The sequence below is a fragment of the Methylobacterium sp. ME121 genome, assembly GCF_000974725.1.
Taxonomy (GTDB): domain Bacteria; phylum Pseudomonadota; class Alphaproteobacteria; order Rhizobiales; family Beijerinckiaceae; genus Methylobacterium; species Methylobacterium radiotolerans.
The window spans coordinates 115,344-227,876 of record NZ_BBUX01000002.1 but is presented as its reverse complement, the minus strand read 5'-3'; the positions used below and the strand labels follow the sequence as shown (position 1 = coordinate 227,876).

Below are 112,533 nucleotides of genomic sequence, written 5' to 3'. Positions count from 1 at the left end.
ACGCCGGCCCGCGAGGTCGCGGGCTGGCTGGAGCGGGCCGGCGTTCCGCTGGTCCAGACCGGCTTCCCGGCGGGGGACGCCGCCAAGGGCGAGAAGGGGTTCGCGGCCCTGCCCGACCGGATCGACTACTACCGCTCCACGATCGAGCCGACCCTGGACTACGTCGCGCAGCTCGGCTGCCGGATGGTTCACCCGATGGCGGGCGTCCGGCCTGCCGGGGTCGAGCGGGCGCGGCTCTGGGACACCTACCTCGACAACCTCGCCTTCGCGGCCGACGCCGCCGGCGCGCGGGGCATGACGGTGATCGTCGAGCCGATCGGCCCCGGCTCGATCGCCGACTACGTGATCGACGACCCGCTGGTGGCGGTCGAGGCGATCCGGGCGATCGGTCGCGACAACGTCAAGCTCCTGTTCGACGCCTATCACTGCGTCTGCCTCGGCCACGATCCGGCGGCGCTGATCCGGGCGCACGCGCCGCTCATCGCCCATGTCCAGATCGCCGACGACCCCGGGCGGCACGAGCCCGGGACCGGCACGATCGCCTTCGACCCGATCTTCGCCGCCCTGGAGGAGGTCGGCTATTCCGGCTTCGTCGGCTGCGAGTACCATCCCGCGGCCGGCACCGAGGCGGGGCTCGGCTGGATGAGGGCGGACGCGGCGTAGGCCGGGGGCTCAGAACCGGGCCGCGACGCCGCCGATGATCGTGCGCGGCTGCCCCGGCGTCGCGTAGCGGTTCTGGAATGCCCGGTCGTAGAACGTCGCGTCGAACACGTTGTCGACGTTCAGGTAGATCCGCACGCCCGGCGCGATCTGGTAGTACGAGATCAGGTTGACCAGCGTGTATTGCGGCAGGTTGAAGGTCGCGAGCGCCGTCCCCGCGGCGCGACGACCGACGAAGTCGAGGCCGCCGCCGAGCCCCAGACCCTTCAGCTCGCCGCTCTGGAACTCGTAGACCGTCTGGAACGCGAGGCTGTTGGCGGGCACGTTGGCGATGCGCGTGCCGACCGGAAGGGTGTTGTCGCGGGCGACGGCCGCGTCGACGCGCGTGTAGGTCCCGATCACGCGCCAGCCCGGTGCGAGGTAGCCCGCCGCGGTCAGATCGAAGCCGCGGCTGCGGATTGCGCCGGTGGCGACGCTGAAGTTCGGATCGACCGGGTCGGTGCTGAGGACGTTGGACCGCCGGATCTCGAACAGGGCGGCGGTGGCGTCGAGGCGGCCGTCGAGGAGGCTGACCTTCGCGCCGGCCTCGTAGCCCTCACCCTCCTCGAACGCGAAGGGCCGGCCGCTGCGATCCGTGCCGATATTGGGCCGGAAGGAGCGGGCGTAATTGCCGTAGACCGAGACCGTGTCGGTCAGGTCGTAGAGCAGGCCGAAGCGCGGCGTCGCCACCAGGCCCTGCAGGCTGGTGGTGCCCTTCGTGAGGTTGTTCGTCGAGACCAGCCCGAGATCCTCGACCCGCACACCCAGGAGCGCGTGGAGGCGGGGCGTCAGGTCGATCTGGTCCTGCACGTAGCCGGCGTAGCTCTCGGTCTTCTGCAGGAAGTTCGTGACCCGCGCGGTGATCGGCGGCAACGGCTGGCCGTAGCGCGGTGCGAGCAGGTCGAGGAGGAACGGGTTCGTCGCGACGTTCGAGCGGTTGAACACCTCGCGGTAGCGGTAGCTGTCGTATTCCAGCCCGAGCAGGAGCGTGTGGCGGAACGGGCCGGTCTCGAATTTGCCCGCGAGATTCGCCTGCAGGTCGAGATCGGACCACGTCAGGTCCCGCCATTCCAGGGTTCGCCGCTGGGTCCGGCCATCCGGCAGCAGGCCGATGGCGCCGACCCCGTAACCCGACAGGTTCCCGCCGAGCACCTGCGCGCCGGCGTTCAGCACCCAGTCCTGGTCGAACCGGTGCTCGACGCGCAGCTGGCCGAGGGCGTTGTCGACATGGGCCGGCGGCAGGCCCGGCTCGCCGATGAAGCGGCTGCGCGGCAGGGCGCGCACGTTGCCTCCCAACGGCACGATGCCGCGGTCGAAGGTCTGCGCCGTGCTGATGAAGTCACCCTCCAGGGTGATGGTCGTGTCCGCATTCGGCTTCCAGGCGATGACCGGGGCGAGGGCGTAGCGGTCGCTGGTGACGAAGTCCCGGAAGCTGCCGTTGTCCTCGACGGCGCCGGTGACGCGCGCCAGCACCTGCCCGCTCTCGTCGAGGGCGCCCGTGGCGTCGAAGGTGCTCCGCTTGGCGCCGAAGCTGCCGTACTGCGTGCCGATCGTGAGGGAGCGCGCCGCGAGGGGCTGCTTGGTCACGATGTTGAAGGTGCCGCCGGGATCGCCGCGGCCGTACAGGAAGGCCGAGGGGCCTTTCAGCACCTCGATGCGCTCGATGGAGACGATGTCGGGGCTGTTCGGGTAGCCGCGATTGATCGGGAATCCGTTGCGGTAATACTCGCCGGTGGCCACGCCGCGGATCGTGAACTCGGTCAGGCCGAGGCCGCCGAAATTGTTGCCGCGGCCGACACCCGCGAGGTCGAGGGCCGTGTCGATCCGCGTGGCCGCGGCGTCCTCCAGCACCTCCTGCGGTACCGCCACGATGGTCTGGGGCACCTCGCGCACGGGCGTGTCGGTCCGCGTGGCGCTCACCGCGCGCGCGATTCGGTAGCCGTCGACGCGGGTATTCCCGTCGCCGATCCCCGCCACCGAGAGTTCCTCCAGCTGGATCTCCTGGGCGCTGTCAACGGCAGTTTGTGCCGAGCCTGAGGACGGAAGAAATACCGGAGCGAGGATCAGGGAGATCTTGACTGCGCGCCCGGAAACGCCGCGCGAAGCCCGTGTGCAAGGATTTGCACAGTTACGCCGTACCACGATGTCGACCATTCTGTTTCGAGTGGCGCCAGATACGGTAGAGAAACACTCACGGTCAAGCTTGCTCTCGAGGTCATCCCGAAGGCTGGATTTCGAATAACTATAATCTGCGCGGGATCGACATCGCGCCTATGGTCTGGCGGGAGCCCGGACTCGTCGGTGCGAGACTGCGCTGCGGGCCTCCCGATCCCGACGGGCCGCGGTGAACGCCGTCGCACCGTCAACGGTTCGGGCCAAGTCCGCGGCGGGCCGCCTCGCGCTGTGCGGCCGGCCGCGGCGCCCCGGAGAGCGGCGCGAATCTGTCGCCGGACGCCGACGCGGACCGGGAGCGGTTCAGTGTCGGACGGCCCGAGTCCGCCGCGTCGCGCGGGAACAGTCCACAGGATCGTGCGCCACCGGCGCGGCGCCGGACCCGCTCCGGGTCACGCGTCGCCGAACAGCACCGCCCGGCGCTCCAGCACGGCGGGCCAGACCTCCGGATTGACGAGGCGCGGCGGCGTCTCGCCGCGGAGCAGGCCGACGATCTGCTCGGCCCCCCAGGCGGCCACGTTGCGCCGTGCCTCGTGGGTGACGCCGGCGGTGTGGTAGGTCGCCACCACGGTGTCGAGCTGCAGCAGGGCCGCGTCGAGGGGCGGCGGCTCCGGCGACCAGACGTCGAGGCCCGCCCCCGCGAGGTGGCCGGCGGTCAGCGCCGCGGCGAGCGCGGCCTCGTCGTGGACGCCGCCGCGGGCGGTGGTGATGAACAGTGCCCCCGGCCTCATCGCCGCGAAGCTCTCGGCGTCGAAGCTGCCGCGGGTCGTGTCGTCGAGGGGGCAGTGCAGGGACACGATGTCGGACTCGGCGAGCAGTCGCGCCCGGTCGACCGGCTCCGCGCCGCGGGCCCGGATCTCATCGCCCGAGAGCAGGGGGTCGTGGGCGAGGACCCGCATGTCGAAGCCGCGGGCCAGCTTGGCGACCTCCCGGCCGGTATGGCCGATCCCGATCAGGCCCAGGGTCGCGCCGCCGATCTCGTGGCCCATGAGCGATTCGCGGGTGAAGCCGCGCGCGGTCCGGAGCAGCCGGTCCGAGACGCAGATCTTGCGCGAGACGGCGAGCATCAGGCCGATCGCCAGCTCGGCCACCGAGCGGGCATTGCCGCCCACTTGGTTCACCACCGCGACGCCGGCCCGGGTGCAGGCGGCGGCGTCCACCGTGTCGAAGCCCGCCCCGGCCGACGAGACCGCCAGGAGGTCGGGGCATTCGGCGAGCAGCGCGTCGGTCACGTGCCAGCGGCGCGGCAGCTCGTCCCGCGCCGGCGAGACGTGGAGGACGTGGGCCCGCGCCAGCAGCGCGGCCAGCACGTCATCCGGCCCCTGCAGGTCGCCGACCTGCAGGTCGATGTCGGGCTCGGTCCCCAAGCGCGCGTCGAAGACCGGGTTGATCCAGACGTTGAATCGGCAGACGCGCTTGCGGACCGCCACGCGGGATCAGCCCTTCACCACCGCGTCGATCGCGTCGATGACGTGGTCGATGTTGTGGGTGTTGACCGCGGCCACGCAAATCCGGCCGGTCTCCAGAGCGTAGACCTCGTGCTCCTCGCGCAGGCGGGTGGCTTCGGCGGGGCTCAGGCCCGTGTAGGAGAACATGCCCTTCTGCGCCTTGATGGCGTCGAAGCCGCGCTCGGGGTGGCGCTGCTGCAGGCTGTCGGCCATCCGCTCGCGCATGGCGCGGATCCGGTCGCGCATCTCGGCGAGCTCCCGCTCCCAGTCGGCGCGCAGCTCCGGATCGGTCAGCACGATCTCGACGATCGCCGCACCGTGGGTGTGCGGGTTCGAGTAGCTCGCCCGGACGAGGCGCTTGGCGAAGGCCTCGACCTTGCCCTTCGCGGCCGGGCTCTCGGCCACGATGGTCAGCGCGCCGACGCGCTCGCCGTAGAGCGAGAACGACTTCGAGAACGAGGAGGCGACGAGGAACTCCTGGCCGGACTCCGCGAACAGGCGCACCGGCTCGGCGTCGGCGTCGAGGCCGTTGCCGAAGCCCTGGTAGGCGATGTCGAGGAACGGGATCAGGCCGCGCTCGGCCATCAGGGGCACGAGGTCGCGCCACTCGTCGAGGCTTAGATCGGCGCCGGTCGGGTTGTGGCAGCAGGCGTGCAGCACCACGATCGAGCCCTTCGGCAGATCCTGGAGATAGGCCTTCATGGCCGGGTAATCGGCGCCGCCGGTCTCGGCCGAGAAGTAGGGGTAGTCGACCACGGTGAAGCCGGCCTGGCTGAACAGGGCCTTGTGGTTCTCCCAGCTCGGGTTGCTCACCGCCACGGTGGCGCCTGGGTAGAGTTTGGCCAGCAGGTCGGCGCCGGTCTTCAGGGCGCCGGTGCCGCCGATGCTCTGGAGTGTCGCGGCCCGGTTCTGGGACAGGATCGGCGCACCCTTGCCGAACAGCAGCTCCTGGACGGCGTCGCGGAACGGCTTCGTGCCCTCGATCGGCCGGTAGGTCTTGGGCAGGCCCTTCTCGATCCAGCGCTTCTCGGCGGTCTGCACGGCGCGCAGGCGCGGCACCTTGCCGTCCGCGTCCGTGTACACGCCGACGACGAGATTCAGCTTCTTCGGGCTCGGGTCGGCGTTGAAGGCCTCGAACAGGCGCATGATCGGGTCGAGCGGCGCGTCCTGGATGCCGGCGAACAGCGAGGTCATGATCGTCAATCGTCCCAGAGGGTCTCGGCCGGCCACGCGTGGAGAGGTGCCGGCACGCCCGGCGACGGGCCGGGCCGATGCCCTTATTCCGCACATCGCGCCCGCCCGCCAGCGCTTCCGCGCGCATCAGCGTCCCGATCCACTCAACCATCCGGCGCCGATCCGCCGCCAGCGCCCTTCCGGTGGGGGCTCCGACGGTCCTAGAGTGCCGCCATGATCCGTCGCCTCGTCCCGTTCCTCGCCCTTCTCTGGACGGCCGCCCCGGCCGTCGCGCAGGCGCCGGTGCGGATCGGGCTGTCGGCGCCGCTGACCGGTCCGGACGCCGCCTACGGCCAGGGGCTCCGGCAGGGCGCCGAGCAGGCGGTGGCCGACCTCAACCGCGCCGCGGGCGGGCGCCCGCGCTGGGTCCTCGTCCCGGCCGACGACGGCGGCGAGGCCCGGCAGGCCGCCGCGGTCGCGAAGAAGTTCGCCGCCGACAACGTGCGCCTCGTGGTCGGGCCGCTCGAATCCGGGGCGGTCGCGGCCGCGGCGCCCGTCTACGAGGAGGCGGGTGCGGTCGTGGTCGCGCCCGCGGCGGCCTACGGGCCGCTGACCGGGCGGAGCCTGTGGAACCTGTTCCGCCTCGGACCGAGCGACGCGCAGCAGGGCCGGGCTGCCGGGGCCTATCTGGCGAAGGCCTTCGCGGGGCGCCGGGTCGGGATCGTCAGCGACCGCTCGACCTTCGGCCGCGGCCTCGCCGACGCGGTGGCGGCACGGCTGAAGGAGGCCGGCACGCCGGAGGTGCTGTTCGACGGCTTCCCCCGGGGCACCCGCGACCTCGCGGACCTCGTCGCGCGGCTGAGGGCGGCGCGCCCCGACGCGGTGTATTTCGGCGGCCTCGCGCCGGAGGCCGCGACCCTGCTCCACGCCATGCGCGAGGCCGGCCTCGGCGCGACGCTGGTGGCGAGCGACGGCATCCTCGACCCGGCCTTCGCCGCCGCGGCCGGCGGGGACGGGGAGGGCACCGTCATGACCCTGGTTCCCGACCCGCCGCGCCTGCCCGAGCCGCGCGGCGCCCGCCCGGCGCCGCGGTCCCCCGAGGCGGAGAGCGTCGCGGCCGCGGCCTACGCCGCCGTGGAGCTGCTGGCGCAGGCGACCGAGCGCGCCCGCGCCGCCGACCCGAAGACCGGCCGCATCGCCGATGGCCGCAAGGTGGCGGAGGCCGTGCGGACGGGACCGTCGCGGACGCTGCTCGGATCGGTGGCCTTCGATGCGCGGGGCGACCGCTCCGGAGCGCCGGTCGCCCTGCGGATCTGGCGCCGGACCCCGGACGGGCGCCTCGACTACGCCGGCAACGACGCGGAGCCGTGAAAGCCGGCGAATCGTGTCGATGACGGAAGGTGTTCGGCCTCCGTGACTTGCGGCCGGTTCCCGCGGGGACTACATGCGGGCGGTGCTGCTGAGCTGGCGCGGGCGGTCCCCCGGATCGGATCCGCGCCCTGCGGCGTTTCCCGAGCTCGATGACAGCCGAACACGCATTGCCGGAACGCCTGCTGCCGGACGGTCCGACTGGAGAAGGTGCATGGCGAAAGAAGAATTGATGCAGTTCGATGGTCTCGTGATCGAGATCCTGCCGGATGCGCGCTACCGCGTGCAGCTCGACCAGGGCCACGAGATCGTGGCCTACACGGCCGGCAAGATGAAGAAGAACCGCATCAAGACGCTGGCCGGCGACCGGGTGACGGTCGAGATGTCGCCCTACGACCTCGAGAAGGGCCGCCTCGTGTTCCGCCACAAGGACGAGCGCTCGTCCGGACCCCGTCCGCCGGTGCGCGGCGGCCAGTTCCGCCGCCGTTGACGGCCGGGCGCGCGAGCCGGACTTCCTCGGCCGCGCCCGCCTACCTGCTGCTGACCGTCACGGCGCTCCTCTGGGCCGGCAACGCCGTCACCAGCCGCTGGGCGCCCGGTCACGTCTCGCCCCAGGTCATCACGACGCTTCGCTGGGCGGTGGCCTGCCTGGTGCTCATGCCCTTCGCCGGGCGCCGGCTCGCCGCCGCGTTGCCGCTGCTGCGGCCGCACTGGCTGCGCATCCTGCTGATGGGCGGCCTCGGCTACACGGCCTTCAACTGTCTGTTCTACGCGGCCGGCGTCCATACCGGCGCGATCAACCTCGCCCTGTTCCAGGGCGCGATCCCCGTGCTGGTGATCGTCCTGAACCGGCTCGCCTACCGGGTCCCGGTCGCGCCGGGACAGGTGCTGGGCGTGGCGCTGACCCTGGTGGGCGCCGGCCTCGCCGCCACGCACGGCGACTTCTCCGTGCTGACGAACCTCGCCTTCAACCGCGGCGACGTGCTCGTCTTCGGCGCCTGCCTGCTCTACGCGGGCTACACGATCTTCCTGCCGACGCGCCCGAAGGTGCCGGCCCTGGCGTTCTTCGCCGCGATGGCGATCGCGGCGTTCGTCACCTCGCTGCCGCCGCTCGCCGTCGAGTGGGCGACCGGCCACGCCGTCTGGCCCAACCGCGAGGGCTGGCTGATGGTGGCCTTCGTCGGCCTCGGGCCGTCGCTGCTGGCGCAGCTCTTCTTCATGCGCGGCGTCGAGATCATCGGCCCGAACCGCGCCGGCCTGTTCGTCAACCTCGTGCCGATCTTCGGCGCGATCCTCGCCGTCCTGCTGGTCGGCGAGCCGTTCGGGACGACGGAGGCCGCCGCCCTGGCCCTGGTGCTGGCCGGGATCGCCTGCGCCGAGCGCCTGAAACCGGCGCCCGTCGCGGCGGCGACTCCGGAAGCCGCCTACTCGCAGACGCGGACGCGGCGGATGTAGACGTCGCCGTAGGCATCGTAGGTCCGGCGGCGCTCGAAGTGGCAGACCGGGCCGTAATCCTCCTCGACGTAGACCGGCGGCGGGGCGCGGTAGACCGGGCGGCCCGGGTAGTAGCCGTTGTTGGCCGACGCGATGGCGCCGCCGACGGCCAGGCCGCCGAGCACGCCGAGGGCGGCCGCGCCGCCGGCGCCGATGCCGTCGCGGGCCTGGGCGGCCGGCGCGAGCGTGGCGAGGCTCCCGACGACAAGGCTCGTCGCGAGAAGGTACTTCATGACATCCCCCTGAAAGCAGGCGATTCGTGCCGATCGATCGGCACAGAGCTGCTACCACACCCGAGCTTTGGGGCGTTTGTTCGGCCGCACGTGCCGGCTTGACGTGAGGTGCTCCGCCGCACCAAACCCAGGGGCGAGCGAGAGGAGCGGCGACCGTCATGGTGACACGGGGCTTCGTCGGACGCAGGCAGCCGCCCGAGACCGGCGCGCGCCTGCCGCCGGGTCAGTATCTGACCGACGACTTCCCGATCCTCCAGATCGGTCCCAACCCGACCGTCGACATGGCGACGTGGCGGTTCACGCTGCGCGAGGGGTCCCGGCCGATCAAGGCGTGGAGCTGGGCGGAGTTCGAGGCGCTGCCCCGCACCACCTGGCACGGCGACATCCACTGCGTCACCAAGTGGTCGAAGTTCGACACGACCTGGGAGGGCGTCAGCTTCGACGACATCCTGGCCGATGCCGCGATCTCCGCGCCGACGGGCTACCTCCTGGCGGAATCCCACGACGACTACACCACGAACGTGCCGGTGGCCGACCTCGTGGGCGGCCGCGCCCTCGTGGCGACGCGCTACGAGGGTCAGCCGATTCATCCGGATCACGGCGGCCCGGCGCGGCTGTTCGTGCCGCACCTCTACTTCTGGAAGAGCGCCAAGTGGGTGAAGGGCCTCCGGTTCACCCAGACCGACACCGCCGGCTTCTGGGAGCTGCGCGGCTACCACATGTACGGGGATCCCTGGCGTGAGCAGCGCTACATCGGTGACTGAAACGGTGGCTGAAGCGGTGCCTGGCGCGGTGACGGACAGGGAAGCGGACCCGGCGATCGAGCCCATCGTCTTCCGCTGGCACGAGGCGGAGATCGCCGCGATCGCGCCGGTCACGCCGCGCGTGAAGAGCGTCCGGCTGCGCTGCGGACTCGCCGAGGCCTACCGGGCCGGGCAGCACGTCGATGTCCGGCTCACCGCGGAGGACGGCTACCAGGCGCAGCGCAGCTACTCCATCGCCTCGGCGCAGGACGGCAGCGGCACCCTGGAGCTGATGATCGAGGGCCTGCCGGACGGCGAGGTCTCGGGCTGGTTCTCGCACTGCGCCGAGGTCGGCGACCGGGTCGAACTGCGTGGGCCGATCGGCGGCTCGTTCTCCTGGGACGGACCTGACGGCGGGCCCCTGCTCCTGGGCGGCGGCGGCTCCGGCGTGGTACCGCTCCTGGCGATGCTGCGGCGGCGGGCGCAGAACTGGCGGGCGATCCCGGCGGCGCTGATCTACTCGGCCCGCACCCGCGCGGAGGCGATCGCGGTCGCCGAGCTGGAACGGCTCGCCGAGACGGACCCCAACTTCTCCCTGCATCTCGCCACGACGCGCGAGCCCGGCGGCAGGCGGATCGACGCGCCCCTCGTCGCCGACGCCCTCGCGCGGATCGGGGCACCCGGGAAGGTGTTCCTCTGCGGCTCGAACCGCTTCGTGGCCGCGGCCTCCGACCTGATCCTGGCGCAGGGCGTCGCGCCGGGTCTGATCCGGACCGAACGCTTCGGCGCCTGAAGGCGCCGCGATCTTCCGCATCGGAGGGGACGTCGGCGCGGTCGTCCCGCGAGCGGAGCGATCCGGACGGTGCCACCCTCGTCGAGGCCGCGCTGCCCTGGATCGCTTCGCTGCGCTCGCGATGACGGAGAGGGGCGCGTCCACCGAGGGTACAAACGAACAGCCTGTCAGGGGCTGAAGATCAGCACGAGGTAGACGAAGAACAGCACGAGGTGCACCGCGCCCTCCAGCACGGTGGTGCGCGAGCCCGAGAAGGTCTGCGCGCTGAGGATCAGCGTCACGGCGAGCAGGGTCATCTCGGTGGGCTTGAGGCCCAGCACCACGGTCTGGCCGGTGAGCAGCCCGATGGTCAGGATCGCCGGCACGGTGAGGCCGACCGTCGAGGTGGCCGCCCCCAGGCACAGGTTGATCGCCCGCTGGAGCTCGTTGCGGGCCACCGCCTTGAGCGCCGAGATCCCTTCCGGCGTGAACACGATGGCGGCGATCAGCACGCCGCCCAGCGCCGACGGCGCGCCGAGGGCGGCGATGCCGTGGTCGAGGATCACCGCGAGGCTCTTGGCCAGGATCACGATCGGCACGACGTTGGCGAGCAGCAGGCCGATATGCTTCGCGACGCTGCCGCCCGAGACCGGATCCGCGCCGTGCGACGGCTCCGTCGCCTCGGGGACTTCCGCGTCGATGAAGAACTCGCTGTGGCGCCCGGTCTGGATCAGCAGGAACACGCCGTAGAGGGCGAGGGTGAACACCGAGAACGTCACCGCCTGCAGGGTCGTGAGGGTCCCGTCGCTGGTAGAGCTCGTGAAGTTCGGGATGATCAGCGCGATGGTGGTGAGCGGGATGATCACCGACAGGAAGGCCGAGGCACCCTGGAGGTTGTAGCGCTGCTGGTGGTGGCGCAGGCCGCCGACGAGGAGGCCCAGCCCGACCACGCCGTTCAGCACGATCATCAGCACCGCGAACATCGTGTCGCGGCCGAGCGTCGGCGCGTCCTTGGCCGACAGCATCACGGCGGAGATCAGCGCCACCTCGATGATGACGATGGCCAGGGTCAGGACCAGGGTGCCCAGGGGCTCGCCGAGGCGGTGCGCCAGCTCCTCGGCCTCGTGCACCACGCCGAAGGCCGCCCAGACGATCACGCCGAGCAGCCACGCGAACAGGCTCCCCGCGAACAGGGGGTCCGACAGGTCTCCGAGCCAGCCCTTGCCGAACCACGCGAAGGCGAGAACCGTCGCCCAGGCTACCGCCACCCGCAGAGCTGCCATCATGATGAACGTCTACTCCGGCCGGATCGCGTCGGGGCTGCGATGTACGAGACTCGACCGTGCCTTAGCAGGTCGCAGCACCGGTGTCGGCCTCGGTGTCGGCCTCCCGGCCGCGCGGCGACCGGGTGGGGGGCCGATCGTCGGGCGTGGGATCGTCGTGAGCCGCACCCGCCGCGCCGCGGATCGAGCGCGCGCAACCGCCCCATGCTGCAACGGGAGTGGTCAGTCGGCGCGCTTGGCGCTACCTTCCAGGCACCCGAATAAAGTCCGGCGCCTGATTCCCCCGCCGCGCGATGGCGCGCTGCCGGGCGCGGCACGGCCGTTGAGAGTTCCCGAAGCTTGCCTTTCCCGACCCTGCCCGCCCCCCTCGCGCGGGCCTTGAGCGACCGCGGCTACGCCGACCCGACGCCGGTCCAGGCCGCCGTGCTGGAAGCCGCCGCCGGCTCCCGCGACCTCCTCGTCTCGGCCCAGACCGGGTCCGGCAAGACCGTGGCCTACGGCCTCGCCATGGCCAGCATGCTGATCGGGGAGGCCGACCGGCTGCCGCCCCCGGCGGCGCCCCTCGCCCTGGTGATCGCCCCGACCCGGGAACTCGCCCTGCAGGTCCAGCGCGAGCTGTCCTGGCTCTACGGCCCCGCCGGCGGCCGCGTCGCGGCCTGCGTCGGCGGCATGGATCCGCGCCGGGAGAGCCGGATGCTCGCGGAGGGAACCCACATCGTGGTGGGGACGCCGGGCCGCCTCCGCGACCACCTCGAGCGCCGCAACCTCGACCCGACGGCGCTGCGCGCCGTGGTCCTCGACGAGGCGGACGAGATGCTCGACCTCGGCTTCCGCGAGGACATCGAGTTCATCCTCTCGGCGACGCCGCCGGAGCGGGCCACGTACCTGTTCTCCGCGACCCTGCCGAAGGGCATCGAGGCCCTGGCCGAGCGCTACCAGCGCGACGCCCTGCGGCTCGCCATCAAGGGCGAGACCCGCGGACACGCCGACATCGCCTACCGGGCGGTGCGGATCATGCCGCGGGAGACCGAGCACGTGGTGCTCAACCTGCTGCGCGAGGCGGACGCCAAGACCGCGATCGTCTTCTGCAACACCCGCAACGCCGTCCGGCACCTCCAGGCCAGCCTGACCGAGCGGGGCTTCTCCGTTGTGGCGCTGTCGGGCGAGCTGGGCCAGGGCGAGCGCAACGCCGCGCTCCAGGCCCTGCGCGACGGTCGCGCCCGCGTCTGCGTCGCGACCGACGTGGCAGCCCGCGGCATCGACCTGCCGTCGCTCAGCCTCGTGATCCACGCGGACCTCCCGCACGACGCCGAGGTCATGCAGCACCGCAGCGGCCGCACCGGCCGCGCCGGCCGCAAGGGGACCTCGGTGCTGCTGATCCCCAATTCCCGGCGGCGCCGGGCCGAACAGATGTTCGCCATCGCCAAGGTGAGCCCCGAATGGTCGGGCCCGCCCTCGGCCGACGAGATCCGTCGGCTCGACGGCGAGCGCATGCTCTCCGACCCGCTCTTCGCCGAGCCGCCGGCCGAGGAGGACGTCGCGCTGGCCGAGACGCTGCTCGCCGGCAAGAGCCCGGAGGAGCTCGCCGCGCTCCTAGCACGGGTGTACCGCACCCGCCTGCCAGCGCCCGAGGAAGTCAGCGATCCGGGCGAGGGCCGCGCGCCCCGCGGCGAGCGGCCGCCCTACGACCCGATGGACCCGGAGCGGATCGCCGCCATGGGGCCGGCGGTCTGGTTCCGGCTCAACCTCGGCCGCCGCGACAACGCCGACCCGCGCCGGCTGCTGCCGATGCTGACCCGCCGGGGCGGCATCGGGCGCCAGGAGATCGGCGCCATCCGGATCTTCGACCGCGAGACCAAGTTCGAGGTGCGGGGCAACGCGGCGGCGCGCTTCGCGGAATCCTTCGCCCGCAACGGTTCGCCGGAGATCCAGGTCGAGGCGCTGGCGGGCGACGGGGCGCCGGCCGAGCGCAGGGGCCCGCCTGCCGGGCCGAAGGGGTTCGCGAGCCCGCGCGCCGGCAAGCACCAGCGGAAGGTCGAGCGCACCGGGCCCAAGGGCGACAAGGCCGGGCGCCAGACGGGCCGGGCCTGAGCGCCGGGCCGCGTGAGCCGTCCGGCCCCGTTATCGGGGCCGGCGCGGCGGATCAGAAGACGTTCTTGACGGCGTCGCCGAGGGCGTCGACGCTCTCCTTCAGCTTCCGCCCGGCTGGTGCCAGGGACGGAAGCTTGATCCCGAGCACCTCGGTGTCCTCCGCCTCGGCCGGCTCAGCCTGGGCGACGGTCGCGGTCGGGACGCCCTTCGCCTTGTCGGCGGTCCGCGTTGGCGCCGGCGTCTTGCGGGCCGCCGCCTTGGGCGCGGGCTTCTCGCTGCGCTCGGGCTTGTCGGACCGCTCGGCCTTCTGGTTCCGCTCGGCCTTCTCCGCACGCTCGGTCTTCTCGGCGCGCTCCGCCTTCTCCGCCCGCTCGGCCTTGTCCGGACGTTCGGTGCTCTCCACCACAGGCGTCGGCTTCGGTGCGGCCGGCTCGACGAGCTCGCGAGCGCGGACCGTCTCGGAGGCCCGGGGCGTCTGAAGCGCGGCCGTGCGGACCGGCACCAGCGGCGCGACTTCCCGCGCGGCCGTGACAGGCGTGACGGGAGTCGGGACCGGGATGCGCTGCGTCGGCGCGACGGGGGCCGCGGCGACCTTCGCGGGCTGCGGGGCGGGCGCGGGCGCCTTCGGGGCAGGCGTGATCGCCGCGAAGGCTTCCGGCAGCGACACCATCCTGAGCGCCGGCGTCTCCGGCTTGGCGGGCTGCGCCGGGGCGGCCGCCGCCTGGACGGAGCCCTTGATCGCGGGCAGCCCGTCCTTCAGCTCCGGCCAGTCCGCGGCCTGCCGGGACGCGACGATCTTGACGGGTGTCGGGGCCGCGAGCCCGGCCATCACCGTCGAGGCAGCGACGCCGAAGCCGACAAGCGCGCTCGCGCCGGCCACGCCGAACAGCACGACCTTGAGATTCAGCGACGGCCCGGGCTTGGCCGGCGACATCCGGTCGGGCCGGGTCTCGGACGGGTCGAGGTTGAGATCGATCATAGGCCGGGGTCCCTGACACGATACACGCCGCGCGCGACCGGGCTCCCCTTCACCGGCCGCCACACCCCGAGGATTCGAAGGTGGTTCGACTCTCGTGGCGATAGAGGAGCTGCAATACGGCGCAATGATGTCGGTCCGAATTGCCTGCCCAGCCAGTCCTGGCGCGGCTATCCACAAGATTACGCCGTGCCGCTTAAGATTCGGTGTTCGGGCCGTCGGCGCCGGCGCGGGCGGTGCGGCCCGAGCGCGTTCGGGCCGGCAGCCCGCGCGCCGCCCGCCGCGGGCACGATGGACTTCGCCGGCGCGGTCGCTATGCGTCACCGCGTGGATACCCGCCCGAACCTGCCCCCGCGTTCCGAGACGGCCGCCGCGCCGGACGGTCCCCGGCTCCGCCGCTGGCCCTGGTCGGCGTGGTCCACCCGCGCGCGGCTCGTCGCGGTGGTCCTGCTCATCGACGCCTTCGCGGCCGTGATTTCCTGCGCGGTCATCGTGCTGAACGCCCGGTCGGCGGTGCGCGTCGAGACCCGCGCGTCACTCGCCACCGTCGAGTCTCTGGTGGCCGACACGATCCGCCTGTCGGACACGGCCGCGCCCGACACGCTGCTCCAGACCCTCGACCTGCGCTTCAAGGTCCTGCGACACGTCCGGGTCGCGGTGCTCGACGCGGACGGCGACCAGGTCGGCCGGCCGCTGCCGCCCCCGCGCGCCGACCGGGAGGCGCCGCACTGGTTCGCCGACCTGATCATGCCGCCGATCGAGCGCCACGTCCTGCCGATCGTCGTCAACGGGCATCGGCTCGGCACGGCGCAGATCACCACGCAGCCGATGGACGAGATCGACGAGATCTGGGGCTACGCCCGGGCGCTCTCGCTCACCACTTTGGCGATCAACGCCGCGATGCTGATCGCCCTCTACATCGCGCTGGGCCGGATCCTCGCGCCGCTGCGGCGGCTCGGCGCCGGCCTGACCCAGCTGGAGCATCACGACTACACCGCCCGCCTGGAGCCGCCCGGCGCGCGGGAGCTGGCGGTGATCGCCGAGCGGTTCAACAAGGTCGCCGAGGCCCTGGGCGAGGTCCGGGCCGCCAACGGCCGCCTCAACCGCCAACTCCTGACCGCGCAGGACGACGAGCGCCGCCGGACGGCCCTGGAGCTGCACGACGAGTTCGGCCCGTGCCTGTTCGCCCTGGAGGCGAACGCGGCCTCGATCGGCCGCATCGCCTCCGGTGCGGCCGAGCCGAGCCGCGAGAAGCTCGCCGCCCGGGCGGCCGAGATCAGCGCCATCGTCGGGCAGGTCCAGACCGTCAACCGGGAACTCCTGAACCGCCTGCGACCGCACGGCCTCGGGCAGGCGCCCCTGGCGACCTGCCTCGACCTGCTCCTGCGCGGCTTCGGGCAGCGCCATCCCGGCATCACCTTCGCGGGCCGGTTCGACGGGCTGGCCCGGGGCTACGGCGACCTCGTGGACCTCACGGTGTTCCGCTGCGTGCAGGAGAGCGCGACCAACGCCGTGCGGCACGGCGCCGCGACCCGGGTAGAGGCGGAGGCGGCCGAGACCGGCGGCCGGATCGACCTCACCATCCGCGACAACGGCACCGGCATCCCGCCGGAACACGGCACCGGCCTCGGTCTGTCGGGGATGCGCGAGCGTGTGGAGGCCCTCGACGGCACCTTCGCCCTTGACAATGCCGGCCCCGGGGCGATCGTCCGGATCACGATCCCCGTTCCGCCTGACCGGGGCGACGAGAACAACACCGCGCCGAGCGCATGAACGCCATCGCATCCCAGATCGACGCCGCCGCCACCCGCCTGCCGGTCCTCGTCATCGATGATCACCCCATCGTCCTGCAGGGCTGTCGACGGGTGCTGGAGGATTCCGGGGTCGAGACCATCGCGGAGGCGACGACCGTCGTCGGCGGCTACCGGATCTTCCACCGGCTCCGCCCGCCGGTCGTAATCTGCGACCTGACCTTCCAGGGCAGCGGCATGGCCGGGCTCGGCCTGATCCGGCGCATCCGGGCGGTCGCACCCGAGACGCGCATCCTGGTCTTCAGCATGCACAACGACCCGGTGATCGTCGCCCGCGCCCTCGAGGCGGGGGCCCTCGGCTACGTCCTCAAGGACCACGCCTCGGCCGAGCTGTTCGAGGCCTTCGCCAAGGTCCGCGTCGGCGAGGTCTACCTCGACCGGCGCCTGGCGACCGAGGTGGCGATGCTGCGCGCCGATGCCCGCCGCGCGCCGGAATCGCAGCTAACCCCCCGCGAGCAGCAGATCCTGGCGCGCCTCGCGCAGGGGCGCTCCTACGGGGCCATCGCGGCCGACCTGTCGGTGAGCTACAAGACCGTGACCAACGCCTGCTCGCAGATGCGCCAGAAGCTCGGCGTGCGCACCCTCGCCGAGCTGATCCACGTCGCCGTCACCCACGCGCAGCGGCAGGGCTAGGCCGTGGCGTCCCCCGGACTGGCGGGCGCCCTGGGCGCCTTCTCCCAGGAGGCCTGGGCGCGCAACGCCGCGGCCTACGAGACCATCCGGTCGATGCCGTTCAACGCCGAGCTCGCCGCCGGCACGCTGCCGCAGGACCGGTTCCGGCACTACATCGTGCAGGACGCGCACTACCTGATCGGCTTCGGCCGGGCGCTGAGCCTCGCCGCCGCGAAGGCGCCGGATCCGGACACGATCGTGCAGTTCTCCCGCGCCGCGCAGGAGGCGATCGTCGTCGAGCGCGCCCTCCACGGCGGCTTCTTCCGCGACTACGGCATCGGGCCGGAGACCTTCGCGGCGACGCCGCTGACGCCGGCCTGCGACCACTACGTCTGCTACCTCGTGGCCACCGCCTACGCCGAGCCCTACGCGGTGCTCTGCGCGGCCCTGTTGCCCTGCTTCTGGATCTACAAGGCGGTCGGCGACGATATCTTCGCCCGCGCGGCGCCCGACAACCCGTACCGCGCCTGGATCGACACCTACGCGGGCGACGAGTTCGCCGCGGCGGTCGCGGCCATGATCGCCGCCACCGACCGCGCGGCGCTGGACGCGTCGGAGGGCGAGCGCGCGCGGATGCACCGGGCCTTCACGCAGGCCACCCGGCTCGAGTGGCAGTTCTGGGACAGCGCCTACCGCGACGCGGCCTGGACCCTGTGAGCCGCCCGGCGCGCCCGTGACCGCGCCGGAGACCCGCCGCGATCTCGTCGCGGCCGCGCTCGCGGCCGCCCTGGCCGCGCCGCTCCGTCCGGCCCTGGCGGCCACCGTCGGCGGTCCGGCGCCGGTCCCGCCGGACCGTCCCGTCCGGATCGCCATGCTGGTCTATCCCGGCCTGACCGCGCTCGATCTCGTGGGGCCGCAGACCTTCCTCGCGGGCCTCGCGCCCGGCAGCCTCCACCTCGTCGGCGCGGAGGCCGGTCCGGTGACGAGCGACACCGGCCTCACCCTGGTGGCGACCCACGGCTTCGCGACCTGCCCGGCGGATCTCGACGTCCTGTTCGTTCCCGGAGGCGACGGCACGCCCGCGCAGATGGGCAACGCGGCGCTCCTGGCGTTCCTGCGCGACCGCGCCGCCCGGGCCGGCTGGATCGCCAGCGTCTGCACCGGATCGCTGATCCTCGGCGCGGCGGGCCTGCTGCGCGGCTACCGCGCGACGTCGCACTGGTGCGTGCGCGACGCGGTTCTGCCGCTCCTCGGCGCCCGGCCGGTGGCGGAGCGCGTCGTCTTCGACCGCGACCGCGTCACCGCGGCCGGGGTCTCGGCGGGGCTCGATCTCGGGCTGGCGCTCGCCGCGCGCCTGCGCGGGGACGCCTACGCGCGCACCGCGCAGCTCGTCGCCGAGTACGCCCCGGCACCGCCCTTCAGTGCCGGCACCCCCTTCGAGGCCGGGCCCGCGACCGTGCGGGCGGCCGAGGCGATCCTCGCCCCGCTGGTCACGGGGGCGGAGGCCGCAGCGCGTCGGTGAGCGCTGCGCCGGCGATGCAACCGCGCCACGGTCCGGCGCGACGTGCGGCGGCGTCCTTGACGGCGCGCCGCCGTGGCCCGAACTGTTGCGGTGCACGATCCCCCGGAGCCGCCATGTCCCTGATCGCACGCCTGCGCGCCTACGCGGCCGAGGCTCTCGGCGTCGGCACGCAGGAGGCCGTGGACGAGACGCATCTCGCGGCCACCGCGCTCCTCGTCCACGTCGCCCGCGTCGACGGCATCCTGGCGCCGGCCGAGAGCGAGCGCCTCTCGCGCCTCGTGCAGGGCCACTACGCCGACGGTCCGGACGCGGCGCGGGCGCTGATCGAGCGCGCCGCCGCCATGGACGCGGAGGTGCGCGACGTGGCGAGCCTCGTGGAGATGATCCCGCACGAGGCCGACCGGTCCGAGCGCGAGGAGCTGCTGACCATGGCGTGGTCGGTCGCGGCGGCGGACGGCCACGTCGACGAGTTCGAGGAGGCCCTGGTCGAGCGCCTCGGCCGCCTGCTCGGCTTCGACGAGGCCGCCGTCGCGGCGGCCCGGCGCAGCGGACAGCAGGGCGTCGCGGCCGCCTAGCCCCGGCCGCCCGCGATGATCGCCAGTCTGGCCCTGATCCTGCTCGCGCAGCTGCTGGGCGAGGCCCTCGCCCGCGGCGCGGGCGTTCCGATCCCGGGCCCGGTGATCGGCATGGGCCTGATGTTCGCGTTCCTGCTGCTCCGCGACAACGCCCGCCTCGGACTGCCGCGCGTGCTGCCGAAGCCGCTCACCGACGGCACGCTCGAGACGACCGCGCGCGGGCTGCTGATGAACCTGTCGCTCCTGTTCGTTCCCGCGGGCGTCGGCGTCGTCGGCCGCCTCGACCTGCTGCGCGCCCAGGGCGCCAAGCTGGCGCTCGTGCTGGTCGTCTCGACGGCGCTGTCGCTGCTGGTCACCGTCCTGGTCTTCCGCGCCGTCGCCGCCCTGGTCGAGCGCCGCGGCACCGACGGGGAGTCCTGACGCGTGGGCGGCGACTTCTCGCTCTGGGTCTACCTCGCCAAGACGCCGCTCCTGTGGCTCACCGTGACGCTGACCGCCTACGTCTTGGCGGACCGGATCGCCGCCGCGACCGGCCGGCACCCGATCGCCAACCCCGTCCTCATCACGGTCGTCCTGGTCGGGGCGGTCCTGGCCATCACCGGCACGCCCTACGGGGCCTATTTCGAGGGCGCGCAGTTCGTCCACTTCCTGCTCGGACCCGCCACCGTGGTTCTGGCGATGCCCCTCTACGAGCGGCGGGCGACCGTCCTGCGTGCCCTCGCGCCCATGCTGGCGGCCCTCGCGGCCGGCTCGGCCACCACCCTCGCCGTGGTGATCGGCCTCGCGCGGCTCCTCGACATCCCGCAGCCGATCCTCGTCTCGCTGGCGCCGAAATCGGTGACCTCGGGCGTGGCGATGGGCATCGCTGAGGCGCTCGGCGGCGACCCGACGCTCACGGCGATCTTGGTGATCCTCACCGGCATCATCGGGGCGATCCTCGTGACGCCGATGATGAACCTCCTGCGGATCAGCGACATGCGCGCCCGCGGCTTCGCGGCCGGGCTCGCGGCCCACGGCATCGGGACGGCCCGCGCCTTCCAGGTCAGCGAGGTCGCCGGCACCTTCGCGGGCATCGCCATGGGGCTCAACGCCTTCCTGACGGCGGTCCTCGCGCCCCTGGCGCTGCACCTGCTGTTCTGAGGCTCAGGCGTCCAGCCGGTCGGCCACCGCCTCGGCGAGCGACAGGCTGGAGGTCAGGCCCGGGCTCTCGATCCCGAACAGGTGCACGAGCCCCGGCAGGCCGTGCTCGGCCGGCCCGTCGATCCGGAAATCGGCCGCCGCCTCGCCCGGGCCGGTCAGCTTCGGCCGCAGGCCCGCGTAGTCCGGATACAGCGCGCCGTCGGGCAGGCCGGGCCAGTAGCGCCGGATCGCGCCGTAGAAGGCCTCCGCGCGCCCGGGATCGACCCGGTAGTCGAACCCGTCGACCCACTCCACGTCGGGCCCGAAGCGGGTGCGGCCGGCGAGGTCCAGGGTCAGGTGGATGCCGAGGCCGCCGTCGATCCGGGGCGCCGGGTAGATCAGGCGCGAGAAGGCCGGCTTGCCGGTGCAGCCGAAGTAGTTGCCGCGAGCGAGGCGCAGCGTCGGCACGCGCTCGGCCGGGTAGCCCTCCGTGCGGGCGGCCAGGGCCGGCGCGCCGAAGCTCGCGGCGTTGACCACGGCGTCGAAGGCCATCGTGCCGGGCTCGGCTCCGCCGAACGCGGCCTGCCACTGACCGGCCCGCCGGCTCAGGTCCTCGACGGGCGTGCGCAGGGCGAGCGCGCCGCCGTGATCCTCGATCTCACCGAGCAGGGCGAGCATCAGCGCGTGGCTATCCACGACGCCGGTGCGCGGCGAGTGCAGCGCCACGGTGCAGGCGAGATTCGGCTCCAGCCGGCGGGCGGCGCTCCCGTCGAGGAGTTCGAGGCCCGGGACGCCGTTGGCCTCGCCCTGGCGGCGGATCGCCGCGATCTTCTCGGCCTCCCCGTCGTCGGACGCGACGATCAGCTTGCCGCACGCGCGATGCGGAACGCCGTGACTCGCGCAAAAGTTGTATAGCTGCCGGGCGCCCTCGACGCAGTGGTGCGCGCGCTCGGATCCGCCCGGGTAGTACATGCCGGCGTGGATCACCTCGGAGCTCCGGGACGAGACTCCCGTGCCGAAGGCGTCCTCGGCTTCCGCCACGATGACGGCGTGCCCGCGCAGAGCGAGCGCCCGCCCGGTGGCGAGCCCGACGACGCCGGCTCCGACGACCAGGACCTCCATGTGTTCGCGTTCTCCAGCGCGCCCGGACGGGCAGGTGAGTCCTCAATACCGCACTTGAGCCGGAACAACGACGCGCCCGTTGATTCGTCGTTGACCCTAAATCTCAATCCTAAGTAGAAATATCGGCGCGATAAATGCGCGGCTCGGTTGTAGCGACGGCGGACGGGCGCATAATGAGCCCATCCGCCGCCTCCGGCCGGAGCCGAGAACGTCTCAGGGACATGCACCGGCCGTCGGCGGCGAAGAGCCCGACGGAAACCGACGAGCGCCACATCCGAAACACGTAGAATCGAGGTGACGACCATGCAGATGACATCGCCGAGCGTCGAACTCGCCGCAAAGATCCTGAGCGCCTACGTCACGCGCAACAGCGTCCCGGCGGGAACGTTGCCCGACCTGCTCTCCGAGGTACACCGCTCGATCACGGCTCTGGACCAGCCGGCGGAGCCGCAGGTCCGGCGGCCGACCGAGGCGCAGATAAAGGCCTCGATCCGGCCCGACACGCTCATCAGCTTCGAGGACGGCAAGCCCTACAAGGCGCTGCGGCGCCACCTGACGATGCGCGGCCTCACGCCCGAGGCCTACAAGGCCAAGTGGGGCCTGCCCGTCGATTACCCGCTGGTCTCGGCCGCCTACAGCGCCCGCCGCTCGACGATCTCCCGCCAGATCGGTCAGGACCAGCGCCTGCGGATGCAGCAGGCCGCGGAGTGACGTCGCGTCGGTCGCCGGCGCGCCAGGCCGGCGACCGACCCTCACGGCCAGGGCGGAGTCTGCGCCTCGGCGGCGGCGGTCGCCACTTCCTGGATCATCAGGGCCACGAGCCCGGACCACCCGGTCTGGTGCGACGCGCCGACCCCGCGGCCGCTATCCCCGTGATAGTATTCGTAGAACAGGACGAGATCGCGGAAATGCGGGTCTTCCTGCTCGATCCGGCTGTCGCCGTAGACCGGCCTGCGCCCGTCCGGGCGACGGGTCGAGAGGCTGATCAGGCGCCGTGACAGGTGGGCGGCGATCTCCCGGAGCGCGTAGGTCCGGCCCGACCCGGTCGGCGCCTCGACGCGGAAGTCGGGGCCGTAATAGTCGTGGAAGCGGTTCAGCCCGGCGATGAGCAGGTAGTTGACCGGCATCCACACCGGGCCCCGCCAGTTCGAGTTGCCGCCGAACAGGCGCGAGCGCGACTCGGCCGGCTCGTAGGCGAGCCCCAGGTCCCGCCCGTTCCACGCGAAGCAGAACGGCTCGTCCGCGTAGACGCGGGACACGGCGCGCAGCCCGTAATCCGACAGGAACTCGTTCGGGTCGAGGGCGCGGTGGAGCAGGGCCTTCAGCCGGTGCCCGCGCAGCAGCGACAGCAGCGCCGTCTGACCCTCGCCGGGCTCGTTCCAGCGCGAGACCAGCGTCGCGAGGTCCGGGCGGTTCTTGAGGAAGAACACCATCCGGCTGCGCAGGGACGGCAGCCGCGCGAGGTCGCACTCATTGATCACCGCCACCGCGAAGATCGGGATCAGGCCGACCATGGTCCGGGCCCGGATCGGGAGGCGCTGGCCGTCGCGGGTCTCGATCACGTCGTAGAAGAAGCCGTCCGGCTCGTCCCACACGCCCGCGCCGGTGGCGCCGGCGATGAGGAGGAAGTGCTCGAAGAACTTCTCCGCCATGTCCTCGAAGGTCGGGTCGTCGAGGGCCAGCTCGATGGCGATCCGCATCAGGTTCAGCGCGTAGGTCGCCATCCAGGCGGTCGCGTCGGACTGGGTCAGCGTGGCGCCGTCTCCCACCGGCTTCGACCGGTCGAAGATGCCGATGTTGTCGAGGCCGAGGAACCCGCCCTGGAATAGGTTGCGGTCGTCGGAATCCTTCCGGTTCACCCACCACGTGAAGTTCAAGGTGAGCTTGTTGAAGATCCGCTTGAGGAAGGCGTGGTCCGGCTCGCCGGTGAGGGCCCGGTCCAGCTCGAACACCCGCCAGGCGGCCAGCGCGTGGACCGGCGGATTGGCGTCCCCGAAGCCCCATTCGTAGGCCGGCAGCGCGGCGTTCGGGTGGGTGTAGGCCTCGTCGACCAGGAGCAGGAGCTGGTTCTTGGCGAAGTCGGGATCGATGAGCCCGAACACGATCGCCTGGAGAGCAAGATCCCAGGAGGCGAACCAGGGGTACTCCCAGGCATCCGGCATCGAGATGATGTCGTTGGCGCGCAGGTGAGCCCAGTCGCTGTTGCGGCCGTGCCGCCGCTCCGGCGCCGGAGCGGGCTGCGCCGGGTCGCCGGCGAGCCACTCGCGCACGTCGTAATGGTAGAGCTGCTTCGACCAGAGCATGCCGGCGAGCGCCTGCCGCTGCACGAGCCGCATCTCTGGGTCGGCGATCGGCGCCTGGAGCGCCCCGTAGAAATCGTCGGCCTCCGCCTCGCGGGCGGCGAAGACCGCGTCGAAATCCGCGAAGGGCTCGCCCGGCGCGGTCTCGGCGCGCAGGCGCAGGCGCACGCTCCGCGTCTCGCCCGGGCCGAGATGCAGGTCGTAGCGGGCGGCGCACTTCGTGCCGGACAGCGCGTTGACGGCGGCCCGGTCGCCGCCCACGACGCGGCGGTCGATGCCGTCCTTGTAGAAGCCCTCGGCGGGGCCGCTGCCGAACAGCCGGTGCGTGTTCGTCTCGTTCTCGGTGAACAGCAGGTCGCCCGCGCCCTCGGCGAAGAAGCGGAAGGTCGGCATCTCGGGGTGGCGCGCCCAGACCGAGCCCTCCGACCCGGCCATCAGTTCCGGCCTCGGCGTGCCCTGCTTCCACGACCACGTGTTGCGGGCCCAGAGCTGCGGCAGCAGCGTCAGGTCGGCGGCGTCCGGGCCGCGATTTGTGGCGGTGACCCGCATCAGGATGTCGTCGGGCGCGGCCTTGGCGTAGGCGATCTCGACGTCGAAGTAGCGGCCCTGGTCGAACAGGCCGGTATCGAGGAGCTCGAATTCCGGGTCGTCGAGGCCGCGCCGCGCATTCTCCTCGACCAGGGACTCGTAAGGGAATGCCGCCTGTGGGTACTTGTACAGCATCCGCATGAATGCGTGGGTCGGGATTCCGTCGAGGTAGTAGTAGAGTTCCTTGACGTCCTCGCCGTGGTTGCCTTCCTGGTTGGTCAGGCCGAACAGCCGCTCCTTCAGGATCGGGTCGCGCCCGTTCCAGAGCGCCAGGGACAGGCACCAGTTCAGGTGGCGGTCGCCGAAGCCGCCGATCCCGTCCTCGCCCCAGCGATAGGCGCGGGACCGGGCATGGTCGTGGGGCAGGTAGTCCCAGGCGTCGCCACCCGGGCTGTAATCCTCCCGCACCGTGCCCCATTGCCGGTCGCTGAGATACGGCCCCCAGCGGCGCCACGCCGGATCGGAGCGTGCCTCCACGAGACGGCGTCCCTCGGCGGTGTCGAAGAGGTTCGGCGGCACGCCGTCGGGCTTGGTCATACGCGCGCTGCTCCTGCCCCCGCGGATCCGTACGGGATAGAGCCGCGCCGCCGGCAGGGAAAGTCGTCGTCCCGCCGGCGCCGCGTCGCCGCGGGGGGAGCGTCAAACGATGCGGGATCAGACGATGCGGATCGACAGGTCCGGCAGGCCCGCGATCGAGCCCGCGAGCACGTCCCCGCGGACGACCGGCCCGACATTCTCGGGCGTCCCGGAGAAGACGATGTCGCCGGCCTTGAGCTCGAAGGCCCGCGACAGCTCCGCGATCTGCTCGGCCACCGACCAGATCATCTCCGACAGGTCGGCGTCCTGCCGCACGGTGCCGTTCACGGCGAGCCGGATGCGGCCGCGGGTTGGATGCCCGGCCCGGACGACGGGCAGGATCGGCGTGATGGGCGCGGAACGGTCGAAGCTCTTGCCGATCTCCCACGGCTTCTTCTGGTTACCCATCCCGCGCTGGAGGTCCCGGCGGGTCATGTCGAGGCCGGTGGCGTAGCCGTAGACGTGGTCGAGCGCCTGCGCGGCCGGGATGTCGCGGCCGCCCGACTTCAGCACGGCGACGAGCTCGATCTCGTGGTGGTAGTTCTGGGTCAGCGACGGGTAGGGATGCTCGGCGACGCCGCCCGCCACGACCTGCACGGCATCCGCCGGTTTCTGGAAGAAGAAGGGCGGCTCGCGCGACGGGTCGGAGCCCATCTCGCGGGCATGGGCCGCGTAGTTGCGGCCGATGCAGTAGATCCGGCGGACCGGGAAGACCTGCGACTCGCCCAGGATCGGGATGGTGGCCTGCGCGAGCGGGAACAGCGGGTCCGGCTGCGCCTCGGCGGCCGCGGCGGGGCCGAGGCCCGCGGCGGCGCCGGCGGCGACCGCCCCGAGCACGCGGCGTCGATCGATCGTTGCCATGCCTCTGTCCCTTCACCGCGATCCGTGCGCCGCATGCGGGCGATACGACCGGGCGGGACCGGCCGCCAGCGGTCCGCGGCCGGGATGGAAAGGCTCAGGCGGTCCGTGTCACCCGGATCCCCTCCGCCGCGGCCGCGACGCGCAGCCCGGTGTAGTCGGCAATCGTGGGATGATTGGTCCTCACCGGCTCGTGATGGGTGGCGGTGACGACCACGACGGCCGCATCCGCGGCCTCGGCCGCACGGATGCCGGCCGGGGCGTCCTCGAACACGAGGCAATCCGCCGCCGCGACGCCGAGGCGTCCGGCCGCCAGCAGGAAGCAGTCCGGCGCGGGCTTGCCCCGCGCTACGTCCTCGGCGGCCACGAGAAGGTCGGGGACCGGCATGCCGGCCGCCGCGAGGCGGCGCTCCGCCAGCCGCCGGGGCGCCGAGGTGACGATCGCCCAGCGGTGGCGCGGCAGCGCCTCCAGGAAGGCCCGCGCCCCCGGGATGGCCACGATGTCGTCGACATCCGCCATCTCGGCCTCGGTGATCGCGGCGGCCTCGGCCACGGGATCGACGCCCGGCAGGTTCAGCCGCCGGATGGTCTCGACCGACTGCACGCCGTGGATCGTCGGCAGGAAGGACGCCGCGTCGAGGCCGTGCGCCTCGGCCCAGCGCGACCAGATCCGCTCCGCGGAGGCGATCGAGCTGATGATCGTCCCGTCCATGTCGAACAGGAGCGCCGCCAGGGGGCGCGACGGGAGGGCTGACTCGGGCATGGGCGAGGGCTAGGCCGGCGCCGCCGTCCCGGCAACCGGCCCGCGCGCATGGCCGCGTCTCGCGGGCGGCCGGGCCTCCGGGACGCCTTCGCCCGGGGTCGCCGCGGGCCCGCCCGCTTCACGGGCCGATGCCTTTGGTGTAGCGCGGGTGCAACCCCGGGCCGTCGGCGGCCCTGCAGAAGCGAATATCGACCGACCATGCCGAGCCGCATCGACGCCACCTTCGCCCGCGCCCGCGCGGAGAACCGGTCCGTCCTCGTCACCTACGTGATGTCCGGCGATCCCGATCCCGAGACCTCTCTGGAGGTCCTGAAGGCGCTGCCGGGCGCCGGCGCCGACATCCTGGAATTCGGCCTGCCGTTCACCGACCCGATGGCGGACGGCCCGGCGATCCAGGCCGCCGGCCTGCGGGCGCTCAAGGCGGGCCAGACCGTGTCGGGCACCCTCGACCTCGTGCGCCGCTTCCGCGCCGGCAACGACACCACGCCCGTCGTGCTGATGGGCTACTACAACCCGATCCACACCTACGGCGTCGACCGCTTCCTCGACGACGCGGTGGCGGCCGGCGTCGACGGGCTGATCGTCGTCGATCTCCCGCCCGAGGAGGATGCCGAGCTGTGCCTGCCGGCCCTCGGCAAGGGCCTCGCCTTCATCCGCCTCGCCACGCCGACGACCGACGAGCGGCGTCTGCCGGCCGTCCTCGCGAACACGGCGGGCTTCGTCTACTACGTGTCGATCACCGGCATCACCGGGACGGCGACACCGGATTTCGGCAAGGTCTCCGAGGCGGTCGCCCGCATCCGCCGCCACACAGACCTGCCCGTCGTCGTGGGCTTCGGCGTCAAGACCGGCGCGCACGCCGCGGCGATCGCCAAGGGCGCCGACGGCGTCGTGGTCGGCTCCGCGCTGGTGGACGCCCTGGTGCGCTCCCTCGACGGCGAGGGCCGGCCGCAGGCCGGAAGCGTCGGGGCGGTGACCGAGCTGGTGCGCGAACTCGCCGCGGGCGTGCGGTCGGCGGGCGTCGGGCGGGCCGCCTGACGGGCGGGCCGGGCACCCCTGGCGGCGGCGCGCGCCGCACCTGATATCTGCGCGGGCTTGAAGCGGACGGACGCGAGTCGATGGTCGAACCGATGAACTGGATCTCGGAGGTGGTGCGCCCCCGGATCAAGACCTTGTTCAAGCGCGAGACGCCCGAGAACCTCTGGGTCAAGTGCCCGGACACGGGGCAGATGGTCTTTCACAAGGAGGTGGAGGCCAATCACTGGGTGATCCCCGGCTCCGAGCATCACCTGAAGATGGGCGCCCAGGCGCGCCTGAAGATGATGTTCGACGAGGGTACCTGGATCGACGTGGCCCTGCCCGAAGTCGCCCCCGACCCGCTGAAGTTCCGCGACGAGAAGCGCTACGTCGACCGGCTCAAGGAGGCCCGGGCCAAGACCGGCCTGCAGGACGCGTTCAAGATCGGCTTCGGCCGGGTCGGCGGCCTGCCGATGACGCTGGCCGCGCAGGAATTCGGCTTCATGGCCGGGTCGCTGGGCATGGCGGCGGGCGAGGCCTTCGTGCGCGGCGCCGAGACGGCTCTGGAGAAGCGCACGCCCTACGTGCTGTTCGCGGCCTCCGGCGGCGCGCGGATGCAGGAGGGCATCCTCTCCCTGATGCAGATGCCGCGGACCACCGTGGCGGTGCGCCGGCTCAACGCGGCGCGGCTCCCCTACATCGTGGTGCTGACGAACCCGACCACCGGCGGCGTCACCGCCTCCTACGCGATGCTGGGCGACGTCCACCTCGCCGAGCCGGGTGCCCTGATCTGCTTCGCGGGACCGCGGGTGATCGAGCAGACGATCCGGGAGAAGCTGCCGGACGGCTTCCAGCGGGCGGAGTACCTGCGCGAGCACGGCATGGTCGATCAGGTCGTCCACCGGCACCAGCTCAAGGAGACGATCGCGCGTCTCTGCAGTCTCCTGACCAACGTGTCCCAGGCCGGCGCACCGGCCGCGGCCTCCGAGGCGGCCTGAGCCCGGCGATGGCCTCGTCCGACGCCCTGATGGCGCGCTTCCTGGCGCTCCACCCCCGCACCATCGACCTGTCGCTCGGCCGCATCGAGCGGCTGCTCGCGCGGCTGAACCATCCGGAGCGCCGCCTGCCGCCCGTGATCCACGTGGCCGGCACCAACGGCAAGGGCTCGACCATCGCGTTCATGCGGTCGATCCTGGAGGCCGGCGGCTTGGCCGCCCACGTCTACACCTCCCCGCACCTCGTGCGATTCCACGAGCGGATGCGCATCGGCGGGATCGGCGGCGGGCACTTCGTGGACGAGGACCGTCTGGCCGACGCCTTCGCGCGCTGTGAGAGCGCCAATGCCGGCGAGCCGATCACGATGTTCGAGATCACCACGGCCGCGGCGTTCCTGCTCTTCTCGGAGAGCCCCGCCGACGTGCTGCTCCTGGAAGTCGGCCTCGGCGGCCGGCTCGACGCCACCAACGTGATCGACCGGCCGGCCTGCGCGGTGGTGACGCCGATCGGCCGCGACCATGCCGAGTATCTCGGCGACACGGTCGAGTCGGTCGCGACCGAGAAGGCCGGGATCTTCAAGCGCGGCTGCCCGGCGGTGATCGCCGCCCAGGACTACGCCGAGGCCGACGCCGTCCTCTGCCGGCGCGCGGAAGCCGTCGGCGCCGGGCCCGTGCTGGTCGGTAATCAGGACTTCTCCGTGCACGAGGAGCGCGGCCGGCTCGTCTACCAGGACGAGACCGACCTGTTCGACCTCCCGCGGCCGCGCCTCGCCGGGCGCCATCAGCTGGTCAACGCCGGAACGGCGATCACCGCGCTACGTGCCGCCGGGTTCGGCGATATCGGGACGGCGGCCCTGGAGCGGGGGCTGACCGAGGTCGAGTGGCCCGGCCGGCTGCAGCGCCTCGGGCGCGGCCGACTGGCCGCCCAGCTCGATCCCGGCACCGAGCTCTGGCTCGACGGCGGCCACAACATCGACGGCGGCCGGATCCTCGCCGCCGCCATGGCGGATCTCGGCGAGAAGAGCGACGTGCCGCTCGTCCTCGTGGTCGGCCTGCTCGGCACGAAGGACGCCGACGGCTTCCTGCGCAACTTCGTGGGTCTGGCCCGGGCCCTCGTGGCCGTTCCGATCACCGGAACGATGGCCGCGCGCCCGGCCGAGGAGGTCGCGCGGATCGGCGAGGAGGTCGGCCTCTCGACCTACGCGGCGCCGAGCATCGAGGCGGCCCTCGCCCTGGTGCGGGACATCGCCTTCGAGCGCCCTCCGCGGATCCTGATCTGCGGATCGCTCTACTTGGCCGGCATGGTTCTAGCCGCCAACGACACGCCGCCGGTCTGAGTCGTCTCCAGTCTGCCGACTCCCCGCGCGCCGGCTGTATCTAGTGGCCGGCACGCCGGACACCTGTGCAACTCGGATTCTGCATTCGAAAATCCGTCGAATCGCCGCAATCGCCCGGATGGAGACCCGCCCACGGCCACGCTTTCCTCCCGCTGTGGCAGCTAAGCTACATCCTCGCGGGGCCCGATCGCATAATTTCCCCCTCGATCGGGCTTATGCTGGGGATCACAGTAATGAAGAAGCTTCTCACCTCTCTCGCGGCGTTCACCGCGCTCACGGCTGCCGCTTCGGCCGCCGATCTGCCGCGCCGCGCCGCGCCGCCGCCGGTGTTCACCCCCGTTCCGGTGTTCACCTGGACCGGTGCCTACTTCGGTATCAACGCCGGCTACGCGTTCGACGCCAGCAGCAACTCCACCCGCGGCTTCGTCCAGACGCCCGGCAACCCGGTCGCGCTGGTGCCGGGCGGTCTCGTCCCCTACCAGGCCCTGCTGCCGAACGGCTCGTCGCTGATCTACAGCAACGACAGCCGCGAAGGTTTCTCGGGCGGTGGCCAGATCGGCTACAACTGGCAGCTGACCCCGGGCTCCGGCGCCGTGATCGGCTTCGAGGCTGACGCCCAGTACCTCGACTTCGGCCGTCGCGCCCGCTTCGCCACGAACGCCGCGGCGATCAACCCGGGCTTCATCCCGGTCAACGGCACGCTCAACACCATCGACTTCTTCGGCACCGTCCGCGGTCGTCTCGGTTACGCCTTCGACCGGACCCTCGTGTACGCCACGGGTGGTTTCGCCTACGCCACCGGCACGGATGACGGCGCTCGCGTCGGCCTGCAGAACTTCGCCGGCCGCCGGAACGACTTCAAGACCGGCTGGACCGTCGGCGGCGGTGTCGAGTACGCCCTGCCCACCGACTCGTTCCTGAACTTCTTCCGCTCCTCGGCCGTGACGCTGAAGGTGGAAGGCCTGTACGTGAACCTCGACAACAACAACGGCCGCGCCCAGGCGCCGCTGGTCGGCGCCGCGATCTCCCCGGTCGGCCTGGTGCCGGTGTACTCGCTCGCCGGCGCCAGCCGGAACGAGAACGCCTTCGCCGTCGTCCGCGCCGGCCTGAACTACAAGTTCGGCTCGTACTGAGACCGGACGCGGGATCCCGGACTTCGCTCCGGGATCCCTCAAGAACAATCTTGGGCTCGAAACCGAGAAAGCCCGGCCTCGCGGCCGGGCTTTCTTTTCGTCGTTCAGGGCCTCGAAGGCGGTTCAGGCAGTCTGGGCGCCGATCCAGCGCGACAGGTCGCCCTTCGGGGCGGCGCCGACCTTCTGGTCCACCCGCTCGCCGTTCTTGAAGAGCAGCAGCGTCGGGATCGAGCGGATGCCGTACTGGGCGGCGATCTGCGGGTTCTCGTCGACGTTGACCTTGGCGATCTTCACCTTGCCCTGCAGGTCGGTCGCGATCTCCTCGAGGGCCGGGCCGATCTGACGGCACGGGCCGCACCACTCCGCCCAGAAATCCACCACGACGGGCTCGGCGGACTTGAGAACGTCCTGCTCGAAGCTCGCGTCGGTTACTTTCACCGTCGCCATAACGTCACCTTTCGGAATCCGCCGCCCGTCGGGCGGCGTCGAACGGGCAGAGGCCCGCGCGGTCCCGTCAGAATTGGCGACGGCCCGGCGCGCGGTCAAGAAGTCCGGTCCCCGGGGGCGGGCGCCGGCGGCCGGGACGGGGCGCCCTGTGGACACACGGGCGCGCCGCGATGTGCGCTGGCGCATGCGGGCCGCCCCCGGGCGCCCGGCCGGGGGCGACGCGTCACGCTTCGATGCCGATCCGGTCCAGGGCCGCCGCGACGTCGTCGGGGTCCAGGGTCCGGATCACGGGGCCCGAGGTCCAGACGAGGAGCGGGCGGATCGTCCGGCCCGGATAGATCTGCGCGAGGAGGCGCGCGTAGAGGGCGATCTGGCCGGCCTCCGCGGCCGGCAGCGGCGCGCCGGGCTCGGGCGGGCGGCCGGTCTTGAAGTCGGCGAGGTGCACCGCGTCCGCCGTCACGGCGAGGCGATCGACGCGACCCTGAACCACCCGGTCCGTACCGCCGGCCCGGACCCGCCCCGAGAGCGCCACCTCCGCGCGGGCGTCCGGCGCGAAGAGCGGCGCCAGCTCCGGGGCGTCGACGATCCGGAGGACCGACCGGACGATCGCGGGCGCGGCCGCGCGCGGCAGCCCGGGCGCCCGGGCCCGCACGAAGGCGCGCCCGGCCGTCTCCCGGCGGGCGGGCTCGACCCGGGGCAGGTGCTGCAGCAGGGCGTGGGTCAGGATTCCCCGGCGGCGGGCCTGCGCGTCGGCGAGACGCGGCGGCGGCACGCGCGCGCCGTCCGCCGCCTGCAAGGCGCCGGACGGGTTCAGGGCCTCGAAGGCCGGCTCCGGCGGGACCGGCCCGCGCAGCCAGTCCGGCTCGAGCTCGGCCTCCGGCCCGGACGCGGGCGCCGCCGCGGCGGGAGCGGGACCCGCCGGGGCGCCGTCCTGCCAGAGGGTCGCGGGGCCGTAGGGGAGTTCCAGCGAGCGGCCGGCGCCGAGCGCCGCCTCGAGGCCCGCGTGGATCATCCGGCACCACGCCGCCTCGGTCTCGCGCTCGTGGCCGCGGAAGGGCGCCACGATCAGCCGGTCGGCCGCCCGGGTCATGGCGACGTAGAGCAGGCGGTTGTGCTCCTGCCGCGCCTTGGCGAGCAGGGCCGCGCGCGCCGCGTCGGTGGCGGCGCAGTCCTGGGTCCGCCCCCCCGACCAGACCGGCGGCAGGGCGATCTCCGTCGCCGGGAGCGGGAGCAGGGGCGGGTCGTTGCGGCCGAGGGGCTCGCACCCGTCGAGGATCACCACGACCGGCGCCTCCAGGCCCTTGGCGCCGTGGACCGTCATGACCCGGACCTCGTCGCGGCCCGATTCGAGGTCGCGCTTGACCGTGTGCCCGGCCTCGGCCCCGACGTAGCGGGCGAGGAAGCCGCCCAGCGACGGGGCGTCCTCGCCGGTCTCGGCCTGGGCGGCGGCGGCGAGGAACACGTCGATGGCGTCCCCGGCCTCGCCGCCGAGGCGGGCCACCAGCTTGGCCCGGCCGCCCTGCGGCCCGAGGAGCCGGGCGTAGAAGCCGAACGGGCCGTGGAGCCCCGCCAGCGCGATCCAGCCCGACAGGGCCTCGAGCCCGCGCCGCGCGGCCGCGTCGCCCGCTTCGGCGTGGCGGTGCAGCGCATCCTCCAGGGTCTCGGCGAGGTCGCGGCGGGCCGCGATCCGCACCAGGTCGTCGTCGGTGAGGCCAACGAGCGGCGTCTTGAGGGCGGTCGCGAGGGTCAGGTCGTCGGCCGGCAGGAGCCCCGCCCGGCCGGCGGCGACCAGGTCGGCCACGGCGATGTGCGCGGAGACCTCAAGCCGGTCCTGCCCGGCGACCGGGACGCCGATGCCCTTCAGGGCGCGGATCACCTCCTCGAAGGCGGGCCCGCGCTTCCGGACCAGGATCAGGACGTCCCCGGGGCGCCAGATCCGGCCGGTCGCGTCCCCCGTGGTGGTCCAGGCGCGCACCGCCTGCGCCACCCGGCGGGCGGTGACGATCGCGGGAGCGCTGGTCTCCGGCGCGTCGACGGGGGCGGTCCAGGCATCCGGCTCCGCGGCCGGCTCCGGCTCGGCGATCGGCCACAGCTCCACCGCGCCGGGCGCGCCCGGCCGGGCACTGGCATGCACGGTCGTGCGCACCGTGTCCTCGAACGAGAGCCCCTCGTTGTGCGCGTCAAGGGCGAAGACCGCGTCGACGGCGCGCAGGACGAGGCCGGTCGAGCGGAACGACAGGGTGAGCGGCACGTCCTCGAAGGTCAGGCCGGCTGAGCGCGATTCCGCGATCCAGGACGCGCGGGTCAGGGCGAATTCCCGCGGCTCCGCGCCCTGGAAGCCGTAGATCGACTGCTTGGGATCGCCCACCGCGAAGCGCGTCCGGCTGCCGATCCGCGCGCCCTCGCCGGCGGCGAATTCCTGCGTGATCGCCCGCAGGATCGCCCACTGCTCCGGGTTCGTGTCCTGCGCCTCGTCGACGAGGACGTGGTCGATCCCGCGGTCGAGCTTGTACAGGACCCAGCCGGCGCCGACGCGCCCGAGCAGGTCCAGCGCCTTGTGGATCAGGTCGTCGAAGTCGAGGGCGCCGAGGCGCGCCTTCTGCGCCTCGACGCGGCGGTGGATCTCGGCGGCGATCTGGAACAGCGCCTGCGTGCGGGCATGGGCCCGGGCGGCGCGCAGGCGGTCGAACAGCGGCTCCAGCCGGTCCCGCTCGGCGAGCAGCGCCGCCTTGGCGCCGGCCGGCACGCCCTTGGTCCCGAGGCTGCTGTCGGCCTTGGGCTCGTCCTTCTGGGTGAAGAACACCGACCGGTAGAGGGCGAGCGCCTCGGCCCGTTCGGGAAGGTCCGCCGCGCGCACCCGCTCGGCCTCGGCGGCCTCCAGGGCGTCGGCGAGCTTCTCGTCGTTGGCCTTGCCGGTGCGGAGCGCCGCGACCAGCGCGGCGCGCTCCTCCGGACGGCACCCGGGACCGCCCTCGAGGATCGCGGCCTCGATCCGCTCGGCGGATTCCTCGGCCGCCAACCCCAGCGCCCCGTGCAGCCGACCGAAGGCCCGCTCCAGGCCGGCGGCGTCGCCGATGAAGCTCCGCGCCCGCATGGCCGCCCGGATCGCCGCCCGCAGGGTGTCGCCCGTGGCTTCCGGCGTGACCCGCGCGAGGGCGGCGCTCAGCGGCGTGTCGCCGTTCGCGACGGCGTCGGCCAGGACGTTGGCCATCTCGATGTCGAACAGTTCCCGGGCCTTGGCCTCGTCGAGCACCACGAAGCGGGCCGGCACGTTCGCCTCGAAGGGGAACATGTGAAGCAGCCGCTCGCACAGGGCGTGCAGCGTCTCGATCTTGAGGCCGCCCGGCGTCTCGACCGCCCGGGCGAAGAGGCGGCGCGCCAGCCGCAGGCGCTCGGGCCCGGCGCGCTCGCCGGTGAGTTCGGCGAGTTCGGCGGCGAGGGTCTCGTCGTCCAGCGTCACCCAGCGACCGAGGAGCCGGAAGACGCGGATCGCCATATTGGCCGCCGCGGCCTTGGTGAAGGTCAGGCAGAGAATCCGGCCGGGCGGCGCCTCGTCGAGGAGCAGCCGGACCACCCGGTCGGTGAGGACCTTGGTCTTGCCCGCGCCGGCATTGGCCGAGACCCAGGCCGAGGCGCGCGGGTCGGCGGCCCGACGCTGGTTGGCGCGGGTCAGGTCATCGACGACGAAGGGGGCGGGGGCGTGCGAGGTGGCGCTGCTCAACGGTCCGGTCCGGCTCGGCTGCCGGCTCTCTCTACAACAGAAACGCGCCCGCGGACCCGCCAAGGCGTCACACCGGGCCTTGCGGGATTGCTCCCGGCGCGGCGCCGTCCCATGGATGCAGACGATCCCTCCCGCGCATACCGAACACGCCCGTGACCCAGCCGACATCCGAGCCGGCGCGCCCGCCGATCCGCTTCCGCGGCCGCTCCTTCATGGCCACCGTCCTGGCGCCGATACCCCCGGTGGCCGACTGGTTCGGCGACCTCGACGCCCTCAACCGCCGCGCGCCGAACTTCTTCGCCGGCCGGCCGGTGATCCTCGACCTGTCCGGATTGCGGCTCAACCGGGAGGATCTCGACGGTCTGCTCGCCGAGCTGGCCGCCCGCAACATCGCGGTCCTCGGGATCGAGGGCGCGGCGCCGTCGCTGCTGGATTCCGGAACCCCGCCGGCCCTGTCGGGCGGGCGGCCTGCCGGGGAGGTCGCCGCCCCGGACGAGTCGGCCGCGGACGCGCCGGCGCCGGCCGAGCCGCAGGCCAAGGAGACGGCCCGCTCGCTGATCCTCGACGCGCCCGTGCGCTCCGGCCAGACTGTGCTGCATCTCGAGGGCGACGTCACGGTGCTTGGCGCCGTGGCGTCGGGTGCCGAGGTGATCGCGGGGGGCTCCATCCACGTCTACGGCGCCCTGCGCGGTCGCGCGATCGCCGGCGCGGCCGGGAACCCGACGGCGCGGATCTGGTGCCGGCGGTTCGAGCCGGAGCTGGTGGCGATCGACGGCCTCTACCGCGCCGCCGACGACCTCGACCCGGCCTTCCGGGGACAGGCCGTGGAGGTGCGGCTGCTGGAAGACGCGATCAAGCTCAACCTGTTCGAGCGGGGGTGAGAAGCTTCCCGACGGCCCCTCCCGTCTCCGCGGCGCGCTCGGACGGGTGGTGCTCCCCTCGCGAGAGCCGCGTTGGGGCTGTGGAACCGTCCTCCGCTGCCCCGATACCAGGATCCCGGCAGAATTTGCCGACCGGATCAGAAACTTAACCCTTCGGTAACCATACCCGCCGTCAATGGTCCGGTAAGGACTCTTAACGGGCGGACATGAGCGACACCCTCCCCGAGCCGATCGATCCGGAGACCGCCCGCGCGGCGGCTCCTTCCGCGCCCCGGCCGCTCAGCCTGCGCGGACGGGCCTTCAAGGCCCTGGCCCTCTGCCCCGAGCCGCCGCTTCCGGAGTGGCTCGCGGGACTCGACGCGGCGCTCAAGCGCTCGCCGACCCTGCTGAAAGGCCGGGCCGTCATCCTGGACTGCGCCCAGCTCAAGCCCGAGCCGGACGCGCTCGAGACGCTCATGAACGAGCTCAAGGCCCGCGGCATCGCGGTCCTGGGCATCGAGGGTGCCGACGCGGTCGCGGACGGTCTGCCGCCGCTGCTGGTCAAGGGGCACCCGTCCGAGAAGGTTGAGATCCCGAGCGTCCCGGCCGAGCCGGAGCCGCAGGTGGTCACCTCGATCACCGTCGAGGGCTCGGTCCGCTCCGGCCAGAGCGTCATCAACCCGACCGGCGACGTCACCGTGATGGGGTCGGTCTCCTCCGGGGCCGAGATCCTGGCCGGCGGCTCCATCCACGTCTACGGCGCCCTGCGCGGTCGCGCGATCGCCGGAGCCGCGCGCAACCCGCGCGCACGAATCTACTGCCGCAAATTCGAGCCCGAGTTGCTGGGGATCGACCGCCTCGTGCGGACGGCGGAGGACATGGGCACGGCCCTGCGCGGCAAGGCCGCCCAGGTCTGGCTCGATGGCGGCAACATCCGAATGGCAAGCCTGGATTAAGGGAGATCGACGCGTGGCAAAGGTTCTCGTCGTCACATCGGGCAAGGGCGGCGTCGGCAAGACGACGACGACCGCGGCCCTCGGAGCGGCCCTGGCCCAGGGTGGTCAGAGCGTGTGCGTCGTCGACTTCGACGTCGGCCTGCGCAACCTCGACCTCGTCATGGGTGCCGAGCGCCGGGTCGTCTACGACCTCATCAACGTGGTCAACGGCGACGCCAAGCTGCCGCAGGCCCTCATCAAGGACAAGCGGCTCGAGACCCTGCACCTCCTGCCGGCCTCGCAGACCCGCGACAAGGACGCGCTCACCGACGCGGGCGTCGCCCGGGTGATGGAAGAGCTGCGCGAGAAGTTCGACTGGGTCATCTGCGACTCCCCCGCCGGCATCGAGCGCGGCGCCCAGCTCGCCATGCACCACGCCGACGTGGCGGTGGTCGTGACCAACCCCGAGGTCTCCTCGGTGCGCGACTCCGATCGGATCATCGGCCTCCTCGATTCCAAGACCGCCAAGGCGGAGAAGGGCGAGGACATGGAGAAGCACCTGATCCTCACCCGCTACGACCCGATGCGGGCCGACCGCGGCGACATGCTCAAGACCGAGGACGTGCTCGACATCCTGTCGATCCCGCTGCTCGCGATCATCCCGGAGAGCCAGGAGGTGCTGCGCGCCTCGAACCTCGGCTGCCCGGTCACGCTGAACAACCCGCTCTGCGCCCCGGCGCGGGCCTACGCCGACGCGGCCCGCCGGCTCAAGGGCGAATCGGTCCCGATGAGTCTGCCGGTCGAGCGCAAGTCCTTCCTCGACAAGCTGTTCATGCGGAGGGCGGCGTGAGCATCCTGGGACTGTTCCAGAAGCGCAGCTCCGGCGCGGTCGCCCGCGACCGCCTGCAGCTGATCCTCGCCCACGAGCGCGCGGAGTCGGGTCGCCCCGACCTCGTGATCCAGCTCCGGGAGGAAATCCTGGCGGTGATCGCCAACCATGTCGCGGTGGAGCCCGACAAGGTGAAGGTCACCCTGGAGCGCGGCGAGGGTGTCTCGACCCTCGGCCTCGACATCGAGCTGCCGCTCGGCGCCTCGGGCAAGCTCGACGCCAAGCTGGCCGCGAAGCTCGCGGAGGTCGCCGCCAACAAGGGGGGCGCCAAGCCGGCCTCCTCCAAGAAGGCCGCTTGAGCCGGGCGGGGACCGTCCCCGCCGGCACGGAAGACTCGAGCCGCGCCCGGTCCGCCGGGTGCGGCTTCGTCGTGCCCGACACGAAGTCCGGCCTCGGCTCTCGACCGGGTGCCCCGTCGCGCCATCTCGGAGTCCTGGGGGGTGGTCGGTGAGAGGATCGACATGCCGAGCGCCACGACGGACGACGGGATAAGGCTCCATTACGAGGAGAGCGGCGAGGGGACGCCGCTGATCTTCGTCCACGAATTTGCCGGCGACCATCGCAGCTACGAGGCCCAGCTGCGCCATTTCGGCCGCCGCTACCGCGCGGTCGCGTTCAATGCCCGGGGCTACCCGCCCTCCGACGTGCCGGAGGCCGTCTCGGCCTACGCGCAGGCGCGCGCCGCCGACGACATCCTGGCCATCCTCGATCATCTCGGCGCGCCGAAGGCCCACGTCTCCGGCATCTCGATGGGCGCCTTCGCGACCCTGCATTTCGGCCTGCGGCACCCTGACCGCGCGCTGTCGCTCTGCCTCGGCGGCTGCGGCTACGGCGCGGAGCCCGAGCGGCAGGCCCTGTTCCGCGCCGAGGCGGACGCCACCGCCGAGATGCTGCGCCGCGACGGCATGGCGGCCTTCGCGGAGCGCTACGCCGTCGGGCCGACGCGGGTGCAGTTCGAGACCAAGGACCCGCGCGGGCACGCCGAGTTCAAGCGGATGCTCGCCGAGCACTCGGCCCTCGGCTCGGCCAACACCCAGGCCGGCGTGCAGAAGGGGCGGCCGTCGCTCTACGACCTCACGGATGAGCTGGGCCGCATGACCGTCCCGACCCTGATCGTCGCCGGCGACGAGGACTGGCCTTGCCTCGCCCCGAGCCTGATGCTCAAGCGGGTCATCCCCTCCGCGGCCCTGGCCATGCTGCCCAATACCGGCCACGCCCTCTCGGTCGAGGAGCCCGACGCCTACAACCGGCTCCTCGACGACTTCCTGGCGCAGGTGGAGAGCGGCCGCTGGCCGATGCGCGATCCCCGCGCGACCTCGGCGACGATCACCGGGATCAGGGGCTGAGCGGCTCGCGGGGGATCAGCCGGAACCGGGCCGGCCGGTCCGGCTGGGTCGTGACGACCGCCTGGGGCAGCACCGGCTCGCGCTCGTCGAGCACCAGCCGGAACCGCTGCAGCACCCGCGCCAGGGACAGGACGGCCTCGCTCAGGGCAAACTGCGCGCCGATGCACACGCGCGGACCGGCCCCGAACGGCAGGTAGGCGAAGCGCCGCGGCGCGGGCGCGCCGGGCAGGAAGCGGCCCGGATCGAACGCGTCCGGATCCGTCCAGAGCGCGCGGTGGCGGTGGAGTACCCAGGGGCTCACCATGACGATGTCGCTCGCCTTGACGGCGTGGCCCGCCACGTTGTCCGGGCCGAGCGCACGCCGGACGACCACGAAGGCCGCCGGGTACAGGCGCAGGGTCTCGTCGATCACCGCGCGGGTCAGTGGCAGCCGCCCGTCGCTCTGGCATCCGGTCGGATCGGTCAGGTCGGCGGCCCGCGCCTCGGCGGCGACCCGCTCCTGGACCTCCGGCGCGAGGGCGAGCAGGTAGGCCGCCCAGAACAGCGTGCCGGCCGTGGTCTCGTGGCCCGCCAGGATCATGGTGGCGACTTGGTCGCGCAGCTCGTCGGGCGTGAAGGCCGCGCCCGTGTCCGGATTGCGCGCGGCCGCGAGCAGGTCGAGGAGATCGCCCGACCGGGACCGGTCCCGCTCCGCCGCCCGGCGCGCCGCGATGATCCGGTCGAGGAACGGGATCCACCGGCGCCGGAACCGGCCGCGCGACCAGTCGAGGGGCACCGGCCAGCCCGGGGGGATCACGATGTCGAGGAGGTGCGGCCGCCCCATCCGCTCGGCATACTCGGCGATGAACTGGCGCAGCTCGGCGCCGTGCTCGTCCATGCCCACCGAGAACATGGCGCGCCCGGCGATCTCGAGGGCGAGTCGGTAGAAGGACGTGAACAGGTCGACCGGCCCCGCCGCTGCCTCGGCGACGATCCGCTCCATCCCGTCGGTCACGGCGGCGGCGATATGGGGCACCAGCCCGTCGATCGCCCGCGGCGTGAAGGCCGGCGCCAGGGTCCGCCGCTGGTGCCGCCACGCCGAGCCCTCACTGATCAGGAGCCCGTCGCCGAGGATCGGGCGCAGGATGCGGGTCGTCCCGGTGGTGCGGGCGTAGTTCGCCTGGTTCTCGACCAGGACCCGGCGGATCGCCTCGGGGTCGTTCAGCACGAAGCTCGACCGTCCGAGCAGGCCCCGGCGGGTGACCGGCTCCTCGAAGGCGCGCCGGGGGAAGCCCGCCAGCGCGTTGTCGCGGATCGAGCGCAGGTAGGCGGCCAGCGGCAGCTCGCGCTCCGGCGGGGCGCGGTGCGGCGGCACCACGCGCGGCATCCCGGCGAGGCTCGGGATCGTCCGGTCCGGGGTCGCGGTGGCGTCCGAGAATGTTGGCATGGGGTGCCATCCTGTGCCGGAGACGGGCGGCGCTGTAAACCGCCGCCCGCGCCCCGCGCGCACCGGTCACGCTCACGTCATTCGGCCGCCGTGCGCAGGCGCGTCTCGGCGCTCTGGACCGGCAGGCGCGCGGGGAACCGGGCCGGATCCGATTCCGGCGACAGGCTCGCCACGAGGCTGGCCCGGGGCAGGGTGGTCTCGGTCACGTCGAGCAGGGTGTCGACGCCCCGCTCCAGATGCTCGTCCACCCGGTCGATCACGAGGATCTCCGGGTCGCGCAGGATCGCCCGTGCGAGACCGACCCGGACCCGGACGCGCTCGGGGAGCAGCTGCCCGCGGTTGCCGACCTCCTTCTCGAGGCCGCGCCGCTGGATCGGCCGCTCCAGGTCGAACTCCCGGAACACCGCGCGGGCCTCCCGCTGAATCAGCGCCTCGCCATGCATCCGCGCCGTGTCGATGCGGCCGAAGAGCAGATTGTCGAGCACCGTGCTGCGCGGGTTGATCCGGTTCGGGTCGTAGGATTCGACGTCGCACCCGTCGTCGCCGTGCATGAAGCCCTGCACGACGGCCCGCGCGCCGACGATCCGCTTGGCCAAGGTCTCGTCGAGCAGGCCGAAGCGCATCCGCGGCTCGACATAGGCCAGGGCCAGGGCCAGGAACGCCACGCTGTCGGCCTCGCTCAGGCGCCCCGCGTCGGGCAGGCGCGCGAGCCGGCGCAGGTAGTCCGGCAGCGCGTCCGGGGTGATCAGCGAGAACCGCCGGAACAGCGGGTGGCCCGGCGGCACGTCGGCGAAAATGTCCTTGAGGTTGCTGGCGATAGCCACGCCCATCCGGTCCAGCTCGTCGAGGAGCTTCACCTTGTCCAGCGCTTCGCGGAACAGCGTGACGCCGGCCAGACGGCGCGGTTCCGTCAGCGTCGGGTCGCGGGGGACGCCGAACAGCAGGTTCTCCCCGACGGTGGCCTGCTCGTTGTAGCGGCCTCGGGCGAACGGGATCACCAAGTCGGCGAGGCCCTTCTGGGCGAAGTGCTCGCGCAGGTGCTCCCGCGCCGCGATCATGCGCTGGCCCACCGGCGTGTCATGGGCCACCGAACTCAGGGCGCCGAGCCCGAACCGGTAGAGTTCGTCGCCGAGATCGAGCCGGCCGAGCAGGTCGAGCAGGCGCTCGTCGAGCTCCCCGGCATCCCGGACGCCGAGGCGCTCGAAGTCGATCCAGGGGTCCTCGACGCTGTCGCAGGGATTGCCGGTCTTCACCGCCTCGTTGATCCGCGTTTTGCTGAGATCGAGGCTGTTGGTGCGCAGCGGGTGCACGCGCAGCCCGTAGAGGATGTTGTCGCGCAGCGTCCCGGGGAACAGCACGGGCTGGACGCCCGCATAGGCGATGCGGCGCGCGTGGTGCCGGCGCGGCAGGGTGGAGAGGTCGTGCTCCCCGATCCGGATCGTTCCCCCGGGCGGCGACTGCAACCCGGCCAGGACCCGGACGAATTCCTGCGCGATCGGTCCGGGCGGGACCAGGGCGATCCGCCCCGGCAGACGCACCTCCGCGTCCCCGACCTCGATCAGGGAGCCGCCCTGCGGATCGCGCAGCTGCAGGCCCTCGAGGCGCAGCGGGCTGCCGAGGCGGGGCGCCGCGCGCTCGGATTCGTGCTCCGCCGGCACAAGGCGCTGCGGACCGAAATGCGCCGCCACGGTCTCGTACTTGACCTCGACGTCGAGGCGCTGCTGGTCCCAGTCGATCAGCTCCTTGAGGGGCGGCGGCAGGTCGCGATAGGCGGCCAGAACCGCCACGAGCTGGCCGATGTCGAGCTGCCCCTTGAGGGCGAAGTAGCCGCCGATCGCGTAGAACAGGAACGGCGTCACCTGCGCGAGCAGGTTGTTGAGGTACTTCACCGCGAACTTGCGGCGGTAGATCCGCAGCCGCAGGTCGTAGAGCCGGTAGAGGCGGCCGCCGATCTCCGCCCGCTCCCAGCGGCCGGTGTCGTTGAGCAGCACCGCCTGCAGGCCGTCCAGCACCTCGGCGACGCGGCCGGCGAGGGCGCGGGACGCGATCTGGCGCTGGCGGCTGAGGCGGATGATCTCCCGCCGCAGCCGCGGGATCACGATCATCTGCACGGCGACCATGCCGCCGGCCGCGATGCCGAGCCACATGTTCTGCATCATGATGAAGGCCAGCGCCGTCGCGGCCTGCGTGCCCAGGAAGACCGGCACCACGATCGCGTCGCCGATGAAGGAGCCGATCGGCTCGACCTCGTCGCGGATGATCGTCGCCGTCTCGGAGGATTTCACCTCCCGCTGCGTCTCCGGCGAGAAGCGCAGCATCAGCGAGAAAAGCTGGAAGCGCAGGCGGCGCAGCATCCGCTCGCCGAGGATGCCCTTCTGCAGGTTGATCCAGAACTTGAAGGCGCCGTTGATCAGGACGAGGCTGAGGAACAGGGTCGACAGGCTCAGCAGCAGCTCGAACCGGTCGAGCTGGAACCCCTCGAACAGGTGGGTCTTGCCGCCGCCCAGGAAGGCGGGCCACTCGACCGTGAGCTCGAGGAACGGCGCGGTCGCCTCGCCGTGCGCGTAGGCCTTCCCGGTGATCGCGTCGTTGACGATGCGCTTCGGCAGGTCGAGCGAGGCGAAGTAGAACGGGAGCGACGCGAGCACGACGGCGCAGATCCTGAGCTGCGCGCCCTTCGAGTAGCGCCAGATGTACGGGAACAGCCGCGGCTCAAGCGCGCGCATCGTGTCCTTCCGAGGAAAGCCCGCCCCGGCAGCCCGAGGGCCGAATCGCCGCAGCCGGGCACCTGATCCTGGTCGATACGCTACCCGAGGGATCCGGTTTCATCCAATACAACCCGATACGGACGGCTTCGCGCCGATCACGGCGTCATCGTGCCGTCATATAGGGCAGGCGGTGCGGGAGAGAGCGCGCAGATCAGCCCTGCAGCGGCGGCCAGGCCGCGGCCCCGCGCCGGTGCCACCTTCGGAATCGCCCCCAGCAATCCCCGCCACGCGACGCCCCCATGACCTCAGCGGCCTTGCCCAACCGCGCGCGTCCTTATATTGCGACGCAACCACCACGACTCCGTACCTGAACCGGCGCGGACGGCCGCGCCGCGCGGCCGCCAGGGAGCCGGCACAACCCGTTTCGGGCCGCCATGAATCTGCGCAACATCGCCATCATCGCTCACGTCGACCACGGCAAGACGACCCTCGTCGACAAGCTGCTGGCCCAGTCCGGCACCTTCCGCGAGAATCAGCGGGTCGAGGAGCGGGCGATGGACTCGAACGACCTCGAGAAGGAGCGCGGCATCACGATCCTCGCCAAGGCGACCTCGGTCGTCTGGAAGGACACCCGCGTCAACATCGTCGACACTCCCGGCCACGCCGATTTCGGCGGCGAGGTCGAGCGCATCCTGTCGATGGTCGACGGCGTGATCGTGCTGGTGGACGCCGCCGAGGGGCCGATGCCCCAGACGAAGTTCGTGGTCGGCAAGGCGCTCAAGATCGGCCTGCGCCCGATCGTGGCGATCAACAAGGTCGACCGTCCGGACGCCCGCATCAACGAGGTCGTGAACGAGGTCTTCGACCTGTTCGCCGCCCTCGACGCCACCGACGAGCAGCTCGACTTCCCGATCCTCTACGGGTCGGGCCGCAACGGCTGGATGGCCGACAGCCCGGACGCGGACCCGTCGGTCGGCCTCACCCCGCTGTTCGACCTCGTGCTCAAGCACGTGCCGCCGGCCCGCACCGAGGAGGGGCCGTTCCGGATGCTCGGCACCCTGCTGGAGGCCAACCCGTTCCTCGGCCGCATCATCACCGGCCGCATCGCCGCGGGCTCGGTGAAGCCCAACCAGTCGATCAAGGTCCTCGACCGTCACGGCAAGGTCGTCGAGACCGGCCGCGTGTCGAAGATCCTCGCCTTCCGCGGCCTCGAGCGCGCCCCGATCGATGTGGGCGAGGCGGGCGACATCGTGTCGATCGCCGGCCTGATGAAGGGCACCGTGGCCGACACCTTCTGCGACCCGCAGGTCGAGACCCCGATCCAGGCGCAGCCGATCGACCCGCCGACCGTGACGATGTCGTTCATCGTCAACGACAGCCCGCTCGCCGGCACCGAGGGCGACAAGGTCACGAGCCGCATGATCCGCGACCGCCTGTTCAAGGAGGCCGAGGGCAACGTCACGCTCAAGATCGAGGAGGCCGCCGACAAGGACAGCTTCTACGTCTCGGGCCGCGGCGAGCTGCAGCTCTCGATCCTGATCGAGACCATGCGCCGCGAGGGTTTCGAGATCGCCGTGTCGCGGCCCCGCGTCGTGTACGAGCGCGACGAGAACGGCGGACTTCTGGAGCCGATCGAGGAGGTCGTCATCGACGTCGACGAGGAGCATTCCGGCGTCGTCGTGCAGAAGATGTCCGAGCGGAAGGCCGAGATGCTGGAGATGCGGCCCTCGGGCGGTAACCGCCTGCGCCTCGTGTTCCACGCGCCGACCCGCGGCCTGATCGGCTACCAGGGCGAGCTGCTGACCGACACCCGCGGCACCGCGATCATGAACCGGCTGTTCAAGGCCTACGAGCCCTACAAGGGCGAGATGCCGGGCCGGCGCAACGGCGTGCTGATCTCCAACGACCAGGGCGAGGCCGTGGCCTACGCCATGTGGAACCTGGAGGACCGCGGCCCGATGATGATCGAGCCCGGCTGGAAGGTGTACCAGGGCATGATCGTCGGCGAGCACAACCGCGAGAACGATCTCGAGGTGAACGTGCTCAAGGGCAAGAAGCTCACCAACATCCGCACCACGTCGAAGGACGAGGCGGTGCGCCTCACGCCGCCGATCCGGATGACCCTGGAGCGCTCGCTGGCCTGGATCCAGGACGACGAGCTCGTCGAGGTGACGCCGAAGTCGATCCGCCTGCGCAAGGCGATCCTCGACCCGAACGACCGCAAGCGGGCCGAGCGGTCGAAGGAGAACGCCGCCTGAGGCGGTCGACCGTCGCCGATCGTGAACGACAGGCAACCGGGCGCTCAGGCCCGGTTGCTGATGCGGCCCTTATTCCGGGCCGCTCTCGGGCCCATCGAACCCTTATGCCGGGGGCGATACCTCGGTGCTGCGGACCCGAGAGGCCCGCGTGAACCCCGTGACACCGATGCCCGTCGCGTTGAACCCGCTTCCGTCGCTCGCCCAGGCCGCCTCCGCGCCGCCCTCATACCTCGTCGGTCAGGACGGCGAGGGGCATTGGGTCGCGGTCGAGACCGGTGGGCGCGCCGGAGGTATTTTCCGCAGCCGCCAGGACGCGATCCGCTACGCCTGCGTCGAGACCGGCTGCCGTCCCGGCGAGGTGCCGCTGGCCTCCGGGCCGATCGCCTTCCGGCTCTCCTGAACCCCGGGACGCCGCGGCGTACCTCGCCGCGGCGCCGCTCGGGCCTGTCGCGTCAGCTGCTGCCGGGATCGGTCTCGTCGTTCTGCGTCCCGCCGGAGGGCGTACCCTGTCCGGGCTTGCCCTCCGTCTTCTCGTTCGGGTCCTTGACCGCGTCGGGGGCGACGTTCTTCGGCGCGTCCGGCTGCGCGCCGGTCTCTCGACGCTCGGTCATTCCCGGTTCTCCTGCTCCGCCCGGTAGTGCCCGCCCGCGACCTTCGTGTCGGCGGCCGGACCCCGCGAGGCCTTCTGGTCCGAATGCCCCCCCGAGGAGCCGCCGATCGCGGGCGGCGCGCGCCCGGGTTCGCCGGCCGCGCCCCAGCCCTCCTTGGGTTCGGGCCGCGGCGTCTCGCCGGAGCCCATGTCGGTGATCGCCGCCTGATCGGAGGTCTGATGGCCGCCCCCGGCGGGCGGGCTCCCGCGCGACCCGACCTTGTCGTCGGGCTTGCGGGTGACCGTTCCGGATTCGCTCGTCGGCCGGACCATCAGCGCTTCCCGTCGTCCTGGCCGACGGCGGCGGTGGCGCGGTCGATCGCCTCGCCGAGAGCGGTGCCGGACCGCGCCTCGTCCTCCATCTGCCCGAGCTTCTCGCGCGGCGTCTCGGTGTCGGTGGTCGCCCCAGCGTCGGGGTCCTCCCGCGACGGCCGTCCGGTCTGTTCTGTCATGGCTCGCCTCTCTGCGTCTTCGGGAGACAACGGAGGCGGCGGGGGAGGGTTGCGCGGACCGGGTGACCGACGGCGCGCGGTTCAGGTCTCCGGGCCGACGATCCGGGACAGGACGGCGTGCATAAGACGCCGCGTCGAATCCTCCGCCGCCCCGCGATCCGACGCCCGGGCCTCGATCGTCAGGAGATCCCCGTCCCGCAGGATGACCGCGGTGGCGCCCGCGCCGCTGTCCAGCGCGTACACGCTCATCCAGCCGACCGCCGGGCCGGCGGCCAGACCCGAGAGGCGGCAATCCGGATTGCGCTTCACGCAGATCGCCTCGAGCGCCGCGAGGGTCGTCTGGCCGGAGCGGACCCGGGCCTCGGTTCCGTCGGCGAGGCGCCCGATCCGCATCTCGATCGACGGGGCGCCCGTGCAGGCGGCGCAGTTCAGGTTGAGATGCTGCGCCTCCACCTGCGCCGTGGCCCGAGGCCCGAGCGCCGCTCTGGCGGTTTCGGCCAGCCCGGTGAGGTCGTGGACCGCGAAGCCCAGGGCCATCGCCGCCTGAGCCCAGAGGCCAAACACGAGAATCAGAAGGCTGCGCATGGGAAGAAGCATTGTCCGTTCGCCGGTCGGCGTTAACGGAAAGATCCTGCTGCGTCCAGATGCGGTGGGCCGGGGCGATTGTCTCGGCGACGGCAGATCAAATCGACTGTTCTGCTGTGGTTATTGTTCAGAAGATCGATCTTCTGGCCTGCAAGGGCGCGATCGGGCGGTCGAATGAACGAAAATTCGGCCTCGTCGCGTCGACTGTATTGGTGGCCACTCGGGCGAGGGCCGCGCGGATCCGTGTTCGCGCGGACCGGGTGGCCGACGGTAGGGGAGCGGCCCGAAGGCCGCCCCGCTGCCGGCCTCAGCCGATCCCGTCGAAGAGGGCGGACGAGATGTAGCGCTCGGCGAACGAGCAGGCGACGGTCACGATCCGCTTGCCCTGGAACTCGGGACGCTTGGCCAGCTCCAGCGCCGCCGCGACGTTGCCACCGGTGGAGATGCCGCCCGGGATGCCCTCCAGACGGGCGAGCGCCCGGGATGTCTCGAACGCCGCCTGGTTGGTGACCTTCAGGACGCCGTCGAGGATGTTGGTGTGCAGGTTGTCGGGGATGAACCCGGCGCCGATGCCCTGGATCTTGTGCGGGCCGGGCTGGCCGCCGGAGATCACCGGGGAATCCTCGGGCTCCACCGCGAAGACCTTGAGGTTCGGCAGGCGCGGCTTCAGCACCTCGCCGACGCCCGTCACCGTGCCGCCGGTGCCGACGCCGGCCACGAACGCGTCGAGCTGGCCGCCCGTGTCGCTCCAGATCTCCTCGGCGGTGGTCTTGCGGTGGATCTCCGGGTTGGCCGGGTTCGAGAATTGCTGCGGCATGACCGAGCCCGGGATCTCCTTCAGCAGCTCCTCGGCCTTGGCGATCGCGCCCTTCATGCCCTGCGCGCCCGGCGTGAGCGCCAGCTCCGCGCCCAGGAAGGCGAGCATCTTGCGCCGCTCCAGCGACATCGTCTCGGGCATCACCAGGATCAGCCGGTAGCCGCGGGCTGCCGCCGTGAAGGCGAGGGCGATGCCGGTGTTGCCCGAGGTCGGCTCGACCAGCGTGCCGCCGGGCTGAAGCTTGCCGGAGGCCTCCAAAGAATCGATCATGTTGACGCCGATGCGGTCCTTCACGCTGGCGATCGGGTTGAAGAACTCGAGCTTCAGCAGAATCTCGGCGTCGACGCCGTGCTCCTTGGGCAGCCGGTTCAGGCGCACCAGAGGGGTGTTGCCGATGGTCTCGGTGATCGAGCCGTAGACACGGCCGTGGCCGACCTTCGCCGGTGCGTTGAGGGTATCGGCCATCGCGGAACTCCTGCTCGTGGTGACGGATCGGACAGATGTCGTGCCCGGGGGCGGCCCCGCCAAGGGATCGCCCTCGCGTGGGAGGCTTGACCGGCCCGGACGGGAGGCTGCGATATCGCGTTGCTGCGGCCGGAGCAATCGGGCTAAGTGCCGTTACCGAAAGTTCTTTCCGGAATTGGGCGAACTTTCGGAGCGGGGTGGAAGACCTTTATTGAGCGGCCCTTCCCTTATGGAATTCTATTCTCCAGCCTGCCCGGCCACGGCCGGCGCTGCCGGACCGTCCCGCGCAACCGGCAGGCGGGGCCTGCCCCTTCGGCCGACTCGTCGGGCCGCTCTGCTGGCGGGCCTCGGCCTGATCCTGGCGCCGCCGGCGCGCGCCGCCGAGGCGCTCCGCCTCGTGCTCGCCACCGCGACGCCCGGCGGCGGCTTCCCGGCCTTCGGGGAGACCTTCGCCGGCGCGATCGCGGCCGCGGACCCGGCCCTGACCGTCGAGCGGCGTGCCACCGGCGGCTCGTCCGAGAATGTCGGCCTCCTCCGCGCCGGCCGCGTCGATCTCGGCCTCGTGCAGGGGGAGTACGCCTATCCCGCCCTCGCCGAGGGCGGCGGCCTGACCGTTCTGGCGCCGATGTACCCGACGCCGGGCCTGTTCGTGGTGCCGGCCGGCAGCGCGATCCGCTCGGTGGCGGATCTGCGCGGGCGCAGGGTCGTCCTCGGCACGCACAAGTCCGGGCTCACCGTCATGGGCCGGAGCGCCCTCGGCGCCTCCGGGCTCGATCCCGAGCGCGACATCAGCCCGATCCTGCTCGACCGGGCCGGCGACGGTCCGACACTGGTGCGGGAGGGCCGCGCCGACGCGCTCTGGGGCGGCGGCCTCGACTGGCCGGGCTTCCGCGCCCTGGCCTCCGATCCCGGCGGAGCCCGCTTCTTCGGACCGTCCGAGGCGGGCATTGCGCGCCTCGCGCAGCCCGGCGCGGCGACGCGGCGTCTCACGGTTCCGGCCGGCAGCTTCGCCGGGCAGGCGGAGCCGATCGAGACGGTCGGATCCTGGAGCTTCGTGCTCGCGCGGCCCGGCCTCGACGAGGAGACGGCCTACCGCGTCGTGAGTGCGCTGGCGCGGACCGATCTCACCACCGCCCGGCCGAGGAACCTCGTCGGCCTCGTCCCGGCGGATCGGGTCAATCCCGGGACCGTCCGCGTCCTCCGCGAGGCCGGCGTGACGCTGCGCTGACGGCGCGGCGGCTCAGCGGAAGGAGGCGACGCGGCGATCGCGCTTCCGCTCGGCGGCGGGCTGGTAGGCGATCTCGGCGTGGTGGGTGCAGTACGGCAGGCCGGTGATGGAGCGGGCGCCGCAGAAGCGGAATTCCGGCGTCGTCGGGTCGCCGAGGGGCCAGCGGCACATGGATTCCCGGAGGTCCATGATGGTGACGCGCTCCGACACCGCGAGGGCCACGGGCGCGGGTGCCGCGGCCGGCGCGGGCGCCGGGAATTCCGGGGCCGGACGGTGGGCCAGGATCGCGACCGGCTCGGGCGCCTGGGTCTCGACCACCGCGATGGCGGTCTCGATCTCGACCGTCTTCGACGGCGGGACGGCGGTGGCGGTTTCCTCGCCGCCGCGGGCGCGGCCGGCCAGACCGAGGCGGTGGACCTTGCCGATGACGGCGTTGCGGGTGACGCCGCCGAGTTGCGCCGCGATCTTGCTGGCGCTCTGCCCGTCTTCCCACAGGCGACGCAGCATCGCCACGCGATCGTCCGTCCAGCCGAGACCCGCTTCCATCATCCCCTCCGCCCCCTGCGGCTCGGCTGCGTTCCCGAAGGCACGTCCGTGTGTTCCAGGCCGACAGGCGCCGTATCCTCGGCCGGCCCTCTCGCCACGCAGACCGCGCCCTCGCGCACCGGCTGCCACATCGCGTGCGACACCCTGTCTCGCCAGGCCACGGGGGAACCCTAGCGCGGCGCTCGCGAACCTTGCAAGGGCGCGCGGCCACCGGGCACCAGCCGCCGCGCCGCCTGTCCACCGGCAATGGCCCGAACCGGCACGGCCCGGTACGGCGCCGCACCGTCCGGCACGCGCCCGCCACGGCCACGCTCGCGCCCCGATCGCGTGGGAGCGTGACCCCACCGCAACAGCGCGGCCTTATCGTTCCGTCGAAGCCGGCTAAGACGGAACAGGCGATACGGCCAAGCTCGTTCCGTGTGGCAGAGTGGGCGTGTTTCGCGGTTCGAGGAAGTGACGATGGGTTCTCGTCAGGTCAGCCTGCGCATGGCGGTGGCGTTCGGGCTGGCGGCGCAGGTCGCGGCCTGCGGCAGCGTTCCGCGGACTCCCTACAGCGCCGAGCAGGCGGCGTTCGCCACCGTGCCGGGCATTCCCGGCGCGCGCGTCTTCGCGGACGCGTCGGTGGACACGATCGCGGCCCTCGCCGCCAATCCGGAGCGGCGCCTCAAGGGCTTCACCTACCTGGCCCTGTCGGGCGGCGGCGGCGACGGCGCCTACGGGGCGGGCGTGCTCAACGGCTGGACGGCGTCCGGCAAGCGGCCGGAATTCACCCTGGTCTCCGGCGTCTCGACGGGGGCGCTGATCGCGCCCTTCGCGTTCCTGGGCTCGGCCTACGATCCTTACCTCACCGAGTTCTACACGAGCGGCGTCGCCGGCGAGCTCGTGGCCTCGCCGAATCTGGCCAACGTGCTGTTCGGCTCCGGCCTGTTCGGCGACGGGCGCCTGCGCAACCTCATCGACCGCTACGTCACGGACGATCTCCTCAAGGCCGTGGCCGAGGAGCACGCCAAGGGCCGGCGCCTGCTCGTCGTGACGACGAACCTGGATTCCCAGCGCGCGGTGATCTGGAACATGGGCGCCATCGCGGCGAGCGGGGTGCCCAATGCCCGCCAGCTGTTCCGCGACGTCCTGGCGGCCTCGGCCAGCATCCCGGCGGTGTTCCCGCCCCAGTTCATCGACGTCTCGGCGGGCGACGCGCGCTTCCAGGAGATGCACGTCGACGGCTCGGTGGTGACACCGGTCTTCACCCTGCCGCAGACCCTGCTGCTGCGCGACGGACGGATCCGCACCGGCGGCAAGGCCGAGATCTACGTGGTGATCAACGGCCGCCTGGAGCCGGACTTCGAGGTCACGAAGGACAACACGCTCTCGATCGTGGAGCGCTCCTTCACGACGGCGAGCCGCGCCCGCTCCCGCGCGACGCTGACGGCGACCTACGCGCTGGCGCGCACCAACGGCATCGGCTTCAATCTCACCTACATCGACGAGAACGGACCCAAGGCCTCCGCCGCGAAGGGCTTCGACACCGCCTACATGCGCGCCCTGTACGAGGCCGGCTACGAGAAGGGCCGGACAGGCGCCTTCTGGCAGCACTCGATCCCCGCCGCGCCGGTGCTGAAGGAGACGGCGAGCGCCGTGGCCAACTGATCGCCCGACCGTTCCGCCGCGCGCCCGACACGGGCGCGCGGCGAACGGCGCGGCTACTTGCCCAGGATCTTCGTCACGAGGCGGCCGAGGGGCGTCGCCGTGCTGGCGTTCCGGTCGTCCCGGTCGACGGGTCGGTTCTCGTTGCCGAGGATCTTGGTGACGATGCGTCCGATCAGGTTCATGGGTCGGCCCTCCGGTATCGCGCCCAAATGGCGCAGCTTCCCCAACAACGGGTCAGGCGCGGGCCGCGTTCCAGCTCGGCGCCCGATCGGGCGCCTCAGACCTGCATGAGGCGGATGTTGTTGGTGTTGCCGGCGGTGTGGAACGGGATGCCGGCGGTGACCACGATGATGTCGTTCGACCGCGCGAAGCCCTCGTCCTGCGCGTGGTGGCAGGCCTTCGAGGTCATCTCCTCGTAGCTGTCGACGTCCTCCGTCAGGACGCTGTGCGCCCCCCACAGCAGGCTCAGCCGCCGCGAGGTCGCGACATTGGGGGTCAGGGCTAGGATCGACGCGGCGGGGCGCTTGCGCGCGACCCGCGCGGCCGTCGTCCCGCTCGCCGTGTAGGCGACGATCGCGGCGGCGTGCACGGCCTCGGCGAGGTCGGCCGTGGCGGTCGCCACCGCGTGGGGCGGCGTCTCCTCCTCGCCCGGCTCCGAGGCCGCGACGATCGAGTGGTAGAGCTTGTGCCCCTCCACGCTCCGGATGATCCGATCCATCATCGCCACCGCCTCGACCGGGTAGCGGCCTGTGGCGGATTCCGCCGACAGCATCACGGCGTCGGCGCCGTCATAGATGGCGGTGGCGACGTCCGACGCCTCCGCCCGGGTGGGCGCGGGGGCGTTGACCATCGAGTCGAGCATCTGGGTCGCCACCACGACGGGCTTCACGGCGAGCCGGCAGGCCCGGATCAGCTCCTTCTGCCGCCCCGGCACGTCCTCGTGCGGGATCTCGACGCCGAGGTCGCCGCGGGCGACCATCACGGCGTCGGAGAGCCGGATGATGTCGGCGATCCGCTCCAGCGCCTGCGGCTTCTCGATCTTCGACATGATGCCGGCCCGATCGCCGATGATTCCCCGCGCCTCGATGACGTCGGACGGCTTCTGGACGAAGGACAGGGCGACCCAGTCGACGCCGAGATCGAGCCCGAAGGCGAGGTCCGCCCGGTCCTTCTCGGTGAGCGGCGACAGGTCCAGCAGCGTACCCGGCAGGTTCACGCCCTTGCGGTTCGAGATCGGCCCGCCGGTGACGACCTCGGCGGTGATCGAGGTCCGCTCGGGCCCGGTGACCCGCACCCGCACCCGGCCGTCGTCGATGAGGAGTTCCTGGCCCGGCACGACGGCGTCGAAGATCTCCGGGTGGTGCAGCGGGATCGCCTGCTTGTCGCCGTCGGCGCCCTCGAGGACGAAGCGGACCGTCTCGCCGGCCTCGAGATCGAGCCGGCCGCCCTGCAGCGTGCCGATCCGGATCTTCGGCCCCTGCAGGTCCTGCAGGATGCCGATCGGCCGGCCGACCTCCTTCTCGAGGGCGCGGATGGCGCCGTGGACCTTGGCGTGATCCGCCTGGACGCCGTGGCTGAAATTGAGCCGGAACGTGTCGACGCCGGCGAGGAACAGGGCGCGGAGCTGGTCCGGGGCGGAGCTGGCGGGACCGACGGTGGCGACGATCTTGGCGTGGCGGTGACGGCGCATGCGGGTCTCGGCCTCCTGAGGCTGCCTCTGGGAATCGAGCCGGGCGCTCGCTCGCGCCGACGGCGCTCACATCGGTCCGCGACGGCCCCGCGGCGAGACCCCGCGGCCCGCGGCGGGCGATTTTTCGCGCGGCGGGCCGATTCCGCGGGCGGCTATCTGGCCGCCTCCCGGGCGATCCCGGCAAGGCCGGCGTCGAACACGCCCGTGATGTCGGCGACGGCGTCGGCGTCGCTCATGCCCTCGGCGTCGAAGGTCGCGCTCCAGATCACTGTGGATCCCGCGCCGTTGGGACGGACCGCCAGCGTCGCGTTGTAGGCGCGCACCGGCAGGGGACCCTGGATGAAGCTGTAGCTGTAGCTCATGCCGGTCTCGTCGCGCGCGGTCTCGACCTCGGCGATCGTGCCCCGGCCGCCCTGCACCACGAGGCCGCGGATCTGCGCGCGGATGCCGTCATCGTCGTCGTCGCCCGACAGGATGCAGCGCTGGACCTGCGGGTGCCAGTTCTGGATCGCGCAGAAATCGCCGACCAGCGCCCAGACCGCCGCGGGCGGGGCCGGGATGTCGCGGCTGCGGGTGACCTCCAGGGCGCTGGCCGGTCCGGCGCCGAGGACGGCCGCGACGATGACCGTCAGGGAAGCGGGCTGCATCACGGGTGGTCTCCGGGCAGGCGGGCTGGTGTGACGCGACTTGGGGCGCTGCCGGGGCCGCGGCGAGCCCCGGGCCGCGTCTCGAAGGTGTCGCTGCCGGCCCGCTATGCTACGCCGCCCTCGTCTGGATCACCGGAGATGCCCATGGACGATCGCGCCGCGCCGAAGCGGCCCGTGACCCGGAGCGGCGCAACGCGCGCGGTCCTGGCGACGGGTGCCGCACTCGTCTTCGGCACGGTCGTGCCGGCGCGCGCCGCCGGGCCCGACCCCACCCCGCCGGTCGCACCGCAGTCCTTCGCGGCCTGCCGGGCCGACCTGATCGCCTGGGTCACGGCCCGCGCCGTGCCGCAGGGCCTCGCCGAGGCGCAGCTCGCCCACCTCACGCCCGACCCCGACGTGATCGCCGCGACCCAGAGCCAGGGCGAGTTCGTCCGGCCGATCTGGGACTACATCGAGGCCAGCGTCACGCCGGCCCGCGTCGAGTCCGGTCAGCGCAAGCTCGCCGAGTACGCCGACACGCTCGCGGCCATCGAGGCCAGGTACGGGGTCGACCGCCACATCCTGGTGGCGTTCTGGGGTGTGGAGTCGAGCTACGGCGCCGTGCTCGACAATGCGGCGGTGGTGAAGCCGGTCGTCCGCTCGCTCGCGACGCTCGGCTGCAGCGACCCCAACCGCATGACCTACTGGCGCGACGAGCTGGCGGCGGCGCTCCAGATCCTGGCCTGGAACCAGGCGCCCCTCGACCGGATGCCCGCCGGGCTCACCGGATCCTGGGCCGGCGCTATGGGGCACACGCAGTTCATGCCCAGTGTCTACCAGCGCGAGGCGGTCGACTTCGACGGGGACGGCCGGCGCGACATCTGGACCTCGGTGCCGGACGCGCTCGCGTCGACGGCGAACTACCTGCGCAGCCACGGCTGGAGACCCGGCGAGGGCTGGGGCGCCGAGGCGGTGCTGCCCGAGACCTTCGACGCGGCGCTCGCCGACGAGACGACGGTCCGCACCGTCGCGGCGTGGCGGGGGCTCGGCGTGAGGCCCGCCCGCGACCGCGCCCTGCCGGACACGGCCGAGGCGACCCTGATCCTGCCCGCCGGGATCCGCGGCCCCGCCTTCCTGCTGCAGCCGAACTTCGCGGTGATCCTCCGCTACAACACGGCCCTGTCCTACGCGCTGACCGTCGCGCTCCTGTCGGAGCGCCTGCGCGGCGACCCGGGCCTGGTGCACGACTGGCCGCGGGGCGACCGGCCCCTCACCGCCGACGAGCGGCGCGACCTGCAGACCCGCCTGACGGAGCGCGGCTTCGCCACCGGCGGGGTCGACGGCAAGATCGGCCCGAAGACGCGGGCGGCGCTGCGCGCCTTCCAGGGGTCGGTCGGCCTGCCGCCGGACGGTTACGCCGACGCCGCGCTGCTGGACCGGGTCCGGGCCGCGCCCTAACGGGCGCTCACGCCAGGAAGGCGGGCTCGTCCCGGGCGAGCACCCGCTTGACGCTCTCCAGGTGCAGCCGCGCGCTCTCGGCGCGGCCGGCCGCCTCCTGGGCCGCCACGTGCTTCACGATCGCCTCGGGCACGGCCTTGAGCGCGCGCCCCGTGCTCATGGCCAGGACCTGCGCCTGCGCGGCGCGCTCCAGGTAGTAGAGGTCGTCCCAGGCCTCCGCGATGGTCTCGCCCAGCACCATCACGCCGTGGTTCTTCAGGAACACCACGTCCGCATCGCCGGCGCTCTCGGCGATCCGCCGGCCCTCGGACGCGTCGAGCGCCAGTCCGTTGTAATCCTCGTCCACCGCGATGCGGCCGTAGAAGCGCAGGGCGGTCTGGCCCGCCCACAGCAGCGGCTCGCCCTCCAGCATGGCGAGGGCCGTCGCGTAAGGCATGTGGGTGTGGAACGCGGCCCGGGCCCGGGGCTTCAGCCGGTGCAGTTCGGCGTGGATGTGGAAGGCGGTGGCCTCCGGCTGGCCGTCGCCCTCGATGACGTTGCCGTGGAAGTCGCAGAGCAGCAGGCTCGACGCGGTGACCTCCGCGAAGGCGAGGCCGTAGGGATTGACCAGGAACAGGTCGGGCCGCTCCGGCAGCACCGCCGAGAAGTGGTTGCAGATGCCCTCTTCCAGGCCGTGGCGGGCGGCCCAGCGCAGGCAGGCGGCGAGGTCGATCCGGGCGCGGCGCACGCTGTCGGCGTTCAGGGGCTCGTTGCTGCGGGCCGGCGGGGTCCCCGGGGCGGTAACGGCGTGCGCCATGCGTGCGGGCTTTCCTGTGTAAAGGGATCGGGCCGGGCGACCCGGCCGGGGCCGCACTCTAGACGCTCGCGCGCAGCCGCCAAGCGCTCAGGCGCGGCCGTCCGTGACGCCGCCGACGAGGTTGAGGCCGAGCAGGAAGTCCGACGCGAAATCCGTGCGGACGACCGGCTCGCGCGGGATCGCCTCGCGCAGGAGATCGCGCTCGGCGCGGCGCGCCGCGACCGCCTCCGCCACCGAGACGCGCCGGAACGACAGGCGCGCCCCGCCCCGGACCTGCGCCAGCCGCCCGAGATCCGGCCCGATGACCGTGGCGATCTTGGGGTAGCCGCCGGTGGATTGCCGGTCGGCCATCAGGATGATCGGCAGGCCGTTGCCGGGGACCTGGATCGCCCCCATGGCGACGCCGTCGGAGACGATGTCGTGCCCCTTGGCGTGTTTCAGCGGGGTGCCGTCGACGAAGCAGGCCATCCGGTCGCCGCGCGGCGAGACCGTCCAGGGGCCGGCCAGGAACGCCGCGATCTGGTCGGGCGCGAAGTAGTCGTCCTGCGGGCCCAGCACGACCCGGATCTCCCGCCCGTCCCGGATGAGCCAGGGCGCGACGAGCCGCTGCGGCGGCCCGTCCGGTGTCCGACCCTCGGCGACGGGGAGGCGGTCGCCCGCGGCGAGGCCGCGGCCGTCGAGGCCGCCCAGCTCCGAGCGGGTATGGGTCGCCGCCGACCCGAGGACCGGCGCCACGTCGAGACGCCCGGCGACCGCGAGGTAGCCCCAGGCGCCGGCGTCGCCGGCCCGCACGACGAGGGTCTGGCCGGGCTCCAGGGTGAGCGCGACCGTGTCGGGCAGGAGCACGCCGTCCAGCGCGACGCGGAAGCCCGGCGCCAGCAGGGCGAGCCCGACGGCGCCGTCCTGCGCCGAGACGGTGACGCCGCCGGTGGAGATCTCGACGGCGGTGGCGTCGAGGGCGTTGGACGCCGCCCGGTTGGCGGCGGCGTGCATCAGCGGATCCATCGGGCCCGCGGCCGTGATGCCGTAGCGCAGGTAGCCGTGCCGGCCCCCGTCCTGCAGGGTGATGCCGGGTCCGGCGGCGTCGATGACGAGGGCGGGCATCAGCGCGCCTCCCCGCGGCGGGCCACCGGCTCGCCCGCCGCCTCGCGCGCCGTGAGGGCGTCGAAGGCCGCCGCATCCACGGGCTCGAAGCGGATCAGGTCGCCGGCGCCGACGAAGAAGCTCGGGTCGCGCTCCGGCGCGTAGAGGCGGGCCGGGGTCGCGCCGATCACGTACCAGCCGGTCGGCATCGGCACGGTCGCCACCGCGGCGAGTCCGCCGCCGATCATGATGGCGTTGCGCGGGTGCGGCGGCCGCGGGCTCGGCCGCCGGGGCACTGCCAGGGGCTGCGGCAGGCCGCCGAGATACGCGAAGCCCGGCGCGAAGCCGTACATGTAGACCCGGAAGGTCGTGGCCGCGTGGCTCGATACCACCGTCTCCGGCGACAGGCCGCTCTGCTCGGCGACCTGCGCGACGTCCTCCCCGTGGGGCGCGTCGTAGCAGCAGGGCAGGGTCCAGAGGGTCGGGCTCGCCGCGCGCGCGGTCGCGCCCGCCGCCAGCGCCCGGACCCGCTCGGCGAGCGTCCCGCGGTCGAGCACCAGCGGGTCGTAGTGTAGCATCAGGGAGCGGTAGGTCGGCACGCGCTCCCGCAGCCCCTCCGGCGGGTCCGCCCCGAGGGCGTCGTCGAGCGCCAGGACCCGGTCGCTGATCGCCGGGTCGACCGTGCGGCCGAACTCGACCACGAGGGCCGCCTCGCCGGCGTCGAGGAGACGGGGCTCGTCCAGCGCCGCGCTCACGGCCGGAACGGCGCCAGCGTGATGCCCGCGCCCTCCAGCCGGGTCCGCACCGCCCGCGCCGTGGCGACGGCGTGGTCGGAATCGCCGTGGACGCAGATCGAGCGGATCGGCGTCGGCAGCGTTTGACCGTCGGCCGTGAGGATCGCGCCCGCCTCGACCATGCGCAGGACGCGGTCGGCCGCCTCGCCGGAATCGGTGATCATCGCGCCGGGCTGGCTGCGGGGGATCAGCAGGCCGGTCGGCGTGTAGCCGCGATCGGCGAAGATCTCCTGGTGGACCTCGAGGCCGCAGGCCTCGCCCGCCGCTACCTGGGCGGTCAGCGCGATGGCGAGCAGCGCCAGCTCCCGGTCCACCGCGCGGACCGCGCGGGCGATGGCGTCGGCCACCGGCCGCTCCTCGGCGGCGACGTTGGCCAGCGCCCCGTGGGCCTTCACGTAGGTGATGCGGTGGCCGGCATACGCGGCGAGGGCCTGCGCGGCGCCGATCTGGTAGGCGACGAGCCGCTCGATCTCGGCCGGGCTGTACGGCATCCGTCGCCGCCCGAAGCCCCAGAGGTCCGGGAAGCCCGGATGGGCGCCGACGGCGACGCCGCGCGCCTTCGCCAGCGCGAAGGTCCGGGCCATGATCTCGGGGTCGCCGGCGTGGAGCCCGCAGGCGACGTTGGCCGAGGTGACGATCCCGAGGATCGCCGCGTCGTCGCCGCAGGCGTAGGCGCCGTAGCCCTCGCCGAGGTCGGAATTGAGGTCCACGCTGGTCATCGCCGCCGCTCCGCGTGCCGATCGGGTCTCACAGGGCCGCAACGGGTTCCGGCTCGGCCGGATCCGCGGTGCAAGAATCGAGCGCGCGGCCCGCCGTCTCCGGCAAGAGAAGCGCCGCGACGATCACGAGGCAATAGGCCCCCGCCGCCACGACGCCGATGGCGGTGCCGAGTGTCAGCGAGCCGCTGAGATGGCCTACTACGGCCGGGCAGATCGCGCCCGTGGCGCGGCCGAAATTGTAGCAGAATCCCTGTGCGGAGCCGCGGATCCGGCTCGGGAACAGCTCGCTCAGGAAGGCGCCCATCCCGGAGAAGACGCCGGAGAGGAAGAAGCCCAGCGGGAAGCCGAGGACCAGCATCACCGGGTCGGTGATCGGGATCAGCGTGTAGGCCAGCACGAGGACACCGGCGCAGAAGCCGAACAGGACGAAGCCGCGACGGCGCCCGATGCGGTCGGAGAGCCAGGCGCTGGTCAGGTATCCGACGAACGACCCGAAGATGAGCATCAGCAGGTAGCCGCTGGTGTTCAGCACCGAGAGGTTGCGCTCCGTCTTCAAGTAGGTCGGGAGCCACGTGGTCACCGCGTAGTAGCCGCCCTGCATGCCGGTCGCGAGCAGGCTCGCCAGCACGGTCCGGCCGATCAGCGGCCGGGAGAAGATGTCGAGGAAGCTGCCGGTATCGCCGACGTCGCGCATCGCGGCGCGGGTCTGGCGGTAGATCTCGGGGTCCTCGATGTTGCGGCGGATCCAGAAGATCAGCACCGAGGGGAGGGCGCCGAGCCAGAACAGGATCCGCCACGCCACGGCGGGCTCCGCCAGGGCGAACACGGCCCAGAAGGCGATGGCCGCGCAGGCCCAGCCGACCGCCCAGCTCGACTGGACGAGCCCCACCGCCTTGCCGCGGTAGCGCGCCTGGATCGTCTCGGCGATCAGCACCGACCCCACCGACCACTCGCCGCCGAAGCCGAAGCCCTGGAGCGCGCGGGTCACGAGCAGCTGCTCGTACGAGTGGGTGAAGCCGCTGAGCACCGTGAACAGGGTGAACCACGCGACGGTGCCCTGCAGGACGACCACCCGGCCGTAGCGGTCCGCCAGGATTCCGGCTGCCCAGCCGCCGATCGCCGAGGTCACCAGCGCGGCGGTGGCGATGTTGCCGGCCTCGACCTTGGTCAGGCCCCAGACCACGACCAGGGTCGGGATCAGGAAGGTGTAGACCATGTAGTCGAACGCATCGACGCCGTAGCCCGCGAAGGCCGCGCCCAGGACCCGGCGTTCCGCCGGACTCGTGTCTTTCACCCACATGGCGCAACTCCTTCGCGGACGGGCCGCCACGCGGCCGGGAGGGTCACAGGAACGGCAGGTCCCGGTTGAGGAGGTCGGTGATCAGCATGTGACCGGGCGCGTGGGTGATGCAGAGCGGCAGTCGCGCCGCCATCGCCACCGCCTGCGGGGTGACCCCGCAGGCCCAGAAGACCGGGAGCTCGTCGGGCTCGATCGGGACGGGGTCGCCGAAATCCGGCCGCGCGAGGTCGCGGATGCCGATCAGGCCCGGGTCGCCGAGATGGATCGGCGCCCCGTGGACCGCCGGCATCCGGGCCGTCACCTGCACGGCCTTGATGGCGTCCGCCGCCTTCATCGGCCGCATGGAGACCACCAGGGGGCCGTGGAACGGTCCCGACGGTTGGGTCTCGATCGACGTCCGGTACATCGCGACGTTGCGGCCCAGGGCAACGTGCCGGAGCGGGATGCCGGCCTCGATCAGGCCGGCCTCGAACGAGAAGGAGCAGCCGAGGACGAAGGTGACGAGGTCCTCGCGCCAGACGCCGGTCAGGTCGGGCAGCTCCGCCGCGAGTTCGCCCCCCTCGTAGACGCGATAGCCGGGGACGTCGGTGGCGAGGTCGAGGTCCGCCCCGAGCGTCGGAAGCGCGCGGGCGCCGGGCCGCGAGACGCCGAGGATCGGGCAGGGCTTCGGGTTCTGCTGGCAGAAGCGGTGGAAATCCTCCGCCATGGCCCGCGGCAGGATCATCAGGTTGCCCTGCGCGTGGGCGGGGACGAGACCCGAGGTGTGGCCCCGGAACCGGCCCGCGCGGATCGCGCGCCGCGCGTCCACCGCGTCGGCGAAGACAGGTGCGGCGCCGTCGGCGCCCGGGTGCTGGCTCACCGCGTTGATCTCCCCGGCTGGTCGTCGTGCGCCGGGCCGCCCTCGCCGGGCGCCCGTATTCCGCAAGATCGCGATCGCTTCAGCGATTCATTTCCTGCGGCAACGATCCCATCGCGCCGCGGGGCGCGCCAATCGTGATTGCGAATGGGGCGCGATAAACCCGTCTTATCGGCCGGCGGCCCAGGTCTCGGCGACCTCCTGGGCGAGGCGGGCCGCGTCCGCCACGAAGTGGTGGGCCGGCCGCTTCGTGTGCATCGCCGTGAAGGTCAGGTCCGAGAGCGTCGGCTCGGCCGGCAGGACCCGCAGGGTGCCGGCGCGGAGTTCGGCCTCGACCACGGCCGGCGGGATCACGCAGATCCCGAGGCCCTCGACGCCCATCTTCACGATGGTGGCCAGCGAGGCGCTCGTGTGGATCTGGCTCGGCAGGAGGTTCTCCTGCAGGACGAGGTCGCGCAGCTCGACGTAGGGGCTGGTGTTGCGCGGGTAGGTGATGAGCGGGTGGTGCAGCAGCGCGCCGAGGCTCAGGGGCTCGTCGCCCGGCAGCAGGCCCGGCGCGGCGATCCAGGCGACGGGAGTGCTGAACAGCGCGCGGTTGGCGAAGCTCGGCAGGGTGATCGGGCCGACGAGGAAAGCGAGGTCGATCTCGTCGGCGACCAGGGCGGCCTGCATGTTCGGCGAGATGTCGACCGTGATGTCGACGCCGATCCCGGGATGGGCGGCGCGCATGCGCTCGATGAAGCGCGACAGCCACAGGTGGACGATCGTCTCGGACACGCCGAGCCGCAGGGTGCCCCGCGTCCGGCCGGTCTCGTGCAGGGCCGCGCTCATCTCGGTCTGGAGCGCCAGGAACCGCTCGGCGAAGCCGAGGAGCAGACGCCCCCGCTCCGTCAGCGCGACGTCCCGGCTGCGGCGCTCGAACAGCGTCCCGTACTCATGCTCCAGGGCCGCGATGCGCTGGGAAACCGCCGGCTGGGTGGTGTTCACCTTCTCGCTGGCGCGCCGGAAGCTCGAGAGTTTCGCGACCCAGTAGAACACCTCCAAGCTGCGGAAATCCGCCATCCCGCGATCGTCCCGCGCCGCCGTCGTGTCCGGTCATATCGCGCCCCGGCGCGCGGAAGCGCAAGCGTGCGGCTGCTCTCGTCCTGGGTGGACGACCTGACGCTCGCGCCGCGGCGCGCCGCTAGAGGTCCGACACGGTCGTGGCCGGGCGGGCCGGGCGCATGTGCGCGAGTAGCAGGCGCGCTTCCGCGACCAGGGGATGGTCCAGGTACCAGAGGCCGCAGGCCCAGCCGGCGACCCCGGCGGCGATCGCGGCCGCGAGGCTCGGCAGCGGCGTCTCGGCCGACCATCCCCAAGCCGACATGACCAGGATGGCGGGTGCGACGGCGATCGCCGTCAGTGTGGCGGCGTGGAGGTAGATGGGGGCGTAGTCGCGCCTGAAGGTGTCGGTCATCCGCTCGAGATGCGGCCGATAGAGTCCCACGGCCAGGAGCGCCTCGCCGATCCGTGCCGCGCCCGCGCCGCCGAGGCCGAACAGGCAGCCGACGCTGAACATCACGAAGCCGGCGCCGTGGCGCAGGAACTCGAACCGCGCCTGGAGGGCGGTCTGATCCCGGATCAGGAACACCTCCCAGGTCATGCTGAGCGAACTCAGGACGATCGCGGCCACGGACAGCAGGCAGAAGGGCAGCGCCGCGCCGTCCCAGCCCGGACCGAGCAGGAGGCGCACGATCGGCCCGGCCAGGACGGCCGCGCCCGCGAAGGCCGGCCAGAGCAGCACGGTGATCATCCGCAGCGTGTGGAGGTAGCACGCGCGCAGGGACTGTCCGTTCCGCTGCTGATTCGCGAGGTCCACGAAGGTGATGCGGGTGATCACCACGTGGAGGTGGTCCCACATCAGGGTGTTGAGGCTCGCCGCGCGGGAGTAGAGGCCGAGGGCGCTGAGCCCGAGCATCCGCCCGAGGACGAGGTCGCCCATCCGGCCGGCGATCCCCGCGACCCCCGCGATGGCGAAGAGCCGGCCGCCGTAGGTCAGGATCTCGCGCCAGCCCGCGAGCCCGAGGCGCAGCGACACGTAGCGCAGCCCGAGGCCGTTCGCAGCCAGCGCCGCCGCGACGGCGCCCGCGGCCTGCCCGTAGGCCTGGCTCATGTAGCTGAAGCCGAGGAGGGCCAGCGCCAGCATCGCGCCACTGGCGACGAGACCGCGCAGCATGTTGACCAGGGCCACGCCGCGGAAATTGCCGTGCCGCTCGATCATGGCGGCCGGGCGGAACTCCAGTGCGCCGACGAGGGGCACCACGGCGAGGATGGCGAGGGCGCGCTGGACCTCCGGCTCACCGAGGAGAACGCTGCCGAACACGCTGAAGGCCAGGATCAGGATCGCCGCCGCGCCCGACAGCATCAGGTTCACCGTGAAGACGCTCGCCAGCAGCGCCGCGTCCACCCGCTCCGCGCGGACGATGTAGCTCGATAGGCCGCAGGAGCGCAGCGTCGACAGCAGGCCCGCGATGGCGGCCGCGAGGCTGAAGATGCCGGTCTCGTGGGGGGTGAGCAGGCGCGCCAGGGCGAGCGAGGTACCGAACTGTGCCAGGAACAGGCCGCCCTGGCAGAATCCCATCCAGGCCAGGCTGCGGCGCTTCGAGAACGCGGGCGGCGCCGTCGCTTCCGGCCCCTCTCGGAGTTCTGCCATGGGATCCTTCGGACGCGACAGGGTGGAGGCGGCGCTGGCTGCGGCCAGGGCGCGATCGGTCAGAACGGTCTAACAATGCCCGGTCGACCGTGGCAGCTGGCCAATCGGAGGACCAGGCCCACGCCCGATGGCCGAGGCCAAGCGGGCCTGCCGTCAAGCTCTGGAGCCGCGGAGAGGCCTGAAACCTTCGGATTCCTGCCAGGGAAGAGCTGCCTCTTGCTGTATGGGGTGAGTAGAATCGGGGTGCGTCGATAGAGAAATCCAGGATCCGAGGTATCCATTCTTTATCGGCTGCTTCTGGTGCGGCTCGGGCTGTATGCATCGCGTTGTATCGCGATTTCGAAAAAATCGATCACATGAATGGTGCGCGGCTCGGACAGAATGATCTGCATCGGCGGGCGAAAGCTCTCGCGAATGATTTGAGGGCGCCGTCTCGGCGCGTCCGGGGCTGCTCTCTGATGCACTGGGCAGAGGAGAGATCGCGCATTTGTGGTGATAGACCGGCAAATTCTTGGGACGTATTTCTCGTCTCATGGGACGAGAAAAGCGAGATCGGGCGATCGTGGTCGGAGCAGGGGGCGGAGCTGATCTCTTTCTATAGTTCGCCGACGATGGGAGCAGCGGCCGCTTTGCCTCAGCAGCCGCGATTTTTTGCGACGCCACATCACCGAGATGTTTGGTTCCGCATCCAAAAGGCGTAGCCCGCCCTACGGCGCACGGATCAATGGAGTGCAATGATATTACTATACCTTGTCTGAAGCTTGTTTTATAAGTTCCCGGTCCTGGCAGTATTTTTGAGATAATGCCAAATGAAAGTCAGCTTTATCGTATGTACCCGGAACCGCGTTGCGTCCCTCTTGGAAACGCTCGGGTCGATGACGCGGGCGATCGAGGCCGCGCCGGGCGCTGAGGCCGAGATCATCGTCGTAGATAACGGGTCGAGGGACGGGACGGATACGGCGCTGAAGCGCTGGTCGGCCTCCGTGTCGACCGATCGTTTCGATGTTCTGCTCCTCGCGCAGTCGCGCCCGGGTGTTGCTGGGTCTCGAAACGCCGCGATCGCGCGTTCTTCCGGAGACATCATCGCGTTCATCGACGACGATTGCGTCGTGTCGGATCAGTATCTGCGAGACCTGATCGCGCACTATGCCGGCGACACGGAAAGCGTCATTCGCGGTGGCCGGGTCGAGCTGGGATCGCCGCAGGACATCGACTTCACCACGAAGACCGAGGCCCGGGCCAGCCGGCTGACGTACCCTGACCATCCCGGCGGCTTCGTCCACGGTTGCAACATGACCTGCAGCCGTGCCGTCATCGAGCGGATCGGCGGGTTCGACGCGGCCTTCGGCCCCGGAGCGACGTTCCGCGCGGCCGAGGATACGGATTTCATCTATCGCGGCTGGGCGGCCGGCGTGGCCGTCGAGTACGTGCCCGACATGAGCGTCAAGCACTTCCACGGGCGCCGGGATCACCGCACGATCGACCGACTGCACTGGAACTACCAGTTCGGCAACGGCGCGCTCTACGCCAAGCACATCGGCCGCAGCCCGTGGCTGATCAAGCACCTGTACTGGTCCGCCCGCAACGCCGCCCGCGAGCTGGTCGGGGGCCCGCGCTTCGACGCGCATCTCGGCCTGACGTGGCGCGCCATCGTGACCGCCAATCTGAGCGGCGTCCTGGCCTTCGCCTGGCACAGCGCGCGGACGCTGCTGACGCGCTCCACCGTCCGGGCCTAGACCCCTGCGCTCCGTCGGGCACGGCCGGAGCGCGGCTCGTGCAGTGGCCCGCTCAGCGGGTCGTCGCGCCGCCGGACTGCGCGAGGAGCGTCCGGCCGAGCATCAGTAGCGTGACGCGCCGTCCGAGCTTCATCGCCGGGTAGAGAAGCCGCGCACGACCGGGACTGCGCAGGAGTCGCGCGAGGAGCCGGCTGGCCACGCCCCGGTCGTCGCTGAGGCGCGACAGCAGGACGAGCGCGTCCGGGCCGTAGTACAGGTTCGCCCCGTGACGGACGACCATGCCCTCGTTGAGGTCGTACCCGCGCCGGGTGATCTCGTCGACCAAGGGACCGCCGCTCCGGGCGTCCACCAGGGCGACGGTGCCCACGGACCGGCGCAGGGCCATGAGGTGCACGTAGTTCGAGCAGAACGGACATTCGCCGTCGTAGACCACCGTCAGGGCGGCCTCGGTGGAGGGGGCGGTCATGGGGTCAGATCGATCCTGTGCTCGGCTTCGGACACCACGCGGCGGACGGTGACGCCGTCCTGCATGCTGAAGCAGACGGATTCGCGCCGGTACACGTAGGCGACGATGTCGGCCATGGCGACCGTGTCGAAGCCGGCGGCATACTGGAGCGGCACGAAGAAGTGGTGCGGATAGAGCGCGTAGGGAAACAGGCCGGTCCTGTCGCGGATCGCGCTCACGAGGCGATGGTAGCCCCGGATATAGGCGTCCATCGCCGGCCCATCGATCTCGGTCTTCGCGTATTCCTGCCCCATGCCGTCCGGCGCGGTCAGGACGGGCACGTCGCAGGCCGTCGAGGCCGTGACCTTGCGGAACACCTGAGTCCCGCCGTTCGGATTGTCGAGGGCGAAGGCGTGCGCGGCGTCGGGCGCGCCGTAGGCCATGTGGGCGAACGGGTAGGAGTAGAAGGTGAAGAAGTTGGTCGGCACGTAGTGCCGCTGGCCGTTCCGGTCGATCGCCTCGAAGTACATCTTGTTGTTGGCCAAGGTGTCGTACCAGCCGAGCCAGGCCTGGGTCATGAAGGTGTTGCCGGTCAGGATGAACAGCACCGACAGGATCCCGACCGAGACCGGCGGGCGCTCGTAGTGCCGGCTGACGACGACGGCAGCGATGGCGAGGTTCAGCATGATCCAGGGGGCGAAGTTGGCGCCCATGAGCACGATGATCGACAGGTGCATCACGTCGAAGCCGAGCAGGAGCAGCAGCAGCCAGCGGCGCGGCATCAGGATCCCCACCAGGGCGATACCCTGCCCGAACAGGATGAGCGTGTTCGTCAGCGCGCTCGAATGGCTCAGGATCATCCGCATCGCCTCCACCAGCACGGGCCAGCCCGCGTAGGGGACGTGATTGTTGTCGAGGCCGACGACGAAGATCTTGCCGGGATCGTTGTTGAGCAGCCAGGAGAGCGGGCCCTCGTCGAGCGTGACCTTGGCGAGGAACGAGGAATAGTAGTTGCCGAGGTGGATGCTGATCGCCGCCGCGATCAGCACCTTCGAGAACATCGTGCTGGCCGCCGCGACGTCCGCCCGCGCCGGGGCGCCCAGGCCGGGCCAGTCGCGGATCCGCGCGGTCATGTGGGCCACCAGGAGGCCGGCGACGAGGCAGAAGCTCACCTCCGCGAGCGGCAGCACGTCGATGATGTGGCCGTGCCAGAGGCCGGTGACCCGGATGACCGCCTGCTTGCTCCAGACCAGATAGGTGGCGCTGATCAGGGCGAGGGAGGGCCAGCGCAGGCAGAGTACACCCCCGGCCACGGCCGCGACCCAGAGCACCGCGATGGCGCCGACGGCGACGGTCGCCTTGGCACCCGGCAGGACGATGGGGAAGAGCGGATAGTGGATCAGCGCGTACCCGCCCGCGATCGCGCCGATCATCTGCAGCAGCCGGACCGCGGCGAGATCGGCGGCGGCGAAGCGCACCCGCGTCATCGCGAGGGCCAGCGCCACAGGGAGCACCACCCCGTAGTAATTGTTGATCGCCGTGACGCCGTGCGAGATCTTCAGCAGGGCCAGCAGGCCGCCGATCTGCACGACCAGGATTAGGTAATAGCGCGCCCGGTCCGCCACCAGCCGGACGAGGCGTCTCAGGGCTGAGTCGAGGGACTTGTCCGTGCCGGTGATCGGGAGCGAGCTGCTCATCGTCTGTCTTCCGCCGCGCTGGTGGGACCGCCGCCGTTGGAGGCGACGACCTCATCCCCAAGGGCCCGCGACGACGGGGCGGCCAGCGGCCGAACGGGTCCCTCCGTCATACGGGCGTCTCGAGGAGGGCCCGCCGCGGACGAGTCCTGCCGCCGCGGGCTCCTGCCTCGCCGGTGAGCTTGGCATTTCACGGGGGTGTGAGGAGCCGCAAAGAGGGGGATCGCCCCTACGCCTTTCGGTCATCCCGGCCGTCTGAAGTCCAGGCACACGCGGCCGCACCGCGGAGCGGGACGCGCGTCAGCGCGGCGCCTGTCCCGCCAGGGGGGAGGTCTCGTCGACGAACGTCATCTTGGCGGCGAGGCGCGCCGCCAGGATCCGTCGCCGCGCGGTGAACAGGGGCCTGAGGAGGGCGCTGCCCTTCAGGAAGGCCGCGATCCTGGAGCGGGACGTGAAGATGGTCGACTCGAAGGGCTGCCGGGAGACGGCGTTCGGGACGAGCGCGCGACCGCGTGTCAGGGCGCCGCGCTCGAAGAAGTAGCTCCAGTTGTCCGACGTCACCGCGACCGGTCGGTTCGCGCGCAGGATCCCCTCGGCCGCCGCCCGGGTGATGACGTAGGCCGCGGCCGTGCCGAGGCTGCTCATGTCCATGGGCAGGCACAGCCGGTGCTCGCCGACGGTCACGGCGCCGACCGAGCTGAACGCGCCGACCGTCTCGGCCCAGTTGAAGAGCAGGACGACGTCGCCGGGCCGCAAGGCGGCCTCGATGCCGGCCACGATCTGATGGATCTGCGGCGGCAGGACGACGTCATCCTCGACGATGAGGGCGTGGGGCAGGTCGAGCGCGATCATCCGCTCGTAGGCGCTCATGTGGGACAGCGCGCACCCGATCTGACCGGCGGTCAGGTCGGGCTGGAACGGGGCGTTCGGATCCGGGACCGGGCCTTCGTAGCCTGTGATCTCGCAGTGCCGCCCCCAAACGGCGGCGAGGTGCCGGGTCAGATAGGCGTGCCGTTCGCGGAACCGGGGCAGGGAGATCCCGAAGCAGTACATCGTCGTCACCTCTGATGGGGCCTGTCCGACCGGCCGCGGCGACCGCGTTCGGCGCCCGTGATTCTTCCCGATCAGGACCTTCGACCCCGATCGAGATCTTCGACGCCGGCCGTTCGGGGCCCCGCCGCGGGTCGGGCGCCGCTCAGGGCTGGCGGGTCAGTCGCGGGTGATCGGTTCGCTCCCGTCGATGGTCGGTGACCGCACCACCGGCAGGATCGCCGCGAGGAGGAGCTGGTGGAGACCGTGATTGACGAAGAGCGGGCACTCGAAACACACCAGGACGAAGAGCTGGCTCATGAACAGGATCGGCCAAGCCTCGACGTAGCCGGAGGAGCGCGCGAAATCGGCGATCACCCGGCGTGCGGTGTCGAGCAGCGCGACCGTGAAGAGGATCACGCCGACGATGCCGAACGCCACGGCCGTGTCGATGAAGTTGTTGTGGAAGAACCACAGCTTCTGCTTCATGACGAAGTGCAGGTAGGCGGCCGTGGTGACCGGGCTCTCCCAATAGGCTTTGTAGCCGATGCCGATGAGCGGCTCCCGCCAGAACTGGTCGAGGCCGAACTGCCAGAGGACGGTTCGGCCGGTCAGCGTGGTGTCCTTGCCGAGATCGGACAGAAGGCTCGCCGAGATGTCGGCCCCGCGCGCGGCGGCGATGAAGATCCCGACACCCGCCAGGGCGATGGCGATGCCGAGGCAGAAGCCGGTCACGTGCTTGCCCTGCCGCCACGCGAAGATCGCGGCGAGCGGCATCAGCCCCGCGGTGGCCGCCACCAGGGCCGTGGCCGAGTGCGTCGCCAGGAGGAGCGCCAGGGCGAGACAGAAGCCGAACGCGGTCAGGAGACGGTTCCATCCCTGTAGGAAGAGGCAGGCCGCGCAGAGGATCTGAAGGCTCGACAGGGAACCGAGGACGTTCTTGTGCGAGTAGATCCCGGCCCAGTTGCCGTCGGTCCCGCGCGTCAGGGCCGGCGCCGCCACCGTGAGGAAGGCCGACAGAAGCTGCCCGGCCAGCAGGCCCAGGAAGACGATCCTGACCAGGCGGGACAGACCCATGGTCGTCCGCAGGGTGATGCCGGCCACGATCGTCGCGAGCAGCTGGAGTCCGTGATAGGCGGAGAGGCCGGGCGTCAGGGACCAGAGGGCCGACGCGATCGCGAGGAGCGGCCAGCTGAGCAGCAGCAGGCGGCTGCCGAACAGGGTGGCGACGAGGTCGCGGCGCAGGACCAGGAACGCGAAGGCGATCAGGTCGGTGCCGATCCAGACGGCCTTGTCGACGCCCGGCAGCTTGATCTGCTCGCCGACCACCGGCGCGAAGAGGAACAGGACGATCCACGCCGCGGCGGCCACGCCGAGCCGGGGCATCGCGTCGACGCCTTCACCCGCGCCCCCGGCACCCGCCCAACGGTGATCCGGCCCGTACGGCCCGAGCGGCGACCACGCGAGGCCGCTCGCATGGCCCGGTCCAAGGCTCGCCAAGTCTCGTGGAAACGCCATCGCTCGATCTCGGACGCCCGGGGTGAGGCAGTGTCCCGTCCGCCCTGCGGTCGGACACCGCTCGGGGCTGCCGCGGACACGCCCCCTCGCGAGTCGACGCTAGTCCGGGCATTCCGAACTCAGAACTCGACCAAACGAGGTAGCGGCGGCTCGCGGAGGGCGCGGGCCCGGAAGGCCGCGACGGGACACGCTGCCGAAGCGACCGCCGTGGCGGGATAAGATGCCGCAGCCCGTGGTCGCAGCCGCGACGTCGAATCGACCGTGCCGCTGCGGGTATTGTCTTTTTTCATACGATTCAAGCTTGTCCGACGCTCCGCAATAGCGCGATCGGCGGGCAGCATTTCGCGGAACTTGGGAATCGTGGCGGAACTCTTGGGACGATTAGGCATTTGGCAGTTCGATAAATCCTGGAGGAGCGTTTGATGAAGGTCTCTCGTCTGTCCGGCGCGGTTGCGCTTCTGGCCCTCATTGCCGGTCCCGCCCTCGCGGCGCCGTGCAACACCGGAACCACAAAGTCGAAGACCCCCGATCAGCAGGCTTCGAATCCCAAGAGCTCCGACGTCGACAAGTCGAGCAAGAACCTCGCTGGCGGCAACCAGCCGGCCTCGCCGGGCACCGTCGGCGCCATGAACAACGCGGGCGCCACGCAGACGGCCGATCGTCAGGCGCAGACCGACGCCGGCTCCAAGTCGAATTCGACCGACCCGGCCGCCGCGAATCTGGCCGGTGGTCAGCAGCCGGCTTCCCCCGGCACGGTCGGTGCCATGAACAAGGCCGCCGCCGATCGGCAGACTGCCCCGGTATCCGGCGACGATTGCTGATCTGACCCGACCTTTCCCGGCACGTTGAGAGCCCGCCTCGCACCGTCGAGGCGGGCTCTCGCGTGCCTGCCCGCGCTCCGGACAAACCCACAGCCAGACTCCCGCCTGACGGTTTGAGTCGGCCGCATTCGGGTGTATTCGGCACCGAAACCGGGTAGATTCGGCAATCGGGCCAGGGGGAGGATCGCGACGTGAGTGGTCGCCGGGCGCTGCTGCTCATCGGAGGGATCCTGCTGGCCGCGGCCGGTCTCGCTGTCACGCCGACGGGCGAACGCCTTCGCGCCGATGCCGGCCCGCTGGTCGCGGAGGTGCGGGCGCGCGTCGCGGCGCTGATCCCCGCACGGCGGGACGATACGTCCACGGCCGCGCAGCTGCCGGCGCCGCGCACCGCCATCGAGGACGGCCGGACCCTGGTCCGGCTGACGCCGGCCGAGCGCACGCGGATCGGTCTCGTCGCCGAGGCGCGACCCGCCATCCTTCACCGACAGGAATTGACCGCCTACGGCAGCGTCCTCGATCTCGCCCGCATCACCGAACTGACCAACAGCTACGCGGGCGCCGTGGCGGCGCTCCAGACGGCCCGCGCCCGGGTCGAGGTCTCGGCCAGCGCCGCCCGCCGCGCGCGGACTCTCGGGGCCGGGGTGGTGGCGGTGGCGCAGATCGAGACCGCCGAGGGCACGCTCCTGACCGATCAGGCGTCGGTCACCGCGGCGGAGTCGCAGGTGCGCACCCTCGCGGCGACGGCGCGCCAGGAATGGGGCCCTGTGCTCGGCAAGGCGATCATCGAGCGGTCGCCCCTGGTGACGCGCCTGATCGAGCGGACCGACTTCCTCGTGCAGGTGACGCTGCCACCGGGGGAGACTCTGCCGGAGGCGCCGCGGGCCGCTTTCGCCGAGGTGCCACCGCAGAGCGAGCGAGTCGCCCTGCGACTGGTCTCGCCGGCGACGCGGACCGATCCGCGGATCCAGGGGCAGAGCTTCTTCTACCTCGTCTCCGGCGACAGCGGCCTCCTGCCCGGGACCAGCACGATGGCGTTCCTGGCGGCGCCGCGGGCGGTGAAGGGCGTGCTCGTGCCGGAGGACGCCGTCGTCCACGGGGAGGGCGGGACCTGGGTGTATCGCGGGGCCGGCGACGGCGCCTTCGTGCGCCATCCGGTGCGGCCGGACGCCCCGATGTCGGCCGATGCCTTCGTGGTCGAGGATCTGCCGGACGGCAGCGAGATCGTGCTGCGGGGCGCGCAGGCCCTGCTCTCGGAGGAGATGAAGAGCCGCATCCGCGTCGTGGGCGACGACGATGACTGAGCCCCCCGCTGCCGCCGGCCGCGGCGGTCCGCAGGCGGCCCTCGTCGGCTTCGCCGTCCGGTTGCCCAAGGTGGTGCTGGCGCTGGCCTGCGCGGTCCTGGTCTTCGGCCTCTACGCCCTCGCGGGGGCGCGCTACGACGTGTTCCCGGAATTCGCGCCGCCGACCGTCACGATCCAGACCGAGGCGCCGGGCCTCGATTCGGAGCAGGTCGAGGTGCTGGTCACGCAGCCCGTGGAGGTGGCGGTCGGCGGCCTGCCGGGCCTGGAGACTTTGCGCTCCACCTCGATCCAGGGCCTGTCGGTGATCACCGCCGCGTTCCGGCCAGGCAGCGACGTCGACCGGATCCGCCAGCGGGTCAACGAGCGCCTGGCGGCGCTCGCCGGCCGCATGCCGGACGGGGTCGCGGCGCCCGCCATGACCCCGCTGACCTCCTCGACGCTGACCGTGCTCCTCGTCGGGCTCACCTCCGAGACCCGCGACGCCATGGACCTGCGCCAGGTCGCTGAATGGACCGTGCGCCGACGTCTCCAGGGGGTGCCCGGCATCGCCCAGGTCTCGCTCTACGGCGGGGGCGTCCGCGCCCTGCAGGTCCAGGTCCGCCCCGACGACCTGATCCGCTTCCAGATCGGCCTCAACGACGTCCTGGCGGCCGCCCGGAAGGGGACCGGTGTGCGCGGGGCGGGATTCGTCGACACGCCGAACCAGCGCGTCCTGCTCCGGACCGAGGGGCAGTCGCTCACCCCGGAAGCGCTCGGGCAGATCGTGCTCCACAACGACGGCGGGGCGAGCGTGGTCCTCTCGGACGTGGCGACCGTCACGGCCGCGCCCGAGCCGGCGATCAGCGCGGCCCTCGTGGACGGCAAGCCCGGCGTACTGCTGATGGTCGGCGCCCAGGCGGGTGTCGATACACGCGCCGTGACCGCCCGCCTGGAGGCGGCCCTCGACGAGTTGCGGCCGGTCCTGAAGCGCGAGGGCGTGAGCGTGCGGGCCGACCTGTTCCGGCCGGCGAACTTCGTGGACGTCGCCACCGGCAACGTGATCCAGGCGCTGGCGCTCGGCGGCGTGCTGGTGGTGGTCGTGCTCCTCGTCTTCCTGGCGGACTGGCGGGCCGCGCTGATCAGCGCGACGGCGATCCCGCTGTCGCTGATCGCCGCCGCGCTCGCCCTCCAGGCCTGGGGCGAGAGCCTCAACACGATGACGCTCGGCGGGCTGGCCCTGGCCATCGGCGAGGTGGTCGACGACGCGGTCATCGGCGTCGAGAACGTCTCGCGCCGGCTGCGGGAGGCGCGGGGCGGACGGCGCGGCCTGCCCCGCGTGGTGCTGGCCGCGATGCTGGAGGTGCGGACCTCGGTCGCCTACGCGACCCTCGCGGTGATCCTGATGTTCCTGCCGGTCCTGGCGCTGACCGGCGTCGCCGGCCGCCTGTTCGGGCCGCTGGCGCTCGCCTACATCGCGGCCGTCGTCGCCTCGCTCCTCGTGGCGCTCACGGTCACGCCGGCCTTGGCGCTCCTGCTCCTCGGAGGCCGCATGGCGCGCGACACGGGCGCGGCGCCGCCCGACCCGCCCGTGGTGCGCTGGAGCCGCGCCGCCTACCTGCGGTTGCTCGCCGGGATCGGGCGGGTGCCGCGGATCGCGATGGCGGGCGCCCTGCTGGTCACCCTCGCGGGGGCCGCCATCCTGCCGACCCTCGGCGCGGTGTTCCTCCCTGACCTGAAGGAGGGGCACATGATCCTGCACATGGTGGCCATTCCCGGCACCTCCCTGCAGGAATCGCAGCGGCTCGGCACGCTGATCACCGGCGACCTGAAGGACATATCGGGCGTGCGCGCCGTGGCGGCGCAGATCGGACGGGCCGAGGCCGCCGAGGATACCGCCGGGCCGCATTACAGCGAGATCCACATCGACCTGGAGCCGGGCCTCGACGGCGCCGCCCAGCGCCGGGTCGAGGCGGCCATCCGGCAGCTGATCGCCGGCTTCCCGGGGGCGGCGTTCTCGCTGAAGACCTTCCTCACCGAGCGCATCGAGGAGACCGTCTCGGGCTTCACCGCGCCGGTCGTCGTCAACGTGGTCGGCAGCGACCTCGACCGGATCGAGGCCGTGGCCCGCTCGGTGGCGCAGGAGCTCTCGGAGGTGAAGGGCGCCCGGGATGTCCAGCAGGCCTCGCCGGCCGGGCTGCCGCAGGTCACGGTGGCGCTGCGACCGGTGGACCTGCGACACTGGGGGCTCGATCCCGTGGAGGTGCTGGAGGCGGTGCGCACCGCCTACCAGGGCGACACGGTCGGTCAGACCTATCGCGGCAACGCCGTGTTCAACGTGCTGGTGATCCTCGACGCGCGCGTGCGGGACCGCCTCAGCGCGGTGGGCGACCTGCCCCTGCGGGCGCCCGGCGGACGCTACGTCCGGCTGTCCCAGGTCGCCGACGTCTACGAGAGCGCCGGACGCTACCAGGTCCAGCACCTCGGCGCGCAGCGGGTGCAGGCGGTGACGGCCAACGTCGCCGACCGCGACGTGGCGGGCTTCGTGGCGGCGGCCAAGCGCAAGATCGCCCGCGAGGTTCGGCTGCCGGAGGGCGTCTACGTCACCTTCTCGGGTGCCGCCGAGGCGCAGGCGGCCGCCCGCCGCGACCTGCTGGTCCATGCCGGGATGGCCGGCTTCGGCATCGTGGTGCTCCTGGCCATCGTCACCGGCTCCGCGGCGAACCTGCTCCTGGTCCTCGTCAACCTGCCCTTCGCCTTCGTGGGCGGCGTGGCGGCCGCGGCGCTCACCGGCGGGGTGCTGTCGCTGGGCTCGATCGTCGGCTTCGTGACCCTGTCGGGCATCTCGTTGCGCAACAGCGTGATGATGATCGCCCATTACGAGCAGATGGTCACCCGGAACGGGCGGCCGTGGGACGCCGCCACGGCGGCGGAGGGCGCCGCGGACCGGATGGTTCCGATCCTGATGACCTCCTTGGTCACGGGCCTCGGCCTGCTGCCGCTGGCGCTCGGCGCCGGTGAACCCGGCCGCGAGATCGAGGGCCCGATGGCCCTCGTGATCCTCGGCGGCCTCGTCACCTCGACGGTGCTGAACCTGCTGATCCTGCCGGTGATGGCGCTGCGGTACGCCCGGTTCCGCCACCAGGACCCCGCGGATCTGGAACTGACGGCGGTCGGGTCCTGAGGGCGCGCCCAGCCGGCGCCGGCTGACGGGCCCCCGCTGGCCCTACCACCAGCTCGCACGGGTCTCGGGAGCGGGCGGCCGGCTGCTCGCGGCCGGGCGCAGGGAGTGGTCGAGCGCGGCCAGCACGCGGCGCACGGCCTCCTCGTAGGTCGCGGCCACCGGCTCGCGCGGCCGGGCGAGCCCGATCGGGACGGTCTCGTCGAGGCGCCCGGGCCGCGGGCGCATCACCACCACCCGGTCGGCCAGGGTGACGGCCTCCCCGACATCGTGCGTGACGATCAGGATCGTCGGCTTCGACTCGGCCCAGAGATCGAGGAGCTGGTCGTGCAGCCCCTTCCGGGTGAATGCGTCGAGGGCGGAGAACGGTTCGTCGAGGAGCAGCACCCGTGGGCGCGCCACGAAGGCCCGGGCGATCGCCACGCGCTGCTGCTGACCGCCGGACAGCTCGCGCGGCCAGCGGCCGCCGTGCTCGGCGAGCCCGACGCGCTCCAGGGCGTGCGCGACGCGGGCGCGGCGCTCGGACCGGGACAGGTCGGCGAGGCCGAAGCCCACGTTGCCGGCCACGTCGAGCCAGGGCAGCAGGCGCGGCTCCTGGAAGACGACGCCGACGCTCGGATGGGGCGCGCGGATCGGCTCGCCGTCGACCGCGACGGCACCCGCGCTCGCGTGGTCGAGCCCCGCGATCAGCCGGAGCAGCGTCGTCTTCCCGCAGCCCGAGCCGCCGATCAGCGCGACGATCTCGCCCTGCTTCACCGACAGGTCGATGCCCGACAGCGCCTGCGTGCCGTCCGCGTAGGTCTTGGAGAGGGCGTCGACGGTCAGCACGGGCGTCTCTCGGCGGGCGTGGCGTGGGGATCGCGTCGCGGGGCGCCCTCCCGGCCCGCGGCGCGCGTCCGCACCGGTGCGGCGGTCACAGGCTGTCCCGCACGGTATCCTGCCACCGGGTCAGGGGGCCGGTCAGGGCGACCAGGGCCATGTCGGCCGCCTTGCCGACGAGGGCGAAGGCGATGATCGCCGCCACGATCTGGTCGGGCTTGCTGAACTGCTGACCGTCCACCAGCAGGTAGCCGAGCCCCTCCGAGGCGCCCATCAGCTCCGCCGCCACGACGAACAGGAAGCCGAGGCCGAGCCCCGTGCGCAGGCCCACCAGGGTCGCCGGCAGCACGGCCGGCAACAGGATCCGGCGGGCGAGGGCGAGCCGCGACAGCCGGAAGATCCGGCCGACCTCGACCAGCTTGCGGTCCACCGAGGCGATCGCGCCGGAGACACCGACATAAACGGGGAAGAACACGCCCACGGCGATCAGCAGCACCTTCGGTGTCTCCAGGATGCCGAACCACAGGATGAAGAGCGGCACCCAGGCGAGCGACGGGACGGCCCGCAGCGCCTGCAGGCTCGGGTCGAGGAGCCAGCGCAGCGGCGGGACCGTGGCGACGAGGGCCCCGGCCAGGATGCCGGCCGCCGCGCCGCACAGGAAACCGAGCCCGACCCGCACGAGGGTCGCCTCGACATGCATCCAGAGGTCGCCCGAGACGGCCAGCCCCCAGAGGGTCGCGGCGATCCGGCTCGGCGGCGGGAGCAGCCGCCCGGACGCCGCCCCGCTGGCGACCGCGATCTCCCAGCCGATCGCCAGTATGAGCGGCAGGAGCAGGCCCAGTCCGGCGCGACCGCCCCGCCGCAGCAGCGGCACGCGGCCGCTCACTGTCCGGCGACGGGATTGAAGCGCGTGTCGAGCAGGCCGTCGACGGACGCGGACACGTCGGTGCCCGCCGGGATGATCCCGGCCTGCTGGAGGGCGGTGCCGGCCGCCTTGATCGACTGCGCCTGGGCGGCGCCGATCGCCGGCTGGGACAGGTCGGTCCGCTCGAGCTGCCGGGCGATCACCGGCTCGGGCAGCTTGGTGGCCGCGACGAGGGCGGCTGACAGGGCCTGCGGGTTGGCCAGGGCGTGAGCGCGCGCCCGCTCGTAGGCGGCGATCACCGTCCGGACGAGGTCGGGATGGGCCGTCGCGAAGTCCTCCCGGACGTCGAGCAGACCCCAGGTGTTCGCCGCGGCGTCGCGGTAGAACAGGACGTCGCCGTTCTCGATCTCGGCCGCCGCCATCATCGGGTCGAGGCCGGCCCAGGCATCGACGTCGCCGCGGTCGAGGGCGGTCCGTCCGTCCGCGTGCTGCAGCAGCACGAGCTTGGCGTCGCGCTCGGTGAGGCCGGCGCCCTGGAGCGCGCGGATCAGGAAGATGTGCGGGTCGGTGCCCCGGGTGACGGCGACGCGCTTGCCCTTCAGGTCGGCGGGCTTGGTGATGCCGCTGTCCTTGCGGGTGACGAGCGCCGTCCACTCGGGGCGCGAGTAGGCGTAGATCGCCTTGATCGGGTTGCCGTTGATCCGGGCCACGAGGGCCGCGGCGCCGGCCGCCGACCCGAAATCGATGGCCCCGGCGTTCAGGAACTCGAGCGCCTTGTTGGAGCCGAGCGACTGGACCCAGCGGACCTTGATGCCCCGCGGCGCCAGCGCCTCCTCGAGGAAGCCCTTGTCCTTCAGGAGCAGGCCGACCGGGTTGTAGGTCGCCCAGTCCAGGCGGATCTCCTTCGGATCGTCGGCCCGGGCCTCGCGCGTCGCGAGCGCGCCGATGCAGGCCAGGGCGACGCTGGCGGCCAGAAGGGATCGGCGGGTGGTGCGCATGGTCGGGCCTGATGTCGTGGCGAAACGGAGGGCGGGGGGCGGGGCCGGCGCGGGGCAGCAGACCCGCGTCGCGGCGCGGTCCCGAGCGGTCTCGTCCGGGCGGCTGGGTTCAGGGACGCGGCGCGGTCGGCGCGTCGATCGGACGAACGTGTCCGGTGCGTGCGAGATCCGGAATGGCCCCGATCCCGCGACCCGCGCCGACACGTTTCCCGGCTCCGGGATCGCGACCGGTCCGCCCCTGCGTCTTCATCGTACCTGCGCGGCCCTCGGCGTAACTGTGAATACAAGATCCTGTCGGCCGGTCGCGGAGTCAACAAAAGGGCTTTCTCTACTTGGCGGTGCCGGAGCAAGAATTTTCGGTCGTCCGACCGGGGACGAGAAGAATCTACGCGCCGCGCGGCGGCACCGCGCCTCCCGCACTGTCGTGAGACCGCGGCTGCGGGCTGACACGCCGTTCCGGCTCGACGCAGGCGCGCCGCAGCGCGGGCTGCACGACAGGCGTTGGACTGTTCGAAGCCGTAGCCGAGCGATTTAAGGCAGTAACCGTTGCTGCGAGGCCGAGCGACGTGCAGAGTTCGATGCCCCGGGCGCGCGCGGAGCTCTGCTATGGTCTCGAGAATCGTCGTGATCGGCGGCGGCTTCGCCGGTCTCTGGGCCGCCGCCGCGGCCGCGCGCGCGCGGACCGAGTTCGGCCTCGACGACCGGATCGCGGTCACGGTGATCGCGCCGGACGGGTTCCACGTCATCCGGGTCCGCTGCTACGAGACCGATCTCAGCGCCCTGCGCGTGCCCCTCGACGACGTCCTCGGACCGATCGGCGTGCATCGCCGCGCGGGGCGCGCGATCGACATCGACCCTGCGGCACGCACGGTCACGGTCGAGTCCGCCGCGCCATCCGGCGGCGTCGACACGCTGGCGTATGACCGCCTCATCCTGGCCGCCGGAAGCCTGCTGCTGCGGCCCGATATCCCGGGTATCGGCGACGCCTTCGATGTCGACACCTTCGCGGGGGCTCAGGCCCTATCGGCGCATCTCGATCGCCTCGGCGACGCGGGCCGTCCTGACCAGACCGGCCGCTGGACCGCCGTCGTCATCGGCGGCGGTCTGGTGGGACTGGAGCTCGCCTGCGAGCTGCCCGTCCGGCTCGCCGCTGCCCGCGACCGGGTCGGGGCGACGGGGCCGGTCCGCACCTTCCTGATCGACCAAGCGGAGGAGATCGGGAGCGCCATGGGCGCGGCCGCCCTGCCGGCGATCCGCGAGGCTTTGAGCGGGGCCGGCGTGACCTGCGTCGGCGGTGCGCGAGTCGCCGCCATCGATCGCGCCGGTGTGACGCTGGCGGACGGAACGCACCTGCCCGCCTGGACTAGTGTCTGCGCCACCGGCATGCGGGCGAACCCGCTGGGCGCGACGCTCGACGTCCCGCGCGACACGCTCGGCCGCGTGCCGGTCGACGCCTTCCTGGCCGTCGAGGGGCTGGCCGACATCTACGCGGCCGGTGACGTCGCCTCGGCGGCGGCCGACGATGCCGGCCATCGCACGGTGATGTCGTGCCAGCACGCCCGGCCGATGGGCCGGTTCGCCGGCTACAACGCCGTCTGCGATCTCGCCGGCCGGCCGGAGCGGCGGCTGCGCTTCGCCGCGCCCGACTACGTCACCGTGCTCGATCTGGGCGCCTGGGGAGCGGTCTACACCTCCGGCTGGGATCGCGGCACGCTGGTCTCGTCCGGCGCCGCCGCGAAGGCAACGAAGCGGATCATCAACGGCACGCGGATCTATCCGCCCCTCGACCGCGACGCTGCGGCCATCCTGGCCGCGGCCGCGCCGATCATCCAGGCTGCGCCCGCGACCCGGGCGGGGCAATGATGCCGGCGTGCCTGCGCCGGGTTCGGCTTACCGGTCTCCGGCGGCAGTGACGCTGACGAAAGCGCTCGTGAGGCGCCAAACACCGCGGACGATCGGACGGAGCATTGTCGAGCCAGCCAGCTACGACCTGCCGAGACTGATAGGTGTCAATCGAGCCGGCCCGGAGTTCGGCCTGCAGACGGCGGGTTAACTGTCCATTAACCATACCAGAGATTGTATTGGCCGTCGATAAAATCCCGCCAGGGTAGAGCCATCATGGTCGCGGCCCCCACAGCCACATGGTCCCATATCCTCACGCAGGTCGCCGACAGCCTGGACCGCTTCGTCGAAGAATCGTCCGCCGAGATCGCGAAGCTCAAGCCGTCCTTCGATACGGTCGGAGTGCCGGCCGGATCCACCGCGCTACACATCGAGGAGGTCGCGCATCCGCCGATCTTGCCGGAACCCGCGGTCAACGACGCGGGCCCCGCGGCGGCCCCCTCAGATCCCGAGGCGGTGTCGGATTGGATGAGCACGCTCGACATCATCAACGGCATGGCCGGCCGCGCCGAAGCGCAGAAGCAGCGTCTGCAGGAGCAGAGGACATCGCACGAAGCCGCCCTGGCCGCCGCGCAGCGCGCGCTGGCGGAGACGCAGCACCGCCTGCACCTGTCCAAGATGCGCGTCCGCGAGGTCGAGGCCCGCTCCGATATCCGGCTGCAGCGAGTCCAGGCCGAGGCCGATGCCCAGGTGCAGGACATCCGCGCGGAGGCCGAGGCCCGGGTTCGGACGATCCGCGCCGAGGCGGAGGCCTGGGTTCGGGCCGCCGAGGAGCAGGTCCGCGTCGCCGACCTGCGCGCCGAAACGGCGGAGAAGTGGCTCGGCCGGATCGACGCGGCCGCCAAGGCCCTTCTTCTGGGCAGCCACGGGCGCCGCGGACCTTCGAGAGCCTGAGGCCGAATGCCGGGGCCGAGCCCGTGTCGGCGCCAGGCTGCCCGCCCCACCGGCGCGCCGCTTCCCGGCGCCGGCCGGAGCCCGGTATCGGACGTCCAGCCCGAAGAAGGATCGTGGCGATTGCCTGTTCGGCCGAAGCCGCGCGCCGGTTCAGCCCGTGGGGCGCGTCGATCCGGCTGGTCGCCGCCGTGGCGGTCGCCGCCGCGCTGCCCCTCTGCGGCTGCGTGTCCACCCCCGCGCCAACCGCCGACATCGCCGTGGCGGACCCTTCGGCGTCGCACCAGGCGGCGACGATGCGGCCCGGTCCGGACATCGACGCGAGCCCGTCCGGATGGCGCCTGCGGCTCACCCGTCTCTAGGCGCGGTCCGGCCACGGCTCGGCTCCAGGATCGGCCTTCGTCAGGCCCTGCCGGCTGTCCGGGCTCGGCGCGCGACGTTCCCGACACGGACTATCTCAACGGAGACGCTGCGCCGGCTCACCTGCCGACTGTCACCAGTCCGCGCTCATCGCTCCGCCAGGCCGGATTCAAGGCGGTCTCCCAGGCATGTCGATCCGGATCGCTCAGATATCCCCGGAAGCCGCCGTGACGTGGATCGTCGGGCGCGCGCAGGAACTTCCCGCCCGCCGCGACGGGACGCGCGATGGTCGGCCCGACGTCGCTCCGGCTCGGGACGTTGTGGGCGAGGCAGTAGGCGCTCGGGGTCGGCGCGCTCGCGCGCTGCGTGTCCTTGAGTTGGGGATTCCGCCAGGTGCCGAGCATGAACCCGTTCATCTGGTAGAAGACGATCTCGCCGTTCCCGAAAACGGGGGACCGGCCGGAGCCGCGGACGTGGAAGGCGCGCGTGCGACCGAGCGATGAGACGCCGAGCGTGATGACCGAGATCCGCTGCTGCATCGTCGGATCCTGACATCTGGCGCGGTCCCATCGCGCGGCGTGTCGAAGGCCTCGAACCGTCGGCGCGGTGACCCGCGGCCGGTTCACGCGGTGGTGGCCGAGCGCGCGAGGGCCGGTGGGCCGCCACCCAACCGCGGCATCCTCCGGCGCGCACCCGGACCGGGCTGCTGGACCACCCAGGCCGTGCGCCTCGCATCGACGCGCCGGGCGGCGTCGCACCGCGTGACCCTCGAGTCTTACAAACTGTTCATGTCGTCGAAGGCAAATCGTCAGATGAAGAGGGCAACCCAAGAGACGTCCAGGAATTGACCGTCTGTAGCAAGCCTGAAGATCTTGCCGGACCCGACAGGGGCCGATCCCTCAGAGAGAGTCGAGACAATGATCGATCCTGGCACCTTCCGCGAAGCCCTTCTCGCTGTGGTTGTCTTGGGAGGAGGGGCTTTCATAGTGGAGCAGTACATCCGGACCCGGGCATGGCCTCGGTCCCGGCCAGACCGCGCGGATGGCGGCGAGAGCGCGCGCTGAGGCGCGCGCCATCCTGATTTGTCCCGCGGACGCGCGCGCGGCGGATTCCGGGTCGATCGGAGGCCGCGCCCGCGACCGGGCTATGTCCATGAGCTGCTGAGAGTTGGCCGATACTGGCAGCCGCTGCAGGGTTTAGCCGCCATGCCGGACGAATATTGCTGAAAGTCGATATCGTCGCGTATTCTTGGCGCCCACGGCCGACCGGATCGGCCCGCGATGGAAGGCGCGATCATGGGCGCGATCAAGGGCGCGAACCGGCGAGACGCGGTTCCGGACTTCTCGGGATACCCGGACCTCGTCGTGATCTATCTGGGCATGAAGGTCCGGACCCTGGCCGGCGTGAAGACACTGCTCGGCTTCGGCCCCCGGATCGACAGGGTCGGCGCCGCGCGGCCGGAGGGACTGCTGCACTACGAGAACAACATCATCTTCAGCCTGCGCCCGCTGCATGTCGGCATGCGCTGGTACTGGCGCGACATCGACAGCATGGTCGCGTGGTCCAAGTCCGAGCCGCACCGGATCTGGTGGCGGGATTTCCTGCGGGACACGCGCGGCGTCGGCATCTGGCACGAGACCTACCACATGCGCGGCGGCATGGAGGCGATCTATCACGACGTCGCCGAGCCGGTCGGATTCTCGGCCTTCATGCCGATGCAGGAGGCCCGGGGCTCCCTGGTGGCGCGGCACGGACGGTACGCCTCGTCGGACCTGCGCGATCTTCCCGCCGACAACGCGCCGGACGCCTCCGTCCCGCGCTGACGCGCTGCCCGCCGCACCTGCCGGACTTCCACCGCGCGTCCGCGACGGGCCGCGGGCGGGCGGGGCGGGGTTCGCCCCGGCGGGCGGGTCGGCTAGACACCGGCCCGTGCGAGAGGCACGGAGCGGATCAGGCACGATGACGGTCGGTTCGATGAGACAGGGCACCCTGCGCCTCGGCGCGTTCTTCTACGCGACCGGCCACCACGTCGCCGGCTGGCGCCATCCGTCCAGCGAGGCCGACGGCGGCCTCGTCCTGGAGCGCTATGTCGGCTGGGCGCGGCGGGCCGAGGCCGCGAAATTCGACCTCATCTTCCTCGAGGACGGGAGCGGGATCCGCGACCTCGACCTGCGATCGAGCGAGCGCACCGCGCGCTCGACCCATTTCGAGCCCCTGACGCTGCTGTCGGCCCTCGCGGCGGTGACGAGCCGGATCGGTCTCGTCGCCACCACCTCCACCAGCTTCAACGAGCCCTTCAACGTCGCGCGCCGGTTCGCCTCCCTCGACCATCTCAGCGGCGGGCGCGCCGGCTGGAACCTCGTGACCTCCGCGACCGACGCGGAGGCGGCGAATTTCGGCGGCGACCGGATCGACCGCCATGCCGACCGCTACGAGCGTGCCGAGGAGTTCGCGGACGTGGTCCTCGGCCTGTGGAACACCTGGGACGACGGCGCCGTGATCATCGATCGCGCGAGCGGCCAGTTCTCGAAGCCGGACGGCTTCCGCCCGCTGAACCATCGGGGCAAGCATTTCGAGGTCCGCGGTCCGCTCAACATCTCGCGGACGCCGCAGGGCCAGCCCGTGCTGGTGCAGGCCGGCGCCTCCGGACCCGGCAAGGACCTCGCGGCGCGGACCGCCGAGATCGTCTTCACCGCGAACCAGACGCTGGAGGAGGCGGTCGAGTTCTACGGCGATCTCAAGGGGCGCATGCCCGGTTTCGGTCGTGCGCCGGATGACCTGAAGATCATGCCCGGCCTGTTCCCCGTCGTCGGGCGCAGCGAGGCCGAGGCGCGGGCGAAGTTCGAGGCGCTGCAGGACCTGATCGACCCGGTGGTCGGGCTGGCGCTGCTCGGTCGCATGATCGGCGGCCACGACCTGTCGGGCTACGATCCCGAGGGGCCGGTGCCGGAGCTGCCCGAGACCGAAGGCATCAAGTCCCGCCAGCAGCTCATGTTCGACCTCGCGCGGCGCGAAGGCCTGACCCTGCGCCAGCTCTACCTGCGCATCGCCGGGGCGCGCGGCCACTCGCAGATCGTCGGCACGCCCGCCCAGATCGCGGACGAGATGGAGGCGCGGTTCCGCGCCGGCGGGGCGGACGGCTTCAACATCATGCCGCCGACGCTGCCCGGAGGCCTCGACGACTTCATCGCGCTGGTCCTGCCGGAGCTGCGGCGGCGCGGCCTGTTCCGGACCGAGTACGAGGGCCGGACCCTGCGGGACCATCTCGGCTCGCGGCCGCCGGCAGGGTTCGGTCCCGGTCGGGCCACGGTGTAGCGGCCGGGGGCTTCCCGCCCGACCCGGTCCAGATCGGGCGAGGCGTCGCGGTGCACCTGCGGCGTCTCGGCCCGCGTGACGGTTGCGCACAAGCGATCCGCGCTGTGGTACAGCCACGCGACAAGGGCCGAGGGCCGCCATCGGTATGTCGTGGCAGGGGCGACGGGCATTGACGGATCAGCAGGAACGCACGCGCTTCGAGGCGGAATTCGCCCGCACCGACGCGAGTACCGACCCCTTCGTCTCCGCCGTGCGGGCGACGCGGATGCCGATGCTGATCACCGATCCCCATCAGCCGGACAACCCCATCGTCTTCGTCAACGCCGCCTTCTCGAAGCTGACCGGGTACCGCCACGACGAGATCATCGGCCGGAACTGCCGGTTCCTGCAGGGGGCCGAAACTAACAAGGCCGACATCGCGAAGATCAGGGCGGCGATCGCCCGCCGCGTGCCGATCGAGATCGAGCTCCTGAACCACAAGAAGAGCGGCGAGGTCTTCTGGAACCGCCTCCTGATCTCGCCGGTCTTCGATCGCGACGGAGAGCTCACCTACTTCTTCGCGTCGCAGTTCGACGTGACGCTGGAGCGGGAGAAGCTCGCGCGGATGCAGCGCGACCGGGAGGCGCTCGAGCGGGAGGTGGAGCGCCGCACCGGCGATCTCACCCGCAGCGAGGAGCGGCTGCGGTTCATCCTGAAGGCCGGACGATTCGGATCGTGGACCCTCGATCTCGCCGACATGCGGCTCGTGGCCTCCGACGCCTGCAAGGAGAATTTCGGGCGGGCGCCGGGCGAGCCGTTCAGCTACGAGGACCTGATCGCCGCGATCGATCCCGAGGACCGGCCCCGCATGCAGGCGGCGGTGCAGACCTCGATCCGCGAGCACAGCGACTACGACATCGAGTACCGGGCGCGCACGCCCGGCGGTGAGCTGCGCTGGCTGCAGATCCGCGGTCAGACCTTCTACGACTCGGTCGGCCAGCCGCTGAGCATGGCCGGCGTCTCCATCGACGTGACCGAGCGCAAGCGCGCGGAGGAGCATCGCACGCTCCTGGCCGACGAGCTGAACCACCGGGTGAAGAACTCGATGGCGACCATGCAGTCGATCGCGCACCAGACCCTGCGCAACGCCGCGTCCCTTGAGGAGGCGCACAGGACCCTCGACGCGCGGCTGCACTCCCTCTCGGCGGCACACGACGTCCTGACCCGCGAGAGCTGGATCGGGGCCACGCTGAACGTCATCGTGGAGGGCACTCTCCAGGCATTCCGGGGCGGCGCGAGCCAGCGCTTCCTGATCAACGGCCCGGACGTGTGGCTGACGCCGCGCCTGACCCTCGCCTTCACGATGGCGCTGCACGAACTGGCGACCAACGCGGTGAAGTACGGCGCCCTGTCGAACGACCGGGGGCGGGTGATCCTGAACTGGGACGTTGTGGATGGGGCGACGCCGGCCCATCTCTGGTTCCGGTGGGAGGAGGTCGGCGGACCCGCGGTGACGGCGCCGGCCCGCGGCGGTTTCGGCACGCGGCTCATCGAGCGGGCGCTGGCCGCCGAGATGGGTGGCTCGGCGGAGATCGAGTACCGCGCCCACGGCGTGGTGTTCACGCTGAACGCGCCGCTGCCCGACCGGGCGCCCGCCGCGGCGGAGGCAAAAGCCTGAGGCGCGCGCGGCGCCACCGGTCAGGTCATGCGCGTCAGGACGGCCTCGTTCCAGAGCCTGCGGTGCAGGATCGCCATCGCGGCGTGGCCGAGCACGACGGCCAGGAGCGCGAAGCCCAGCCAGTAGTGGAGCAGATCGGCGGGCAGCATCATCCACTCGATCTTCGTCTCGCGCCCCGGCATCACCGGGACGCCGTAGGGCGTGAAGGGCTTGCCCGATCCGTACTGGCGCAGCAGCGCGAGGCTCGGCACCAGGACCATCAGGAGATAGATCAGGCCGTGACCGGCCGCGACGGCGCGCCCCGGCGCGCCCGGATGGGCGGGGCGCCGGTGAAGGTTGGCGAGGCCCCAGACCCCGCGCAGCAGCACGAGCACGAACAGGGTGAAGCCGAGCGTGAAGTGGCTGCCGCCGACGAGGCGCGTCAGCGCCGTGTCGCCGATCGTGACGTAGAGCAGCGCGCCCGCGAATTGCCAGGCGAACAGGGCGGCCATCAGCCAGTGGAAACCGCGACTCACGCGTCCGTAGCGCTCGGGCGTGTCCAGCCAGACGGCCCGCGGTGCGGTGGTGGGACGTCCCGGCCCCGTCACGCGGCGTTCTCGGTCCACAGGTCACCGGCCATGCCGGCGCTCCGCAGGATCTCGGAGGCCGCGCTGGTGAGCGCACGATCCGGCCCGGGCTGGCGCAGGTAGGTGGCGAGATCGCGCGACAGCCGCTCCAGCGGATGGCCGCGCAGGAAGCCCTGCAGGCCGACCGAGCGCTGGGCCAGCTGGAGCACGTCGAGGCCGGCCCGTTCGACCGCGAGGCGGACCAGATTGATGTAGGCGACGACGCGCTCCGGCGGCATCGCCGCGTCCGACGCGATCTGCGCCCCGCGCTCGACCCAGAGCCGCGCGCCCTCGACCGCGATGGCGCCCTCGCCGAGGCGCGCCAGCTGGTGCGGGTCGCCGCCCCGGCCGAGGCGGTCCAGATGGCCGCGCCAGGCATCGTACACCGCCTCGATGCCGCCGAGCTGCACCGCCGCGAATCGCCACGCGCCGCCCGAGAAGGCCGGTTGCCGGAAGTAATCGTCGGGCGCGCCCAGGATCTGATCAGCGTCGAACGCGAGCCCGGTGAAGTCGACGGTGCCGGTCGCCGAGGCGCGCATGCCCTGTGCCCGCCAGGCCGCGAGGTCGGCCCGCGTGCCGGCCTCGATCGGCACCACCATCATCGCCGTGCCGGCCTGTGCCGGATGCCCCGCGGTGACGAGGGCGCGGGTAACGAAGCCGGCGCCCGACGCATAGGTCTTCACGCCGCGGAGATGGCCGCTGGCGTCCGAGGCCTCGATCTGCAGGCCGCCTTCGCCCGGCTCGGTGTTCCAGACACCGAACAGGTGGCCGGCGCGCGCGTCCGCGAACAGGCGGACGCGCTGGGCGGGCGCGCCGTACCGGGCGATGAGCTGGAGGGCGTTGACGTGGCCCTCGTAGAGCCGGCCGAGGGCGAGGCTCCCGTAGCCGACCAGCCGCAGAACCTCCGCCAGGGCACTGCCACCCGGCTCCGTCCCCAGGCCCGCGCCGCCGTGATCCACCGGGACGGGCGCGGCGAGCAGACCCAGGCGGGCGAGATCGGCGATGTCGTCCTGCGGGAAGCCGTGGTCGTGATCCTGGGCGTCGGCCCGCGCGGGCGCCGCCGCGGCGATCGCGCGGGCGGCCGCCGCGGAATCGTAGATGGGGTCCAGGCGGGTCCATTGATCCATGCGCCTGTCTCCTCTCAGATCGCCGCCGGACGCGGCGTGCGCGCCGCGTGCCGCTGATCCGGGCACATCGCGGCATCGAGATCCGGGCGAGCGGCCGCTGAAGCGTGGCCGCGCACGGTCGCGCGCTCGGGTCTCGTCACGTATGGCCCCCATTGCCCGCGGAAGATGCGGGCGATCCTAAAAAACTAACTTAAGACTGAAACATCCTTTCCTGGCCGCGGCTGCGACCAATACGACCCGAGCGGCCAGAACGGCCCTCGCCGGCCCGGCGCGCCCTCAGTTCAGCGTCGGATTGGCGCGCAGGCGCGACACCGCCAGGTCGACGAAGGTCCGAACCTTGGCGGGCGCGTGCCGACCTTCCGGGTAGAGCACGTGGACGGGCAGCGGCGCCTCCTCGTACTCGGCGAGCACGATCTGCAGGCGGCCGTCCCGCAGGTCCGGGCCGATCTGGTAGTTCAGGACCCGCGCCAGCCCCCAGCCCGACCGGGCGGCGCCGATCGAGACCTCGTTGGTGTTGCCCTGCAGGGTCGGGTGAATGACCACCCGCTCGTTCCGGCCGAACCGCCATTCCGGCGACGCGAAGGCGCCGGTGGAGACGGCGATCCGGTGCCGCTTCAGATCCGCCGGCGTCGTCGGCACGCCGTGCCGCGCGAAGTAGTCCGGGGCGCCGCAGATGACGTGGCGCACCGACCCGACCCGGGCTGCGGTGAACCCGGAATCGGTCAGGTGGCCGATGCGGATCGCTACGTCGATCCCTTCCTCGACGATGCTCACCGGCCGATCGACGAAGAGGGTCCGCGCCGCCATGGTGGGGTAGGTGTCGAGGTAGTCGGTGACGATCGGGAGCACGTGCATCCGCCCGAACAGGACCGAGGCCGTCACCGCGAGCGTGCCCGAGGGCGTCGCGTTGGAGCCGGCCGCCGCCGATTCCGCCTCGGCGATGTCGGCCAGGATCCGCCGGCAATCCTCGTAGTACCGGCTGCCCGCCTCCGTGAGCTTCACGGAGCGGGTCGTCCGGATCAGGAGGCGGGCGCCGATGGTCTCCTCGAGCGCGGCCACGGCGCGCGTCACGGCCGGCGGGCTCATGTGCAGGAGCCGGGCGGTCTGCGCGAAGCTCGCCGTCTCGGCGACCTTGGCGAAGATGCGCATGGCCTGCCACCGATCCATGGCTTCGCTCCGGGGTTTCGCGGCCGGGTCGCGACGCTCACGCCCGGCCCGGCCTGTCGTGTCGGCGTGTCGGCCGGGCGATCAGAAGCCGAAATGGCTCAGGCCCGGATGATCGTCCGGCCGGCGCCCGAGGGGCCAGTGGAACTTGCGGTCCGTCTCCGCGATGGGCAACTCGTTGATGCTGCTGTGCCGATAGCGCATCAGCCCGTCCTCGGCGAACTCCCAGTTCTCGTTGCCGTAGGCCCGGAACCAGTGGCCGCTGTCGTCGTGGTACTCGTAGGCGTAGCGCACGGCGATCCGGTTGCCGGTGAAGGCCCAGAGCTCCTTGATGAGACGGTAATCGAGCTCCCGGTTCCACTTGCGGGTCAGGAACGCCTCCACCTCCTGCCGTCCGTTCAGGAACTCGGCGCGGTTCCGCCACCGGGTGTCGGTCGTGTAGGCCAGCGCGACCTTGGCCGGATCGCGGCCGTTCCAGCCATCCTCGGCGAGGCGGACCTTCGTGATCGCGCTCTGCTCGTCGAAGGGCGGCAGCGGCGGACGGGACATGGTGGACTCCTTGTTCTCGGGGTGAAGGTTCAGCCCGGCTCCGGTATCGGCGCTGCGCAGAATGATCCGCCGCCGCCGGGCGCGGAAGGTGGAAAACGGCGCGGGCCGCGCCGTCCCGCGCGTCAGAGCGCGAGCTGCACCCGACCCGTGCCCTCCGCGGGCACTGCGGAGCAGATCAGCACCTCGTCCTCCGCCACGGGCGCGCTCGGTTCCCGGAGGTAGGTCACCGCGCCGGCGAGCAGCTTGGTCCGGCAGGTCCCGCAGCTGCCTTCGCGGCAGCTGAAATCCGGCGCGAGGCCGCGGGCTTCGGCGAGGTCGAGGAGGCTGCCCGAATTCGGCGTCCAGCGCGCCTCCTTGCCGGTGTCGAGAAAGGCGACCGGCACCGTCTCGGTGGCGGCCGGCGGGCGCGGGCGCGCGGCCACCGCCGTCCCCGCGTTGCGGACCAGCCCCGAGGGCCCGAACGCCTCCGCGTGGATCCGGTCGTCCGCCACGTTGTAGCCGCGCAACCCGTCGTAGAGCGCCTGGGTGAAAGCCGGTGGGCCGCACAGGTAGAAGTCGTAGTCCGCGAAGGCGAGGAACCGCGTGAGCAGCGCCATGTCGATCCGGCCCGCGGCCTCGTAATCGGTGCCGGGCCGGGCATCGGACACGTCGCTCAGGACGCGCACGATCCGGACCGCCCCCTGCGCCGCCGCGGCGAGTTCGGACAGCTCCCCGTCGAAGGCGCGCTCGGCGCGCGTGCGGGCGGCGTAGACGAGCGTGGTCGGGCGGATCCTGCGGGTGCGCAGGCCCTCGTAGACCACGTGCCGGAGCATCGCGAGGAGCGGCGTGATCCCGACGCCGCCGGCGAGCAGCACCGCGGGGCGCGCCGCGCCCGCATCGAGGGTGAAGCCGCCGTCGGGCGCGCGCGCCTCGACGATGTCCCCGACCCGAAGGCGGTCGTGGAGGTGCTGCGAGACGGCGCCGTCGCGCTTCACGCTGATCCGGTAGGTGGGATCCGAGGGCGCGACCGAGAGCGTGTAGGTCCGGATCACCGGCGCCTCCGCCCCGGGCAGCGTCACGCGGATCGGGAGATGCTGGCCCGCGCGGTGCGGGAGTTGCCCGGCCCCGTCGTCCGGTGCCAGGTGGAAGGACCGGATGGTGCGGCTCTCGTCGACGATCTTCGCCACCCGGAACGGCCGCCACCGCGTCGCGCGCCCGGTCGCCCGGACGCGGTCGGCGGCCTCCGCCCAGTCGCCGGTCATCAGCGCGTTCGGCGACCAGCCGTCCGCCCGGAACGTCCAGCGCAGCGGCAGGGCGCCGCGCCGGCGGATCACCCGGCGCGGCCGGAAGGTCCAGAGCCGCTCGGCGCCCTGGAACGCGGCGATCTCGGGCGAGTCCAGGATCACCGCGGCGTCGCCGGTCAGCTGCAGGAGATCGCCCGTCTCGAAATCGGTGAAGACCAGGCCGGCCCTGCCGTTCAGGAGGATGTTCCCGAGGGTGGCGAAGAACAGGTTGCCGGCGAAGTCGGGGATGGTCAGCGTGCCGTCCGCGGCGACGCGGACGAACCCCGCCTTGCCGCCGCGATGCGAGACGTCGACCTGGCGCCGGCCCTCGCGGTCGGCGTAGGAGGCCACGAAGAACGTGTCGGCCGCCGCGATCAGGGCGCGCGCCGACGCGTCGAGCTCGGCGCTCTCCTCGGCGGAGACCGGGACGGGGACGCCCGGCTCGCCCACGAAGGTCATGTCGCGCAGCTGGATGTATTGCGGGCAGTTCCCGAAGCTCTGATCGACGTCGAAGTGCAGGACCCCGCCGTCCGTGGAGCGGACGAGGCCGTTGACGCGGTTGCGGCGGCGGCTGCTCAGCTCGATCCCCAGGAGACCGATGGCGTCGCCGGCGCGCGCGCCCTCGGACGCGGGGTCGGCCGGGTCCGGTCGCGCGGCGATGTCGAGGGTCGTGGCCGAGGGCGAGGTGATGAAGCCGGGCCTGCCGGCCAGGAGCGTGGCCCAGGCGTCGCCCTGCCGGTCGACGCTGCCCAGCACGATGAAGGGGATCTGCGCGTAGAAGGCGCGGTGCTGATCGGGCATGAAATCCCGCACCACCCTCTGGCCGATCACCGCCATCCGGTCGGCGGCACCGACCGACTCCTGGATGGACGTCTCGCCGGCATGCCAGGTCGGCAGCGTCGCAAAGGTTTGACCGTCAGCCATCTCCGCCTCCTCCACGCGTTCTCCCCCGGGCGCGGGTGCGCCCGGGGCTCTTCTGGTCACGCCGCCGCCGTGAGGCCCGCGGGAGTCTCGGCGAAGGGGACGAAGCCCGGCAGGCCCTCGACCCGGCGCAGGAAGGCCTCGACCCGCGGGTAGCCCGACAGGTCCACGTTCCCCTCCGGGGCGCGGGCGAGGTAGCTGTAGACCGCCACGTCCGCGATGGTCGGCCGCTCGGCCGCGAGCCAGTCCCGCCCGTCGAGATGTGCCTCGATCCGTCCCAGGAGCGTGTGCGCCCGGCCGATCACCTCCTCCGGAGAGAACTTGGCGCCGAAGACCGTGATCAGCCGCGCGGCCGCCGGGCCGTAGGCGAGCTCGCCCGCCGCGACCGAGAGCCAGCGCTGGACCGCCGCCGCGGCGCGCGGATCCTCGGGCAGCCAGTCGGACCGGCCGAGCCGCTTCGCCACGTAGACGAGGATGGCGTTGGAATCGGAGACGATCACGCCGTCGTCGTCGAGCACCGGCACCTGACCGAACGGGTTCAGGGCGAGGAAGGCCGGCGTCTTGTGCGCGCCCGCCTTCAAGTCGACCTCGATCAGCTCGTGCGGGGCGTCGACCAGGGACAGGAACAGGCGCGCCCGGTGCGCGTGGCCCGAGAGGGGATGGTGGTAGAGCTTCATGGTGGATCTCCGTCGGGGGCCGGGATCGCCCCGGGCCGTATGAGGAGAATGCCGTCGCTTCCGGGCGAGCAGAATGCGCGTTCTGCGCAGTTCATCATTCCTGAGATTGGAATAATCGCGCCCGCCGATGGTGCCGACCTCGATCCTGCTCCCGCATCGGCCGGCCTCCGCCTCGCCTCCGCAGCTGCACCGCGGATCTCGGCGCCGGTGAGGGGCGCTCGCGCGGACGCCGGCCAGCGAGCCGGGAAGCAACCATCGAGACTCCGGTTCTGAAAAGACTGCGCGGCACTTGACACAAGGGCCATAACCGAGGAGCCTAGTTTTCAGGCGCGGGGCAAAGCTGCCCAGTTTCGCGCCAATACGTCACCATCTTTCTCGGCGATGCCGCCCGCAGTGCTCACGCACTGGCGGGCTTTTTGCGTTCTGAAGGACTGCATGGGCCTCAGCCATCACCGCGTCGGCATCCTCTTCTCCGCGGACGGACCTTACGGTCTCGTCGGGCGGGCGATGCTGAACGGCGCATTGCTGGCCGTCGCGGAGGTGAACACGCGCGGCGACTGCGTCCTCGAGCCGGTGATCTGCGATCCGCAGGGCGCCCTCGCGGGCTACGTCGCCGGGGCCGAGCGGCTCCTCGGCGGGGGGATCCGCCACGTCGTCGGCTGCTACACCTCGTCGAGCCGCAAGGAGATCATCCCGATCTTCGAGAAGCGGGACGCCCTGCTCTGGTATCCGTCGCATTACGAGGGCTTCGAGACCTCGGCGAACGTGGTCTACACCGGCGCTGCGCCGAATCAGCACATCGTCCCGCTGGTCCGGCACCTGCTGGCCCGGGGCGGCCGCACGGCCTTCTGCGTCGGCTCCAACTACATCTGGGCGTGGGAGAACAACCGGATCCTGCGCGAGACGCTGGCGATCGCCGGCGGCGCGGTCGCGGGCGAGCGCTACCTGGCGGTGGGCGAGACCGCCTTCGATCAGGTGATCGCGGCGATCCTGGCCGCGAGGCCGGACTTCGTGTTCAACACGCTGATCGGCATCTCGGCGTACCGGTTCTTCCGCGACTTCCGGAGCGCCTGCGCGGCGCACGGCATCGACCAGGCGCGGACCATACCGGTGGCGAGCTGCAGCCTCGCCGAGCCGGAACTGGAGGCGATCGGGCCGGAGGCGGTCGACGGCCACCTGTCCTCCAGCGTCTACTTCACGTCGATCGACACGTCCCGCAACCGCGCCTTCCTGGCGGCCTACGCGACGCGCTTCCCCGACGGGCCGACCCCCTCGGCGGATGCCGAGGCCTCGTACATCGCGGTGCATCTCCTGGCGCGGGCGCTGGTGCGGGCCGGGACCGAGGACGCCGCGTCGGTGCGCCGGGCGGCCTGCGCGGAGGGGTTCGACGCGCCCCAGGGGCCGGTGTGCCTCGACGAGACGACGCTCCACGCCTGCCTGACGCCCCGGATCGGGCTCTCGACGGCGGCGGCCCGCTTCACCATCGTGGCGGAGGCCGCGGAGCCGGTCGCGCCGGACCCCTACCTCGTGCGCAGCGATCCGCGCGTCGTGCCGGTGAGCCGGCGCCCGCGCCTGCGGGCGGTGCCATGACGACGCCCCGGCTGATCCAGAACTTCAGCGGCGCGCAGGCCCTGCTGATCGCGCCGCCGAGCACCGCCACGGACGTCCTGGCGAGCACCCTGATGAAGCTCGGGCTCACCGTGGCCTCGGTCGTGCCGGCCGGCGAGGCGCCGTGGCTCGATCTCGACAGCCTCGATCCCGAGCACCACATCGTCGTCGTCGACGGCGACCTGCCGCTGCCGGGCCTCGCGGCGAGCGCCGTCCCGGACCTGCCGCCGGTCCCGGTGGTCGGGCTCGTGGGCGTCGAGGCGCCGAGCCGCCTCAAGGGGCTGCTCCAGCTCGGCGCCACCGGCCTGCTGCGCAAGCCGATCCACGGCGCCTCTGTCTACGCGGCCCTGTTCCTCGCGGTGAACGAACACAACCGGCGCCGCCTGCTCGAGGAGCGCATAGCGCGCCACGAGGAGCGGCGGCGCGGCCGGCGCCACGTCGTCAAGGCGATCCTGCGGCTGATGCAGGAGCACGGCCTCGACGACGACGCGGCCTACGAGGCCCTGCGCCGCGACGCCATGCGCGCCCGTCAGCCCCTCGAAGCCTACTGCGAGGCGCTGGTGCGCGCCCGTCCGTCGGTCACGGCGCCTGCCGCCGCGCCGCGGCTCGCCCGATCCTGAGTTTCCGTCGCCACCCCGAAGACGAGGACGCCCTGATGCCGAGAACGCCCCGCGGATCCCGACTGCCCGCCCTCGCGGCCGCCCTGCTCGCGGGCGCTTCCCTGGCCGCCCCCGCGGCCCGCGCCGCGGACCCGATCAAGCTCGGCGTCCTAGAGGACCAGTCCGGCGATTTCGCGGTCGCCACCATCGGCAAGGTCCACGGCATCCAGCTCGCCGCGGACGAGATCAACGCCGCGGGCGGCATCGCCGGGCGCAAGCTGGAGCTCGTGATCTACGACACGCAGTCCGACAACACGCGCTACCAGGAATTCATGCGCCGCGTGCTCCAGCGCGACAAGGTCAACGCCGTCTTCGCGGGCTTCTCCAGCGCGTCCCGCGAGGCCTACCGGCCGATCGTCGACCAGCTGGACGGCTTCGCCTTCTACAACAATCAGTACGAGGGCGGCGTCTGCGACGGCCACATGGTCGTCACGGGCGCGGTGCCGGAGCAGCAATTCTCGACGCTGATTCCGTGGATGATGGAGAAGTTCGGCAAGCGGGTCTACACGATCGCGGCCGACTACAACTTCGGTCAGATCTCGGCCGAGTGGGTGCGCAACATCGTCAAGGAGAACGGCGGCGAGATGGTCGGGGAGGAGTTCATCCCCCTCGGCGTGTCGCAGTTCTCGCAGACGATCCAGAACATCCAGAAGGCCAAGCCCGACATCCTGATGACGCTGCTCGTCGGCACCGCGCAGGCCTCCTACTACGAGCAGGCGGCGGCCGCGAACCTGAAGGTGCCGATGGGCTCCTCGGTCAACATCGGCCAGGGCTACGAGCACAAGCGCTTCCAGCCTCCGAGCCTCGCCAACATGTACGTGACCACCAACTACATCGAGGAGGTCGACAGCCCGTCGAGCAAGGCCTTCCTCGCCAAGTGGAAGGCGAAGTTCCCGAACGAGCCGTACGTGAACCAGGAGGCCGAGAACTCCTACCTCGCGGTCTACCTCTACAAGCAGATGGTCGAGCGGGCGAACGGATCGACCAAGCGGGCTGACCTGCGCAAGGTCATCGCGGCGGGCGACGTCTGCGTGGACGCGCCGGAGGGCAAGGTCTGCATCGACCCGAAGAGCCAGCACGCGTCGCACACGATCTACCTCGCGAAGGTCGACGAGAAGCACGCGATCTCCTTCCCGAAGACCTGGGACAACATCCAGCCCTACTGGCTCGGGAAGGCCGGCTGCGACCTGACGCAGAAGGATCCGATGGCGCAGTACACGCCGAGCAACCCGCCGAAGCCCTGACCTGCCGGGACGGAAATCCGCGCGCCGCGGCCCCGGGCCGGAGACGACGCGACCTTGCCGGGGCCGAGGCCCCGGCCCACAGCCATCACGATCGGGCCTCCGGATGGATCTGCTGACCCACGCCTTCACGTTCCTCTACCAGATCGGCGACGCGTTCTCGTTCCTGGTCCTCTCCGCCTGCGGCCTCGCGGTGGTGTTCGGCATGATGGGCGTGATCAACCTCGCGCACGGCGAGCTGATCATGTGCGGCGCCTACGTCACGGCGGCGACCACGCGGGCCGGGCTGCCGCTGCCGCTGGGCATCCTGGCGGGCGCGCTCGCGGCCGGGGCCGTCGGCATGGTGATGGAGCGCCTCGTCATCCGCCACCTCTACGGGCGGCCCCTCGACACGATCGTGGCGACCTGGGGCATCAGCCTCGCGGCGACGCAGGGCACGCTGATCCTGCTCGGCTCGAGCATGCCGGGGATCGGCACGCCGCTCGGCAGCTTCACGGTCGGCGGCTACTCCTACTCGACCTACCGCGTGGTGCTGATGGTCGCCGCCGTCGCGGTGCTGGCCGGGCTCTACATCGCCTTCAACGCCACCCGCTTCGGGACGCTCGCCCGCGCCACCATCCAGGTGCCGCACATGGCCGAGGCCCTCGGGGTCGACACCCGGACGGTCTACGCCCTGACCTTCGGCCTCGGCGCGGCGCTGGCGGGCCTCGCGGGCGGGCTCTACGCGCCGACCATGACGATCGTGCCGACCATGGGGACGACCTTCATCATGGAGGCGTTCGTCACCGTGGTGGTCGGGGGCGCCGACATCTTCCTCGGGACGGCACCGGCGGCCCTGGTGCTCGGCACGGTGCGGGCGCTGCTCACCACCTGGCAGGGCCAGCTGTTCGGGCAGATCGGGCTCCTCGTCGCGGTCATCCTGGTGATCCGGGTGCTGCCGCGGGGCATCTCGGGCCTGATCCTGCGCGAGCGGGCGTGAGGCCATGGCGATGACGCTGCTCCGCCGCCTCGAAGGCCCGCAGACCCTGGGACGCGGGCCCGCCTTCTGGACCGTCTTCGCGGTCGCGGTCGCGGCGGCCGTCGCCTACCCGTGGTTCGCCGACGGCTACACGGTCGGCAACACCGCCTACTTCTTCTGCTGGGTGTTCATGGCCCTCGGCCTGTGCCTGATCTGGGGCTACGGCGGCGCGCTCAGCTTCGGCCAGACCGCCTTCTTCGGCCTCTCCGGCTACGCCTACGGCGTGCTCACGCTGAACGTCGGCGCCGCCTACGGCTTCACCCTGGCGGCGCTGGTTCTGGCGGTGGCGCTCTCGGCCGTGATGGCGGCGCTCCTCGGCTACTTCCTGTTCTTCGGCCGGATCGGCGGGGTCTTCCTCGGCATCATCACCCTGTCGGTGACGCTCGCCCTGGAGCGCTTCATGGCGCAGACCGCCGGCCCGGAATGGAAGATCGGGGCGGCACGCCTCAACGGCTACAACGGCATGAGCGGCATGCCGCCCCTCACCGTGCCGTGGTTCGACGGCGACCTCGTGCTGTTCCCCGACGTGGCGCTCTACTACGGGCTGCTGGCTCTCCTGATCGTCGTCTACCTCGCGCTGCGCATCCTGGTGAACGCGCGGTTCGGCAACGTGCTGGTGGCGATCCGCGAGAACCCGGAACGGGCCGAGATGCTGGGCTACGACGTGCGGCGCTACCAGCTCGCCGCCTTCGTGATCGGCTCGGGCCTCGCGGGGCTGAGCGGCACGCTCTACACCGCCTGGGGCCAGTACATCACGCCCTCCAGCATGGGTCTCACCGCCGCCGCGCTGCCGGTGATCTGGGTCGCGGTCGGCGGCCGCGGCGACCTGACGGCGACGCTCATCGGCACGCTCCTGGTGCTCGGCGGCTTCCAGGCGCTCACGATCTACGGCAGCCAGTATGCCCTCGTGGTGATGGGCCTGCTCCTCGTCGCGGTGGTGCTGGCGGCGCCCGACGGCCTCGTCGTGGCGGCCCTGCGCGGCCTCGGCCGCCTGCGTCGCCGGGAGGCGGGCCGATGACGCCGCTCCTCGAGACCCGCAACCTCAGCAAGCGTTTCGGCGGGCTGCACGTCACCAACGACGTGAACTTCGCCCTCGCGGCGGGGGAGATCCACTGCCTGATCGGACCGAACGGCGCCGGCAAGAGCACCTTCTTCCGCCTGCTGCTGGGCGAGTACACGCCGGAGCGGGGACAGATCCTCTACGCCGGCGAGGACATCACCGCGCTCAAGCCCTTCGCGCGGATCCGGCGGGGCATGAGCGTCAAGTTTCAGGTGCCGGGCATCTTCCCGAGCCTGTCGGTCGCACACAACCTGGAGATCGCCCTGCAGCACCACCTGGAGGGCGCCTCGCTCGGGGCGGAGATCCGGCGGCTGCTCGCCTTCCTCAACCTTACCGCGGCGGCCTCCGACCGGGCCGGCGCCCTCAGCCACGGGCAGAAGCAGTGGCTGGAGATCGGCATGGCGATCAGCCTCAAGCCGCGCCTGCTCCTCCTCGACGAGCCCACAGCCGGGATGTCGCCGGACGAGACCTTCGCCACCGGCGAGATGGTGCAGGCGCTCAACCGCGACGGCGTCGCTGTGCTGGCCATCGAGCACGACATGGCCTTCGTCCGGCAGATCGCCCAGCGGGTGACCGTGCTCCATGTCGGGCGAATCTTCGCCCAGGGCACCACCGAGGCGATCATCGCGGACGAGCGGGTCGCCGCGATCTACCTCGGGGAGGCGGACGCGCCGCCGCTGCGGAGCGTCGCCGATGCCTGAGCCGCTCCTCACGACGACCGGCCTCCGCGCCGGCTACGGCGGCAAGCCCGTGCTGCAGGGCGTCGACCTCGCGGTCCAGCCCGGCGAGATCGTGGCGGTGATCGGCCGCAACGGCGTCGGCAAGTCGACGCTGATGCGCAGCCTCGTCGGGCTGCTGCCCGCCTCCGCGGGCGGCATCGCGTTCCGGGGCGCGGCCGTGGAGGGGCTCGCCGCCCACCGCCGCGCCCGCCTCGGCATCGGTTACGTGCCCCAGGGCCGCGACGTGTTTCCGCGCATGAGCGTCGCCGACAACCTGACGGTCGGCGCCTCCCTGCTGCCGAAGGGCGAGCGGCCGGATTACGAGCGCGCCTTCGGGCCGTTCCCGATCCTGCGCGAGCGGCGCGGGCAGCGGGCCGGGACGCTCTCGGGCGGCCAGCAGCAGCAGCTCGCCATCGGCCGCGTCCTCGTCGGCGGACCCGCGCTGATCCTGCTCGACGAGCCCTCCGAGGGCATCCAGCCCTCGGTGGTGCAGCAGATCGGCCGCACCCTGGTCGATCTCAACCGCCGCACCGGGGTGACGATCGTGTTCGTGGAGCAGAACCTCGACCTGATCCGCGCCATGGCCCAGCGCAGCTACGTCATGGACAAGGGCCGGATCGTCGCCGAGCTGACGGCCCGGGACCTCGACGACCGCGACCTCGTGCGGCGCCACCTCGCGGTCTGACACCAGCGTCTGACAACCAAGGGAGAGACGACCATGCAGTGGCTCGATCAGTCCATCATGGCCCGCAGGGGCGTCGCCGCCGGCAAGCCCGGCCGGGAGCACACGATCACCGAGGCCGAGCAGGGCCGCTACCACTACGTCTACGGGCCCTTCGCGGAGCCGGTGCTGACCGTCGATCCCGGCGCCGTCGTCACCGTCGAGACCCACGACGCCTTCGAGGGCAAGATCCGCCACGAGACCGACAGCCCGACGCAGATTCTGAACTTTCCCTACCTCAACCCGCAGAACGGGCCGATCTACGTGAACGGCGCGGAGAAGGGCGACTGCCTCGCGGTGGCGATCCGCTCGATCCGGCCGCGCGGCCCGCAGCCCTGCGGCACGACGCTGATCATGCCGGAATTCGGCGGCCTCGTCGCCACCGGCGACACAGCGCTCCTCAACCCGTCCCTCCCCGAGCGGGTGCGCAAGCTCGAGGTCACAGCCGAGACCGGCGTGCGCTGGAGCGACCGGATCACGCTGCCCTACCAGCCGTTCATCGGCACGATCGGCACCTCGCCGGAGATCGAGGCGATCTCGTCGCTGCAGCCGGACTATTACGGCGGCAACATGGACCTGCCGGACGTGGGCGTCGGCGCGGTGATCTACCTGCCGGTGAATACCGCGGGCGCGCTCCTCTATCTCGGCGACTGCCACGCCGCGCAGGGCGACGGCGAGCTCTGCGGCGTCGCGGTGGAGCACCCCACCCACACGACGGTGCAGATCGACCTGATCAAGGGCTGGACCTTCCGCTGGCCGCGGCTCGAGACCGCCGACTTCTACATGACGATCGGCTCGGCCCGGCCGATGGAGGACGCCGCGCGCATCGCCTACCGGGAGCTGGTTCGCTGGCTCGCGGCCGATTTCGGGTTCGACGAGATCGACGCCTACATGCTGCTCACCCAGTGCGGGCGCGTCCGGCTCGGCAACATGGTCGATCCGAAATACACGCTCGGCGCCTCGATCACGAAGGCGATCGCCCACGCCTGATCGGCGACGGAGGAGGACGGCATGGATCTCGGGCTGAGAGGCCGCCGCGCGCTGGTGACCGGCGGCACCAAGGGGATCGGCGCGGCGATCGTCGACCTGCTGGCCGACGAGGGGGCCGCGGTCGCCCTCTGCGCCCGCAACGCCGCGGAGGTCGCCGCCAAGGTGGCGGCCCTGCGTGCCAGGGGCGTGGCGGCAACCGGGCGCGCCGTCGACGTCGCCGATTCCGCGGCCCTGCGCGGCTGGGTCGCGGAGGCCGCGGAGGAGCTCGGCGGCCTCGACATCGTGGTGCCGAACGTCAGCGCCCTCGCGGTCGGCGGCGACGAGGCGGCGTGGCGGAGCGGCTTCGCCGTGGACATGATGGGCACCGTCTCGGCGGTCGAGGCGGCGATGCCGTACCTCGAGCGCTCCGAGGCGGGCGCGATCGTCGTCATCTCCAGCGTCTCCGGGCGCGAGATCGACTTCGCGGCCGGTCCCTACGGCGCCTTCAAGGCCGCGCTGATCCACTACGCGCAGGGCCTCGCCTTCCAGCTCGCGCCCCGGAACATCCGCGCCAACTCGGTCGCGCCCGGCAACACCTACTTCGCGGGCGGCGTCTGGCACCAGATCGAGACCGGCAACCCGGCGCTGTTCGCCGAGGCGCTCCGGCTGAACCCGACCGGCCGGATGGCGCGGCCCGAGGAGGTGGCGCGCGCGGCCGTCTTCCTGGCGAGCCCGGCCGCCAGCTTCATCACCGGAACCAACCTCGTGGTCGACGGCAGCCTGACCCGCGGCGTGCAGTTCTGACGCCGATCGGCCTCGCCCCGCGCCGGGACACCTGGGGCTTCCGAAGCACACCCGGCGCGTTCAGCACGGTCGTTCAGCGACGAAGTCCGGAGATCGCGAGGACTCACCACACTTGCGACGCATTTCGGCCGCTCTCAACCCGGTAAAGACAAGCTTGCCACGCGCGCTGGCACGCGGCACTCTCGAGCTTGGCCGTTCGCGCGGCGGTGGCACGCCGCGCGGTCGCGCCAGGCTGCAGGACAGGGAAGTCCAGGGCGATGATGACGGACGATCGCGAGGCCGGCGGGCTCGACGGGCGCGGGCGCCTCGGATGCGGGGCGGGCGTTCTCAACCGCCGGTCGTTCCTGGCCGGCTCGGCCCTCGGGATCGGCGCGCTCTCGCTCGGCGGGTGCGGGACGACCGACACCCTGCTCATGGCCGAGGCGGCGAAGACCTACGGTCCGATGCCGAACGAGAAGTTCCCGATCCCGGCGGTCGACATCAGCAAGGTCAACCCGAAATACTATCGGCGGACCGTCCAGTACGCCTCGTCGGAGGCGCCCGGCACGATCGTGGTCGATCCCGCCAACTATTACGTCTACCGCATCGAGGGCGACGGCACCGCCACGCGCTACGGGGCCAATGTCGGCCGCCAGGGATTCCTGTGGAACGGGAACGCCTATGTCGGCCGCAAGTCCGAGTGGGCGACCTGGACCCCGCCCAAGGAGATGATCCGGCGCCAGCCCGAGGCCGCGAAATACGCCCGCGGCATGCCGGGCGGCCTCGACAACCCGCTCGGCGCCCGCACGCTGCACCTGTACCAGAACGGCGCCTACACGCTCTACACGATCTACGCCAGCAGCGACGCCGAATCGATCGGCACGGGCATCACCAGCGGCTGCGTCGGCCTGCTCAGCCAGGACATGATCCACCTCTACGCGCGCACGCCGGTGAAGACCAAGGTGGTCGTGCTGCCGGCCTGAGGGCGGGCAGCGCCCGCGCCGTCCCCGCTTCCCGGCGGCCCCGACATCCTGCAGGATCGGGATCCCTGAGACCCGACAGCGCGCCGGGAGCGCCCGCATGGCCTACGCGACGACGATCGAAGGCACACGCTTCACCTTCCCCGACCTGCGCAGCCTGCTCGCCAAGGCGACGCCGGAGCGCTCGGGCGACCAGCTCGCCGGGCTCTGCGCGGAAGGTCCGGTCGAGCGCCTGGCCGCGCAGATCGCCCTCGCCGACCTGCCGCTCAAGACCTTCCTGGCCGAGGAGCTGATCCCCTCGGACGAGGACGAGGTCTCGGACCTGATCGCCCGCCGGCACGACGCCGCGGCCTTCGCGCCGGTCTCGTCGCTGACGGTCGGCGCCTTCCGCGAGTGGCTGCTCGCGCCCGCCGCCGACGCGCGGGCGCTCGCCGCCCTGTCGCCCGGCCTCACGCCCGAGATGGTCGCGGCAGTGTCGAAGATCTGCCGCCTGCAGGACCTCGTCGCGGTGGCCGCCAAGCGGCCGGTGGTGACGCGCTTCCGCTCGACCATCGGCCTGCCCGGGCGCCTCGCCACCCGCAACCAGCCCAACCACCCGACCGACTCGTCCGAGGGCATCCTGATCTCGGCCCTCGACGGCCTGCTGATGGGCTCGGGCGACGCGGTGATCGGCGTGAACCCGGCGACCGATTCCCTGCCGGACTACATCCGCATCGTCGAGCTGCTGGAGACCCTGCGGCTGCGCCTCGACGTGCCGACCCAGCACTGCTGCCTCGGCCACGTCACGGTGGCGATCGAGGCCATGGCCCGGGGTGCGCCGGTCGACCTCGTGTTCCAGTCGGTGGCCGGCTCGCAGAAAGCCAATGCCGGCTTCGGGGTCGACCTCGCCGTCCTGCGCGAGGCCTCCCAGGCGGCGCGCGCGCTCGGCCGCTGCCCGGAGGGCGGGCAGTTCATGTACTTCGAGACCGGCCAGGGCTCGGCCCTCTCGGCGGACGCTCACTGGGGCGTCGACCAGCAGACGATGGAGGCGCGGGCCTACGCGGTGGCGCGGGAGTTCGACCCGCTGCTCGTCAACACGGTCGTGGGCTTCATCGGTCCCGAGTACCTGTACAGCGGCAAGCAGATCATCCGCGCCGGACTGGAGGACCACTTCTGCGGCAAGCTTCTCGGCCTGCCGATGGGCGTGGACGTCTGCTACACCAACCACGCCGACGCCGACGGCGAGGACATGGACGCGCTCCTGACTCTGCTGTGCGCGGCCGGGGTCAACTTCGTCATCACCGTGCCGGGGGCGGACGACGTGATGCTGAACTACCAGTCGCTCTCCCACCACGACGCGGTCTTCGCCCGCGAGACCCTGGGACGCCCTCCGGCGCCGGAATTCGAGGCGTGGCTGCGAGCCGTGCGCATCACGGACGCGCAGGGTCGGCTGGCCAGCGCGGCGGGCGTGCTGCCCCAGGCCCTCGCCGAGGCGTCCCGGCTCCTGCCCGGGAGGGCGGCGTGAGCGACCCGGCCGAGCCGGCGCGCCCGGGCCCCCCGACGCTGCGCGACCTGTGCGGGCTGACCCAGGCGCGCATCGCGCTGGGCGCGCACGGGGCCGGCCTCCCGACCGGCGCGGCGCTCGCCTTCGGCCTCGACCATGCCCGCGCCCGCGAGGCGGTGTGGACGCCCCTCGACGCGGCGGCGATCCGCGAGGCGCTGCGGGTCGAGGGCCTGGACTCGGTGGAGGTCCGCTCCGCCGTGGCCGACCGGACGGAGTACCTGCGCCGGCCGGACAAGGGCCGCAGCCTCGATCCAGGGGCCGCGTCCGCGCTCAACGGGCACGGGCCGGGCTTCGATGTCGCCGTCGTGATCGCGGACGGCCTGTCGGCCACGGCGGTCGCGCTGAACGCGGTCCCGGCCGCCGCGGCGCTGGCGGCGCGGGTGCGGCGGGCCGGCTGGAGCTTGGCGCCCGTGGTCGTCGCGCTCCAGGGCCGCGTGGCGATCGGCGACCCGATCGGGGCGCGGCTCGGGGCGCGCTGCGTCGTGGTGCTGATCGGCGAGCGTCCGGGCCTGTCGGCCTCGGACAGCCTGGGCTGCTACGTCACGTTCGGCCCGGAGCCGGGCCTGCCCAACGCGCGGCGCAACTGCATCTCGAACATCCGGGAGGGCGGCCTGGCGGTCGAGGCGGCCGCCGGGCAGATGGAGGCTCTGCTGCGGGCGATGCTGGCCCAGGGCACCAGCGGCGTCGCGCTGCGCCGGGGCGATCCCGCCGACCCGCCGGCTCTTCCGGACGCGCGCGACTAGACCGCTCGGACTGCCCGGGTGGACGTCACGCTCGCTCCGCGGACGGGCTGCAGCCGAACCGGGACCGGTAGCAGCGTGCGAAATGGGCCGCGCTCGAGAAGCCGCAGGCTGTGGCGATCTCTCCGATCCGGAGCGGGCTCTGGCGCAGCAGGCGCCGTCCGTGGGCGAGGCGGATCGCCCGGTACTGGGCCGAGAAGCTCAGCCCGAGCTTCTCGAGGAACAGCCGGTCGAGGTGGCGCGGGCTGATCGCCGCGAGGCGCGCCATCGCGAGGCGGCCGAGCGGCGCCTCCACGGTCTTCTCCATGGTCTCCAGTACCGCCAGCAGGGCCGGATGGTGGACCCCGTAGCGCTCGACCGCGGAGGCCCGCTGCGGGTCGTCGGCGGCGCCGATGGCGGTGTGGAGGAACCAGTCGGAGACGCGGCGGGCGAAAGCCTCGCCCATGCGCTCGGCGATCAGGGCGTGGGCCATCTCCAGGGGCGCGACCCCGCCGCCGCAGGTCAGGCGATCGCCGTCGGCGACGTAGCGCGCCCGGCTCAGGCGTGCCTCCGGGAAGGTCTCGACCGTGGCGCCTGCATATTCCCAGTGGAGCGTGAACGCGCGATCGGCCAGTAGGCCCGCCGCGGCCATCAGGTAGGGACCGCCCGAGATGCCGCCGATGCGGACGCCGAGCCGGGCCATCCGCCGCAGGGTCGCGTGGATCTCGGGCCTGTCCCACCCGTTCGGCTCGCCGCCGGCGCAGACGAACAGGGTGTGGAGCTGGCCGCGCAGGCGCGGCAGCGCCTCGGTGGGGATCTCTGCGCCCGACGAGGCGGCGACCCGGCCCTCTGCCTCGCCGAAATAGCGCAGCCGGTAGAGCGGCCGCCCGGCGAGCTCGTTGGCCGCGCGGAACGGCTCGCAGCCCGAGGCGAAGGACAGCAGCGCGAAGCCGGGCACGAGGATGAAGCCGATCTCCTGCGGTCGGTCCCCGGTCTCCGCGTCCATGTCGCCCGCGCCCTCCGCTCCCTGACGGCTCAAACGTGCAAGAAGTCGTCCGTTTCGGTCAAACGTCTCGTCCGGCATCCATCATTCTGCGGGTCGTCTTCCTGTGCCGCGCGAGACCGCCCCCGGATGCCTCGACCTGCCGATCTTCCTCCGTTCCGCGCTGCGGCGGTGTCCAGTCCCGGCAGCGAGCGGGAGTGCCGGCCGTGAGTCGCCGCTACGATGTCGCTGTCCTGGGCCTCGGCGCGATGGGCAGCGCCGCGCTCTACCAGCTGGCGAAACGGGGCGCCTCGGTGATCGGGCTCGACCGCTTCGCGCCGCCCCACGCCCTCGGGTCCAGCCACGGCGAGACGCGGATCACCCGCCAGGCGGTCGGCGAGGGCGCCGACTACGTCCCCTTCGTCACCGCCTCGCACCGCATCTGGCGCGAGCTGGAGGCCGAGACCGGCGAGACTTTGCTGAACGCCTGCGGGGCGCTCGTCATGGCCCCGGGCCACGGCGTCTCCTCGCATCACGGCAAGCCGGACTTCGTCGGACGCTCCATCAGCGCCGCTGAGGGCGCCGGCATCGTCCACGAGGTGCTCGACGGCGCGGAGGTGGCCCGCCGGTTCCCGCAATTCCTCAACCTCGCGGGCGACGAGAAGGCCTATTACGAGCCGGGCGGCGGCTACGTGTTCCCGGAGCGCTGCCTCGCGGCGCAGCTCGGCCGCGCGGGTGCCGCGGGTGCCGAGATCCGCACGAACTGCGCGGTGGTCGGGCTTCAGCAGGACGGGAGCGGCGTCCGCGTCGACACGGCGGAGGGGACCATCCTGGCCGACCGCGCCGTCGTGGCCGCGGGCGCCTGGACGGCCCCGCTGCTGCGGAGCCCGTTCGACCGACTGCTGACCGTCCGCCGGCAGCTCCTGCACTGGTACGCGCTCGCGGACGAGACCGCCTACGGGCCGCACTCGCCGGTCTTCATCTGGATGTACGGGACGAGCGACACCGAATACCTCTACGGCTTCCCGCCGCTCGACGGCTCCATCAAGGTCGCGACGGAGCAGTACGACACCACCACCACCGCCGACGGGGTGGCGCGTCGCGTCGATCCGTCCGAATCCGACGAGATGTACCGGCTGCGCGTCGCGAACCGGCTGGCCGGCGCGACTCCGGAGCTCGTCCAGGCCGCGGCCTGCGTCTACACGGTCACCCCCGACCGCGGCTTCATCATCGACCGGCATCCCGAGATGGAGCGCGTGCGGGTGGTGTCCGCCTGCTCGGGGCACGGGTTCAAGCACTCGGCCGGCATCGGCGAGGCCGTCGCGGCTGAGCTGGCCGGGACCGGCAGCACCGTCGATCTCGCGCCCTTCGCCCTGGCACGTTTCAGTTGATGCGCCGGCTAATGGCTCGTGGATTGCTTGAAACCGTGCCAAGATCAGTCGACCCGAGCAGGAAAGACCCGATGCGTCTCACGATCCGCACCCTTCTGACCACCGGTGCGCTGTCCGCCCTCGCGGCATTGTCGACCGTCGCGCTGCCCGGGCGGGCCGCGGCCGCCGACGGCGTCGACGCGATCAAGAAGCGCGGGACGCTGATCGTCGGCGTGAAGGCGGATTACAAGCCGTTCGGCTTCCGCGACCCGAGCGGGACGATCATCGGCCTGGAGCCCGACCTCGCCGCCGACCTCGCCAAGCGGCTGGGCGTGAAGCTCGAGCTCGTGCCCGTCGTCTCGGCAAACCGGATCGAGTTCCTGCAGCAGGGCAAGGTCGATCTGCTGATCGCCACCCTGTCGGACAAGCCGGAGCGCCGCCGCGTCGTGCAGGCGATCGACCCGAACTACTATTCCGACTTCGTGAACGTCCTGCTGCCCAAGTCGTCCGGCATCACCGACTGGGCGCAGCTCAAGGGCAAGCCGCTCTGCGCCACCTCGGGCGCCTGGTACAACAAGGACGTCGCGCGGACCTACGGAGCGGAGATCGTCGCCTTCGACGGGTCCGAGAAGCCGCTCTTCGCGCTCAAGCAGGGCAACTGCATCGGCTACGTCTACGACCAGAGCATGCTGCAGGGTAAGCTGCTCGACGACGACTGGAAGGCCAACTACGCGCTGCCGCTCAAGGGCATCCTCGACGCCCCGTGGATGATGGCGGTGGCGCAGGGCAACACCACGCTCCAGGCCGCCGTCGAGGACGCCACCAAGGACTGGATGAAGACCGGCTTCATCGTCAACGAGGAGAAGAAGTGGGGCATCGAGCCGACCGCTTACTCGAAGGCGATGCACGAGAAGTACAAGAACGCGACCAACTGATGCGCGCCTGCACGACGGCCTTGAGCGTTCGCCCGCGATGATCGCCACGATCCAGGCGTGGTTCCAGCAGCTCTACGAGACCACGGGCTTCAACTTCACGGTCTTCTACGATCCCTACGACTGGGACCGGTACGTGGCCGGCCTGCGGATGACGCTGCTCCTCGGGATCAGCACCATCCTGGCCAGCCTCGTCATCGGCGCCGTGGGCGCGCTCCTGCAGAGCGGGCCGTCGCGCGTCCTGCGGGCGCTGGTCAACGGCTTCGTGGTGGTGTTCCGCAACACGCCGCCGCTCGTGCAGATCTTCTTCTTCTACTTCGGCCTCGGGACGCTGCTCCCGGACATCCGCTCGGCCGACGGCCTGCGGGCGCCGATCCTCAACAATGTCCAGTGGGCGATCATCTCGCTGTCGCTGTTCGCGGGCGCGTTCAACGTCGAGATCTTCCGCTCGGGCATCGAGGCCGTGCCGCGGACCACGGTCGAGGCCGCCGAGGCCCTGGGCTACACCCGCTTCAAGGCCTACCGGTACGTCGTCCTGCCGCTGGCCCTGCGCGTCTGCCTGCCGGCCCTGAACAACAACCTGATCAACCTCCTGAAGACCACGACACTGGCCTACGCCATCGCGGTCCCGGAGACCCTGTACGCGGTCAAGCAGATCTGGTCCGAGTCGCAGAACGTGCTGGAGATGATGCTGGTGCTGCTGGCGACCTACGCGGTCCTCGTCGGCGTGCTCGTCTGGATCATGCACCGCTGGGAGCGCGCCCTGCGCATCCCGGGATACGGCCGATGAAAGCGGCCGATCCGCGGGGCGGGCGGCCGAATGCCCTGCCGGTCCTCCTGCCCTTCGCGCTCCCGGAGGACCGCGCGGCGGCGCGCCTGCGCCCGGCCCATCTCTGGCTGCTCGCCGCGCTCGCCCTCGTCGCCGTCCCGGCCTGGGCGCAGGGCGGGACCGCCGCGCTGTCGCCGCTGGAGGTCGTGATCAAGTGGGCGCCCCTCCTGCTCACGGGCTTCGCCTTCAACGTCGCGATCTCGCTGATGGCGATGGCGATCGGGACCGTGGCGGGCATCGGGCTCGGGCTGGCCATGCTGGCGGAGGGGCGGATCCTGCCCCGCCTCGCGTGGTGCGCCACGCAGGTCTTCCGCAACGTGCCCTGGCTGGTGCTGCTGTTCTTCGTGATGTTCCTGGTGCCGTTCCAGATCACCGTGTTCGGCGTCCGCGTGCCGCTGCCCGACTGGGTGAAGGCGACCTTCGGCTTCAGCCTGCCGGTCATGGCCAACGTCGCCGAGATCGTCCGCGGCGCGGTGCGCTCGGTGCCGAACACCCAGTGGGAGGCCGCCGAGTCGCTGGCCTTCACCCGGCGGCAGACGCTATGGCGCATCATCCTGCCCCAATGCGCGAAGCGCATGCTGCCGCCCTGGATGAACGTCTACTCGCTCATCGCGATGGCGACCGTGCAGGCCTCCATCGTCGGCGTCACCGAGATGCTGACGCTGACCGCGCAGGTGCACGCCGCCGAGGGCGGCCGCCCCGAGCTGTTCGCGCCGCTCTACGGCTTCGCGCTCTTGTGCTTCTTCCTCTACTGCTACCCGATCGACCGGTTCACCGCCGCCCTGGAACGCCGCTTCGAGACCCGCTGAGACCATGACGCGCGCGACCCTGGCCGCCACCCCGTCCCCGACCTGGACCCCCGATCAGCCGATCGTCCGCATCGCCGGCGTGCACAAGTCCTTCGGGACCTTCGAGGTGCTGAAGGGGATCAGCTTCGACGTGCGCAAGGGCGAGGTGGTCTGTATCATCGGCCCATCGGGCTCGGGCAAGTCGACGCTGATCCGCTGCGTCAACGCGCTGGTGCCGGTCAGCGCGGGCTCGATCGAGGTCGAGGGGATCGACGTCACCGATCCCCGGCTCGACAAGCTGGCGCTGCGCCGCAAGGTCGGCATGGTGTTCCAGCAGTACAACCTGTTCCCGCACAAGACCGCGCTTCAGAACGTGATGATGGCCCCCATCCACGTCCTCGGGCAGGACAGGCGCGAGGTCGAGGCCCGGGCGCGGGCGCTGCTCGCCAAGGTGCGGCTCGCCGGCAAGGAGAACGCCTATCCGGGCGAGCTGTCCGGCGGCCAGCAGCAGCGCGTGGCCATCGCCCGCTCGCTGGCGATGCGGCCGGACGTGATGCTGTTCGACGAGGTCACCGCCGCTCTCGATCCGGAGACGGTCAAGGAGGTGCTGGTGACGATCCGGGAGCTCGCCGAGGAGGGCATGACCTGCATGCTCGTCACGCACGAGATGAACTTCGCCCGCGACGTCGCCGACCATATCTACTTCACCGACCGCGGCGTGATCGTCGAGCACGGGCCGCCCGCGACCTTCTTCGCTTCCGCACGGGACGAGCGCACGCGCCGGTTCCTGTCGCAGGTGCTCTGAGCTCGCCGGGTCGACCCCGGGGTCCGGACCGCGTCAGCGCGGCCCGGCCTCCCGCGCCACGATGTGGTCGGCGATCGCCCCCGCGGTGGTGAGCCAGATGTCGGCGCGCCGGTCGACGATGTGCCGGAGCGCCCGCCGCAGGGGCCGCAGCCGGTGCGGCCGCCCGACGATGTAGGGATGGAGCGCGATGCCCATGACCAGGGGTGCGGTCCGGGACTGCTCCAGCATCTCGTCGAAGGCGTCGACGAGCGCGTCAGCGAACTGGCGGCCCGTCTCCTTGCGGGCGACGATGGCGGGGATGTCGTTGAGTTCCTGCGGGTAGGGCACCGTCAGGATCCGGCCGCCGCCGCGGGTTTTGAACCAGGTCGGCTGGTCGTCGTGGTCCCAGTCGAGCAGGTAGCGGTAGCCGGCCTCGGCTAGCAGGTCGGGCGTCACCCGCGACTGCGAGATCCACGGCCCGAGCCAGCCGGCCGGGGGGCGGCCCTCCCGCGCGGCGATCACCTGCGTCGTCTCGGCGATCAGCGCCCGCTCGGCGGCCTCGTCGAGGATGCCCTGCCGCTCGGCGTTGGTGCGTCCGTGGCCGACGATCTCGTCGCCCCGCGCCCGGAACGCCTCGATCAGCCCGGGGCAGTCCCGGTACAGGTTGCTGTTGACGAGCACGCTCGCGGGCATCGCCAGTTCGTCCAGCATCGCGGCGATCCGCCAGGCGCCGACCCGGTTGCCCCAGTCGCGCCACGCGTAGTTGAGCACGTCCGGCTGCGGGCCGCCCGGGGCCAGCTCGGCGCCGAGGCCCTCGCCGAACGCGAAGGTCTCGAGGTTCAGCCCCACATAGACGGCCAGCCGCTTGCCCTCCGGCCAGTCGTAGACCGGCCTGTCGGGAAGGGCGCTGTAGCCGTAGCGGCCGTGTCCCGCATTCGTGTCCATCGTGGCCCCCCTTACGCCGCACCGAGATAGGCCGCTTCCAGCCCCTTGTCCGCCGACAGCTCCGCGGCGGTTCCGCGCGCGACGACCCGGCCCTGCTCCAGCACGTAGCCGCGGTCAGCGACCGTGAGGGCCAGCGCCGCCATCTGGTCGACGATCAGGATGGTGACGCCCTCGTCGCGCAGCTCGGCCACGGTGGCGTAGAGGGCGTTGATCATCGCCGGGGCGAGGCCCAGCGACGGCTCGTCGAGGAGAAGGATGCGCGGATGCGCCATCAACCCGCGGGCGATGGCCAGCATCTGCTGCTCGCCGCCGGAGAGCAGGCCGGCCCGGCTCCCCGCCCGGTCGCGCAGCCGCGGGAACCGGTCGAGCAGGCGCTCCACCTCGGCCGGGTCGATCGGCGTCCCGCGCCCGAAGGCGCCGAGGCGGATGTTCTCGACGACGGTGAGCTCCGGGAAGACCTGTCGGCCCTCCGGCACCAGGACGAGCCCGCTGCGGGCGATCCGGTGCGCCGGCAGCGCGTCGACGCGCCGGTCGTCGAACACGACCGATCCCGCGACCGGGCGCAGGAGCCCCGCCAGCGCCCGCATGGCCGTGGACTTGCCGGCGCCGTTCGCGCCCAAAAGGGCGACGGTCTCGCCGGGCCGCACGTCGAGATGGACCCCATCGAGGACCGGCGCGGCGCCGTAGCCGGCCGTCAGGTCGAGGACCGAGAGGACGGCGTCCGCCGGCCCCTGCCACGGCGCGCCCCGCGGGCGGGCCGGGGTGTCGGCGCCGCCGAGATAGGCGCGCAGCACCGCCGGGTCGCGCCGGATCTCGGCGGGCGTGCCCCGCGCGATCGGGCGTCCGGCATCCATGACCAGGATGTGGTCGGAGATGCCCATCACCAGCGGCATGTCGTGCTCGACCAGCACCACCGCGACGCCGCTGTCGGCGATCCGGCGGATCAGCCGGGCCAGCCGGTCGGTGTCGGCCCGCGACAGGCCGGCGGCGGGCTCGTCGAGGAGCAGCACCGCGGGGCCGCCGGCGAGCGCCCGGGCGATCTCCACGAGCCGCCGGTCGACATGGGGCAGCTCGGCGGCCGGGCGGTCGAGGGCGCCCCGGTAGCCGACGAAGGCGAGGAGCGACGCGGCCGTCCGGCGGTCCCCCGCGCTGGCGCGGCGCCAGAGCCGGCCCGGTGCGAATCCGAGGGCGACGTTGTCGACCACGGTCAGCGAGCCGAACAGCCGCGTGGTCTGGTAGGTGCGCGCGATGCCGGCGCGGGCGACGACATGCGCCGGCCGCCCGGCGAGATCGCGTT

The 112,533-nt window shown here is 72.1% G+C and carries 104 protein-coding genes (2 of these 104 running past the window's edge); 56 read left to right on the top strand and 48 right to left on the bottom strand.

What is annotated here, in order from left to right:
• Positions 1–663 carry the 3' portion of a hydroxypyruvate isomerase family protein gene (locus ME121_RS03465; RefSeq protein WP_234740681.1) on the top strand. The gene continues 147 nt to the left of window position 1, outside the view, so 663 of the gene's 810 nt are visible here — the last part of the coding sequence; the start codon falls outside the window, past its left edge; its stop codon occupies positions 661–663.
• A gap of 9 nt (positions 664–672) precedes the next feature.
• On the opposite strand, the gene ME121_RS03460 is transcribed toward ME121_RS03465, so the two are convergent.
• The 3 genes from ME121_RS03460 to ME121_RS03450 form a co-directional block, all read right to left on the bottom strand.
• A complete protein-coding gene (locus tag ME121_RS03460) occupies positions 673–2,676 on the bottom strand; it encodes a TonB-dependent siderophore receptor (protein ID WP_089231225.1) in 2,004 nt (667 codons plus the stop codon).
• Between the two features lie 587 nt (positions 2,677–3,263).
• Positions 3,264–4,301: a hydroxyacid dehydrogenase gene (locus ME121_RS03455; protein WP_059408355.1), complete on the bottom strand. Its 1,038-nt coding sequence runs from the start codon at positions 4,299–4,301 to the stop codon at positions 3,264–3,266.
• A gap of 6 nt (positions 4,302–4,307) precedes the next feature.
• On the bottom strand, positions 4,308–5,513 hold the full coding sequence (locus ME121_RS03450) for an amino acid aminotransferase (protein ID WP_059408373.1): 1,206 nt from the start codon (positions 5,511–5,513) through the stop codon (positions 4,308–4,310).
• A 213-nt stretch (positions 5,514–5,726) separates the two neighbouring features.
• Between ME121_RS03450 and ME121_RS03445 the strand changes: the two genes are divergently transcribed.
• From ME121_RS03445 to ME121_RS03435, 3 genes are all read left to right on the top strand, one after another.
• Positions 5,727–6,863 (top strand): branched-chain amino acid ABC transporter substrate-binding protein, encoded by a 1,137-nt coding sequence (locus ME121_RS03445; RefSeq protein ID WP_059408354.1) that lies wholly within the window; start codon positions 5,727–5,729, stop codon positions 6,861–6,863.
• A gap of 211 nt (positions 6,864–7,074) precedes the next feature.
• Complete coding sequence (infA, locus tag ME121_RS03440; protein ID WP_012320343.1) at positions 7,075–7,350, top strand: translation initiation factor IF-1; 276 nt, start codon at positions 7,075–7,077, stop codon at positions 7,348–7,350.
• Positions 7,347–8,315 (top strand): DMT family transporter, encoded by a 969-nt coding sequence (locus tag ME121_RS03435; protein WP_012320342.1) that lies wholly within the window; start codon positions 7,347–7,349, stop codon positions 8,313–8,315. Before infA ends, ME121_RS03435 begins: the two co-directional genes overlap by 4 nt.
• Here the strand turns inward: ME121_RS03435 and ME121_RS03430 are convergent.
• On the bottom strand, positions 8,285–8,587 hold the full coding sequence (locus ME121_RS03430; RefSeq protein ID WP_012320341.1) for a hypothetical protein: 303 nt from the start codon (positions 8,585–8,587) through the stop codon (positions 8,285–8,287). The genes ME121_RS03435 and ME121_RS03430 overlap by 31 nt on opposite strands.
• Positions 8,588–8,745: 158 nt before the next feature.
• Between ME121_RS03430 and ME121_RS03425 the strand changes: the two genes are divergently transcribed.
• Positions 8,746–9,351 (top strand): sulfite oxidase-like oxidoreductase, encoded by a 606-nt coding sequence (locus ME121_RS03425; protein ID WP_059408353.1) that lies wholly within the window; start codon positions 8,746–8,748, stop codon positions 9,349–9,351.
• 28 nt (positions 9,352–9,379) lie between these two features.
• Positions 9,380–10,123 carry an FAD-binding oxidoreductase gene (locus ME121_RS03420; RefSeq protein ID WP_179239965.1) on the top strand — a complete coding sequence of 248 codons (744 nt, stop codon included), beginning with the start codon at positions 9,380–9,382 and terminating at the stop codon, positions 10,121–10,123.
• A gap of 167 nt (positions 10,124–10,290) precedes the next feature.
• Here the strand turns inward: ME121_RS03420 and ME121_RS03415 are convergent, their stop codons facing one another.
• A complete protein-coding gene (locus tag ME121_RS03415) occupies positions 10,291–11,388 on the bottom strand; it encodes a calcium:cation antiporter (RefSeq protein ID WP_059408352.1) in 1,098 nt (365 codons plus the stop codon).
• Positions 11,389–11,724: 336 nt separating this feature from the next.
• On the opposite strand from ME121_RS03415, the gene ME121_RS03410 reads away from it, so the two are divergent.
• Positions 11,725–13,476 carry a DEAD/DEAH box helicase gene (locus tag ME121_RS03410; protein WP_012320337.1) on the top strand — a complete coding sequence of 584 codons (1,752 nt, stop codon included), beginning with the start codon at positions 11,725–11,727 and terminating at the stop codon, positions 13,474–13,476.
• A gap of 52 nt (positions 13,477–13,528) precedes the next feature.
• Here ME121_RS03410 and ME121_RS03405 read toward each other — a convergent pair whose 3' ends face one another.
• Complete coding sequence (locus ME121_RS03405; RefSeq protein ID WP_024829337.1) at positions 13,529–14,455, bottom strand: hypothetical protein; 927 nt, start codon at positions 14,453–14,455, stop codon at positions 13,529–13,531.
• A gap of 288 nt (positions 14,456–14,743) precedes the next feature.
• On the opposite strand from ME121_RS03405, the gene ME121_RS03400 reads away from it, so the two are divergent.
• The 7 genes from ME121_RS03400 (at position 14,744) to ME121_RS03370 (ending at position 20,112) form a co-directional block, all read left to right on the top strand.
• Positions 14,744–16,225 (top strand): ATP-binding protein, encoded by a 1,482-nt coding sequence (locus ME121_RS03400; RefSeq protein WP_029359211.1) that lies wholly within the window; start codon positions 14,744–14,746, stop codon positions 16,223–16,225.
• Positions 16,222–16,896, top strand: coding sequence for a response regulator (locus tag ME121_RS03395; protein WP_012320334.1), 675 nt, complete (start codon positions 16,222–16,224; stop codon positions 16,894–16,896). Before ME121_RS03400 ends, ME121_RS03395 begins: the two co-directional genes overlap by 4 nt.
• A gap of 3 nt (positions 16,897–16,899) precedes the next feature.
• The gene (gene tenA, locus ME121_RS03390; protein WP_012320333.1) at positions 16,900–17,592 is read left to right on the top strand and encodes a thiaminase II; all 693 of its coding nucleotides are present in this window, start codon (positions 16,900–16,902) and stop codon (positions 17,590–17,592) included.
• 16 nt (positions 17,593–17,608) lie between these two features.
• Entirely contained in the window at positions 17,609–18,397 is a 789-nt protein-coding gene (locus ME121_RS03385) for a DJ-1/PfpI family protein (RefSeq protein WP_012320332.1), read from the top strand.
• A 113-nt stretch (positions 18,398–18,510) separates the two neighbouring features.
• Positions 18,511–18,972 (top strand): tellurite resistance TerB family protein, encoded by a 462-nt coding sequence (locus ME121_RS03380; RefSeq protein ID WP_024829341.1) that lies wholly within the window; start codon positions 18,511–18,513, stop codon positions 18,970–18,972.
• A gap of 15 nt (positions 18,973–18,987) precedes the next feature.
• Positions 18,988–19,392 (top strand): CidA/LrgA family protein, encoded by a 405-nt coding sequence (locus tag ME121_RS03375; protein ID WP_012320330.1) that lies wholly within the window; start codon positions 18,988–18,990, stop codon positions 19,390–19,392.
• A 3-nt stretch (positions 19,393–19,395) separates the two neighbouring features.
• The gene (locus ME121_RS03370) at positions 19,396–20,112 is read left to right on the top strand and encodes an LrgB family protein (protein WP_012320329.1); all 717 of its coding nucleotides are present in this window, start codon (positions 19,396–19,398) and stop codon (positions 20,110–20,112) included.
• A gap of 3 nt (positions 20,113–20,115) precedes the next feature.
• Here the strand turns inward: ME121_RS03370 and ME121_RS03365 are convergent, their stop codons facing one another.
• A complete protein-coding gene (locus tag ME121_RS03365) occupies positions 20,116–21,213 on the bottom strand; it encodes an NAD(P)/FAD-dependent oxidoreductase (RefSeq protein ID WP_024829342.1) in 1,098 nt (365 codons plus the stop codon).
• Positions 21,214–21,516: 303 nt separating this feature from the next.
• Here ME121_RS03365 and ME121_RS03360 point away from each other — a divergent pair, with 303 nt between their 5' ends.
• Positions 21,517–21,924, top strand: coding sequence for a Ros/MucR family transcriptional regulator (locus tag ME121_RS03360; protein ID WP_012320327.1), 408 nt, complete (start codon positions 21,517–21,519; stop codon positions 21,922–21,924).
• A 41-nt stretch (positions 21,925–21,965) separates the two neighbouring features.
• Here the strand turns inward: ME121_RS03360 and ME121_RS03355 are convergent, their stop codons facing one another.
• The 3 genes from ME121_RS03355 to ME121_RS03345 all read right to left on the bottom strand — a co-directional run bounded on the left by ME121_RS03355 (position 21,966) and on the right by ME121_RS03345 (position 26,298).
• Positions 21,966–24,638 carry an MGH1-like glycoside hydrolase domain-containing protein gene (locus ME121_RS03355; protein WP_059408351.1) on the bottom strand — a complete coding sequence of 891 codons (2,673 nt, stop codon included), beginning with the start codon at positions 24,636–24,638 and terminating at the stop codon, positions 21,966–21,968.
• 117 nt (positions 24,639–24,755) lie between these two features.
• On the bottom strand, positions 24,756–25,538 hold the full coding sequence (locus tag ME121_RS03350; RefSeq protein ID WP_059408350.1) for a fumarylacetoacetate hydrolase family protein: 783 nt from the start codon (positions 25,536–25,538) through the stop codon (positions 24,756–24,758).
• Between the two features lie 94 nt (positions 25,539–25,632).
• Entirely contained in the window at positions 25,633–26,298 is a 666-nt protein-coding gene (locus ME121_RS03345; RefSeq protein ID WP_024829346.1) for an HAD-IA family hydrolase, read from the bottom strand.
• Between the two features lie 198 nt (positions 26,299–26,496).
• On the opposite strand from ME121_RS03345, the gene trpA reads away from it, so the two are divergent.
• The 4 genes from trpA to ME121_RS03325 all read left to right on the top strand — a co-directional run bounded on the left by trpA (position 26,497) and on the right by ME121_RS03325 (position 30,780).
• Positions 26,497–27,336 (top strand): tryptophan synthase subunit alpha, encoded by an 840-nt coding sequence (trpA, locus tag ME121_RS03340; RefSeq protein WP_012320323.1) that lies wholly within the window; start codon positions 26,497–26,499, stop codon positions 27,334–27,336.
• 80 nt (positions 27,337–27,416) lie between these two features.
• Positions 27,417–28,313 carry an acetyl-CoA carboxylase, carboxyltransferase subunit beta gene (gene accD / locus ME121_RS03335; protein ID WP_012320322.1) on the top strand — a complete coding sequence of 299 codons (897 nt, stop codon included), beginning with the start codon at positions 27,417–27,419 and terminating at the stop codon, positions 28,311–28,313.
• Between the two features lie 8 nt (positions 28,314–28,321).
• A complete protein-coding gene (locus ME121_RS03330) occupies positions 28,322–29,647 on the top strand; it encodes a bifunctional folylpolyglutamate synthase/dihydrofolate synthase (protein ID WP_012320321.1) in 1,326 nt (441 codons plus the stop codon).
• Between the two features lie 233 nt (positions 29,648–29,880).
• Complete coding sequence (locus ME121_RS03325; RefSeq protein ID WP_012320320.1) at positions 29,881–30,780, top strand: outer membrane protein; 900 nt, start codon at positions 29,881–29,883, stop codon at positions 30,778–30,780.
• A gap of 123 nt (positions 30,781–30,903) precedes the next feature.
• Here ME121_RS03325 and trxA read toward each other — a convergent pair whose 3' ends face one another.
• Both trxA and addA read right to left on the bottom strand, forming a co-directional pair.
• Positions 30,904–31,227, bottom strand: coding sequence for a thioredoxin (trxA, locus tag ME121_RS03320; RefSeq protein ID WP_010682902.1), 324 nt, complete (start codon positions 31,225–31,227; stop codon positions 30,904–30,906).
• 223 nt (positions 31,228–31,450) lie between these two features.
• Entirely contained in the window at positions 31,451–34,948 is a 3,498-nt protein-coding gene (gene addA / locus ME121_RS03315; RefSeq protein ID WP_012320319.1) for a double-strand break repair helicase AddA, read from the bottom strand.
• A gap of 212 nt (positions 34,949–35,160) precedes the next feature.
• Here addA and minC (ME121_RS03310) point away from each other — a divergent pair, with 212 nt between their 5' ends.
• The 5 genes from minC (ME121_RS03310) to ME121_RS03290 all read left to right on the top strand — a co-directional run bounded on the left by minC (ME121_RS03310) (position 35,161) and on the right by ME121_RS03290 (position 38,978).
• Positions 35,161–35,829 carry a septum site-determining protein MinC gene (minC, locus tag ME121_RS03310; RefSeq protein ID WP_051475927.1) on the top strand — a complete coding sequence of 223 codons (669 nt, stop codon included), beginning with the start codon at positions 35,161–35,163 and terminating at the stop codon, positions 35,827–35,829.
• Positions 35,830–36,035: 206 nt separating this feature from the next.
• Complete coding sequence (minC, locus tag ME121_RS03305) at positions 36,036–36,764, top strand: septum site-determining protein MinC (RefSeq protein WP_012320317.1); 729 nt, start codon at positions 36,036–36,038, stop codon at positions 36,762–36,764.
• Between the two features lie 13 nt (positions 36,765–36,777).
• Positions 36,778–37,593: a septum site-determining protein MinD gene (gene minD, locus ME121_RS03300; RefSeq protein WP_012320316.1), complete on the top strand. Its 816-nt coding sequence runs from the start codon at positions 36,778–36,780 to the stop codon at positions 37,591–37,593.
• On the top strand, positions 37,590–37,931 hold the full coding sequence (gene minE / locus ME121_RS03295) for a cell division topological specificity factor MinE (protein ID WP_012320315.1): 342 nt from the start codon (positions 37,590–37,592) through the stop codon (positions 37,929–37,931). The genes minD and minE overlap by 4 nt, the downstream gene beginning before the upstream one ends.
• Positions 37,932–38,093: 162 nt before the next feature.
• The gene (locus tag ME121_RS03290) at positions 38,094–38,978 is read left to right on the top strand and encodes an alpha/beta fold hydrolase (RefSeq protein WP_059408349.1); all 885 of its coding nucleotides are present in this window, start codon (positions 38,094–38,096) and stop codon (positions 38,976–38,978) included.
• Here the strand turns inward: ME121_RS03290 and ME121_RS03285 are convergent.
• Entirely contained in the window at positions 38,968–40,404 is a 1,437-nt protein-coding gene (locus ME121_RS03285; RefSeq protein WP_179239966.1) for a cytochrome P450, read from the bottom strand. The two genes, ME121_RS03290 and ME121_RS03285, sit on opposite strands and share 11 nt — an antisense overlap.
• A 77-nt stretch (positions 40,405–40,481) precedes the next feature.
• Positions 40,482–43,130 carry an ABC transporter ATP-binding protein/permease gene (locus tag ME121_RS03280; RefSeq protein WP_012320312.1) on the bottom strand — a complete coding sequence of 883 codons (2,649 nt, stop codon included), beginning with the start codon at positions 43,128–43,130 and terminating at the stop codon, positions 40,482–40,484.
• 416 nt (positions 43,131–43,546) lie between these two features.
• Here ME121_RS03280 and typA point away from each other — a divergent pair, with 416 nt between their 5' ends.
• Entirely contained in the window at positions 43,547–45,370 is a 1,824-nt protein-coding gene (typA, locus tag ME121_RS03275) for a translational GTPase TypA (RefSeq protein ID WP_012320311.1), read from the top strand.
• A gap of 166 nt (positions 45,371–45,536) precedes the next feature.
• Complete coding sequence (locus ME121_RS03270; protein WP_043074132.1) at positions 45,537–45,770, top strand: hypothetical protein; 234 nt, start codon at positions 45,537–45,539, stop codon at positions 45,768–45,770.
• A 52-nt stretch (positions 45,771–45,822) separates the two neighbouring features.
• Here ME121_RS03270 and ME121_RS33190 read toward each other — a convergent pair whose 3' ends face one another.
• The 5 genes from ME121_RS33190 to cysK form a co-directional block, all read right to left on the bottom strand.
• Positions 45,823–45,981, bottom strand: a complete 159-nt coding sequence (locus ME121_RS33190; RefSeq protein WP_175654073.1) for a hypothetical protein — start codon at positions 45,979–45,981, stop codon at positions 45,823–45,825.
• Complete coding sequence (locus ME121_RS03265) at positions 45,978–46,292, bottom strand: hypothetical protein (RefSeq protein ID WP_059408348.1); 315 nt, start codon at positions 46,290–46,292, stop codon at positions 45,978–45,980. Before ME121_RS03265 ends, ME121_RS33190 begins: the two co-directional genes overlap by 4 nt.
• On the bottom strand, positions 46,292–46,471 hold the full coding sequence (locus tag ME121_RS03260; RefSeq protein WP_059408347.1) for a hypothetical protein: 180 nt from the start codon (positions 46,469–46,471) through the stop codon (positions 46,292–46,294). Before ME121_RS03260 ends, ME121_RS03265 begins: the two co-directional genes overlap by 1 nt.
• Positions 46,472–46,552: 81 nt before the next feature.
• The gene (locus tag ME121_RS03255) at positions 46,553–47,056 is read right to left on the bottom strand and encodes a hypothetical protein (protein WP_059408346.1); all 504 of its coding nucleotides are present in this window, start codon (positions 47,054–47,056) and stop codon (positions 46,553–46,555) included.
• Positions 47,057–47,363: 307 nt separating this feature from the next.
• Entirely contained in the window at positions 47,364–48,338 is a 975-nt protein-coding gene (gene cysK / locus ME121_RS03250; protein ID WP_012320305.1) for a cysteine synthase A, read from the bottom strand.
• A 229-nt stretch (positions 48,339–48,567) separates the two neighbouring features.
• On the opposite strand from cysK, the gene ME121_RS03245 reads away from it, so the two are divergent.
• Positions 48,568–49,566: a TAXI family TRAP transporter solute-binding subunit gene (locus ME121_RS03245; RefSeq protein WP_089231227.1), complete on the top strand. Its 999-nt coding sequence runs from the start codon at positions 48,568–48,570 to the stop codon at positions 49,564–49,566.
• 12 nt (positions 49,567–49,578) lie between these two features.
• Here ME121_RS03245 and ME121_RS03240 read toward each other — a convergent pair whose 3' ends face one another.
• Positions 49,579–50,115, bottom strand: a complete 537-nt coding sequence (locus tag ME121_RS03240; RefSeq protein WP_024829353.1) for a GcrA family cell cycle regulator — start codon at positions 50,113–50,115, stop codon at positions 49,579–49,581.
• Between the two features lie 456 nt (positions 50,116–50,571).
• Between ME121_RS03240 and ME121_RS03235 the strand changes: the two genes are divergently transcribed.
• On the top strand, positions 50,572–51,759 hold the full coding sequence (locus ME121_RS03235; RefSeq protein ID WP_024829354.1) for a patatin-like phospholipase family protein: 1,188 nt from the start codon (positions 50,572–50,574) through the stop codon (positions 51,757–51,759).
• Between the two features lie 53 nt (positions 51,760–51,812).
• Here ME121_RS03235 and ME121_RS03230 read toward each other — a convergent pair whose 3' ends face one another.
• From ME121_RS03230 to ME121_RS03220, 3 genes are all read right to left on the bottom strand, one after another.
• Positions 51,813–51,941 carry a hypothetical protein gene (locus ME121_RS03230; RefSeq protein ID WP_012320301.1) on the bottom strand — a complete coding sequence of 43 codons (129 nt, stop codon included), beginning with the start codon at positions 51,939–51,941 and terminating at the stop codon, positions 51,813–51,815.
• 95 nt (positions 51,942–52,036) lie between these two features.
• Positions 52,037–53,449 (bottom strand): pyruvate kinase, encoded by a 1,413-nt coding sequence (gene pyk / locus ME121_RS03225; RefSeq protein ID WP_058606440.1) that lies wholly within the window; start codon positions 53,447–53,449, stop codon positions 52,037–52,039.
• A 152-nt stretch (positions 53,450–53,601) separates the two neighbouring features.
• On the bottom strand, positions 53,602–54,096 hold the full coding sequence (locus ME121_RS03220; RefSeq protein ID WP_012320299.1) for an SRPBCC family protein: 495 nt from the start codon (positions 54,094–54,096) through the stop codon (positions 53,602–53,604).
• A gap of 144 nt (positions 54,097–54,240) precedes the next feature.
• Here ME121_RS03220 and ME121_RS03215 point away from each other — a divergent pair, with 144 nt between their 5' ends.
• A complete protein-coding gene (locus tag ME121_RS03215; RefSeq protein WP_043074121.1) occupies positions 54,241–55,533 on the top strand; it encodes a lytic murein transglycosylase in 1,293 nt (430 codons plus the stop codon).
• 7 nt (positions 55,534–55,540) lie between these two features.
• On the opposite strand, the gene ME121_RS03210 is transcribed toward ME121_RS03215, so the two are convergent.
• From ME121_RS03210 to ME121_RS03175, 8 genes are all read right to left on the bottom strand, one after another.
• Positions 55,541–56,329 (bottom strand): aldolase, encoded by a 789-nt coding sequence (locus ME121_RS03210; RefSeq protein WP_012320297.1) that lies wholly within the window; start codon positions 56,327–56,329, stop codon positions 55,541–55,543.
• 87 nt (positions 56,330–56,416) lie between these two features.
• Positions 56,417–57,433: a 5-oxoprolinase subunit C family protein gene (locus ME121_RS03205; protein WP_059408345.1), complete on the bottom strand. Its 1,017-nt coding sequence runs from the start codon at positions 57,431–57,433 to the stop codon at positions 56,417–56,419.
• Complete coding sequence (locus ME121_RS03200) at positions 57,433–58,167, bottom strand: 5-oxoprolinase subunit B family protein (protein WP_059408344.1); 735 nt, start codon at positions 58,165–58,167, stop codon at positions 57,433–57,435. The genes ME121_RS03205 and ME121_RS03200 overlap by 1 nt, the downstream gene beginning before the upstream one ends.
• Positions 58,164–58,925 (bottom strand): 5-oxoprolinase subunit PxpA, encoded by a 762-nt coding sequence (locus tag ME121_RS03195; RefSeq protein ID WP_059408343.1) that lies wholly within the window; start codon positions 58,923–58,925, stop codon positions 58,164–58,166. Before ME121_RS03195 ends, ME121_RS03200 begins: the two co-directional genes overlap by 4 nt.
• A gap of 28 nt (positions 58,926–58,953) precedes the next feature.
• The gene (locus tag ME121_RS03190) at positions 58,954–60,225 is read right to left on the bottom strand and encodes an MFS transporter (protein ID WP_012320293.1); all 1,272 of its coding nucleotides are present in this window, start codon (positions 60,223–60,225) and stop codon (positions 58,954–58,956) included.
• A gap of 43 nt (positions 60,226–60,268) precedes the next feature.
• A complete protein-coding gene (locus ME121_RS03185; protein ID WP_053620507.1) occupies positions 60,269–61,084 on the bottom strand; it encodes a putative hydro-lyase in 816 nt (271 codons plus the stop codon).
• A 165-nt stretch (positions 61,085–61,249) separates the two neighbouring features.
• On the bottom strand, positions 61,250–62,143 hold the full coding sequence (locus ME121_RS03180; RefSeq protein ID WP_012320291.1) for a LysR family transcriptional regulator: 894 nt from the start codon (positions 62,141–62,143) through the stop codon (positions 61,250–61,252).
• 121 nt (positions 62,144–62,264) lie between these two features.
• Positions 62,265–63,773: an oligosaccharide flippase family protein gene (locus tag ME121_RS03175; RefSeq protein WP_029358953.1), complete on the bottom strand. Its 1,509-nt coding sequence runs from the start codon at positions 63,771–63,773 to the stop codon at positions 62,265–62,267.
• A gap of 809 nt (positions 63,774–64,582) precedes the next feature.
• Between ME121_RS03175 and ME121_RS03170 the strand changes: the two genes are divergently transcribed.
• Entirely contained in the window at positions 64,583–65,509 is a 927-nt protein-coding gene (locus ME121_RS03170) for a glycosyltransferase family 2 protein (protein WP_024829362.1), read from the top strand.
• Between the two features lie 52 nt (positions 65,510–65,561).
• Here the strand turns inward: ME121_RS03170 and ME121_RS03165 are convergent, their stop codons facing one another.
• The 4 genes from ME121_RS03165 to ME121_RS03150 form a co-directional block, all read right to left on the bottom strand.
• On the bottom strand, positions 65,562–65,975 hold the full coding sequence (locus tag ME121_RS03165) for a DCC1-like thiol-disulfide oxidoreductase family protein (RefSeq protein WP_012320288.1): 414 nt from the start codon (positions 65,973–65,975) through the stop codon (positions 65,562–65,564).
• Entirely contained in the window at positions 65,972–67,651 is a 1,680-nt protein-coding gene (locus ME121_RS03160; protein WP_059408342.1) for a hypothetical protein, read from the bottom strand. The genes ME121_RS03165 and ME121_RS03160 overlap by 4 nt, the downstream gene beginning before the upstream one ends.
• A 297-nt stretch (positions 67,652–67,948) precedes the next feature.
• Complete coding sequence (locus ME121_RS03155; protein ID WP_012320286.1) at positions 67,949–68,701, bottom strand: glycosyltransferase family 25 protein; 753 nt, start codon at positions 68,699–68,701, stop codon at positions 67,949–67,951.
• Positions 68,702–68,857: 156 nt separating this feature from the next.
• Complete coding sequence (locus ME121_RS03150) at positions 68,858–70,195, bottom strand: O-antigen ligase family protein (protein WP_245337791.1); 1,338 nt, start codon at positions 70,193–70,195, stop codon at positions 68,858–68,860.
• A 422-nt stretch (positions 70,196–70,617) separates the two neighbouring features.
• Here ME121_RS03150 and ME121_RS03145 point away from each other — a divergent pair, with 422 nt between their 5' ends.
• The 3 genes from ME121_RS03145 to ME121_RS03135 all read left to right on the top strand — a co-directional run bounded on the left by ME121_RS03145 (position 70,618) and on the right by ME121_RS03135 (position 75,477).
• Positions 70,618–71,016: a hypothetical protein gene (locus ME121_RS03145; RefSeq protein WP_012320284.1), complete on the top strand. Its 399-nt coding sequence runs from the start codon at positions 70,618–70,620 to the stop codon at positions 71,014–71,016.
• A gap of 191 nt (positions 71,017–71,207) precedes the next feature.
• On the top strand, positions 71,208–72,317 hold the full coding sequence (locus ME121_RS03140) for an efflux RND transporter periplasmic adaptor subunit (protein WP_059408340.1): 1,110 nt from the start codon (positions 71,208–71,210) through the stop codon (positions 72,315–72,317).
• Entirely contained in the window at positions 72,310–75,477 is a 3,168-nt protein-coding gene (locus tag ME121_RS03135; protein WP_059408339.1) for an efflux RND transporter permease subunit, read from the top strand. Before ME121_RS03140 ends, ME121_RS03135 begins: the two co-directional genes overlap by 8 nt.
• Before the next feature lie 42 nt (positions 75,478–75,519).
• Here ME121_RS03135 and ME121_RS03130 read toward each other — a convergent pair whose 3' ends face one another.
• From ME121_RS03130 to ME121_RS03120, 3 genes are all read right to left on the bottom strand, one after another.
• Entirely contained in the window at positions 75,520–76,302 is a 783-nt protein-coding gene (locus ME121_RS03130) for an ABC transporter ATP-binding protein (protein ID WP_024829367.1), read from the bottom strand.
• Positions 76,303–76,387: 85 nt separating this feature from the next.
• Complete coding sequence (locus ME121_RS03125) at positions 76,388–77,167, bottom strand: ABC transporter permease (protein ID WP_234740673.1); 780 nt, start codon at positions 77,165–77,167, stop codon at positions 76,388–76,390.
• Between the two features lie 8 nt (positions 77,168–77,175).
• The gene (locus ME121_RS03120; protein WP_012320279.1) at positions 77,176–78,156 is read right to left on the bottom strand and encodes an aliphatic sulfonate ABC transporter substrate-binding protein; all 981 of its coding nucleotides are present in this window, start codon (positions 78,154–78,156) and stop codon (positions 77,176–77,178) included.
• Positions 78,157–78,762: 606 nt separating this feature from the next.
• Here ME121_RS03120 and ME121_RS03115 point away from each other — a divergent pair.
• From ME121_RS03115 to ME121_RS03105, 3 genes are all read left to right on the top strand, one after another.
• The gene (locus tag ME121_RS03115) at positions 78,763–80,019 is read left to right on the top strand and encodes an NAD(P)/FAD-dependent oxidoreductase (RefSeq protein WP_012320278.1); all 1,257 of its coding nucleotides are present in this window, start codon (positions 78,763–78,765) and stop codon (positions 80,017–80,019) included.
• Between the two features lie 255 nt (positions 80,020–80,274).
• The gene (locus ME121_RS03110; RefSeq protein ID WP_059408338.1) at positions 80,275–80,952 is read left to right on the top strand and encodes a cell division protein DivIVA; all 678 of its coding nucleotides are present in this window, start codon (positions 80,275–80,277) and stop codon (positions 80,950–80,952) included.
• 113 nt (positions 80,953–81,065) lie between these two features.
• Entirely contained in the window at positions 81,066–81,311 is a 246-nt protein-coding gene (locus ME121_RS03105; RefSeq protein WP_024829370.1) for a hypothetical protein, read from the top strand.
• 117 nt (positions 81,312–81,428) lie between these two features.
• On the opposite strand, the gene ME121_RS03100 is transcribed toward ME121_RS03105, so the two are convergent.
• Positions 81,429–81,848, bottom strand: coding sequence for a VOC family protein (locus ME121_RS03100; protein ID WP_059408337.1), 420 nt, complete (start codon positions 81,846–81,848; stop codon positions 81,429–81,431).
• A gap of 741 nt (positions 81,849–82,589) precedes the next feature.
• Here ME121_RS03100 and ME121_RS03095 point away from each other — a divergent pair.
• The 3 genes from ME121_RS03095 to ME121_RS03085 all read left to right on the top strand — a co-directional run bounded on the left by ME121_RS03095 (position 82,590) and on the right by ME121_RS03085 (position 86,281).
• Positions 82,590–83,132: a DUF4188 domain-containing protein gene (locus ME121_RS03095; RefSeq protein WP_024829371.1), complete on the top strand. Its 543-nt coding sequence runs from the start codon at positions 82,590–82,592 to the stop codon at positions 83,130–83,132.
• Between the two features lie 136 nt (positions 83,133–83,268).
• The gene (locus tag ME121_RS03090) at positions 83,269–84,624 is read left to right on the top strand and encodes an LLM class flavin-dependent oxidoreductase (protein ID WP_245337792.1); all 1,356 of its coding nucleotides are present in this window, start codon (positions 83,269–83,271) and stop codon (positions 84,622–84,624) included.
• Between the two features lie 145 nt (positions 84,625–84,769).
• The gene (locus ME121_RS03085) at positions 84,770–86,281 is read left to right on the top strand and encodes an HWE histidine kinase domain-containing protein (RefSeq protein ID WP_012320273.1); all 1,512 of its coding nucleotides are present in this window, start codon (positions 84,770–84,772) and stop codon (positions 86,279–86,281) included.
• 20 nt (positions 86,282–86,301) lie between these two features.
• Here the strand turns inward: ME121_RS03085 and ME121_RS03080 are convergent, their stop codons facing one another.
• The 6 genes from ME121_RS03080 to ME121_RS03055 form a co-directional block, all read right to left on the bottom strand.
• Complete coding sequence (locus ME121_RS03080) at positions 86,302–86,796, bottom strand: cytochrome b (protein WP_458472463.1); 495 nt, start codon at positions 86,794–86,796, stop codon at positions 86,302–86,304.
• Between the two features lie 68 nt (positions 86,797–86,864).
• Positions 86,865–88,013: an acyl-CoA dehydrogenase family protein gene (locus ME121_RS03075; RefSeq protein ID WP_059408336.1), complete on the bottom strand. Its 1,149-nt coding sequence runs from the start codon at positions 88,011–88,013 to the stop codon at positions 86,865–86,867.
• 276 nt (positions 88,014–88,289) lie between these two features.
• The gene (locus ME121_RS03070) at positions 88,290–89,180 is read right to left on the bottom strand and encodes a LysR family transcriptional regulator (protein WP_053620502.1); all 891 of its coding nucleotides are present in this window, start codon (positions 89,178–89,180) and stop codon (positions 88,290–88,292) included.
• An 81-nt stretch (positions 89,181–89,261) separates the two neighbouring features.
• Positions 89,262–89,726 (bottom strand): nuclear transport factor 2 family protein, encoded by a 465-nt coding sequence (locus ME121_RS03065; protein ID WP_012320269.1) that lies wholly within the window; start codon positions 89,724–89,726, stop codon positions 89,262–89,264.
• Positions 89,727–89,848: 122 nt separating this feature from the next.
• On the bottom strand, positions 89,849–91,912 hold the full coding sequence (locus ME121_RS03060) for a 2Fe-2S iron-sulfur cluster-binding protein (protein ID WP_043074129.1): 2,064 nt from the start codon (positions 91,910–91,912) through the stop codon (positions 89,849–89,851).
• Between the two features lie 56 nt (positions 91,913–91,968).
• Positions 91,969–92,586, bottom strand: coding sequence for a glutathione S-transferase family protein (locus ME121_RS03055; RefSeq protein ID WP_058607523.1), 618 nt, complete (start codon positions 92,584–92,586; stop codon positions 91,969–91,971).
• A 435-nt stretch (positions 92,587–93,021) separates the two neighbouring features.
• Between ME121_RS03055 and ME121_RS03050 the strand changes: the two genes are divergently transcribed.
• The 12 genes from ME121_RS03050 (at position 93,022) to eutC (ending at position 104,630) form a co-directional block, all read left to right on the top strand.
• Positions 93,022–94,176, top strand: coding sequence for a transporter substrate-binding domain-containing protein (locus ME121_RS03050; RefSeq protein WP_041372354.1), 1,155 nt, complete (start codon positions 93,022–93,024; stop codon positions 94,174–94,176).
• Positions 94,173–94,814 (top strand): ANTAR domain-containing response regulator, encoded by a 642-nt coding sequence (locus ME121_RS03045; protein ID WP_029358975.1) that lies wholly within the window; start codon positions 94,173–94,175, stop codon positions 94,812–94,814. The genes ME121_RS03050 and ME121_RS03045 overlap by 4 nt, the downstream gene beginning before the upstream one ends.
• A 35-nt stretch (positions 94,815–94,849) precedes the next feature.
• Positions 94,850–96,097 (top strand): urea ABC transporter substrate-binding protein, encoded by a 1,248-nt coding sequence (locus ME121_RS03040; protein ID WP_012320264.1) that lies wholly within the window; start codon positions 94,850–94,852, stop codon positions 96,095–96,097.
• Positions 96,098–96,200: 103 nt separating this feature from the next.
• A complete protein-coding gene (locus tag ME121_RS03035) occupies positions 96,201–97,073 on the top strand; it encodes an ABC transporter permease subunit (RefSeq protein ID WP_012320263.1) in 873 nt (290 codons plus the stop codon).
• 10 nt (positions 97,074–97,083) lie between these two features.
• On the top strand, positions 97,084–98,130 hold the full coding sequence (locus ME121_RS03030; protein WP_012320262.1) for a branched-chain amino acid ABC transporter permease: 1,047 nt from the start codon (positions 97,084–97,086) through the stop codon (positions 98,128–98,130).
• The gene (locus ME121_RS03025; protein WP_059408335.1) at positions 98,127–98,873 is read left to right on the top strand and encodes an ABC transporter ATP-binding protein; all 747 of its coding nucleotides are present in this window, start codon (positions 98,127–98,129) and stop codon (positions 98,871–98,873) included. The genes ME121_RS03030 and ME121_RS03025 overlap by 4 nt, the downstream gene beginning before the upstream one ends.
• Complete coding sequence (locus tag ME121_RS03020; protein ID WP_059408334.1) at positions 98,866–99,576, top strand: ABC transporter ATP-binding protein; 711 nt, start codon at positions 98,866–98,868, stop codon at positions 99,574–99,576. The genes ME121_RS03025 and ME121_RS03020 overlap by 8 nt, the downstream gene beginning before the upstream one ends.
• Positions 99,577–99,609: 33 nt before the next feature.
• Positions 99,610–100,602 carry an acetamidase/formamidase family protein gene (locus ME121_RS03015; RefSeq protein ID WP_059408333.1) on the top strand — a complete coding sequence of 331 codons (993 nt, stop codon included), beginning with the start codon at positions 99,610–99,612 and terminating at the stop codon, positions 100,600–100,602.
• A gap of 21 nt (positions 100,603–100,623) precedes the next feature.
• Positions 100,624–101,385, top strand: coding sequence for an SDR family NAD(P)-dependent oxidoreductase (locus ME121_RS03010; RefSeq protein ID WP_043074112.1), 762 nt, complete (start codon positions 100,624–100,626; stop codon positions 101,383–101,385).
• Positions 101,386–101,642: 257 nt separating this feature from the next.
• Positions 101,643–102,347, top strand: a complete 705-nt coding sequence (locus ME121_RS03005) for a L,D-transpeptidase (protein WP_059408332.1) — start codon at positions 101,643–101,645, stop codon at positions 102,345–102,347.
• A gap of 97 nt (positions 102,348–102,444) precedes the next feature.
• The gene (locus ME121_RS03000; protein ID WP_024829379.1) at positions 102,445–103,848 is read left to right on the top strand and encodes an ethanolamine ammonia-lyase subunit EutB; all 1,404 of its coding nucleotides are present in this window, start codon (positions 102,445–102,447) and stop codon (positions 103,846–103,848) included.
• A complete protein-coding gene (gene eutC / locus ME121_RS02995) occupies positions 103,845–104,630 on the top strand; it encodes an ethanolamine ammonia-lyase subunit EutC (protein ID WP_059408331.1) in 786 nt (261 codons plus the stop codon). The genes ME121_RS03000 and eutC overlap by 4 nt, the downstream gene beginning before the upstream one ends.
• Before the next feature lie 25 nt (positions 104,631–104,655).
• On the opposite strand, the gene ME121_RS02990 is transcribed toward eutC, so the two are convergent.
• A complete protein-coding gene (locus tag ME121_RS02990; protein WP_059408330.1) occupies positions 104,656–105,612 on the bottom strand; it encodes a GlxA family transcriptional regulator in 957 nt (318 codons plus the stop codon).
• A 194-nt stretch (positions 105,613–105,806) separates the two neighbouring features.
• On the opposite strand from ME121_RS02990, the gene solA reads away from it, so the two are divergent.
• The 5 genes from solA (at position 105,807) to ME121_RS02965 (ending at position 110,312) form a co-directional block, all read left to right on the top strand.
• Positions 105,807–106,979, top strand: a complete 1,173-nt coding sequence (solA, locus tag ME121_RS02985; RefSeq protein WP_408902655.1) for an N-methyl-L-tryptophan oxidase — start codon at positions 105,807–105,809, stop codon at positions 106,977–106,979.
• A 71-nt stretch (positions 106,980–107,050) separates the two neighbouring features.
• Complete coding sequence (locus tag ME121_RS02980; RefSeq protein ID WP_012320252.1) at positions 107,051–107,893, top strand: transporter substrate-binding domain-containing protein; 843 nt, start codon at positions 107,051–107,053, stop codon at positions 107,891–107,893.
• Between the two features lie 37 nt (positions 107,894–107,930).
• Positions 107,931–108,680: an amino acid ABC transporter permease gene (locus ME121_RS02975; protein ID WP_012320251.1), complete on the top strand. Its 750-nt coding sequence runs from the start codon at positions 107,931–107,933 to the stop codon at positions 108,678–108,680.
• A complete protein-coding gene (locus ME121_RS02970; RefSeq protein ID WP_059408329.1) occupies positions 108,677–109,528 on the top strand; it encodes an amino acid ABC transporter permease in 852 nt (283 codons plus the stop codon). Before ME121_RS02975 ends, ME121_RS02970 begins: the two co-directional genes overlap by 4 nt.
• A 4-nt stretch (positions 109,529–109,532) precedes the next feature.
• Positions 109,533–110,312, top strand: a complete 780-nt coding sequence (locus ME121_RS02965) for an amino acid ABC transporter ATP-binding protein (protein ID WP_012320249.1) — start codon at positions 109,533–109,535, stop codon at positions 110,310–110,312.
• A 33-nt stretch (positions 110,313–110,345) separates the two neighbouring features.
• Here ME121_RS02965 and ME121_RS02960 read toward each other — a convergent pair whose 3' ends face one another.
• Both ME121_RS02960 and ME121_RS02955 read right to left on the bottom strand, forming a co-directional pair.
• A complete protein-coding gene (locus ME121_RS02960; RefSeq protein WP_043074110.1) occupies positions 110,346–111,236 on the bottom strand; it encodes a polysaccharide deacetylase family protein in 891 nt (296 codons plus the stop codon).
• 11 nt (positions 111,237–111,247) lie between these two features.
• Positions 111,248–112,533 carry the 3' portion of a branched-chain amino acid ABC transporter ATP-binding protein/permease gene (locus ME121_RS02955; RefSeq protein ID WP_059408328.1) on the bottom strand. Its footprint extends 1,183 nt past the window's final position, so the window shows 1,286 of its 2,469 coding nt (coding positions 1,184–2,469); the start codon falls outside the window, past its right edge; it ends in the stop codon at positions 111,248–111,250.

What these genes read in the sequence shown, in the direction of transcription:
- ME121_RS03045 (WP_029358975.1), top strand. Translation starts at nt 94,173, where the DNA reads ATGACGACGCCCCGGCTGATCCAGAACTTCAGCGGCGCGCAGGCCCTG.
- ME121_RS03160 (WP_059408342.1), bottom strand. Translation starts at nt 67,651, where the DNA reads ATGAGCAGCTCGCTCCCGATCACCGGCACGGACAAGTCCCTCGACTCA.
- ME121_RS02970 (WP_059408329.1), top strand. Translation starts at nt 108,677, where the DNA reads ATGAAAGCGGCCGATCCGCGGGGCGGGCGGCCGAATGCCCTGCCGGTC.
- ME121_RS02975 (WP_012320251.1), top strand. Translation starts at nt 107,931, where the DNA reads ATGATCGCCACGATCCAGGCGTGGTTCCAGCAGCTCTACGAGACCACG.
- ME121_RS03145 (WP_012320284.1), top strand. Translation starts at nt 70,618, where the DNA reads ATGAAGGTCTCTCGTCTGTCCGGCGCGGTTGCGCTTCTGGCCCTCATT.
- ME121_RS03210 (WP_012320297.1), bottom strand. Translation starts at nt 56,329, where the DNA reads ATGGCGCACGCCGTTACCGCCCCGGGGACCCCGCCGGCCCGCAGCAAC.
- ME121_RS03110 (WP_059408338.1), top strand. Translation starts at nt 80,275, where the DNA reads ATGGTCGCGGCCCCCACAGCCACATGGTCCCATATCCTCACGCAGGTC.
- ME121_RS03450 (WP_059408373.1), bottom strand. Translation starts at nt 5,513, where the DNA reads ATGACCTCGCTGTTCGCCGGCATCCAGGACGCGCCGCTCGACCCGATC.
- ME121_RS03165 (WP_012320288.1), bottom strand. Translation starts at nt 65,975, where the DNA reads ATGACCGCCCCCTCCACCGAGGCCGCCCTGACGGTGGTCTACGACGGC.
- typA (WP_012320311.1), top strand. Translation starts at nt 43,547, where the DNA reads ATGAATCTGCGCAACATCGCCATCATCGCTCACGTCGACCACGGCAAG.
- ME121_RS03425 (WP_059408353.1), top strand. Translation starts at nt 8,746, where the DNA reads ATGGTGACACGGGGCTTCGTCGGACGCAGGCAGCCGCCCGAGACCGGC.
- trpA (WP_012320323.1), top strand. Translation starts at nt 26,497, where the DNA reads ATGCCGAGCCGCATCGACGCCACCTTCGCCCGCGCCCGCGCGGAGAAC.
- ME121_RS03285 (WP_179239966.1), bottom strand. Translation starts at nt 40,404, where the DNA reads ATGCCAACATTCTCGGACGCCACCGCGACCCCGGACCGGACGATCCCG.
- ME121_RS03180 (WP_012320291.1), bottom strand. Translation starts at nt 62,143, where the DNA reads ATGGCGGATTTCCGCAGCTTGGAGGTGTTCTACTGGGTCGCGAAACTC.
- ME121_RS03075 (WP_059408336.1), bottom strand. Translation starts at nt 88,013, where the DNA reads ATGGATCAATGGACCCGCCTGGACCCCATCTACGATTCCGCGGCGGCC.
- ME121_RS03220 (WP_012320299.1), bottom strand. Translation starts at nt 54,096, where the DNA reads ATGCAGCCCGCTTCCCTGACGGTCATCGTCGCGGCCGTCCTCGGCGCC.
- infA (WP_012320343.1), top strand. Translation starts at nt 7,075, where the DNA reads ATGGCGAAAGAAGAATTGATGCAGTTCGATGGTCTCGTGATCGAGATC.
- ME121_RS03000 (WP_024829379.1), top strand. Translation starts at nt 102,445, where the DNA reads ATGGCCTACGCGACGACGATCGAAGGCACACGCTTCACCTTCCCCGAC.
- ME121_RS03365 (WP_024829342.1), bottom strand. Translation starts at nt 21,213, where the DNA reads ATGGAGGTCCTGGTCGTCGGAGCCGGCGTCGTCGGGCTCGCCACCGGG.
- ME121_RS03260 (WP_059408347.1), bottom strand. Translation starts at nt 46,471, where the DNA reads ATGACAGAACAGACCGGACGGCCGTCGCGGGAGGACCCCGACGCTGGG.
- ME121_RS03280 (WP_012320312.1), bottom strand. Translation starts at nt 43,130, where the DNA reads ATGCGCGCGCTTGAGCCGCGGCTGTTCCCGTACATCTGGCGCTACTCG.
- ME121_RS02965 (WP_012320249.1), top strand. Translation starts at nt 109,533, where the DNA reads ATGACGCGCGCGACCCTGGCCGCCACCCCGTCCCCGACCTGGACCCCC.
- ME121_RS03050 (WP_041372354.1), top strand. Translation starts at nt 93,022, where the DNA reads ATGGGCCTCAGCCATCACCGCGTCGGCATCCTCTTCTCCGCGGACGGA.
- ME121_RS03245 (WP_089231227.1), top strand. Translation starts at nt 48,568, where the DNA reads ATGGAATTCTATTCTCCAGCCTGCCCGGCCACGGCCGGCGCTGCCGGA.
- ME121_RS03350 (WP_059408350.1), bottom strand. Translation starts at nt 25,538, where the DNA reads ATGGCAACGATCGATCGACGCCGCGTGCTCGGGGCGGTCGCCGCCGGC.
- ME121_RS03190 (WP_012320293.1), bottom strand. Translation starts at nt 60,225, where the DNA reads ATGTGGGTGAAAGACACGAGTCCGGCGGAACGCCGGGTCCTGGGCGCG.
- ME121_RS02990 (WP_059408330.1), bottom strand. Translation starts at nt 105,612, where the DNA reads ATGGACGCGGAGACCGGGGACCGACCGCAGGAGATCGGCTTCATCCTC.
- ME121_RS03155 (WP_012320286.1), bottom strand. Translation starts at nt 68,701, where the DNA reads ATGTACTGCTTCGGGATCTCCCTGCCCCGGTTCCGCGAACGGCACGCC.
- ME121_RS03230 (WP_012320301.1), bottom strand. Translation starts at nt 51,941, where the DNA reads ATGAACCTGATCGGACGCATCGTCACCAAGATCCTCGGCAACGAGAAC.
- ME121_RS03060 (WP_043074129.1), bottom strand. Translation starts at nt 91,912, where the DNA reads ATGGCTGACGGTCAAACCTTTGCGACGCTGCCGACCTGGCATGCCGGC.
- ME121_RS03265 (WP_059408348.1), bottom strand. Translation starts at nt 46,292, where the DNA reads ATGGTCCGGCCGACGAGCGAATCCGGAACGGTCACCCGCAAGCCCGAC.
- ME121_RS03235 (WP_024829354.1), top strand. Translation starts at nt 50,572, where the DNA reads ATGGGTTCTCGTCAGGTCAGCCTGCGCATGGCGGTGGCGTTCGGGCTG.
- cysK (WP_012320305.1), bottom strand. Translation starts at nt 48,338, where the DNA reads ATGGCCGATACCCTCAACGCACCGGCGAAGGTCGGCCACGGCCGTGTC.
- ME121_RS03005 (WP_059408332.1), top strand. Translation starts at nt 101,643, where the DNA reads ATGATGACGGACGATCGCGAGGCCGGCGGGCTCGACGGGCGCGGGCGC.
- ME121_RS03325 (WP_012320320.1), top strand. Translation starts at nt 29,881, where the DNA reads ATGAAGAAGCTTCTCACCTCTCTCGCGGCGTTCACCGCGCTCACGGCT.
- ME121_RS03135 (WP_059408339.1), top strand. Translation starts at nt 72,310, where the DNA reads ATGACTGAGCCCCCCGCTGCCGCCGGCCGCGGCGGTCCGCAGGCGGCC.
- ME121_RS03150 (WP_245337791.1), bottom strand. Translation starts at nt 70,195, where the DNA reads ATGGCGTTTCCACGAGACTTGGCGAGCCTTGGACCGGGCCATGCGAGC.
- ME121_RS03085 (WP_012320273.1), top strand. Translation starts at nt 84,770, where the DNA reads ATGTCGTGGCAGGGGCGACGGGCATTGACGGATCAGCAGGAACGCACG.
- minC (WP_012320317.1), top strand. Translation starts at nt 36,036, where the DNA reads ATGAGCGACACCCTCCCCGAGCCGATCGATCCGGAGACCGCCCGCGCG.
- ME121_RS03430 (WP_012320341.1), bottom strand. Translation starts at nt 8,587, where the DNA reads ATGAAGTACCTTCTCGCGACGAGCCTTGTCGTCGGGAGCCTCGCCACG.
- ME121_RS03255 (WP_059408346.1), bottom strand. Translation starts at nt 47,056, where the DNA reads ATGCGCAGCCTTCTGATTCTCGTGTTTGGCCTCTGGGCTCAGGCGGCG.
- ME121_RS03015 (WP_059408333.1), top strand. Translation starts at nt 99,610, where the DNA reads ATGCAGTGGCTCGATCAGTCCATCATGGCCCGCAGGGGCGTCGCCGCC.
- ME121_RS03065 (WP_012320269.1), bottom strand. Translation starts at nt 89,726, where the DNA reads ATGTCCCGTCCGCCGCTGCCGCCCTTCGACGAGCAGAGCGCGATCACG.
- accD (WP_012320322.1), top strand. Translation starts at nt 27,417, where the DNA reads ATGGTCGAACCGATGAACTGGATCTCGGAGGTGGTGCGCCCCCGGATC.
- ME121_RS03380 (WP_024829341.1), top strand. Translation starts at nt 18,511, where the DNA reads ATGTCCCTGATCGCACGCCTGCGCGCCTACGCGGCCGAGGCTCTCGGC.
- ME121_RS03195 (WP_059408343.1), bottom strand. Translation starts at nt 58,925, where the DNA reads ATGACCAGCGTGGACCTCAATTCCGACCTCGGCGAGGGCTACGGCGCC.
- ME121_RS03445 (WP_059408354.1), top strand. Translation starts at nt 5,727, where the DNA reads ATGATCCGTCGCCTCGTCCCGTTCCTCGCCCTTCTCTGGACGGCCGCC.
- ME121_RS03120 (WP_012320279.1), bottom strand. Translation starts at nt 78,156, where the DNA reads ATGCGCACCACCCGCCGATCCCTTCTGGCCGCCAGCGTCGCCCTGGCC.
- minC (WP_051475927.1), top strand. Translation starts at nt 35,161, where the DNA reads ATGGCCACCGTCCTGGCGCCGATACCCCCGGTGGCCGACTGGTTCGGC.
- ME121_RS03405 (WP_024829337.1), bottom strand. Translation starts at nt 14,455, where the DNA reads ATGATCGATCTCAACCTCGACCCGTCCGAGACCCGGCCCGACCGGATG.
- ME121_RS03290 (WP_059408349.1), top strand. Translation starts at nt 38,094, where the DNA reads ATGCCGAGCGCCACGACGGACGACGGGATAAGGCTCCATTACGAGGAG.
- ME121_RS03170 (WP_024829362.1), top strand. Translation starts at nt 64,583, where the DNA reads ATGAAAGTCAGCTTTATCGTATGTACCCGGAACCGCGTTGCGTCCCTC.
- pyk (WP_058606440.1), bottom strand. Translation starts at nt 53,449, where the DNA reads ATGCGCCGTCACCGCCACGCCAAGATCGTCGCCACCGTCGGTCCCGCC.
- ME121_RS03415 (WP_059408352.1), bottom strand. Translation starts at nt 11,388, where the DNA reads ATGATGGCAGCTCTGCGGGTGGCGGTAGCCTGGGCGACGGTTCTCGCC.
- ME121_RS03330 (WP_012320321.1), top strand. Translation starts at nt 28,322, where the DNA reads ATGGCCTCGTCCGACGCCCTGATGGCGCGCTTCCTGGCGCTCCACCCC.
- ME121_RS03095 (WP_024829371.1), top strand. Translation starts at nt 82,590, where the DNA reads ATGGAAGGCGCGATCATGGGCGCGATCAAGGGCGCGAACCGGCGAGAC.
- ME121_RS03395 (WP_012320334.1), top strand. Translation starts at nt 16,222, where the DNA reads ATGAACGCCATCGCATCCCAGATCGACGCCGCCGCCACCCGCCTGCCG.
- ME121_RS03205 (WP_059408345.1), bottom strand. Translation starts at nt 57,433, where the DNA reads ATGCCCGCCCTCGTCATCGACGCCGCCGGACCCGGCATCACCCTGCAG.
- ME121_RS03215 (WP_043074121.1), top strand. Translation starts at nt 54,241, where the DNA reads ATGGACGATCGCGCCGCGCCGAAGCGGCCCGTGACCCGGAGCGGCGCA.
- trxA (WP_010682902.1), bottom strand. Translation starts at nt 31,227, where the DNA reads ATGGCGACGGTGAAAGTAACCGACGCGAGCTTCGAGCAGGACGTTCTC.
- ME121_RS03270 (WP_043074132.1), top strand. Translation starts at nt 45,537, where the DNA reads ATGCCCGTCGCGTTGAACCCGCTTCCGTCGCTCGCCCAGGCCGCCTCC.
- ME121_RS03355 (WP_059408351.1), bottom strand. Translation starts at nt 24,638, where the DNA reads ATGACCAAGCCCGACGGCGTGCCGCCGAACCTCTTCGACACCGCCGAG.
- ME121_RS03010 (WP_043074112.1), top strand. Translation starts at nt 100,624, where the DNA reads ATGGATCTCGGGCTGAGAGGCCGCCGCGCGCTGGTGACCGGCGGCACC.
- ME121_RS03070 (WP_053620502.1), bottom strand. Translation starts at nt 89,180, where the DNA reads ATGGATCGGTGGCAGGCCATGCGCATCTTCGCCAAGGTCGCCGAGACG.
- ME121_RS02960 (WP_043074110.1), bottom strand. Translation starts at nt 111,236, where the DNA reads ATGGACACGAATGCGGGACACGGCCGCTACGGCTACAGCGCCCTTCCC.
- ME121_RS03240 (WP_024829353.1), bottom strand. Translation starts at nt 50,115, where the DNA reads ATGATGGAAGCGGGTCTCGGCTGGACGGACGATCGCGTGGCGATGCTG.
- ME121_RS03115 (WP_012320278.1), top strand. Translation starts at nt 78,763, where the DNA reads ATGGTCTCGAGAATCGTCGTGATCGGCGGCGGCTTCGCCGGTCTCTGG.
- ME121_RS03375 (WP_012320330.1), top strand. Translation starts at nt 18,988, where the DNA reads ATGATCGCCAGTCTGGCCCTGATCCTGCTCGCGCAGCTGCTGGGCGAG.
- ME121_RS03020 (WP_059408334.1), top strand. Translation starts at nt 98,866, where the DNA reads ATGCCTGAGCCGCTCCTCACGACGACCGGCCTCCGCGCCGGCTACGGC.
- ME121_RS03175 (WP_029358953.1), bottom strand. Translation starts at nt 63,773, where the DNA reads ATGGCAGAACTCCGAGAGGGGCCGGAAGCGACGGCGCCGCCCGCGTTC.
- ME121_RS03400 (WP_029359211.1), top strand. Translation starts at nt 14,744, where the DNA reads ATGGACTTCGCCGGCGCGGTCGCTATGCGTCACCGCGTGGATACCCGC.
- ME121_RS03025 (WP_059408335.1), top strand. Translation starts at nt 98,127, where the DNA reads ATGACGCCGCTCCTCGAGACCCGCAACCTCAGCAAGCGTTTCGGCGGG.
- ME121_RS03040 (WP_012320264.1), top strand. Translation starts at nt 94,850, where the DNA reads ATGCCGAGAACGCCCCGCGGATCCCGACTGCCCGCCCTCGCGGCCGCC.
- ME121_RS02980 (WP_012320252.1), top strand. Translation starts at nt 107,051, where the DNA reads ATGCGTCTCACGATCCGCACCCTTCTGACCACCGGTGCGCTGTCCGCC.
- ME121_RS03100 (WP_059408337.1), bottom strand. Translation starts at nt 81,848, where the DNA reads ATGCAGCAGCGGATCTCGGTCATCACGCTCGGCGTCTCATCGCTCGGT.
- ME121_RS03090 (WP_245337792.1), top strand. Translation starts at nt 83,269, where the DNA reads ATGACGGTCGGTTCGATGAGACAGGGCACCCTGCGCCTCGGCGCGTTC.
- ME121_RS03035 (WP_012320263.1), top strand. Translation starts at nt 96,201, where the DNA reads ATGGATCTGCTGACCCACGCCTTCACGTTCCTCTACCAGATCGGCGAC.
- ME121_RS33190 (WP_175654073.1), bottom strand. Translation starts at nt 45,981, where the DNA reads ATGACCGAGCGTCGAGAGACCGGCGCGCAGCCGGACGCGCCGAAGAAC.
- ME121_RS03345 (WP_024829346.1), bottom strand. Translation starts at nt 26,298, where the DNA reads ATGCCCGAGTCAGCCCTCCCGTCGCGCCCCCTGGCGGCGCTCCTGTTC.
- ME121_RS03030 (WP_012320262.1), top strand. Translation starts at nt 97,084, where the DNA reads ATGACGCTGCTCCGCCGCCTCGAAGGCCCGCAGACCCTGGGACGCGGG.
- ME121_RS03055 (WP_058607523.1), bottom strand. Translation starts at nt 92,586, where the DNA reads ATGAAGCTCTACCACCATCCCCTCTCGGGCCACGCGCACCGGGCGCGC.
- ME121_RS03360 (WP_012320327.1), top strand. Translation starts at nt 21,517, where the DNA reads ATGCAGATGACATCGCCGAGCGTCGAACTCGCCGCAAAGATCCTGAGC.